The following is a 115,343-nucleotide window of genomic DNA, read 5'->3' on the forward strand; positions in this document are numbered from 1 at the left end:
AATTCATGTGAGTCCTCCTTGGTTATAATTAGGGGTCAAGCCGTCGACGCCTTGACACCCCGAATCATACCAAGGGGACTTTTCTATTTCAATAGGGTTCCACTAACCAAACAGGAATGCTCCCGATGGATCAGTTCACCGCGGGCCCATGGGAATGCGTCCGCCTGGAACGTCGATTAACGTTGCCCTTCCACTTACTTACTTACTTACTTACAGCGTACCTTGCTTCAACTTTGCATGCCATTCCATCAATTCATTCATAGACTCTTCCTTAACCGCGCCTTCTTCCTTCGCAACTTCAGCAAGCGCCGCAAAGTTTGTCAAGCTATGATACGAAAGATTCGCCTCCGCAAACTTCTCGTCGGCTTTCTGCAATTCATATGTAAAGATCGAGACGATTCCGCATACTTCCACGTCCTCTGCGATCAACGCATTCGCTGCATTCAGACTGCTTCCGCCTGTCGAAATTAAATCTTCAATAATAACCGCCTTCGCATTTGGCTCGATTTTACCCTCGATTTGACGGCTCTTACCATGTGCTTTAGCAGTAGATCGGATATAGACCATCGGTAACTTTAGAATATCCGCAACCCATGCTGCGTGCGGGATACCCGCTGTTGCTGTTCCAGCAATTACTGTAGTTTCAGGATAATGAACACGGATCAATGCCGCAAGTCCTTCTGCAATTTCTTTACGCCCTACCGGATCTGCCATAGTTAAGCGATTATCACAGTAGATAGGTGACTCGATTCCTGAAGCCCATATGAACGGCTCTTCTGGATTGATTGCTACTGCTCCTACATTTAATAGGATGTGCGCAACTTCTTTTTCTCTCGTCATGATGTAATTCCCTCCCACAATGTCTTTACAAGTTGATATGCTTCAAGCGGATCATCAGCGCCTGTAATCGCACGGCCTACTACGATATGTGTAGAGCCTTCCTGCTTTGCTTTCCCCGGAGTTGCCACTCGCTTCTGATCGTGGACATCACCTTGAGCCAAGCGAATACCAGGTGTTACTTTGAAGAAATCCTTACCGCACACTTCTTCAATGATTTTAGCTTCTTGTACGGAACACACCACGCCATCCAACTGTGCAGATGAAGCCAATTTTGCGTAATGCTCCACTGATTCACGAAGCGGTACACTAATAAGTTGTTCTTCTTTCACTTGACGGTCATCCGTTGATGTCAGTTGAGTCACTGCGATTAATGCAGGGCGCTTAACGCCTACAGCAGTACCAGCCTCTAGTCCTTCAAGTGCTGCTTCCAGCATCGTCTTGCCGCCCGCCGCATGAACGTTGACCATATCCACTTCAAGTGAAGCCAATACTTTCATTGCTGATTTAACCGTGTTCGGAATATCATGCAATTTCAAGTCTAAGAAGATCGAATAACCTTCTTCCTTCAATCGTGCGATCATAGCGGGGCCTTCTTTATAGTACAATTCCATTCCTACTTTGACATTGACCGAGTGATCGAATGCTTTCAGGAAATCGAATGTCTTTTCAGCTGAATCAAAATCTAATGCGATAATTGGAGAGCGGTTCATACGCGATGACTCCTTCCAACCAATTCTGAAATATGGTCAATTCCTAGTTCATCCAATTTTGCAGGTAACTGCTCGATTATGGTTGGACAAATAAATGGATCAACGAAGTTTGCTGTGCCTACAGCTACTGCACTTGCACCGGCAGACAAAAAGTCCACGACATCTTGTACACACGTAACGCCACCCATTCCAATGATCGGAATATTAACAACTTGGCTTACTTCATAGACCATGCGAATTGCCACTGGTTTAATAGCAGGACCAGATAAGCCACCTGTTTTATTCGCTATGACCGGCTTACCAGTCTTTTCATCCAGACGCATGCCGACCAATGTATTAATCATCGTAATGCCATCTGCTCCACCTGCTTCTACCGCCACTGCCATCGCTTTAATATCCGTGACATTTGGCGACAGCTTTACATAAACAGGTACAGAGGAAACCGCTTTGACAGCTGCTGTCAGTTCTTTTGCTATTTCAGGATCTGTGCCAAACAGGATCCCTCCACATTTAACATTCGGACAAGAAATATTTAATTCGAGTGCATGAACGTTTGGTGCATTTGAAATCTGTTTCGCCACTTCTACGTAATCAGCAGTTTCAGATCCTGCGACGTTCGCAATGATAGGAACATCGAATTTCTCTAACCATGGTAATTCATTACGCAACACGCCTTGCAACCCAGGATTTTGAAGACCAATAGCATTCAACATGCCCGAAGATGTTTCAGCCACACGTGGTGTTGGGTTACCGTAACGCATTTCTTCCGTAGTCGCTTTAATCATGATGGCTCCAAGCTTTGACAAATCGTACAGATTACCGTACTCCTTACCAAAACCGAAACAGCCGGATGCAGGCATAATTGGATTTTTCAATTCAAGTCCTGGCAACGTCATCGCTAATCTATTCATATCTGCACCACCCCTGCTGGAAATACTGGCCCATCCGAACATACTTTAACATATGGCTGATCTGTTGCATTTTCATTCGTATGACAGACACAAGCGAAACAAGCCCCAATTCCGCAACCCATACGTTGTTCAAATGATAAGAATCCTTTTTTATGCTCATACGCTTTTTGTACAGCATCAAGCATTGGCATAGGTCCACAACTATAAAATGTTTCAAAGTCATCAGATATCTCACTCATGACGTTCGTAACAAATCCTTGTGTACCGTTACTGCCATCCACTGTTGCGATATATGTTTCACCTAAAGCCGCAAATTCTTCTTCATAGAAAACGACTTGATCCGATTCGAAACCAAGAATGTGAATACAGTTCACTCCGTTTGCAGTTAGCTGTTTTGACAACTCATAAAGTGGAGGCACACCGATTCCGCCACCAATCAATACGGCTGTTTGACCAGCCGCAGTTTCTTCAACAGGAAAACCATTTCCTAGGGGTCCTAGTACATTCACTATATCTCCCTTACGCTTTTCAGACAAAAGCGAAGTGCCTCGTCCTTCTGCGCGATAGATAATAGTCATTTCATTTTTCTCAGGATTAATTTCAGCTATTGAAATCGGTCGTCGCAATAACGGCTCAAATGAATCCGACACTCGTATGTGGACAAATTGGCCCGGAGAAGTAATTTCTCCGACCAACTTACCTGTTAATTTCATTTCAAAAATATTTTTCGCGATTTCCTGTTGCGATCCGACGGTCATCAAATCTTGGATGATCATTGAATCACCTGTGGCTTTGGCATTGAATCCGTCTGGAACGTCATGGACTCGATGACAGATAGCATAGCTGCAGCTGTATCAATTGAAGTTAAGCAAGGAACACCATTTTCTACTGTTTCGCGGCGAATTCTAAAGCCATCACGTGCCGGTTGTTTCCCTTTAGTCAATGTGTTGATGACCAATTGCGCTTGACCTTTTTGGATAACATCGATCAACGTCGGACCTTCTGTGCCAATTTTACCTACTGTTTTCACTTCGATATTTTCTGCTTCAAGTACTTTAGCCGTACCTTCTGTTGCCACAATACGATATCCCGTTTCAATGAAACGTTTTGCAATATCAACAATTTCTTCTTTATCTTTATCGGAAACTGTCATTAGCACGGTACCGTATTCTTTTACTTCCATTCCAGCCGCTACTAAGCCTTTGTACAAAGCTTTTTCCAATGTTACATCTTTACCCATTACTTCACCTGTTGATTTCATTTCAGGCCCAAGTGTAATGTCTACACGACGAAGCTTTGCGAAAGAAAAGACTGGTACTTTGACATAGACGCCTGCTGGTGCTTGTGCAAGTCCGTCGGTATAACCTTGTTCCAAAATAGATTTACCCAAGATCGCTTGAGTTGCGACATTTGCCATTGGGATATTCGTAATTTTACTCAAGAATGGTACTGTACGGCTTGAACGTGGGTTCACTTCGATTACGTAAACTTGTCCTTCCGAAATAACGAACTGGATATTCATTAACCCGCGAATTTTGAGCCCAAGTGCCAAACGTTTCGTATAATCAGCAATCGTTTCGATCATGGATTGCGACAAGTTTTGTGGAGGAAAAACTGCAATTGAGTCACCCGAGTGAACGCCTGCACGCTCGATATGTTCCATGATGCCAGGAATTAACACGGTTTCTCCGTCACAAATTGCATCGACTTCGATTTCCGTTCCTGTTAGGTACCGGTCGATCAATACTGGATGTTCAGGGCTAGCTTTTACCGCGTTCTCCATGTATTGAAGTAATTCCTCTTCATAGTAGACGATTTCCATTGCACGGCCACCTAATACATACGATGGACGGACTAGAACTGGATAACCAATTTCTGTTGCGATAACGACTGCTTCTGGAACTGATAAAGCCGTCTTTCCAAGTGGCTGTGGTACACCAATTTCATGCAAAGCACTCTCAAATTTATCACGATTTTCCGCACGGTCTATATCTTCAAGTGATGTACCTAAAATTTTCACGCCGCGCGCTTCCAATTCATCCGCTAAGTTAATCGCTGTTTGACCACCGAACTGTACAATGACACCTTCAGGTTGCTCAAGATCTACGATATGCATGACGTCTTCAATCGTTAACGGTTCGAAGTACAACTTATCAGAGATTGAGAAGTCGGTCGAAACTGTTTCAGGATTATTATTGACGATGATTGCTTCATAACCTGACTGTTGTATAGCCCATACGCAATGTACGGTCGCATAATCAAACTCTACACCTTGCCCAATACGTATTGGGCCTGAACCTAATACGATTACGCTCTTCTTATCCGTTCTTACTGATTCATTTTCGTCTTCATACGTACCGTAGAAGTACGGTGTATCCGACTCATATTCTCCAGCGCATGTATCCACTTTCTTATAGACAGGAACTAAACCTTGAGCTTGTCTCCAGTCATATACTTCACGCTCTGTTGTTTTCCATAACTTCGCAATCGTCATGTCAGGGAATCCAAGACGCTTTGCTTTATAACCAATTTCCTTATCATACGGATTATCTTTCAATATCTCTTCATACCGAACGATGTTTTCGAATTTACGTAAGAAGAATAAATCGATTGCGCTCCACTCGTGTATAGTTTCGATTGTTACACCCCGACGTAATGCTTCTCCGATGAAGAATAGACGCTCATCGCCAGCTTTGCGAATCCGTTGTTCGATCCATTCATCGGACATTTCATTGCCACCTGGAAGTGATAAATCGAATTGACCTGTTTCCAAAGAACGAACAGCTTTCATGATGGACTCTTCAAAAGTACGGCCCATCGCCATTACTTCACCTGTCGCTTTCATCTGCGTACCCAAGTTCCGTTTCGCCGATTCGAATTTATCGAATGGCCAACGCGGGATTTTCGTTACTACATAGTCTAATGTAGGCTCAAAGCAAGCATACGTATTACCTGTTACCGGATTCATCATTTCATCCAGCGTTAAACCGACAGCAATTTTCGCAGCAAGCTTCGCGATTGGATAACCTGTCGCTTTGGAAGCTAATGCAGATGAACGACTCACACGCGGGTTCACTTCAATAATGTAATAATCAAAGCTATCCGGATCGAGTGCTAGCTGTACGTTACAGCCACCTTCGATTTTCAACTCGCGAATGATGTTCAATGAAACGTTACGAAGCATCTGGTTTTCACGGTCAGTCAATGTCTGACATGGCGCCGTTACGATAGAATCTCCTGTATGGATACCCACAGCGTCGACGTTCTCCATGTTACATACGACAATTGCATTATCTGCGGAGTCACGCATTACTTCATATTCAATTTCTTTGAAGCCTGCGATGGATTTCTCTAGAAGACACTGTGTAACTGGGCTATATTTCAAACCGCTCGCTACGATTTCTTCTAAATCTTCATCATTGTGACAAATTCCGCCACCCGTTCCACCAAGCGTAAACGCCGGACGGACGATCACTGGATAACCAATTTCATTAACAAATGCATAGGCTTCATCAATGTTATGGATGATTTCACTGTCTGGAACAGGTTCACCCATTTCATTCATTAATGTACGGAACAAATCGCGGTCTTCCGCTTTATGGATCGCATCGAGTTTTGTACCTAAAATCTCAATTCCTAGTTCATCTAGAATTCCTGATTCGTGCAATTCAATGGCCATGTTTAAACCAGTTTGACCGCCTAGAGTCGCTAGTAGTGCATCTGGGCGTTCTTTACGAATAATGCGGCTAACGAATTCAAGTGTGATAGGCTCGATATACACTTTATCCGCCATTTCAGTATCCGTCATAATAGTTGCTGGGTTTGAGTTGATCAGAATGACTCGGTACCCTTCTTCTTTAAGAGATAAACAGGCTTGTGTACCTGCATAGTCAAATTCTGCTGCTTGTCCAATTACAATTGGACCTGAACCGATCACGAGGATGGATTTTATGTCAGTACGTTTAGGCATTAGTATTCTCCTTTCGGTTGCTTGTAGTCATTAGTTGAATGAAACGCTCAAATATATAGTTAGAATCTTGTGGTCCTGGTGATGCTTCCGGGTGAAACTGTACAGCGAATGCTTCCAGCTTTTCACTTCGAAGCCCTTCGATACAATTGTCATTCAACGCTCTATGTGTCACTTCAAGACCTGTTCCTGCTAAAGAATCTTCAAGCACTTCATACCCATGACTTTGCGCTGTTAGATCGGTACGATTCGTATTCAAGTCTTTTACTGGATAGTTACCGCCAATATGGCTGTTCTTCATTTTCGCTGTTTTAGCACCGCATGCGAGGGCAAATAATTGATGGCCCAGTCCGATACCGAAGATAGGTTTCTTGCCAAGTAATTCCTTGATTGTTTCGACTGCACCTTCTACGTCCTCAGGATTTCCTGGTCCATTTGATAATAAAATACCGTCTGGGAACAACGCTGAAATTTCTTTTGCTGATGTATCGTGAGGTACGACTATAACATCGCAGTCCTTCTTATTTAATTCACGCAAAATGCCATGTTTAATACCATAGTCGATGACGACGACACGCTTGCCTAAGCCTGGGCTTGGATATGGACGCTTAGTAGATACTTTGGCTACTAAATCTGTCGGCAATTCATATTGTTGTAGTTCTGCAACAGTTGCATCGGTATCGATCTCTTCTCCAGCAGCGGTTAATTTACCTCGTAACGAACCTTTGTCACGTAACAGGCGTGTTAGTTTACGCGTATCAATCTCTTGGATGCCTGGGATCCCTTTTAAGATAAGCAAGTCTCCTAGTGACATGCCGCTACGGAAATTTGAAGGCTCTTCTGTCAACTCTCTGACGACTAAACCGTTGATTGCTAAGTCGATGGATTCATAATCGTCTCGGTTAATACCATAGTTACCGATTAGCGGATAGGTCATCACAACAATTTGTCCACAACCTGAAGGATTTGAAATCGTCTCCTGATATCCTGTCATGCCTGTTGCAAACACAGCTTCTCCTATTGAAGCATTTTCTGCTCCAAATGCTTTTCCTTCAAAAATGGAACCGTCTTCCAATACTAAGTATCTTTTTGTCATCATTGACCATCCTTCCATACGATGTTCCCACCGAAAATTGTCATTACAGGCCATCCAGCGCATTCCACTCCGTCAAATGGTGTGTTCTTACCTTTTGAAACAAATGTCGTACGGTCGATTTTTTGTTGCTTTTCCAGATCAAGTAATACTAGATCTGCTTCAGCACCTACTTCAAGCTTACCGTACGGCAAGTTGAACACTTCTGCAGGCTTCACTGTCATCCAGTCAAGAAGTTGTTTGAGTGTCCAGTATCCTGGCTTGACGAAATTTGTATAGAGTAAAGGAAATGCTGTTTCAAATCCTGTGATGCCAAACGGTGCTTTTGCAAAACCTACTGCTTTTTCATCTGCTGTATGCGGTGCGTGGTCAGTTGCGATACAATCTAATGTGCCATCCATCAAACCTTCACGTAATGCATCGCGGTCTTCGATGGCACGTAGCGGAGGATTCATTTTCCAGTCCGCATCATCTCCAGGCACATCATCTTCTGTCAACAACAAGTGGTGAGGGCTGACTTCCCCTGTTACATGAATACCTGCTCTTTTTGCGTCTCGGATTACGCGAACCGATTCTTTTGTGCTGACATGACATACGTGATAATGTGCGCCCGCCGCTTCCGCAAGTAAAATATCGCGTGCAATATGTACGGATTCTGCGATGGAAGGAATTCCTGGTAAGCCCAGTTCTTTATTACGTTTTCCTTCGTGCATTGCGCCCCCATAGATTAATGTATTGTCTTCGCAGTGCGCGACAATAGCCATGTCGATCTTCGCTGCATCTTGCATCGCTTCGTACATCATACCTGCTTCTTGTACACCTACACCGTCGTCCGTGAAAGCGAATGCGCCATGTTCTTTTAATTCAGAAAGATTAGTGCGTTCTTTTCCCGCTTCTCTGATTGTAATCGATGCATAAGGAAGCACACGAATTTTAGCATTATCTTTAATTAATGTATTGACCTTTTCAAGGTTTTCTTTTGTGTCGGGTACTGGACGCGTATTTGGCATTGGACAAATTGTCGTATATCCACCTTTAGCTGCCGAATGTGTACCTGTTTCAATCGTTTCTTTATGTTCCCCGCCTGGCTCGCGTAAATGTACGTGTACATCGATGAAACCCGGTGATACGAGTAACCCTTTTCCTTCGATTACTTCATATCCGTCTGTTGCTAGTTGATTACCTATTTCCGCAATCTTTCCATCTGCAATTTTAATATCTGTTTCGACGATCTTGCCTTCTTCGTTTACCATTTGCACTTGTTGAATTAACGTGTTCATATTACTTCCGCCCCTTCAATATAAGTTCTAGAACAGCTGCCCGAATGTAGACGCCGTTTTCTACCTGTTTAAAAATTCGTGATTGCGGACTTTCTATTAAACTATCCGCTATTTCTACATCACGATTTACTGGAGCTGGATGCATGATAATTGCACCTTTTTTCATTCTAGCTGCCCGTTCTATAGTTAGACCGTATTGCTCGTGATAAGCAGCTTTCGTATATGCCATCTCTGTATTGTGACGTTCGTGTTGTACTCGTAGGAGCATAACAACATCACTCGTTTCAATTACTTCGTCCCAATCGTAGACACTGTCGAATTCCCCCGCCCATTCTGGTGGGCAAAGGAACGTGACCTCAGCTCCTAACTTCCGCAAAGCTTCTGCATTTGAGCGAGCTACACGACTGTGGGCGATATCTCCCGCAATCAATACTTTCAGTCCTTCAAAATGACCGAATTCCTCTTGTATTGTGAAGATATCGAGCAGGGATTGTGTCGGGTGTTGACCTGATCCATCGCCTGCATTAATGATTGCAACATTCGTTCGTTTAATTAGTTCTTCATAGAAACCATCTGCTGGATGACGAATGACTAAGGCATCCAAACCTATTGCTTCCAACGTCCTAATCGTATCATACAAAGATTCACCTTTTAAGGTACTTGAGAAACTCGTCTCAAAGGGGATGATTTGCGCGCCTACTTTACGTTCTGCCATTTCAAAACTTGTTTTCGTTCTGGTACTCGGTTCAAAAAACAAGTTGCAGACGGTGTATGTTCCAGGCAATTCCCTGAAGCCTAGCCGCTTAAAAATCGCTGCTCGATCGAGTATGAGCATGATTTCTTCCACTGTCAGGTCTTTCATTGAAACTAAATGTTCCATCAGATGTTCCTCCTTCACGAAATGCAAGTACTTCATGCACGAACTGCTTTTTGTTTTTATTCTTCCTCATCCATCAAGGTATCATCTGTTTTACCTGGCAATACTAGGTTCAACAGAACTCCGACAATTGCAGCCAGTGCCATACCACCGATTTGGAATGTTTCGCTTATGTTAATAGTCGCCCCACCGATTCCTATGACGAGAATGATGGATGCAATGACAAGATTCCGCTGATTATCAAAGTCGATCTTGTGGTCGATGAGCATCCGCATTCCTGATGAAGCGATGATACCAAACAACAGAATGGATATCCCGCCGAGTACTGCTGTAGGAATCGTGGCAATCAACGCCATAATTTTACCTATAAAGGAGAAGAGTATCGCAAATACTGCAGCCCCCATGATCACATAAACACTGTAGACCCGCGTGATAGCAAGTACACCGATATTTTCACCATATGTAGTTTTGGGTGGTCCTCCGACTAGACCACTCATAAGTGTCCCCAGTCCATCACCAAGCAATGATCTGTGTAATCCAGGACTTTCAATATAATTTCGGTTTACTACTTTTCCTAGAACAAGCTGGTGCCCAATATGCTCAGAGATTGTGACAATCGCGATTGGAACCATAATGATCAGCAATGTCGGTGTTACGACAAACTCATAATCAACACCCGGAATCAGCATCTCCGGTACCGCAAACCACTTGGCTTCTACCACTTTGCTAAAATCTAGAATACCGATGAAAGCGGAGTAGATATATCCAACTACTATACCTATGAGAACTGGCATCAAGCTGATAATTCCTTTAAAGAACATCAAGCAGAATACTGCCGAAGCCAGTGTTACTAAAGCCGCAGAAAAGTGTAAGCCACTGTATACATCCGCTCCGTTAACATTAATCGTGCTCGCCATATTAATAGCTGTCGGTGCAATGGCCAATCCGATGACCATAATGACAGGTCCCACTACGATAGGTGGTAATAACTTCATAATCCAGTTGTAGCCAGTTTTATAAATCAGTAACGATATAATCGCATAGACCAATGCCACGAACATACTACCGATCATTGCACTGCCGATTCCGCCAGATTGTGTCGCCATCTGAATCGGTACAATAAAAGCGAATGAAGAGCCTAGATAGGCTGGTACTTGAAACTTTGTCACGATAATAAATACGATCGTTGCGATTCCACTCGTTAATAGAGCGATGGCAGGGCTTAAACCTACTAGTTGTGGTACTAAAATTGTAGCCCCAAACATGGCGAACATATGCTGTAAACTTAGTGCCAGCCAGCGAATAGGTTGCGGTTTTTCATGTACATCCAATACTTTTACACTCATCTATCATTTCCCCCAGCCGCTTATAATGTTCGTGTGTGAATGGTAACTCCATCCGTCCCATCTTTTTCAATCACACTCACTACTACTCGTTCTTCATTTGAAGTCGGGATATTCTTTCCGACAAAATCCGGACGTATCGGTAATTCGCGATGACCTCGGTCTACTAATACAGCTAGCTGTATGGAAGAAGGTCTTCCTAAGTCCATGATGGCATCTAATGCAGCCCGAACCGTCCTACCTGTATAGAGAACATCATCTACAAGGATGACTTTTTGATTCGCTACATCATGTTCAATATCTACCTGTTGTACAAATGCTTCTCCTTGCTGATTCTTTAATTGAAGATCATCCCGGTACAATGTGATGTCCAGTTCACCTGTTTTAATAGGTTTACCTTCAATCAGTTCAATTTTATCTGCTAGGCGATTCGCTAGTATCGCACCTCTTGTCTTGATGCCAACTAATATACAGTGATCAATGCCTCGGTTCTTTTCAATAATTTCATGGGCAATGCGTGTGACCGCCCGTGCGATAGCTTGTTCATCTAGTATTTCTGCTTTTTCCGTCATATCATTAGATCCCCTTTCCTTTTACCTTTTTTTATAAAAAAAGCCCTCCAGTCAGAGTAGACTGGAGGGCGGACGTGCAGAAAAAAGCATACATCGATACTTACCGCAGTAAGCTATCATGTAATTCCGTGCAACCTTCCCAGCCTCACAGGACTGACGTTAAAGGTATCGCTATTCAATTGCTTAATAGAGTATACAACTCGTAATAAGCGTTTGTCAACGCTTATTACAAACGTAATTCATCGAGTAATTGTTTGTAATTTTCAGGTAACGGCGCAGTAAACTCCATATATTCACCTGTTGTCGGATGATCAAAACCAACAGTACCCGCATGTAGTACTTGACCGCCAAAATCAATTGTTTTTCTCTGACCGTATTTCGGGTCTCCTACAAGGGGATAACCAATATATTTCATATGCACACGGATCTGGTGAGTTCTTCCTGTTTCCAGGCGGCATTCAACCAATGTATATGCGCCAAAACGTTCAAGAACCTTAAAGTGTGTAACTGCATTTTTCCCCTCATCCACAACCGCCATTCGTTGACGATCACGTTTGTCACGCCCGATTGGTGCATCTATTGTACCGTTATCATGCGGAATATGTCCGTGAACTAAAGCAGTATATACACGATTAACTGATTTAGCAACGAGCTGATTAACTAATGAAACGTGCGCTTTATCATTTTTGGCTACCATCAATAACCCCGAAGTATCTTTATCAATACGATGCACAATACCAGGACGCAAGACACCATTAATACCTGACAAATCTGTTACTTGGTGCATCAATCCGTTCACTAAAGTTCCACTCACATGACCTGCTGATGGGTGAACAACCATTCCGACCGGTTTGTTGACAACCAATACGTCTTGATCTTCATAAACGATTTCAAGATGTAAATTTTCAGCTTCTACATCATACTCTTCCACTTCTGGTAGCTCGACAATGACTTGATCGTCTGTTTTCACTTTATAGTTCGGTTTAACTGAACTGTCATTTACCTTAATATGTTCATCTTTTACCCATTGCTGGATTTGCGTACGTGACCAGTCCGGTTGTAAAGTAGCCAATGCTTTGTCTATTCGATTACCTGTAAGTTCTTCTGTTATTTCATATTTAAATCTTCCCATTACGACACCTTTTTCTTTTTCTTTTTTTCATCAAGCACTACGTGTAACAAAATAAGTATGACAGCAATTGTCAGCGCGGCATCTGCCACATTAAATATCGGAAAATCATAATTTATAACAGGAATCAAGACGCTAATGAAATCTACTACTTCTCCTCTTACCAGCCGATCGATAAAGTTCCCTATCGCACCGCCTAGCAATAACATTAGACTCACACCTAGTAGTCGATCCTTTTCACCTTCTGTATGGAAGAAATAAATTATAGCTGCTACAACTACAATGGTCACAATAAAAAATAGCCACATCTTCCCTTCAAGCATTCCCCATGCAGCACCACGATTACGGTGAGATAGCAATGAGATATAAGGATCCAGAACAGAGATATGTTCACCTAACTCCATATTTTTTACGACTAGCCATTTCGTCAACTGATCCAAGCCAACGATCAGTGCAGCGATTGCATAATAAACGATCACTTCATTACCCTCCGTCCAGCTAATTTCTTCTTTAGTTTACCACAAAAACTCGTCTTCCATTACGTTTGTTAGTCCCGCTATGTAAAAAAAGCCATCATCATCCACGAATGAATGATGATGGCTGTAACATCAAAATTGCTTACGCATAGTTTTCTTTCACAACAGTCGCGCATCGTGTACATAGTGTCGAATGTTCTGCATCTTCTCCAACTGTTTCAGAGATTGTCCAGCATCGTTCACATTTTTCACCTTCAGCAGGTTCTACCAAGACCGTTGCATTTTCTAGTTTCAATGCATTCGGCAACTCTGCATCTGTACTCTCTTCAAAGTCCGAGACGATGAAGAATTGTGCGAAATCAATATCCTCTGCTTGCAAAATACCACGTTGAGCTTCAGGCAATACAACAGTAACTTTTGCCTCCAAAGATTTCCCGATTACTTTCGCGTTTCGTGCTTCTTCAAGAGCTTTCAAGACATCATCACGAATATCCATCAAGTTATCGAAGCGCTCACGAAGCTTGTCCGCTACTTCGCCTTTATGTTCAGCTTCAGGCATATCCGTCAATTGGACACTATCTTCTTTAACGTACTGAATATATTTCCACATTTCGTCTGCTGTGTGTGGCAAGATTGGCGTGATGAGCTTGACTAGTGTAATCAAGGTATCATGCATCACCGACTGCATTGCACGACGATCTGGTTGATTCTCAGCTTCGATATAGACTACATCTTTCGCAATATCCAGGTAAAGCGAGCTCAATACACCTGTACAGAAATTATTGATTGCGTGGTAGACAGTAGGGAACGCATACTGCTCGTAAGCTGTAAGCACTTCCTCAGTCAAATCTTGCAACTTCACATAGACGTACTGATCAACTGCACGCATATCATCAAATGCTACACGATCTGTAGCTGGATTAAAGTCGGCTACGTTACCGTGCAAGAAACGAATTGTATTACGGATCTTACGGTAGACTTCTGAAACTTGCTTAAAGTTCGAATCAGACACACGAACATCAGCTGTATAATCTACAGATGATACCCATAGACGCACGATGTCTGCGCCAAGTTGATTGATGACTTTTGAAGGGACGATTACATTCCCTAGAGATTTACTCATCTTACGGCCATTTTTGTCCAATGTGAAACCATGGCTCAAGATGCCCTTGTACGGTGCAATACCATTGATCGCTACGCTAGTCGTCAATGACGAGTTAAACCAACCGCGATATTGATCGGAACCTTCAAGATATAAATCTGCCGGATAACGAAGGTTATCACGTTCATCAAGTACACCTTGATGTGTTGTTCCAGAGTCGAACCAGACATCCATAATGTCCGTTTCTTTCGTGAACTCGCCATTTGGACTTCCTTCGTGCGTGTAGCCTTCAGGTAATAGTTCTTTTGCAGAACGTTCGAACCAAACATTTGATCCATGCTCACGGAATAAATCTGCTACATGACTGACCGTTTCATCTGTCAGAATTACTTCGCCATTTTCCGCATAGAATACCGGGATTGGAACACCCCATACACGCTGACGAGAAATACACCAGTCGCCACGGTCACGGACCATATTGAATAAACGCGTTTCACCCCAAGAAGGTGTGAATGTAGTAGTACGAATTGCTTCGAGTAAATCACTTCTAAACGATTCAATAGAAGCGAACCATTGTGCAGTCGCACGGTAGATGACCGGCTTCTTTGTACGCCAATCATGCGGATACGAGTGAGTGAAGAATGACAACTTTTGAAGCGCTCCGACTTCTTCCAGTTTTTCAGTCACTGCTTTATTCGCATCTTCATAGAACATACCTTCGAAGAACGGTGCTTCTTCCGTCATGACACCGCGGTCATCAATTGGAGATAATGCATCGATTCCGTATTGCTTACTCACGTAGAAGTCATCTTCACCGTGACCTGGTGCTGTGTGAACACAGCCTGTACCAGCATCTGCAGTAACATGCTCACCTAGCATAACTAATGAATCACGATCATAGAATGGATGTCTCGCAACGATGCGATCAAGCTCTACACCTTGAATTTCCTTTTCGATTGAGTACTCTTCCCATTCCAGTTCTTTCGCCAAATACTCCACTAAGTCTTTTGCTACTACAAATTTCTCATTTTGTACTTTTACTACTGCATACGTAAATTTAGGATGAACAGAAATTCCTAAGTTTGCAGGAATTGTCCAAGGCGTTGTTGTCCAGATCAGGAACTTCACATCATGATCCAGTACACCTTTTCCGTCTTGGATTGGGAAGCTTACATAAATAGATGCAGACTTTTTATCCTGATATTCGATTTCTGCTTCTGCCAACGCTGTCTCACTTGAAGGTGACCAATAAACAGGCTTTAATCCTTTATAGATATATCCTTTTTTAGCCATTTCACCAAATACTTGAATTTGACGAGATTCAAATTCAGGCTTCAACGTGATATATGGATTGTCCCAATCTCCGCGAACACCTAAACGTTTAAATTGCGTACGTTGATTGTCGATTTGTTGAAGTGCATACTCTTCACACATTTTACGGAATTCAGCCGTGCTCATTTTCTTGCGATCGACTTTTTTATTTACAAGTGCTTGCTCAATCGGCAAACCATGTGTATCCCACCCCGGTACATACGGAGCACGGAAGCCAGACATTGATTTATAACGAATGATAAAATCTTTTAATACTTTGTTAAGTGCGTGACCCATGTGTAAGTCACCGTTCGCATAGGGAGGTCCATCATGCAATATGAAGGACGGACGATCTGCAGTACGTTCCTGCACTTGCTGATAGATATTCTTTTCATTCCACTCTTCCTGCATTTTCGGCTCATTATTTGGCAGGTTGCCACGCATAGGGAAATCAGTTTTTGGCATAAGCAATGTATCTTTATATTCCATTATAATTCCTCCTTAAAATATGGGTGATTCATTTTTTCTGTAGAAATGAAATCAACTAGTTCCAGGCACTCTTACGCTTGAGAAATCAGAAAAACCCCATCCCAAAAAGGGACGAGGTTCATTCTCGCGGTACCACCCTACTTGCAATTGCATAAAGCAATTGCCGCTTAGACACTAATAACGGCAGTGTGATACCGAGAACCAAGATTTACATAAAGGTTCTAGCTCAGGAGTGATTTTCCTTTTTGATGTACCACCGGGCTTACACCGCCCCCGGCTCGCTATGGGCAATATCAGAAAGTACTCTTTCCGTCAACGCTTCTTCGTTTTGATTTACTTTTCATTATAAAAATGTGTTCGGAAGTTGTCAAGCTTCTTCCTTCTTCTTAACTAGTTCTTCGTCTAGACTGTCTACATTCGGAATATCTAACTCTTGCTCAGCTACACTTTCTACGCTGGATGTATCCAACTCATACTTCAATAGGTCGTCCCAATCTTCTGTATTGATCATATCAAGTTGTGCTTCTACCATCATCTTGAAACGGCTTTTGAATACTTTTGACTGTTTCTTCAACACTTCCACTTCAAGAGCAATCTTTCTTGCCTGCGCGAGTGCGTCATTCACAAGACGGTCTGCATTCTTTTCTGCTTCGGAAATGATTAACTTTGATTCTTGAATAGCATTTTTACGAACGTCTTCTGCAGCTTCTTGTGCAATTAGAATCGATTTTTGCATCGTTTCTTCTATTAAATTAAAGTGAGTAATCTTTACTTCATTATCAGAAACCGTTTTTTCAAGATCTTCATTTTTCTTTAGTACATTTTCATAGTCTTTCATCAGTTGTTCTAGAAAACCATTCACTTCATCTTCATCATAGCCACGAAATTTCGTATTAAACGTTTTGTTATGTATATCCGTAGGGGTTAAAGCCATAATACGCTTTCTCCTTTCAGTATGCTTACATAGTTCACAGTGTGATTGTGTTTACTACTTGATTAAACACTACTTTTCTTAATTTATCAAGGATTCAATTCAGACTAGCGCACCGATCATCACCCGAATTTTATCTTTCTTTGTACGGCCTTCGATACTCATGATTCTAAAGCGGCCATATCCTCTGATGGATAGAACATCATATTCTTCTACTTCAAATGCTTGTTGATCAATCATAGCCCAGTTCACTTTTACTTTCTCCGCCTTAATAAGTGACGAAGCTTTAGCTCTTGAACTGTTTGTTAATGCCGCTACAACTACATCCAAACGCAATGAACTGACAATATGAAGCTCTTCCGTCCACTCTTCTTTTACATTGATGAAGTCTTCTGTGATCAGAACTGGCTCTACCGAAACTTTCACTTTGCCGACTTGGGTGAAATGGACATGGATGTATTCAGACACTTCCTGAGCAACCGCAAATTGTACTGCTTCTTCGGTTAGTTGAATATCACCAAACCGCGAACGCTCAATTCCAACAGACAGTAAAGATCCAAGTAGTTGGGAATGCTTCATTGTGACGAATTTCTGCGGATAGTTCACCTTATATATACTGATTTGAAAATCCTCTTTGGTCGGAGTGTAATAATCAGGGTAGATTAACACACGCTGGCGTTCCGCATCGTGAAAACCACCTTCAGCCGTCAACGTAAGATCTGAATTCCTCACAATTGATTCTGTTATGAAGCGCTGACGTGGATCCATAAACTCAGTTAGCTTAGGTGCGTACGTATCTTCTACTTCTTTAACCCAACTATTTACTTTTTCAATAAACGGTTGTTCTTCTTTACGAAAATGTTGAAATATCGAATCCATTCTATTTCTTCTCCTTATATAAAAAAATCCCCACCTTGTGAGGATTTCCAATTTCAGTTAAGGTTATACTTAATTTACTAATGCTTGGAAGATCATTAAATAAATCTGACCAATCCCTCGGCTAATTAATTGTAATGATAGTAATGCAACAATCGGTGAAAAATCAATCATACCAAATGGCGGTATGAACTTACGGAAAAAACCTAAATAAGGTTCTGCTACTTTTGCTATAAGCTGCCCAAATTTGGTTTCTCTAGTAGAAGGAACCCATGACATTAAAATATAAATGACCAACAGGATAGAATATAATTGTAGGGCTCCAGAGATCAATAAATAAGAATTATTTAATAATGCGATCATAATAACATGTACACCTCATTCAAATTGTTCGACTTTCATTGGTTGAAAGTTCTAAGTTGCGTAGCCTATCGTTCTTGTTGTTCTGATAGAAATTCCGTAATTTTACCGGCTACTTCTACGTTGTCGGGTGCACATAAAAATATATCTGCGCCAATTCGTTGAATGTCGCCACCAAGGGCATAAACTGTACCACTCAGGAAATCAATAATACGAAATCCTTGATCCCGTTCTATCTGCTGTAAGTTCACTACGACAGAACGGCGGTTTTTTAGATGTTCTGCAATATCCTCTACTTCTGCATATGAACGCGGCTCGAGTAGAATGACTTTTGATGATTTTTGAAGACTTTGTAGACTAATCACTGGCGCTTGTGTAGACGATGGTGGTTGCTGAGATGCTTGAGGACGACTATTGACAGCTCGTTTCTTACCACCTAACTTCTTCATCTCTTTGCGAGCCATTGCTTGTTCACCTTTTGTTGGTTTATTTTGAGCTTTCGGTTGTTGAACTAAGTCTTCTTCCTGTACCCAAAACATTTTTTCCAGTCGTTTTTTGAGGCTCATTCAGTTTCCCCGCTTTCTGACCCGGCCAATGCAGTGCCGATACGTATATGCGTTGCACCTTCTTCTATCGCGATTATAAAGTCATTAGACATTCCCATGGACAGTTTGGTACACGGTGCATAAGACAATTCTTTAGCTGCGATTCTGTCTCGTAGTTCACGTAAAGAACGGAATGTGTTGCGAACTACAGATTCATCATCAGTATTTTGCGCCATTGTCATGAGTCCAATTACATGAATATTTTCGTAAGTTGCCAATTGTTCAAAGAACATATCTACTTCATCCGGAGTGATCCCGGATTTAGATTCTTCGCCTGATACATTGACTTGTACAAAACAATCTAGCGGCTTACTTGCCCGCTTATTCACTTCTTTCGCAAGACTTAACCGGTCCAAAGAATGAAGGCAGTCAATCGTATTGACTAATTCTTTAACTTTGCGCGTCTGTAAGTTCCCGATGAAGTGCCAATTTACCCGATGTTCAATCGCTTCTTGTTTTTCGAGCAATCCTTCGAGACGATTTTCTCCTAAGTCCGTAATCCCAATGTCTAGTAGGGATTGCGCTCTAGCGGAAGATACTTGCTTCGTGACAGCTATTAGCGTGATGTCATTCGAGCTGCGATTTGACGTTTCACATGCTTCGTTTATTTGTTTTTGTATAGTTGCTAGTCGTTGTTCTACTTGTTCCATATTATCACTACTTTTCATCATCTTTATTTCATTGTATCAATTAGGGCATTATATATCAACGATAAGTCATTAGTTGAGACGTTTATTCTCAATCAAGATAATATCTTTTCCAATCGTCATGACGTCTTTGTAATTGATTTTTTGAACACCCTTTGACTTGCTGTCTGAGAAAAAGGAGCGTTCAAGTTCGCCTATATGAAGTTGCGCAATCTGACCCTTTTCGATGTCAATTGTGGCATCTTGAACAAAACCAAGGAAAGAACCTTTTTTCAGTTCAATGACTTCTTTTTTCTGCAAGCTGGAAAAACGCATAGTTTCCCCTCCTTCTTTCATACTATGCATAGTGAGTTTTAATGAGAACGTAGGAAAACTGACTTCAAAGTGAAATATTGCGCTGGTCCTCTGGAAGTCGCCACCTCTTACACTTACATCGTTACGTTAGACCGTAATTAGTTCCGGACTTCATTTTAAATAGTGAAGCTTTTTAACATTCTATGTATAAGTTCATGTACGGTATAGAGCAAAAGCTTAATGAGCGGTTATGAAGGCTGTTTGATCACTTATTGGCTATTTAGAGCGTTCACCGACTAAGTATGATCGATTATGGTGATTAATGAGCACTTATACATTTATTATGATCACTTAGGCGAATTAATGAGCGCTTGACGTGATAGTTATAGGGTGTAGGATACTATCATGCCGCCAACGATCACACACGTTAATCATTGTTATAGGCGCACACTCGCTTCGCTAACAAAACAAAAAACCGCCCTTCACAAGTAATAATGTGAAGGACAGTCTTATATACATCAGTTGAAATCTATTACTTCTTCTGCTCAATCCCAAGCCGAATCTGTTCCATCGCATGCTTCTCAATTCTCGAGATTTGCGCTTGTGAGATCCCGAGCTCCTTGGCGATTTCGGTTTGCGTCTGACCGAGGTAAAATCGTTTGGAGACGATTAGCTGTTGACGTTCGTCCAGCTCGCCCATCTTATCTTTAATGGACACATAGTTCATCCAGCGGTCTTCAGATACTCTCTGATCATGTAACTGGTCCATCATATAAATCGGATCGCCGCCATCGCTATTCATTGGCTCGTGCAACGACATAGGGTCTTGTATGGCATCTAAGGCAAAGAGTATATCTTCTTCCGGTATACCTGTAATCTTCTCGAGATCTGAAATTCTTGGTTCGTGTTGATGTTCGTTGACATATTGTTCTTTTGCCCTGATGGCTTTATACGCGATATCACGTAATGATCTGGATACACGAACAGCATGGTGATCACGAAGATGTCGCTTGATTTCTCCAATGATCATCGGCACAGCGTAGGTGGAAAACCGGACATTATGTTTTAAATCGAAATTGTCTATGGCTTTCAACAACCCAATACAACCAACCTGGAATAAATCATCAGCCTGCTCTCCACGATAGTTAAAGCGCTGAACAAGGCTAAGTACGAGACGCAAATTCGCAAATACCAATTCATCTCTGGCAAATTCGTCACCGCTTTGCAAACGGATGAATGTCTCTTTCATCACATCTGCAGTTAATAAAGGCAGCTCGGACGTATTGATCCCACAAATCTCTACTCTTGTACGTACCATTGGCTCTTCCTCCGCATTCTATAGGTGAGTGTACAGAGTAGTGTGTCCTCAACTCTTTAGAATATGCGAATTCACGAATCGCCAATTTCTGCCGATAAGTCCAGTTATGAAATGGGCTGATTTAGTCGATCTCGTAGCTCAGAAATTATTTTCTTCTCCAGTCTAGATATATAAGATTGCGATATACCAAGAAGATCCGCCACTTCTTTTTGCGTCATTTCATTCGTTCCCATTAATCCGAATCGCTGTTCCATAATATAACGTTCTCTTTCATCTAAAATGGAAATGGCATCAATCATATATTGACGCTCCAGCTTTTTCTCTACGTCGTCTGTAATGATATCTTCATCTGTACCTAAGATATCTGATAGAAGCAACTCATTTCCATCCGCATCTGAATTCAACGGCTCATCAAATGAAATTTCTGAACGAATTCGATTTGTTTTACGCAAATGCATTAAAATTTCATTTTCAATACAACGGGAAGCGTATGTCGCGAGCTTAATGTTTTTATCCGCTTTAAAAGTTTCGATTGCTTTGATTAGTCCAATCGTTCCTATACTAATAAGATCTTCAATGTTCGTGTTCGTATTATCGAAGCGTCTTGCGATATAGACAACGAGACGTAAATTCTTTTCGATCAATGTGTCACGTGCAGCTGGGTCACCCTTCATTAATGCTGCAATCATTTTTGCTTCCTGCTCTTTATCGAGAGGCTTAGGAAGGGATTCATGTCCACCAATATAAAATATGCCGCCTTTTCGTCTAAAGAATCCCGCAATATAAGAAACCCATTTTTTTACTTCATTCAACATATAGCCGTTCTCCCTTCATCTTTTAGTACATCCATCGCACTCATTTGTAAAATAGCTGCCGCACCTTGAGGGTATTGACGCTGCTCTTTCGTCAAGACGATATATCCTACAGGCAATAACTCTCCTTCGAGCAACCAGCTATCGTACTTGATTCCGACAGCCCACGAAGCTCCTTGAACAGTCTGTAAACGTATTAACCGAAGACTTCTTTGATAAGTGGCAGGGAAACTGGCCAAGTCTGGAGATTTTTCAGGATTCCAGGATTCTAGTGCTGAAGCGAAGTCGTCTGGCAACTGTTCTTTAACTGCCTGATAGCCAATAAAATGTACAGGGTCTCCTGATAATGGTTCTACGCAATGATTACCCGTATCGATGAATACCTTAAGCGGAATTGATTCACCCCATAATTTCAATTCTGAATCGAGCGTGAAGCTCATTAACTTATTCATCATGCGTGTATCAATCCATTTATGCTTCACGATGTATAACGAAAGATAGGTTAGACCAATCGCCACGAATAAAAAGCTCTGATTTACGCTGATACTCATCTGTGCGTAGATCAAGGTCAACATTCCTCCTGCAAAAAAAGCCGCGATCAGTACTGCGAGGATCGAACTTTTCCAACTACCAAACGTTTGTCCAAATGCAATATACGTCATTCCTAAGAAAGTGAAGATCATCGCTGGCACAGAATACGGGAACAACGTAATAAAGAAGGCTCCGAGAAATGCTGCGCTCCATAACCTCCTCCTGCTCGTTTGATGATTTCCAACTTTATTAGTGAATGATAGGATGGCGTAGTTAAAGAGCATATTGATCCCTATCATCAGTTCTCCATACATATGCCGGCCTCCTTACAAACAGATTATCATGGCTTTAATGAAAAACCTGTCGGGCTTTGGATGGTTTACGATAAAATCTTCGACATATTTTTAAGCACCTAGCGTAATCACTCTTAAACAAACATAAAAAAGCTTCCCGCATGAGAAGTTCATCTCCTGCGGGAAGCTTGTTCTATTTATTATTTACGACGCGTACGATTACGTAAGAACGTTGGGATATCCAGTTGTTCTTCGTGCTGATGCTGATTAACCTGTGGCTGTCTCGGCTCAGATTGTTGCTCGTAACGTGGTTGCTCTTCATATCTGCTTTGTGTTGGCGGTTGCTGTTGTACAGGTCGTTGTGGGCGAATGCCACCCGTTACACCAGCACCTCTTTGTCTTGAAGGAGCTAATTGTTCTTCGTTAAATCCTGTCGCGATAACTGTTACGATGATTTCATCTTTCAAGTCGTCATTGATAACAGAACCGAAGATCATATTGACGTTTTCGTCTGATGCAGTAGCAACAATATCTGCTGCTTCCTGGACTTCAAACAAACTCAAGTTCGAGCCGCCTGTAATATTCATTAAGACACCTTTTGCTCCATCGATGGATGTTTCAAGCAACGGACTAGAAATAGCCTTTTTCGCTGCTTCCGCTGCACGATTTTCACCAGTAGACATACCGATACCCATCAATGCAGAACCTTTGTTGTACATGATTGTTTTCACGTCAGCAAAGTCGAGGTTGATCAATCCAGGTACTGCGATCAAATCAGAGATACCTTGTACACCTTGACGCAATACATTGTCAGCTTCTCTGAACGCTTCAAGCATTGGAGTGTTTTTATCTACAATCTCAAGCAATTTGTCGTTTGGAATAACAATTAGCGTATCGATTGCTTCTTTCATGCTTGCGATACCACCAGCTGCTGAAGTAGATCTCTTTCTTCCTTCGAATGTGAACGGACGTGTAACCACACCTACAGTCAATGCGCCAATATCTTTAGCGATTTGAGCAATAACTGGTGCTGCACCCGTACCCGTTCCGCCTCCCATACCAGCTGTAACGAAGACCATATCAGCGCCACGTAGAGCTTCTTCAATCTGCTCTTTACTTTCTTCAGCTGCTTTTTTTCCTACTTCAGGGTTAGCACCTGCGCCTAGTCCTCTAGTAAGCTTCTCACCGATTTGTAGTTTAATTTCAGCCGATGATAATTGCAATGCTTGAGCATCCGTGTTTACCGCGATAAACTCTACGCCCTGCACTCCATGTTCAATCATACGGTTGACCGCATTGTTTCCGCCGCCGCCTACTCCAATAACTTTAATTACCGCTAATGCATCTATGTTCGTCTCAAATTCAAGCATTGATTTTCCTCCTCTAAATTATCTGCAATTTCCCACCTAACACAATGTTTACTCAAAGAAATTGTCGAATACTTTTTTAGCGCGTTTCATGAATCCTTGACTTTTTTCCTTCTTCGGTTTGACTGGCCTAGCTAAAGGTTCCGCAACTTCATAAATGGAGTCTGATGATTGAGGTGAACCAACTGGCTCTTCTTCATAACCAAAGAACACATCTTCCATATACGCATAGCGAATCAAGCCAACCGCAGTAGAATACATCGGCTCACGGACACCAATATATTCTGGTGTGTATAATCTAGCTCTTGTTTTAAAGACATCACGAGCCAACTGCAATATTCCGTCCAGCTTAGCTGTACCGCCTGTGATCACGATCCCGCCAGGCAAGTCACGGATACCTGTTGCATACAAATCTTCGAGAATCAATTCAAACAATTCTTCAAGACGTGAACCGATCACATCAGAGATATAACGCTGACTGTATTGATCTTTTGCATCTGAACCTACTACTGGTACTTCAAATAATTCTTCATCCGAAGCGTCATCATAATAAGCGTGTCCATACTGATGCTTAATCATTCTAGCTTGTTCTGTAGGTGTTTTTAAGACGATTGATAAGTCTTTTGTAATATGATCTCCGCCAACTGGTAATACAGACGTACTGATCAAACGATTTTCAGCGAATACCGAAACCGTAGTTGACCCTCCGCCAATATCGATAAAGGCACTTCCATGATACATTTCATCTTCAGATAATGCGAATGTACCTGCCGCCAATGGTTGCAAATAAATTTCACGAATTTGTAAACCGGCTTTTTCTACACAGCGTAAAATGTTATGTAGTTGAGTTTTGGACGTCGTAATTAACGTTGCGTCCATTTCCAATCTTACTCCCATCATACCACGGGGATCTGTGATTTCATCATAATCATCGACAATAAATTGCTTTGGCACTAAATTGACGAATTCTCTTTCAGGTGGAACATTCATTACTTGTGATGATTTCATAACTCTTTCTAGATCATCATCTGTAATTTCACGATTTTCAGAGTTCACTGCCACAACGCCTTTGACGTTTTGGAACTGGACACCATTTGCAGGTATGCCAAGAACTACTTCCTCAATTTTTAAGCCTGTCATTCTTTCAGCCTGTTCAATCGCTTTACGGATTGACTGGACAGTGGCATCAATATCAATAATTGTTCCTTTGCGAATTCCAGCAGATTGTACATTTCCTACACCGATTACATGCAGGGCATTTTGATCCATCTCCCCAATTAAAACTTTAATTGTGGATGATCCTATATCAAGTGATACGTAATGATTTGATTTACTCAATTATTGACACCTCCTTAATGTAACTAGTAACTTCCATTCTATTGTATTATGACTGCTTTGTCTAAATATTTTCAACACCCTCTTCTAAAAACATTTAATATTACACATTTGTGTCGGGATTTTTGTTTCTACCCGTCCATTTCGCAAGCAGAATTCTTCTGATGACCGCGATATTCTGGAATAATCGTACGCCAAATGCGAAAACTGCTGCCAAGTATAAATCTACACCTAAGTGTACACCAATAAAAGCAAGTGCTGCTGCTAATAGTATGTTGAAGAAAAATCCGCTGACGAATATTCGGTCGTCATACACTTGCTGAAGATAGGCTCTGATTCCACCAAATAGTGTATCAAATGCAGCGAGAATCGCAATAGTTAAATAATTATTATATACTTGCGGGATCTGTATATCCGAGAGCAAACCTAGAGAAACGCCAAGGAGGAGCCCAAGTAAGGGTAGCCACATATTGTCATCACTCCTTTGTTTGTTCTTTTAAAAATCGATTTTCAAAACCGCCCGTCCAGCCTTGTAACGTAATGCGGTCCGTTGGTTCACTAATTGTCAAAATTAAGTCGTCCAAATAAAACTCATCTTGTATGGTAGTGGTCAGTAATTGATTGTACAATTTTTCACTTGCTTCCTTCGTAGGTGAGACGACTTTAATATCGAACGGTGGTGTAGAAACCACTTCTCCACTGACTGTCAGATTACCATTGATTTCCCGGATCCAACTCAAAGTAGTAAAGCGCTTGCCATCAATCTCCAATTCATTACCTTGTTGTTGATTCACCACATTAATAAACCAAGCCAGCAGTTCAGATGATACTGGCTCTATTTCATAACCGAACGCAATACTTTCTGGGGATGGCGCAACCTCTATTACAAATCCTGGACCAGTGGTCGGCATGAATCCCGCTTGTTTATACAATTTATCCAACGTGTCTTGCAATACACTTGCTGCATTGGCTTCAGGTGAAGCATTATAAGCTGCAAGCGTCTGATCAATTCCCCTGATCTCTTCCAAGAGTTCAGAGTGAATTTTCTTTTCACTTGATAATTCTTTACGAATCGCCCATAAATCCCGTGTGTCCCGTGGAGATGTAGTATTCATTGAATTATATTGTAAAGCCAATACAAATCCCACTATACCGAGAATCAACGTGAACTTCCAGTGTGTTTTTTGCTTCACTCTACCCCCCCACAATCCATCATACTTCGTCACGAATCGCAGGCAGTTGAACTTCCTTCATTTCTTCTAGTGTGACGACGATATTATCTCGCAACAAGCCATCTATGACACTACCCTTTAAATGTAGCGCAGGAGACAGCACTTTCGGATCCCCTACTGCTTCTATAATAAAAGGTGCTGGAAACGTTCTACCATCAACCATAATAACAGGGCCTGTACATTTTATGTACGAATTCGAATTAATCCGTTGCCCGTTGATCGTCATTCCTTGCGCACCTGCGATTTTCAATTCATTGATTACACGTAAAACGTGACTTTCATGGACGATATAATCATTCGGGTTTTGTACTGATGGATCATAATCCGCATCTTCGAGTGTCACTTTGACCCCCGCACCTTTTGACGGAATATCTCCAAGCAATAATCGTAAATCTCGTGCTTTTTCTACAAGAACCGCATGATTCTTTTCTTTATCGGAGAAGTCTTGTTCATACGAATGCACTTGCTGTTGTTTCTCGAGTAACTCATTTGTCAATTCCTTGTTTCTTTCTTGCTGATCGATTAAATCCGCGCGATACTGTTCCTCTTGCTGAAATAAATTGGTTTGCTCTGAATCCAACACTTGTTGTTTACTGCCAATAGTTCGATAGGAAAATGCAAGCATGAAGCCCAATACTAGAAATACGATGGAAAACACTAGTTGCTTGCCGCGCTTCTCTCTAGTTTTCTTCAGTTTCTTGCTCACTCTTTTCCTCCTTATTAATTTCTACTTCGACCGGTTTGCCTTTTGTTCCGTTTGACCCTTCAGCAGGCTGTGGAAGCTCCACATCTATCGGTACTGGTTCTTTGTAGAAATCTGTATATGTTTTAAAGTACACACCAATTTCGATGTCTAGCACGCCTTTTTCTTCTTTAGGCAATTGAGCAATGATATCTGGATAGTACGACATTTTATCAGCAAAACCTAAAATGACTGCATGTACTTCATATCCATCACTCATAAATACGTCAATTTTATCCTCTTCTTGATAACGAAGCTCTGAGAGGAGTTCAAAAACTGTACTATCCATCTCTTGAAGTTGATCGATCATTCGTTCCGTCACTTCAGGATCGGTAAAACCAGTTAGGATGGGTGCATGTGAAAGGATATCAGGATCAGTCGTTTCTAAGCGATCACCATTTTCCAACAATAGATCATATTGTGTTTGATTCTCTATATAAGCGACCGGTTCCCATTCTGTAACGTGAATGGAAACGTCATTGTAAAAATCTCGTTTCACTTCGGCATCTTTCACACCAGGAATCCCCTTGATATTTTTTTCAATATCTTTAGCACGGAATCCCCACAGTGATTGTCCCTTATACAATCCACTCTGATCTTTATACTCCTCACTTTCGTGTAAAACAGTCTCATTAATAGATATTTTCGAAACATCACTTAATGAAGATTGAAAATACAACAAGGCAAGAAGAACAAGGACGAATATCACGACGAGCAGAAGAAAGCTGATGTTGGCCTTTCTTCTGCGTTTTTTACGCATGGATGGAATCCGATCTTCAATATCTATTACTTTTTCCACATCCTGTTCTCCCTTCATCCTGCCCTTTTATTCGCAGAGTAGTGTAGAATCGTTCCAACAGCAAGCCACGTGGTCAACAGTGAGGACCCTCCGTAACTAATGAAAGGCAACGTCACTCCTGTCACAGGAAGCAAACCTGAGACGACTCCCATATTTAAAAACGTTTGGAAAGTAATCATGGACACCATACCGGTAACAATTAAAAACGAATTCCAGTTGTTCAGTCGAATCGCTATGCCAAATGCAGAAGCGAATAACAAGATAAACAGCAACACGATAGATGCCGCTCCGATAAAGCCGATTTCTTCTGCGATGATAGAAAAGATAAAATCATTTTGAGGTTCAGGCAAGTACAAAAACTTTTGACGACTATTCCCGAAGCCATGACCAAATAATCCACCAGGCGCAATTGCAAATAACGATTGAATACTTTGAAACCCTGTACCGAGAGGATCATTCCACGGATCAATGTAGGACTTAATTCGATCCAAACGATACGGCGCAGCTAGAATGAGTGCGATAAAAGCACCGAGTCCTGAGACGAAAAGAAAGATAAAGAATGACAATGGATAGCCCGCTAAGAAAAGAATGACAAAAGCAGATACTATCATGATGACGGCAGAGCCAAGGTCAGGTTGCAACATGATCAAAGTTGCCGGTAATAATATCCAAGCGAAATGCTGCCATTGCCAAGACTTGTCTTTATGTTTCTTCATACCGCTTGCTAATTTTCCAAGCAAAGCTACCTTTACGAATTCCGCTGGTTGCAAACTGATTGGACCAAACGCGATCCAGCTTTGAGATCCGTTTCGCACCGCTCCAATACCTGGGATTAATACCGCTACCAACATGAGGATCGAAGCAATATAACAATAGGTCCAAAATTTAGGATGTGATGTTAACGGACTTTTGACCAGCACATACGCAACAGCCAAAGAAATAATCATATAGATGCCTTGCTTGACGATAAATGGAGAAGAATCTTGATAATGCACTTCTCCCCAATAAGATCCTGCCGATTGCACAAAAACTAATCCAATCAGCGACAATAGTAAGGCGGTTGTCAAAAAGATTATTCGGTAGGTTCTCTCCAGCGTTCGCATCCTTCCTCAAATTAATCAGTCAGTTCTTCATTTTACTCTCCAACTATTACAAAGAATTTACAACTTCATTACTGCATCAATAAATTCGTCGCCCCGAATTTCAAAACTTTTGTATTGATCCCAACTCGCACAGCTCGGTGATAATAAAATTACATCATCTTCACAGCTACACGCATACGCCTTCTGCACAGCTTCCTGCATAGTAGATGCCTGGGCTGTCTCTGTCACACCACAGGATATTGCAAACTCTGCAAAACGCTCTGCTGTCTCCCCTATCGTCACGACAGCACGGACATTTTTCATATAAGGTCGTAATTCTTCAAACGAATGGCCTCTGTCTAGTCCGCCTGCAATCAAGACGATTGGCATCTTAAATGAGGAAAGTGCACTTTTCGTCGCCAATGTATTAGTCGCTTTTGAGTCATTGTATATTGTACGGCTCTTCGCTTCACGGACAAATTGCATGCGATGGCGAACACCAGTGAAAGAACTCAAAACATTTTCTATCGCTGTTTTTTCACATCCCGACAATATGGCCGCTGCTGTTGCGGATAAGATATTCTCTAAATTGTGACGGCCCGGTAATTTAATTTGTTTAATTTCTATGAAAGGTTCACCTAGCCAATAAATCCATTCTTCATCTGCTGAAATACCTTCTCTAGTTTTTCCAAGTACTGAGAAAGGAACTTTTTGAGATTCGAATGATTCTATTGCTTCTTTAATGAATTTTTGATCTGCATTAAAAATCAAGTATTCCTCCGAAGTTTGATTGCGAGCCACTTGCAACTTCGCATCCAAGTATTCTTGCATCGATCCATGATAGTCCAAATGCGCTTCATATAGATTCGTAAAAATCGCAATGCGCGGAGTAAAGCTTTTTGTTCCTGCTAATTGGAATGAAGAGGCTTCAAGTACAATCACTTCATTCGCATTCGCTTTTTCTGCGACTGTGCAAGATACAGTGCCAATATTGCCGGCTATCAACGGTTTTTTCTTTGCAATATTGAGCATGTGATAAAGCAATGTAGTCGTTGTCGTCTTACCGTTTGAACCCGTAATGGCAATAATCGGTGCTTCACTGAGAATACCTGTCAGTTCCACTTCGGTCCAAATTGGGATTTTTCGTTCCACAGCACTAGCTATCAATGAATTACTATAAGGGATCCCCGGATTTTTCACGATGAAGTCAAAATGTCGTTCTAGTAAATCACTTGGATGCCCCCCACCAATGACTTCTATTCCTTGAGTTTGAAGTTCAATTGCCTCTTCATTGCCTTCTAACGGCTTAGAGTCATTGACTACCACTTCCGCACCTAGTCGATGAAGCAAACCTGCTGCTGCTACTCCACTCTTCGCTAGGCCGACTACAAGTACTTTTTTTCCTATGAATTGTTCTGTATTCTTCATCTACATGACCTCCAAGAAGACCGGTACGAGGGCAGCTAGCAATGCCACACCCCAGAACACAATCACTACTTTCCATTCAGACCAGCCTGATAATTCAAAGTGATGATGAATGGGACTCATTTTAAAGACACGTTTTCCAGTCATTTTAAAACTGATGACTTGAATGATGACAGAAAGCGTCTCAACCACAAATACAATTCCGATGATCAACAACAGTAATTCCTGTTTGATCAATACTGAAATCATAGCGAGTGCCCCGCCTAATGCCAATGAACCTGTGTCGCCCATAAATACTTTCGCTGGTTTAATGTTGAATAATAAAAATCCAAGCATCGCGCCCGCTACTACGAATGCGAATAATGCGATATCGTTTTGCTCATACGCTAACGCGAATACTCCGAATGCAGAAAATGCGATAGTCGATGTACCGCCAACGAGGCCATCCAACCCATCCGTTAAGTTGACTGCGTTTGAAAAACCTACAAGCCAAAAGACCAAAAACGCCACATAAAACACACCTAGTTCTATTCCAAATTCCGTAAAAGGAATCATTACCGTAGTTTCGAATGGTCCGAGTTTCAGTAAGAAAAAGGCAATGATCGCAATGATGATCTGTCCGATTAATTTCTGAAGTGATGTCAATCCTAAGTTGCGCTTCGCCACGATAATAATAAAGTCATCTAGGAAGCCGATGATTCCGAAACCGACCAGCACGATCAATAACACAATCGTATGAGTAGTTAATGTGTCGTTTATGTAAGATAAAGTGAGTGTTGAAATTAATATGGAAAGAAGGAAAATGAGCCCGCCCATCGTGGGAGTGCCTGCTTTCTTCAAATGCGCTTGCGGACCCTCTTCCCGTATGCTTTGACCAAATTTCAACCTTCTAAGTAATGGGATGATGATCACCCCGATAATCGCTGATACGAAAAATGAAACAGCGATTATCGTTACTGTAGTGCCGAGTGTCATGTTAAGTTCTCCTTCTACTATCAATTGCGTGGCAATGAAGTACTGCTTATTCTGTGTACAAATGAATTGTGTCCTCTACGGTCATCAAAGTATTGGGAGCGGGTAACTGTCGAATCACTTTTTTACCTTTTCCATGCCACTTCACTTTGAACGTGTAATTTTGAGACAGCAATTCTTTTTCATTCATTCCAAGTAAATCGGGTGAACGGAATGTTATCGCGTCTCCCCATCGGTATTCTTTTTCCAACTGTTCTTTTCTTCTTTCAATGTTAGCAATCGGCGCAATTTCTTCAATAATCCGTCCAACAATCGGTGCAGCGATGACGCCTCCGAATTGAATGGAGTTCTTTGGACTATCGATAGCAAGGTACACGAGTAGTTCGGGATCATCTGCAGGCGCGAAACCAATGAAGGAGACGATATAATCACCATCTTTGTAGCGACCATTCTCTACTTTCTGTGCTGTCCCTGTTTTACCACCAATTCGTAGTCCGTCTGCAAAAGCATTACGACCTGATCCATTTGCCACAACTGATTCAAGCGCGTATCGCACTTTAGCTGATGTTTCTTCGCTGATTACTTGTCTTTTCAATTCAGGTTCAAATTCTTTTATCGTCTTACCTTCAGAGTCCTTTATTGATTTTACAATATAGGGTTTATAGAGTTTACCGCCATTAATCGCTGCGGCAACTGCTTGCACTTGTTGGATTGGGGTGACAGAGATTCCTTGCCCAAACGAAGTGGTTGCCTGTTCAACCGGTCCAAATGCTTCCTTGGAAAACAAAATACCTTTCGATTCTCCAGCAATGCCTGATTCTGTTGAGCTTCCGAAGCCGAATTCACGAATATAGCGATCTAATCTTTCACTACCAAGTCGCTGACCCATCGTAATGAATCCAGGGTTACATGAATTTTCTACAACTTCCAAAAATGTTTGATCTTTATGACCTTCTCGTTTCCAGCACCGTAATCTGGCGTTTGCAACGACTTTGTAACCAGGGTCATAAAAACTTTCATTCTCCAAATCGATGACGTCTTCTTCCAAACTTGCTGCCAATGTAAGAATTTTGAATGTGGAACCTGGCTCATATGTCATCCATACAGGCAAATTCCGGTTATAGATAGTGGAATCCGCTGATTGGTATTCACGTGGATCAAATCCAGGTACGGATGCTAGCGATAATAATTCTCCTGTTTTTGGATTCATTATAATTGCAAGTGCCTGTGTTGCATCATATTTCTCCATTGCTTGGATCAGTTCACGTTCTACAATTTGGTGCATTTTCAGATCGATAGTCAGTTCCAAGGTCGAGCCGTCTTTTCCGTGTTCGAAACTATCCTCTACATGGGGTAATGCAATTCCTTTAGCATCAGTGAACAGTCGCACTTTATCCCCTGTTCCATTCAGAATCTCATCATACGCATACTCAATACCTGCCAAACCATCACCGTCATAGCCGGTAAAACCAATCAAACGTGCCAATAAATCATCGTATGGATAATGACGGACGAAATCTACACCTACATACAAGCCGGCTACTTGCAGTTTAGTAATTTCATCCCCCTGCTCCTTCGTGATGTTTTTTCCTTCCGGAGCTAATTTCACCATATATGTTTTTTTCTTAAGCTTTTCTTCCAACTTTTCTGGTGGCATTTTAAGGATTTTGGCAATTGCAGGTATGTCGTTGGAAATGTCAGGATTTTGAGCTGGCATAAAATACAGTGTAGGCGCTAGTTTATTACCAACGATCAACTTACCACTTCGGTCTGTAATATTTCCACGCATAGCGCCAAAAGGTATTTCAATATCCCAATTTTCTTCTGCTTTTTCTTTTAGCCATTCATGCTTGATGATTTGGACGTGGAATAGTTTTCCTATAACGAGTAATAAACAGATAAGAAAGCATAAGAAGGCTGCACGTAAACGTTTTTTGGACTGCATATCAATAAATGAACGCAATGACTCACTACCTTTTTTTCTATTAAGGTATGCTGTGAAATCGTGCGCTATACATTAGCCGCCCATGATTTGCTCCTCTTCGTTCTCTTCTTTATCTTCATTACTTTTCTTTTTATTATACTGCTGCTCGGGCGTCCGAAGTTCAACGACAACTGGGTCATTCTTGTTTACTGACGTTCCTTCGGTTACGCTTTGTCCAACAACATAGCCTTCACCGTTGATTCGAATATCTAATTTTGAAAGGTTTGTAAATGAAAGTACCATCTTTTTAGACCAACCTGACATGTCTGGGAATGTCGTATCGCCTTTTGTTTCCAAGAAAACCATCGAGTCCTCCGGTAATTTAGTATCAGCTTTTGGTATTTGTTTAGTAACTTTGCCACCTTCCCCGATTAATACGGTTTGGAAGCCATCCTCGACTGCCAAAGAAGCTGCCGTTTCTGCATCTTCCCCTTCATAATCCCCAACTTTTTTCACGGGAATCACTTGTTCATCATCAGGAGCTATGTTCAAATATTTCAAGCTGTTTTCCATAATCGGATTAAAGACTTTCGATACTGGGTCAGACCCTAGTTCTCCTGCTTTTAGTTCAGGTTGCTGAACAGTTACATAAACTAGGAGCTGTGGGTCATCAATCGGCGCCATTCCAAGGAACGAGTATAAGTAGTTCCCGGAGCCAGACATATACCCTTTTCCTTCTGTTTTAGGAAGTTCGGCTGTACCGGTTTTACCGCCTACTGCGTAATTTTCCAGATGATACTTTTGTGCAGTACCATTTTCTGAAGTCACTGTTGTCGCAAGTATTTCACGCACTTCTTTAGCCGTCGCCGCGGAGATTGGTGTGCCATTTTCTTCAGGTTCATGGTTCTCCAACACTTCGTTCGTATTCGGATCAATGATTTGGTCGATTACATATGGTTTCATCATCACACCGTTATTCGCGATAGCAGAAGCGGCTTGGATCATCTGTAGTGGTGTAACTGTAGAACCTTGTCCATAGGAAGTAGTCAATCGTTCAGCCGGATAATTATCTAGCACAACACCTGGCGCTTCATTTGGCAAATCGATTCCAGTTTGTTTACCAAAACCAAATTTATGAACGTATTCAATGAATTTCTGATCGCCTATTCTTTCTAGTAAGTATGCCATTCCCACGTTAGAGGAACGTTGCAATCCTTCCATGAAAGTAATCGTGCCCCAACCATCCACTTTCACATCTCTAATCACTCGGTCGTAGATTCGATACGATCCAGATTTGAAATATTCATCCGGCTCCCATTTATCTTCTTCCACCGCCGCAGCCAGTGTGAACATTTTCATTGGTGAACCTGGTTCAATCGTCTGTTCGACTGCATCATTCAACCAGTTTTCTGTCAAACCTTCTCGCGTCATTGGGTTAAACGTCGGCCGTTGACTCATTGCCAGGATTTCCCCCGTTTTAGGATTAGACACAAGAACTAACATTTTCTTCGGAGAATATTCTTCTTCAACTTGATCCATCGCTTCTTCTACGAAGTTACTAATTGTCTTATCTAATGTAAGTTTAATCGTTTGACCATCTTGAGGTTCTTCAATTTGTTTGCTTGCGGTGGGCAATAAATACCCCCAACCATCTGATTGATAATTCACTTTTCCATCGACACCTGTTAGTTGCTTGTTATACGTTTTTTCAAGTCCCATTTTCCCTTTGGTAACGGTTGAATTGTTTTCCAATTCTTCTTTCTGGGCAAAGCCCACTAAGTAAGAAGCAAATCGACCGTTAGGATAGAATCGTTTTTTACCTTCTACAAACAAAATACCCGATATTTTTTCCCTATCGAGTTCTTCCTTCATTTTCATCATCGTTTCGCGGTTCAGATCTTTGCCTGCGCGACCAAACTCAATTTGCCATGCGCCTTCTCTAGCATTTTTCATTTTATCGTAAATTTCACGTTCTTTTAGCGGCAAATACTTCGCTAAAACTTTCGCCGTTTCTTTATAATCGACTACGTGATATTTCTTTTTGCTGTTTTTACTTGCAGCTTCGTTCACTACAGCCACCACATGGTAGCTTAATGTATCCGATGCTATCGGCACATCATTTCGATCTACAATTGCCCCGCGACTTGCTTGTAAAACTGCATTTCTTTCATATTGGTTAGAAGCGATCTTCGCTAATTCTTTACCATCTACTTGGCCCGTCATCTGAATAAAAAGAATTCTGCCGAATAATATGAAAAAGAGCCCTCCGAATACTACAAACATTAGAAAGGCTCCCCATTGAAAGCGAAACTTCTTCATCGTCCAGGTACGACCTTTACGTTACCTTCGTTAAGGTTCAAACCATTCTCTTGTGCTTTTTTCCAAATACGTTCGTAAGTGGATTTGTCACTCACTTGAATGGACAATTCATTATTCTGTTTTGCAGTATTTTCAATTTCAGTATTCATCAACTGCACTTCTTTATTTACAGCGTTTATATCAGAATGTGTCTGTAAGAGCATAGATGAAGATCCGATTGTAAATGCTGCAAATAAAGTGAACAATATCTTTTCGCCCTTAGAAAAACGTTTTTTTACACGGCGCACAACCTGTGGCTGGTTTTGGTCTGTATGTTGTTCGATCTCCGGTGTCTGTGACGTATTTAAGTTCCGTTGTTCTAGTCCCATGGCTCGATTCCCCTTTTCTATTTTCTCTCTATAATTCGTAACTTCGCTGATCTGGCACGTTTATTATGTTCTATTTCTTCATCTGTAGGGATGATCGGCTTTCGTGTAATAAGACGAAAATCCGGATCCATGCCCTCAGGTATAATAGGTAAGTTTGGCGGCAATTCCGGCATAGAAGAAGCTTCCTTGAAAATAGTTTTACATAAGCGGTCTTCAAGTGAATGGAACGTAATGACGCTAATCCGACCATTTTCACGTAATAATGTGAGCGCATCAGTTAAAGATTGTTCAGCTGCTCCCAACTCATCATTGACCGCAATTCGGATCGCTTGGAAAACACGTTTAGCAGGGTGGCCTCCAGTTCTTCTGGCTGCTGCTGGAATACCTGTTTTAATAAGCTCAGCTAGTTCTCCCGTTGTACGTATAGGCGCATTAGCGCGTGCTTCTTCAATTTTACGAACGATTTGCTTTGAGAACTTCTCTTCACCGTAGCGGAAGAATATTCTGACCAAATCTGAATACGACCATTCATTGACTACTTCATAAGCTGTCAATGGCGCAGATGTATCCATACGCATGTCCAACGGTGCATCATGATGGTAACTGAAGCCTCGCTCAGGTGTATCCAATTGCGGAGAAGAAACTCCAAGGTCATATAAAATTCCATCTACATGAGAAATCCCCAATTTTGCTAATTCATTTTTCAAGTCTTTAAAGTTGGCATGTACGAAGTGTACTTGTGCTGTAAAGTTCGCTAGTTTTTTTTGCGCTGCTTCAATTGCTGTCATATCTTGGTCGAAGCAGATTAGTTGTCCTTCAGATGAAAGTAGTTTGACAATTTCTTCACTGTGACCTGCACCACCAAGTGTGCAATCCACGTAAATGCCATTTTCTTTTACATTCAAGCCTACGACGGCTTCATGCAGTAATACTGTTGTGTGGTTAAACATGGTTATTCCGCCTGCTTTCAAAATTCAAAATCAATAAGGTTTTCTGCAATGTCATTGAATGATTCCTCTGACTCCTCGTAATACGCTTCCCATAGTTCTGCAGACCAGATTTCAATCCGGCTGGATACACCGATAATCATACAGTCCTTTTCAATCTTTGCGAATTCTAGTAAGTTTGCAGGTATATTGACTCTCCCCTGCTTATCCAAACTTGCTTCGCATGCTCCTGAGAAGAAAAAACGAGTAAATGCACGAGCATCTCTTTTTGTAACCGGCAACGCTTTCAATTTTTCTTCAAGCTTTTGCCATTCATCCAGTGGATATCCAAACAAGCAATTATCCAGTCCACGGGTTAAAATAAAGCCTTCTGCTAATAGCTCCCGAAATTTAGAAGGAACGATCAGTCGACCTTTCATATCGATTGAATGCTGATACTCACCCATGAACATATAATTCACCCCACTGTATGAAATAATGTACCACATCCCCCCACTTTCCTCCACCCACTATGCCATTTTTCTTCGCATATTTTTTAAAATGTGTCAATAGTACTTCTTTCTGATTTACTTTCTCCCCCGTATCCCGAAAAAACCACTTTTTTCGCAATTTTCTCTAGTTATCATCTATCAACATTTTCCAGAAACGATCGGAGAGTCAACTAGTGAGTACGAAAGGCTAGAAGCTCCAGTTAGTGATGATTTAAGTCTGCAGGGAAAGCGAGGGTGGGCGACAGATCACTTATTGAAGTTAGTATGGGATATAGCGTTTTATTTAAACTTATTTACGTTTGTTTTTAGATCCAGTTCATCCACAAAAAGACATCAACCTTTACTTCGCTTTGTAACACGAAGTGCAACGAAAGAGATTCAACTCTCAGAAAATCTGTTTTCCGCAAGTCCATGGAAATGCATCTCCTCTGAAATGACAATCCCCCCACAAAAAATAATCTGCAAACGAATCTTTTACACACAAACAAAACCCGCCATTCATAGAACGAATGACGGGTTTAAGTGGTTTCTTATAAATAGACTAGCTGATGCGATCCATTAAACGTATAAGGTTGTTTTAGTAACTCGTCAATCAACCCTTCACCGAACTGGTTCATATAAAAGTATGGCGAGTAGAGACGCTCTTGCAGGGAACCTTCTGGAAATAGCTGTTCTGAAATCACATGAAAACGCTCGTATTGCACGTGATGCTTAAGCAAAATCGACTGCTCTTTTTTCTTCAGTAAATAATCGAACTGACTATTATGGAATTGTAAGTTTTTACTAAGTAATTGTATGAGTCCTGGATCTGTTGCTTCTAGGCGGGACTGCAACTGTTCATATTGCGTTTGTAATTGACTCTTCGTTTCTGTCAACAAACGATCGAATTGTTCATCTCGTTGTTGCTCTAGCCATTTCCTTAGAAGTTCCGGTAGTTCATGATTCATTACTTGGGTTATTGTAATATCTGTAAGCTTTAATGCTTCCTGGACTTGTCTGTTGACCAAAGTAATGGATAGCCTTGGTACAATTACGGGCATATTAATTCCCATGATTTGAAATGCTTCTTTCAATAAAGACCAATAGGCAATTTCACCAGGTCCACCGACAAATGCTAAAACAGGGAACACGAGATCTTGCATAATAGGTCTTGTAGCTACGTTGTTACTTAGCAACCAAGGCTCGTTTTTTGCAATATAATGCATTTCTTGTTCTGTAAAGGTTACTCCTGCTTGCTCATTGACAAATTTGCCATCTTTTCTTCGGAGTAGTACCCTGCCTGTGTCATGAACATAAAACAGATTGGCGTCTTGCTCTTCCGATTCAATTGGTTTTGCATAGCCGTAAGCGTGAAGCTGTTGTTCTGTATAGTAAATGCTTTTCGCCATGGCTTCTGAGTTTTCAATCATCTGTGAGAAGTAAGGCGATTCCAATTGACGCAATGGTTTATAGGCTGCGTCCATAAATAATAATCCATGCTCAGTAAATAGTTCATTCATCAGCGCAGTGAAAAAACTCGTGAAATTCTGTTGTTGTTCTACGGTTTGAAGGACATCATGCAACAACTTTTGCGTATAAGATGTCTCTCCATAACTTTTAAAAATCTTCTTAATGTACGCGGTCATTTCCTTTTGATCATAATACGTGTCTGAAGCCATCGTTTTTAAAATGGTAGGTTGTTTAAACTGCCGTTTGATCGCTTTTCCTGCCTTTGCAGTATATGTATGATTGATTTCATTGATATCATGATCTTCCCCAGCAATCCAAAAAACTGGGACTACAGGTTTCCTGAGTAATTCTCGTTGTTTTTGTGCCAATAAAATCACGGATATAGCTTTGTGAACAGAATATAAAGGCCCTGTTAAAACCCCCGCTTGCTGTCCGCCAATCACTACCAACGCATCTTTAGACAGCTCTTGTATATACTGAGCAGCCAAGTCTGATATTCCAAATGGCAACATATAACTTTCTACCGCAGCAGCTAGCTGCTCTCTTTGAAAAGAACGTCGCTGTAATTCTTCTGCTCTTTCTTCATACCCTACAGTTGTCATTTCATATTCAAAAAATCTATGGAAAAATTGTGGATCGTGACGATACGCTTCCATCAATTTATTCTTTTTTGGCAACTCCATTGTGTCCAAGTCCATCTCACAAACTCCTTTATGTACATACTACCGCAAGTATATCATCTCCTCCGAATAGGTTGAATAGATACGCTTATGAGTACTCATCAGTTCACGTAGCGGATGATTTGTACCGTAATTCCAACAATGAACAGTAAAAAGTAAGCTACTGTTAATAGTAGAAAATACGCTCGCCATGTTCCACGTAACACCCAAGATGTACGAAATTCTTTTTCCCTAGATCGTTCTATAACTGCAAATCCGATAGCAATCAAACACAATACTCCGATTAACAAGATAGGAAGCCAAACATCCCAAATCGCACGAATCAAAATTAAAACGGTAAGAACCATAAACGGCGTAGTCCAGTCTACCGCCCATCCGATTCTCTTTTTCTTAGGTAATCCTATTTTTTTTGCAACAATAATTAATACAACTAAAATAATAAAAGGGAACAATAATAACGCTCCGAGTATATTCGTCAACATCCTCCACATTCACTCCTGTTTATTCCAAGCAGTGCAGTCTCAAGAATTTGCAAAAACGGCGCACTGCCACCTTTTTGATTAATTTCTTTCAACACTGCTGTTAAAATAGTTTCAATTTCCATATTCCGTCCTTTTATTCTATCTACCAGCATAGAAGACTGATTATCCGCTGTTTTACGGCATACTTCTTCTATATCTTTATAGCTCAATAGATCGCTATACTCTTCAAAGTTGTTGAGCAATTCCTCACACAACTGGCGGAATAACAAATGGAAGTAAGGATTGTCTAATAATTGTCCATTCCTGATTTCCAACAATGCCGTCAGTGGGTTGATCGCACAATTAATTAGTACTTTACGAAATAATAACTGTTTTGCATTTTGTTGCCTAGTAATAGGAAAGTTCTGTGGGTCAATTTCTTGCATCCATTGTATAGTTGGGGCAATTTTGTCATTTTCTACAATGTTAATAGGTCCAATACCGTTATGTGAAACTGTCCGATCATCTATTCTTGCCGCACCATGCTCGACTGTCGCGAACGACACATGCCCAAGGGAATACTGCTCAATCAGCGACAAATGTCCAATTCCATTTTGAATGAACAATAAATTTGGTTGTATAGGTAGAGCGCTAATTTCGGAGAGTACAATAGGCAATGCATCATACTTCACAGCAATAATCCACAACGCATCTGTTGGCAATTCTTCAATATGTATGGTTGACTCTACTTCATATGTAAACTTTTCTGGCTCTCTCACCAGACCACTACGTAACTGCTTTGCTTGTTCCTCTCGTCTTACCCAAAAGGTGACATTTGCTTGGTGTTGAGCTAAATAAGAACCGATTAATAATCCAATAGATCCCGCTCCTACCACTACAAATCGCATAGTTTTCCTCCTTAAAAAAGAGACCCAGTGAAGGCGTCTCTGTTGGTACGTTTTATTATACAGGATAGACAGGATGTTTTCTCGAAGAATTCGTAATTTGTTTCGTTTCATAATATCTAAATCTCTCAGTGAGCACGGACCGTAAATTATGAGGCGCAACCACTTCATCAATAATCAGTTCTGAGGCCATTTTATAGACATCGATTTCTTTTTTATATTCTTGTTGCTTTTCTTTAATAAATGCCATTCGCTCTTTCGGATCTGCAATGGCTTCAATTTTATTCGAGTATACCGCATTGACAGCTGCTTCAGGACCCATGACAGCGATTTGCGCAGTCGGCAACGCGATACAGACATCTGGCTCGAATGCAGGACCTGCCATTGCGTACAAGCCCGCTCCGTACGCTTTACGTACAACGACTGAAATCTTCGGTACGGTAGCGGAGCTCATTGCCATAATCAACTTCGCACCATGTCGGATAATTCCTTGTCTTTCCACTTTCGTCCCAATCATGAACCCCGGCACATCTGCAAGGAACAATAATGGAATGGAGAAAGCATCACATAATGTAATAAACTTCGTTACCTTATCCGCTGAGTCCACAAACAGCACGCCCCCCTTAACTTTGGGCTGATTCGCAATGATCCCTACAGGACGTCCGTCAATACGCGCAAGAGTCGTTATGACTTCCGGTGCAAATAACTTTTTGATTTCGAATAGGCTATTGTCATCCACTAATTGATCGATCGCCTCATGCATATCGAATGGAGCATTTTGGTTTTCAGGAATGATTTCTTCCAATGAACGCCCTTTCTTCACCTCACGAGATTCTGCAAATTTCGCAGGCGCTTCAAAATTCTCAGGGAAGTAGGAGAGATATTTACGAACTTCTACAATCGCACGCTCCTCAGAATCTACTAGCACGTCACCACAGCCACTTACTGTACAATGCATGCGTGCCCCACCCATTTCTTCCAGCGTCACTTTCTCACCTATGACTTTTTCAGCCATCCGTGGCGAACCTAAATACATCGAGGCGTTGCCTTCCACCATGATGACAATATCACAGAAGGCCGGAATATAGGCACCGCCTGCTGCAGAGGGCCCAAATAGAAGACAAATTTGTGGGATGACACCCGATAAACGCACTTGATTATGGAATATGCGGCCAGCTCCACGACGATTCGGGAACATGTCTAGCTGATCTGTAATACGTGCACCTGCAGAATCCACTAGATAAAGTAATGGCACACGAAGCTTTCCAGCCGTTTCTTGGATACGGATAATCTTTTCTACTGTTCTCGCACCCCAAGAGCCCGCTTTAACTGTAGAGTCGTTAGCCATGACACACACTGTTTGACCATCGATTTTCCCCGTAGCTGTAACCACTCCATCTGCCGGTAAATCTTTGGCTTCACAGTTCGCAAACTTACCATCCTCCGCATATTTACCTTCATCAAATAAAAGCCGTAACCGTTCTCTGACGAATAACTTGCCTTGTTGTTCTAATTTTTCATGATATTTTTCTGCACCACCCGCCATAACGTGAGCAGTGAGTTCTTGGAGTTTTTCATTATACGCAGTCTTTGTTGATTCGTTTGTCAAGGAACTTCCCACCTTTCGTTACGATTGAATGGTAACTAACACTTCATCTTCATCTACAAAATCGCCTTCTGTGCCGTGGATCTTACTCACTGTTCCATCCACTTCAGCTTCTAGTGGAATTTCCATCTTCATGGATTCTAAAATGACGACAACTTGTCCCTTCGTCACTGTATCTCCTTCCTTCACTTCAATCTGAAAGATCGTCCCTGCCATAGTTGCTTTTACTTCTCGCATACAATCACTCCTTATATTCTAAGTGCTGACACTTGCTGAAAATACTATCTTTACTAGATAGTGTATCTTATTCATGAAACCGTTTACAAGTAAATTTTAAACAGTCCCGACAGTGTATGCCTGTCGGGACTGGAAGTTTACTTACTTTTCGTTAAAAATCTTTGAACCGCTTCGTGATGCGCGTCACTTTCCCAAAGAACGGAACAGACACGCGCTTCTTCTTGCATAGCGTGCTCCAGCCCGTTTGCTTTCCATTTCCTAGTCGCGATGGATTTATACGCACGGTGTACATTTCTATGTACTTTTAGCTGAGGAGCGAGAAATTGATCTAGCGCTGCTTGTGTATCCCCTTCATACACTTCAGTTGCCCAGCCAAGCTCTAGTAATTGTTCAGGTGAATGAATGCTCGCTCTACTTGTAAACTGCAGTAAACGGTCATGTGGGCCGTTTTTCTCGAATAATAGTGTGGCTCCTCCCCAACCAGCCGTAATTGCTAGCGTACCTTGAATGAATCCAGCTCTTGCATGTGATGCAACCAAACGATAATCACAAGCAGTTGCCAGTTCACAACCGCCACCAACCGCTGCACCATTTACTAGCGCAATTGTCGGCATCGGTAATGTCGCGATTCGATATAAAATACTAGCCCCCCTGCTCAGCATCGGAAATGCATCCTCCGCGGTCTGAAAGCCGTGAAAATCACTAAGATCACCGCCTGAACAAAATGCCAAGTCACCTTCTCCTGTAAGGACAGCGAAAGAAACTTCAGGATCATCCTCGATTTTATCTAGAAAGGATTCAAGCCCTTCCATGACATCATAATTTACCGCGTTTCGCATTGCAGGACGATTAATTGTAAAATAAGCTATTGATTGATCAATGTTTATAGAATAAGACAAAAAAATTCCCCCTTTTTCATTTAGCATATCATTTTTGTACAAAACAAAAAAGACTACCTTGAGCCATGGTCTCAAGGTAGTCTTACATTCGTTGTGTAGAATCTAAATTATTCGCCTACAACGTCTTTTCCTTTGTAGTGTCCGCATGATTTGCAAACGTGGTGTGCCAATTTCATTTCGCCACAGTTGTTACAAGTAGTCATACCTGGCGCTTCGATTTTGAAATGAGTTCGACGCATATTTTTCTTCGTTTTAGAAGTTCTTCTCTTTGGTACTGCCATTGGTGGGCACCTCCTTATAAGGGTTTACTCTTTATCGGTTTCAAAAAAATTAGCCAATCCCGCTAAGCGAGGATCCACTTTTTCTCCTGCTTCTTGTCGTTGCGCTTCCAATTCTTCATCGGTTGTATAGGACCAACCTTTGCCTTCCACCTGCTGCATCTCATCTGCATTTTCACAGAATACTTGCATCGGGATTTCAAGCAAAATCAGTTCTTCCAATACAGGAGTAAAATCAATTATTTCCCCATCAACCGGATGAATTTCATCATCCGTCTGAAGTGTCCCCTCGTCCCAGCTGAATTGCTCAACCGTTTCAATGGAGAATGGATAATCGACGTCTTCCCACGTACGTGCACAAGGCAAAGTCATTGAACCTTCTAACTTAAGCCGGCATGTTAACTTTTTCTCACCAATTGTACATGTTCCACTTACTCGAACAGGCTGAATTGCCCTAATTTCTTCATTCCGATTTTTCACAGAATCCAAATTCACTGCTTCGTCAAACAGTAGCGGGCCTTGCCTATGTTTCCGTAATTGATGAATGGACCATTTCATGTCTATCACCTCAAGACAACAATGTTGATTATAGTATTTTAAATATGGGATGTCAAGATATTTTCTTGTCACCTTAATAAGTTTAACGGTATAATTCATTATACGCAAGTACAGAGGAGGATTTCATTGATTGCTACTGGTATTGTCGTCGAATATAATCCTTTCCATAACGGCCATTTGTTCCATCTCAATGAAGCAAAAAGGCTCACGGGCGCAGATGTCATCATCGCGGTGATGAGTGGGCATTTTCTTCAGCGTGGTGAACCAGCGATTGTCGATAAATGGACACGAACGCGCATGGCCCTCGCGAGTGGTGCAGACCTCGTCATCGAGTTACCTTATGCTTTTTCCACAGCCCATGCACCTCAATTTGCGAAAGGGGCCATACAAATCCTGGATGCCCTTCAATGCAAGTATATTTGCTTTGGCAGTGAAGAAGGTCACATCTCGCCATTTATGAATAGTTTGGACACAATGAATACACATAATGAACTTTATGAAAAAACAATAAAGAGTTCCATGCAAGAAGGTATCAGTTATCCGAACGCAATGCGAATTGCTTATGAAGAAATTTCACGCACTACGGATGAACCACTCGCTGATTTATCCGAACCGAATAACATCCTAGGTTTTCATTATATGAAAGCCATAAGAGAAATTCAGTCGAACATGATGGCTGTTACTCTCGAGCGAAAAGGCACACATTTTCATGATGAAGCGTTACCTGAAGATTCTATTGCCAGCGCAACAGGAATACGCAAAGAATTGTTTGCGACCGATGTCGAGCACGTGCAATTTTTTATGCCTTCATCTTCCTATAAACTACTTCATCAACAGCCTCATCAAAGCTGGGATCATCTCTACCCATTTCTTCGGTTCGTGATTCTTCGTGAAGGGCCTGAACAGTTAGCATCCATTGCAGATATCACGGAAGGTATTGAGTTTTCTTTATGGCGCGCTGCAAAAGAACACACCACATTCCAAGAGTTCATGCAAGCCGTCAAATCCAAACGCTACACATGGACACGAATACAACGAATGCTAGTACATGTTTTGACTGGTTATCGAAAATCGACCCGCGCACAAATCACCAGTCCATCTTATTTACGGCTACTAGGTATGTCTGAAAACGGAAGAAGTTATTTACGCACAGTGAAAAAAGAATTGACTTTGCCACTTGTAAGCCGCGCAGGTTCTCACAAGGACCCATCACTACTGATGGATATTAAGAGTACAGACATTTATATGTGTGGTATTCAAAGAGAACCAGGTCTCGATTTTAAAACACCGCCCATTTTGCTGTGATAACTTACTTTTCATTTAACTTTTCCAAGTAACTTAATGCATCATCAATCGTTTTCACTGGTACCACTTTCATTTTTGTACCAATTTTATCCGCAGTTGCTTTCGCTTCATCATAATTTGAGAGAAGCTGCGGATTCTTCTTTTTCACTTCTTCTGGTAATTCATCGTCCGGTGCGAAAAATATTTCGATATCTTGACGATCAGCTGCCATGACTTTAAAATCTATTCCACCAATCCGTCCCACTGAACCATCTTCGAGCATCTCGCCAGTTCCTGCGATATTATATCCCTTTGTTAAATCGACATCCACCAAGCGGTTCATTAATTCCAATGTGAACATCAAGCCTGCTGAAGGTCCACCGATTTCTTCTGTACGGATATCTACTTTTGGTTCTGTTTCCAATCTGACTTGCTCTTCGAACTCTATCCCAAGGCCTACTCGACCATCCGTCTCAGGAAGTTCTTTTAATTCTACTGGGACATCCACTTTCTGTTGTCCCCGCTCTACTTGCAGACGAACTTTCTGACCTTCAGACATACCACTGATTTCTTGCATAAATGCTTCTGTTGAAGCGAGCTGTAGTTGATCAATCGATTGAATGACATCCCCCACTTCAAGCTTTCCTGCTGACGCTCCTGCCGGTAATACTCCCGCCACAAAGACACCCGTAAATTTTCTGTCGATGGGCAATCCTGCCTTATCAAACGCTACCGAAATGGCATGTGTTTTAGAATCCGTCATTAATTTTTTCTGACGCACTCCATACTCTTCATCACTTTCGCCATGCTTTCTCACTTGAGTAGCCGGCAATAATTTCATTTTATTTGAAAACTTTGACCAAGCATACGTTACAGGTGTTGCCTTGCCAATTGCAATAGTCATCAAACTAAATGTTCCCACGTCATCCGTATCTCCGCCAACTACTTCTACGAGTGGTGCCAAATCATAGGCTCCGCCTGGTCGAGAAATATACATATCTAACGGATAAAGTGCTAAAACAGCTACCACCACGAGGATTAACGCCACTATCCCCCATTTACGCATTTTCATAAATGCTCACCTCCATTAATAGCCTGTACGAATACTACATATATATTACGGTAGATTTTAATGTATTTCAAAAATTAGGAAGGAGTGCGACAGATGCCTATTAATTTACAAACCTGCCGTATCGAACTATGAGTAACGTACTTTTCATCTGGGCGCTGATCTTTTTATTTATTTTGCAACCCGATGTCGCACATGAAGGAGCCGTAACAGGCGCCCAATTATTCACTCATGCGCTACTTCCCTATTTGCTACCCTATATTATTTTAACGCAATGGTTATTAAAAATGCCTAGCAAACGCGTCAGCAGTCAATGGAGTCGTTACATAAAAGCTTATGTGCTTGGTTCGTTTGGCGGCTTTCCGGTAGGCGCCGTGACGGTTAGTGAAATGAAGAAAAATGGAGAAATAACAGCAGCCGAAAGTAGTTTGCTTGTCGCTTCCTGCCATGCACCAGGACCCATGTTCATTATTGGCTTTGTTGGTAACGAATTATTCGGCAGCACAACAAGCGGCTGGAAGTTGTTGATCGCCATTCATCTAGCTAATATCATATTTTTCATATTGGCTATGTCCATTGTGGGAAGCCGGTATCAGCAGACAATTGTACCCGTAATCCCTCAACAGCCACACAAAACTTCTCCTTTGCTACGTTCTATTAAAGATAGCTCATCCGTCATATTGTTAGTGGCCACGACGGTCATTTTCTTCTCTTCACTCGGAAATGTGCTTTCGCATTCTATATCTTCTGTATTCACTGTCGATATGGGAGTGACAAAAACGTTATTGCTCGCTGTGTTCGAGATGACTTCTGGCGTCCAGTCTGCTACCGAGCATTTTGCCGGAGAAGCAATTTATCCGATGCTCATCGCGGCTATTCTTTCGATTAACGGTATGAGCATCCATATGCAGGTCATGACGATCGCCAAGAGTGCTGGCATACGAATACTACCTTATGTGGTTGCAAGGGTCTGGAACACGTTGCTCGTGCCTGTATTGTTCATTTGGATCTATTGAAGTAGTGGAAATGCGATTAAAGGAAGTAGCTGGCAGCGGATTTAGGACGTGGATTTGTGCTTCGTAGGGGACGCTTTCTTAGAGGGTTCGAGGTGAGCCAACCAGTCGCTAGTGCAGAGATGTACTCCTTACGCTTCGCTTTTACTCGCAATGTAAGTAGAAGATACTTTTTGTTGCGCATTGAAGTAAAAGTTGTATTCGTTATTGAACTTCTGAACTTGAACTTAAATATGTCAAGACACCACAACAATTCACACTCAAACTCTAGTGAGCGATCTAAGTACTTACACTCAATAAGTAGTATGGAAGCGGAAGTTGGCGGCGACTCCTGGGAAATTAGAGTAATCTTGAGACCCCGCAGGGACTGTAGCGAACGAGGAGGCTCAAGATTGCTCCCCCGGAAAGCGTCCGCCAGCTGGAGCTTCCATCCCTTCGTACTCACTATTAACTCACACTTAGAAAATTATTCGTTGCTACACTTAATTCCATGTAAAAAAGGATGCCCGTAAAGGACATCCTTCTATCATTTTTTATATACATATCTTTACTTTTCAAACTTCCCCTTCAATGCTACATTGACATGTGGCGGTACAAGCGTGGATACATCTCCGCCGTAGCGTGCCACTTCTTTGACAATACTTGAGCTGAGGAAAGAATACTGACTCTTTGTCATCACGAAGAACGTTTCAATACTTTCATCCAGTACCCGGTTCATCGACGTGATTTGCATTTCATACTCAAAATCTGAAATTGCACGTAAGCCACGAACGATAACAGATGCGTTAATTTCTTGTGCGTAATCTATCAACAGTCCTGAAGATGTATCGATCTTGACATTGTCATACTTCGATGTAGCTTCATGAATAAGCGCAATGCGCTCCTCCACTGTAAATAATGGTTTTTTAGAAGAGTTATTCATTACAGCAACATGCACTTCCTGGAATGTTTTTGCTGCTCGTTCTATGATATCTAAATGTCCATTCGTCACCGGATCGAAACTCCCTGGTACGATTGCAATTTGCGTCATGCTGTTAGCCTCTTTTCTTGTAAATCGTAATAGCCGTACTTCCATAAACGGCAGAACTGATTTGACTATATGTATCGTACTGTTCGGGCAAGTCTATGTGCTTATCATGTTCACAAATGATGGTCGCATCTTCTGCCAATAATCCTTGTGCTATTACGTCTTTAATTACATCATAGTATTCGACCGTTGCATAGGGGGGATCTACAAATAGCAGATCAATAGAGATTTCTTTCTGCTTAAGAATTGCAGCAGCCTGTCGAGCATCTTTTTTTTCAATCCCCAGACATTCTTCCATTCGGCACTTTTCTGCATTTGCTTTAATAATAGCGCACGCTTTAGGGTTCTTTTCAAATACAATTGCCTGTTCCATTCCTCTTGATAACGCCTCAATCGCAATGGAGCCACTGCCGCCAAATAACTCGACAGCAGTACCTCCATCGAAATAAGGGCCGATTTTGTTGAAAACAGACTCTTTTACTTTGTCTGATGTCGGTCGTGTAGACGTGCCTGGCAAGGATTTCAATGACGTACCTTTTCTCGAACCGGAAATGACTCTCACTCTTCTTCCATCTCCTTTATCAACTTTTCAATTTGTTCGATAGAAATGGTTTCTTCCGACTTATCAATTAACACTAAAAAGATTCGTCGCAACCAATTTTCATCAAAGTATAACTTTTTATTGATGGACGTATAGGGCTTTTCCGTATAATCATACTTGCGATTATTCATAATGTAGAAAGGTTGTACTTTAGAAAAACGATACGTGCGATTTGGACTGTCGATATAAATCGACTGCTCGTTTGAACGTATCGAATAGCCCATCTTCGACAATAACTCTTCTGCAGGATAAAAACTTTTACCGTCCTGTACGATGACTTTCACTTCTGGAACTTTTTCTCCGTCAAGCAATACACTGCGTGGATCAAGTAATAGGAATGGGTAGTTATACCGCTGCTCCTTCATCGTCATTTTAAAATACTGAGTGTCAAACGCTAGTATCGTGGATAACGACTGATCCAAATCCGATGATGTAAGCTTTTTACCTATTTTCTTCTGGACAATTTGACGGAATTGTTGATACTGCTCTGCTGAGATGGATTCTTTCAAACGACTAAACACTGCTTGTTCCGCCTTTGTCCCTACAGGCTCGTCTCCAAGTATAGATGCAATCATGCTGCTCATAGATGGCTCGTCCGCTTGTAAAATAAAACGTGACTGGACACTCATTCTGGCTACTTGTTTAATTACTTGCGACATATTGTTCGTTTTCTCCACAATAAAGCGCTCGGCATACAGCGGCTGATTATCTGAAGCTAACACTACACTTACATGACTTCCACCGATGGATTCCAGCATTTTCACTAGTCGTTCATTATACTTTTTGTCGATACCTTCACCGAAAATTGCCAGCTTGTTTGAAGAATAGGCAAGCGGGACATCTTGTGGTTGCCAATACAGCTCATTTACAAATCCAACACCACGGTATAAACGATAGGTAATCCGCTCTTTATTTGCTATTCCTACACGTTCCAACCCTGTCACCCACATGCCACCAATACCTTGCTCATCAGTCACGTGAAGAACTGTAGTTAATGGTTTTGCATTCTGAAGAAACACAAATGGCTTCTTAAATAGTTTACGCCCGGTAAGGGGTGTTTTTTTCGGCAATTTATAAGCAATGGATTGTTGATCACGTTCACCTACTTCAAACGCCACACTAGAATCATTCAGTCGAGCACATGAAGAGGAACCCTCTGTTTCGCATCCGCGCTCTACGCTTCCTTTCGGCCAGATAATCTCGTGTCTACCTTCTGATAAGTTATAAAAGTGGTGACGAATGTACAATCCATCCGCCCGGTTAATGACTTCGATTTCCTGACGATACGTACCTGAATTCGCGCCTTCCCCATTTGCATTGACCGATTGGCTGTAATGCAAATAAACGAGTCCGCCGTTTACTGCCGCCAAAAGAAACAGTATCCTAATAATAACTTTCAACGTACAACACCTCATCACATGGTATGATGGACACGAACCATTACTAATCGCCTGAAAGGAAGCGCTTGATTATGATCCAACAACGTTTTATCGAACTAGGGGAAGGCTATAGTGACATCTACGAATTACTCGAAATAATGTCTACAAACTCCCACCGAATTCATAAGTCCTATGTTTTTTCATCCAAACACAATTCTAATGAACAATTGTCATTAGCTGTTTCTCTTACTCCTGCAACTGATAATAATCACTTCATGCCAATCTATATTTGCAGAGAAGGAATTCGGTATTCTGCAGAGAAACCATCGAAACGTTATGACTTGTTTGTTGAGCATGCAGAGTCATTGAATAAAAAGCCCGTCAGAGTGGAAATAAAACATTCCTCCGAATTCGCTGAGAACGAGCTGTTTTACCAATACATTACTGGTATCTTACGTTTAAATCACTTGTTGCCGCCGCTTAATTAATAGGCGGCAGCAAGTTACAAGCCTGTTTTATAATCATATTCTTTTGCTTTATCTGGCTTTGCATTTTCATATATTGTGCTGACAAAGGGACGCTGTGAGGGCAATACTTTCCGTACAGCCGACAAACGCTCCAACTTAGAGATGGTCGTTTCCACGTCTTCCATATCACAGTAAAGCACAACGTATTTCATTCGTTTTGAAATATAATGAACGTGCCCAAATTTGCGCAATGATTTTGCTTGTTTTAAATGATGGAGATAGACAATTATTCCTTGTCGATCAATCATGATTCTCCCCCTCTTTCTTACTCCATACAATACCATAGGTGAGAAAAGCCCTGCAACCTTGCATATGAAATGTTTACGTGGACATATGTGATATCAGGCCGATCCTCAATCTTTGTTTGCACACCTTCTCTGGAATAGGTTACACTTAATAAGACATTTATCTGAATCCACTCGATCTTTTCTTTTACAAGATGACTGGATACAAGTATTTTCTGTTCAGTTGAAGTATAAACATCGGCTAAACAAAAAAGTGAGAATTTACTATAAGATTGAGGAGGTTTTAAATTGGGAAGGAAAACAAACGTTGCATTAACTGTGGGGGCTGCCAGTGTAGCTGCTTGGGCGGCTTCAAAAGTGATAGCAAAACAAGAACCCCGCGCTGAAAAGATAGCGCTAAGTTTTTCAGAAGTAGCTATTTTAACTAACGCGCAACTGTGCCTTGATGCAGAAGTTGACCCACTTACCGCTTATACCAGAATAGCTGATTTAGGTGTTCACGGATTCGCGGTCGATGTACAACTTACGAAAGATGAAGAAATTCTTTTAGTGCCTAACCAAGAACTTTTACTTTCCAATGAAATCGCCGACTATACAGTAGATGAACTCCTTACCGAATATAATAATGCTAAAGAATTTGATACTTTGCATGGAGATCTATCTGTTGTGTCTTTACGTGAACTGTTGGAAAAGTTTCCTCAACTATTACTCATCGTTTCTATGAGTGATTGCCCTACAACGTATGAAGGAAGTTTAATTCCTTCCAAACTATGGCGATTACTAAAAGAAATGGATGCTACTGAACGTGTGGTAGTGACTAGCCTATTCGATGAACAAATTGATCGGTTTAATCTATATGCGCAAAATTCGGTTGCTTTAGGTGCCGGTAGTGAAGAAATTAAAAAAGCATACGTCGCTTACACGAGCAAATTCGGTCACCTGTACCGGCCGAACGCAGATCTATTCTGCCTACCCGAAAAACTCGGTGTATTCCCACTGGCTTCAGAAGGATTTGTTCGCTTTTTGCAAGATCTCAATATCAAGGTATTTTATGAGTTGAATGAGACAGATGAACTTCCGAAACTAGCCAAACTGGATGTTGACGGTTTTATAACAAGTCACCCAAAACACTTATTGACGTTCTTCAATGAAAATTAGAGAAACAAAGTGACTAGATGACTCGTCGTTAGCGCATGAGGCAAACTTCTATCCGAAACGTCGATTCATTTTTCCTTCTTCTTTCTCTACTATCATTTTAAAAGAGTAACCCCCTGCAGATTTTTCTGCAGGGGGTTACTCATTCTTATGAAATGATTTATGCTGAACATGAACAGCTGCCGCCTGATCCACAACCGCCTCCACAAGAACTGTTAGAGAAAGTCCCGTCGCCAGCTGGTACTTTCACAGCTTCAGAAACGGATTGACCAATTAGGATACCTATTTCATCCAACAAATCCTGTACGTCATTTTCAGCCAGGCGTAACGCAGCCACTTCATCTTGTAAATCTAGTTCACGCTTTTGAAGACGAATTTCCTTCATAATTACTTTATAATCTGGATGATAGCGCCCAAAGCGCTGCACGTCCTCATATTGTTCTTTCATTTTAGTGAAATCAATGATCTTTTTTCGCAGATCAGCGTTTGAATATACACGGTCATGTGCGTCTTGATAGGTTTTCACCACTTCAGAACACAGCAGCATCTCGGAAAGTTCTTCCGCCATATCGATGACTCGCATCCACTCATCTGTCATCATTACCAATTGCCGCACCTCCTATCACACCTATCATAACAAAAAACGGCTTCCTCGACTATTCATTAAGATTTTTAGTTTTTGGTATTTCTATAACTAAATGATTTCTTCACTTCTTCCATATCACAAAAGTGCATCGTCTGATTCTCTATTTGTTGTATTTGTTCATGTCCTTTTCCTGCAATGAGCACAATCTCGCCTGGCTGCGCTTGTGTAATGGCGTAACGAATTGCCTGGTGACGATTGACGAAGATTTCGACAGGTGTTGCAAATCCCACCATGCCTGCCAAAATGTCCACAATAATTTGGGATGGCTCTTCTGTTCTCGGGTTATCTGATGTTAATATCACATGTGAACTGTAATGAGCAGCTACTGCACCCATTTGCGGACGCTTCTCACGGTCTCTTTCCCCTCCACATCCAAATACAGTAGTCAACCGTTTGGAGGACTCAGACAAAGCTTCCAACACCGCTTGCAAAGCATCCGGTGTGTGTGCATAGTCTACATACACTTCAACTCCCGCCTCTTCATATTTCTCCAAACGTCCAATCGGTAGTCGCAACGCATGCAAGTGAGGTTTTATCACGCCTAATGAATAGCCAAGCGCCGTAAGAGCCGCTATAGCTGCTCTTGCATTCATTTCGTTATGATGACCTAGATTTGGGAGAAGTACCTTTTGTTGTAGCTTGCCATTAATATGTCGTCTGCTGAAATAAATAGGTGTTTCAGATAGTTCCTCCCCTATAGCGTGAATTGTCTCGTCATCTTCATTCATCACAAGCTGATCAGCCAATGAAATTAGTAGTTTTTTTGCATCGATATACGGCTGTCTACCTCCATGTTCTGCGTAGTGATCCATTCCAATATTTAAAAAAACACCTACAGTTAACGGACAGTGTGCTAAACGATTAGTCGATAACCCAATTGAAGACGCTTCGAGAACAACATGGGTCACCTGTTGATTAATACATCTGCGTAAAATAGGATGAAATTGTTCAGCCGGAATCGTCGTCATGGAGTTTTGAATCGACTCTGCCAGCTTGCCATCAATATAAAGACCTGTCGTTCCAATAACGGCTGTTTTATGCCCCATTTCTTTTAATAATTGGCCGATAAAGTGACTAACTGTTGTTTTACCGTTTGTTCCCGTAACGCCAATAATAAATAATTCTTCGGCAGGATTATCTGAAAACTTCGCGCTTCCATATGAAATAAATAGCGAACTATCGGGTATGAGAACTACCGTAATTTCTGACGGTATACGTGTTAGATCTAGGTTATCTCGATCAATTACCAAAGTTTTTGCTCCATTTACTATCGCTTCTTCAATAAATGCCATTCCATCTGCCATAACACCTTTCTTTGCCACAAATACATAATCTTTCTTGACCCTCTTTGAAGATTCCGTGATTCCATCGACTGTCCGCCGAATTGAGCCCTGTAAAATAGTGCATGGCCAATCCTTAAGTAATTCAGATAAAAGCAAGGTCTCTCGCCCCTTCCCGAACATTTTATTCGTCAGAGAATATAATGAAACGAAGCATAAAGTATTCTATGAAAGGCGAAAGAAGAATGTCACGAAGAAAGTTGGGATCCTATGATTATCCAGAAGTTCGGCGGAATTGCCATGCAGAATCAACAACAACGAGCAAAGTGTATCCAGCATATTCGACAAGCATTGTCGAAACACCGTGCCGTCATCGTTGTAGTCTCTGCAATGGGAAGAGGAGGCGACGCCTATTCCACAGACGATTTGCTAACCCTTACGGACTCCTTCTCGAAATCCGGCGAAGCCAGAGATTTGGCCGCTGCATGCGGTGAATTAATCGCTGCAGCCGTATTATCTGCAGAATTATCTACGGAAGGTATAGATAACACGATTATCTATGGACAAAATACAGGCATTCGAACATCAGGAGAATTCTGCAATGCAACGATTGATAAAATTAACAGTACACATATCGTCAATACACTTCAAACTCACTCATGTATCATCGTCCCTGGATTTCAAGGGATGAATATAGAAGGGAAATTTATGACGCTCGGTAGAGGTGGCAGTGATTTGACAGCAATTGCATTAGCTTCTGCACTGCAAGCCCGTCATGTAGAGTTTTTTAAAGATGTACCAGGTGTTATGTCAGCAGATCCTCATACAACTTCTAACTATAAACGGTTTGACCAGCTCACATTCGATGAATTCCTTCCATTACTAAAATGTAATCGACCCGTTATTCAGGAAAAAGCAGCAGTTTATGCAAAGCAAAAAGCGATGCCTCTTCATATACGAGGCATCGCATCAAATGAGGAAGGTACATGGATTCTTCCTTAGTCGTCATGTATGGAGTTTTCTAATTCATTCTGCGCTATAAAAGACTGAGTATAGTATTTATTATAAACACCAATGCCGGTATGCGTGAAATTCGGATTCAGTAAGACATCCCGGTGTTTTGGAGAATTTAACCAACCGTGCACCGTCTCAATCGCATCGATATAATTAAACGCTATGTTTTCGCCTGCTTTGCTTGGAGTTAGTCCAACATCTTTTAAACGATCTGCAAACACTTCCACAGGTCCTTCTTCATGAGAACTATATTTACGGAATATCATTTCCTGGCTATGCTTTCTTGAAAGCGTGGCCAGCTTATCGTTATATGATAAAAGAGGCAGTTGATGTTCTTCACGCAATTGATTGGTTAATTCAAACGTCTGTCGCTCCATCGCGCGATCTACTTCTGTCTGAACAGTTGATGATGGTTTTGGTGCTTCCATCATTTCTCCAAGATAGGTCATATCATAAGGCTGATGTTTCACCAAAGTACTTGGACTGATGAACCGTACACCTTCGATCCCACCATCTTCTTGATCAATATATAATTGTACAAATAAATTCTCATATGGTATTAGGATACGGTTTTTAATATCTTCACTATTTAATGAAAATGTATAAATGTTTTCTTTAATCGTTACATCAATTTCTGATTCAATCGGTGTAAAACGATGAATATCCTGTACATTTTGTCCGATTTTAAACGGTGCTACATCTGTTGTACCATCAGCGGTATATATTTGGTTCACTTTCCCATTCAAAACTCCCGCCATAAAACGCGGTTCTTCCGTATATACCCACCATTCGTACTGAAAACTCGATGGTTCAATCCTAGACGGTTTACCAAATTCCTCTTCCAACTTATCGACCTTCTGTCCGACATGTACTGACATGCCTTCCTTTGGTCTCGGCATACCCTCGCCGGCTATCGGTGGACCTTTTTCAGGTACAGCAATCGGTGAGCCGTGTTGTACTGGCGACTCAAGAGGCAGATTTTCACTTATTTTATCAGTCATGAAATAAAAGACTCCCATTACAATCAAAAGCAAAACAAGAATCTTCCATCCTACTCTCCACATGTGATCTCCCTTTCCACTCTTTATATGCTACTTCTATGATAGTATTACGCAACACAAGAAATCATCTTGAAATGAATATTTATTTAAGTTGAACATCTATTCTAAAACAGCAACTTTCTTATATTGTACAGAAGACATACACTATAGTCACCTATATAAGCCAGGAAAGAAAGCGTTGACACAATGTTGTCATTGCAACTAAAATCGATTTGTTTTATGATATAATAGTATACGTATTCGTCAGGACGAACATAGAGGGGGATATACAGATGTATGTTGAAAATATTGGTCTTAAAGGCCTTGTAGCAGATTTACGAGTAATGGAAGAAATCATGAATAAAAATAATCTTGAAATTGACGGACAATGGGATTATGAGCGTGTAACTTTCGACAAGAAGTATATTGTTAAAGAAGGTACATACTACTTGCGCGTTTTCGGTGAACTCGTAGAAGGCGACATCGATGGTAGAAAAGCTACAGTTCGTCTAAAGCAACCAGTTCTAGGAAAGCACTACTACCCACACGGTGTGGAGTATGGCGAAGAAGAAGACTTCCCTGCTAGCTTAGTTAAGGACTGCGAACTAACATTAAAGAAAGTATATGACGAGTTAAAGCAATATAGTTTGTAATGATACGAAAAAGCCGGAGAGCTAAATGTTCTTCGGCTTTTCTACTATTACTCCACTAATTTGGTTATAATAAAAACAGTATCTACGTGGAGGACGATCACTTTTGAAATTGCTTACAAAACGAAATATCATGATTGCATTCAGTATCATCGTACTATTGGTCATTATATTCTATATTTTACCCGTTTCCATTCCCATTATTTTGGCTTTGCTAACGGCCCTTTTTTTAGACCCACTTGTTAAATGGGTAGAAGTACGGTTTAAATGGAAGCGTAAAGTTTCTGTCATTGTGAATTTTATTGTATTTGTTGGAATCAGTGTACTTTTCCTTTTCTATACAGTCACCACACTCATCGGTAAAATAGTTCATTTTACAAAAGAAATACCGAACTACTTAAACTCCCTCTCAAGTGTATGGATTAACACACAAAGTAAACTATTTCAGTACACGGTTGGCATGCCTGAGGATATCTTGGCTATGCTGGAGAACGAATTCAATGAAATTATTGAATCCATTCGAATTTCAATCATTACACTTTTAAGTTACGATCGCATTTTGGCCTTAATATCAGATATTCCCAATTTCCTCGTCAGCTTTATTGTGTTCATGATCGCATTATTTTTGTTCATGTTGGAATTACCAAACCTGAAAAAGACCTTTTATTTTCATTTAACAGAAGCTACGGCAGAGAAAGTACACTATATGATGAACAGATTACGGTTTGTCATATTAGGATTCGTCAAAGCTCAATTGCTTGTTAGTTTAATTATCCTAGTTGTTTCCTTTATCGGTTTACTAATGATTATTCCCAAGTATGCGGTAGTGATGGCTTTGGTCATCTGGATTATAGATATTATTCCGATACTCGGCTCCATTATTATTTTGGCACCTTGGTCGATCTACCAGTATATTTCAGGCGATATCGCAATGGGGACAAAGTTAGCAATATTAGCTGTAATCCTCTTGGTTATTAGAAGAACTATTGAACCGAAAGTAATGGGCTCTCAAATCGGTTTGTCTCCATTACCTACTTTGATTGCGATGTTCATCGGTTTGAAACTGTTCGGCGTCCTCGGTTTCTTCATTGGACCATTGCTCGTCATACTCTTTAATACAGCCAGAGAAGCAGGCATCATTAAACTGAATTTCAAGATTTAATACTAAAAGGGATACCTCTATGTAGGTATCCCTTTTAGTATGTATAGCATATAACGATAAAAAAACAGAAGCCACGCCCCATTGGGAGTAGCTTCTGTTTTACGTGAAATATCATATACCAAGAATTGCTTTAAATACAGAAGTAGTCTCTCCACCTGTGTAGAAGATATACAGCAACAAATACACTGCAACTCCTGTAATGGCCGTGAAGAACCAGATGATACTTGTAACAGGACCGATTTTACGATGGCGTGAAAGGTTGTTCTTCAAGCCTGCGTTGATCGTAATAACTCCGAATACGGCCCCTGTCGTTGCTAATATGATGTGGAATATTAAAAACACTGTGTAATAAATTTTCAACTCATCAGGTCCACCAAAAGCAGTATTGCCTATAAATACCGTTCTAGAGATATAAATAATAAAGAACAGAACTGCAGACACAGCGGCTGCGATCATCGTTTTTTGATGCGCTTCTATCTTTCTTTGTCGTATCAAATTCCAACCAACCGCAACTAAAATCGCAGATAAGATGATGAAAAATGTGCTGATGGTCGGTAATAGTGGTAGTCCCATCCTACACTAACTCCTTTTCACTCAATCAGCCATGCATCGTCAAGTTCTGGCGTTTGAGTAAATCTTGTCTAGTAATTTCTTCCGCATTATCTCTTTCATACTGTGACCAGCTTAAGAAAATGCGACCGATAACAACTACATAAACGAGTTCCTGGATGACTTTCATCAGGATACCGCCTAATTGCTGATCGTACAGCGTAGGCATATTTGTGAACAGCTCAGGTCCCGAGATGCCAAGGCCTGATAGTCCAGCTAGAGTTCCACTTGGCACACATAATGCCATCGCTTGTAGCCACGCTTCACCACTGCTGTATGTTTCGTAAACGGGTACGTCGACAAAGATGATTAAAGAACAGGCAGGTGTTATGAGCAAAGCGCTCAATATTACATAACCGATTTTTTTCAAACCGTGTAATTGTGGCTGTCCTTTTACCGTATTGACTACTGGCCACCAGAGACAAATAGCAGAGAAGAAAAGTGTTATGGTGAAAATAGTGTGCAATGGCAAACTTAACTTCACTTGGTCCAGTATGAGTGGATAGTGATACATAGAGAACATAAATGTAAATACTAACAAACTAATGAGCGGTTTAGTCAATAGCATGAATACTTTTCTGAAAATCGTGAAGGATAGAAGCTTTTCCCATACCCAGTTCGGTATACCGATAATGAAGAACGGTGCTACGATTAAAAGCAATATAGCCATTTGAGCCATATGGACGGAAAATAAAATATGACCAATTAAATCCATCGGAGAACCTTTGACAATATAGAGCAACACCATGGAAGATAAAAAGTAAACAGCTTGGTGTTTCTTCAACGGCTGTGACCCTTCGAAACGATCACGCCATTTAACTGTTATGAGATAATATAAAACGATTCCAAGTGCTATGGCTATTAAGAAATAAGGACTCCACAAAGCTCTAAAACCAAAAATACTTAACGGCAAAACAATCACTCTCCTTTTATAATCAATTCGCTGAATCTATTCTGTGTGTAGTGCAGAGATATTCGCAATGCACTCACGATCACAGCACAAAGTTAACGAAAGTCTTTCCTATGCCTATTATACGAGCATACATCGCATAACTCAATGTACGAACTTTGACAATTTCATCTAAAAGTGAATAGAAAAAGAGCTTATGGAAGAATCCATAAGCTCTTTTTGTTGCTTACCACCAAACGATTGTTACAAATGTAAGTGGGATTAAAAATCCTAACATTGCACCTGTAAACATAAACATTTGTGGAATGCCATGTCCTTTTTCATTCATATGCATGAAGTAGTAAAGTTGAAGACCAACTTGTACAGCTGCAAAGAGGAATAATGTTGGAATGATAAAGAATTTTGAGAAACCAGCAACGTCATTTAGATGAGCAAACACCATAGAAAATGATACAAGTGTTAAGAAAATCATCAGAGCAAACATCGCAACTTGGCTGCGCATTGCTTCTTTTGCACGACGTTGAGACAGTGACTGTTCAGCAGGAGATCTTTTAATCATTTGAACTTCTGACATCAACCGACCACTCCCATCAAGTAGACTACAGTAAAGATGAATACCCAGACTACGTCAATGAAGTGCCAGTAAAGTGAAAATGTATAATACTTAGTAGCGTTATACAAGTTCAATCCACGCTTTGAGTTACGGAAGATCAACAATGTGATCCATACTAAACCAACCGCAACGTGGAATCCGTGTGTTCCTACTAGTGTATAGAACGCGGAACTGAACGCACTATTACTGAATGTAAATCCTTCTTGAACGTAATGAGAAAACTCATACACTTCTAACATCAAGAATCCAAGTCCTAATAATGCTGTTAGACCTAACCATAACTGCATTTTTTTGAAGTTGAAACTCTTCAAATGATACATTGCGTACACACTTGTTAGTGAAGATGTTAAAAGAAGCATTGTCATAACAAATACCAATGGTAATGTATATAATTCTTGCGTTGTGAAACCAAAGCCACTTGGACCTTTGTTTTTCAAAGCCATATATGTTGCGAACAACGTAGCGAAGAGAATAGTCTCTCCGCCAAGGAATAGCCAGAAACCAACGAATTTATTCTTTGCTTCCATAGTAGCTCTCTCAGGATGAGCAGGCCACGTTTCAGGGGTGAATTTTGTATTCAAATCCATTAGTTACGCCCCCTTTTAATATTTTCTTGATCCTGCAAGATTTGCTCTTTCGTTACATAATAACCAAGATCATCTTTCAATGACCGAACTGCCATTGCAACGAATGTGAAAGCAAGACCAAAGATCAATACTCCTAATCCCCATGAAGTTTCTTGGTGGAACATTGCACCGAATCCAGCAATGAATAATCCAAGAGTCATCAACATTGGGATGATTGAACCGTGCGGCATATGAATGTCCGTAATAGGTTCAGCTGGTGTAATCATTTCCTTACTACCTTCCATCTTCTCAATCCATAGAGTGTCTAAACCACGAACTAATGGAGTTGCTGGGAAGTTATAGAAAGGTGGTGGAGATGGAATCGCCCACTCAAGTGTACGCCCGTCGCCCCAAGGGTCATTTCCAACGCGCTCATTTTTAATAGTTGTCATAATGATGTTGATCACCATTACTGTAAAACCAATTGCCATTAATAGAGCACCGATTGTACTCACTAAGTTCGCAATGTTCCAACCTTGTCCATCCATAAATGTCCAAACACGACGTGGCATTCCCCAGAAACCTAACCAGTGTTGAATTAGGAATGTCATGTGGAAACCGACAAAGAAGAATACGAAAGTAATTTTACCTAATAACTCATTCAACATAGTACCGAACATTTTTGGCCACCAGTAGTGGAGACCTGCAAAAATAGCTAGTACTACCCCACCTACAATTACGTAGTGGAAGTGAGCTACGATGAAATATGAATCGTGTAGCTGATAATCAAGTGGTGCTGCCCCTTGCATTACGCCTGTTACTCCACCCATTACGAATGAAGGAATAAAACCTAAAGCATAAAGCATTGGAGTCGTAACTTTAATACTACCGCCCCAAATTGTAAGCAACCAGTTAAAGATTTTAACACCTGTAGGTACAGCAATCGCCATAGTAGCTACCGCAAATATTGCGTTCGCTGTCGGTCCAAGACCAACTGTAAACATATGGTGAGCCCATACCATAAATCCTAAGAAACCGATTAACACTGTTGCGAATACCATCGCAGTGTAACCGAAAAGACGTTTCCGAGCAAATACAGAGAATACTTCAGAGAAAATACCGAATGCAGGTAAGATCAAGATATATACTTCAGGGTGTCCGAAGATCCAGAAAATATGCTCCCAGATAATCGTGTTTCCGCCCATCGTATGATCAAAGAAGTTACCACTAAACATACGGTCAAACGTTAGGAAAAACAATCCAATAGTCAACGGAGGGAATGCGAACAATATCATCGCAGACGCTACAAACGTAGTCCATGTAAACAAAGGCATACGCATATACGTCATCCCTGGAGCACGCATGTTAATGATAGTTACTAGGAAGTTAATCCCCGCCATTAACGTACCGCCACCCGCGATTTGTAAACCAATTGCATAGAAATCAACACCGTGTCCTGGCGAGTGAAGTGATAACGATGCATAAGATGTCCATCCAGCATCTGGAACTTCACCGAACAACCAAGAGATGTTAAGGAATAAACCACCAAATGCGAACATCCAAAAACCTAATGAGTTGATGAATGGGAACGCTACGTCACGTGCTCCGATTTGAAGCGGCATGATCGCGTTCATAAAACCAAAGAGAATCGGCATTGCTGCCAAGAAAATCATGGTCGTTCCGTGCATTGTAATTAAGTCATTGAAAAGCCCTGCGCTTACGAGATCGTTGTTTGGTGTCATCAACTGAAGACGAATGATCATCGCTTCAATACCACCTAGAACGAAGAAGAATAATCCCCCGAGGAGATACAGAATTCCGATCTTCTTATGGTCGACTGTTGTCAGCCAATCCCATAGCGTTGCGCCAAAGCCACTTTTTTGAGCAACTGAACTCACTGTGTTACCTCCTATTCAATTTCCGTTTGAAAATTATTTTGCAACTTTTAATCCCATTAAGTATTCAGCTAATGCATCTAAGTCTTCATCAGAAATTTGATCTTTACTGAATGAAGGCATCGTATTGCCAGGTTTATGTTTCTGTGTATCACGAATCCAGTCTTTCAAGTTCTCTTCATCGTGTTCGAGGAAACCTGCTACACGATTACGATCACCGAATGAAGCCAAGTTTGGTCCTTGTGCACCAGACTCACCTACACCTGAAACAGCGTGACAACCGATACAGCTTTGAGAGAAGACTTCTTCGCCGTCAGCATTTGCAACAACAGGTTCTTCTGCTGTTTCTTGCATAGCTGCAACCCAGCTGTCAAATTGATCTCTCGGTAATGTTTTTACTTTAAAGTCCATCAACGCGTGAGAAGGTCCACATAGCTCAGCACATTTTCCGTAGAAAACGCCGTCTTTCAAGCCTTCAGATTCTTTCTCAAATGATAGATAGAATTTATTCACGTTCTCAACGTTCGTATCTAGCTTACCGCCAACTGACGGAATCCAGAATGAGTGCTTTACGTCCGCTGCGATCAAGTTGAAATAAACTTTTTCATCAGTAGGTACTACTAGTTCCTGAGCAGTAACAATACCTAGATCAGGATACTCGAACTCCCACCAATACAACTTCGCGGTAACGTCTACTACTAAGTTCTCTGCGTTACCATCTTCATCAACTGCTTCCATTGCTTTCACATCACCTAATTTATACGTGTAGTGAACAGTAGGAATAGCTAGAATTAAAAGTAATACTATTGGAATGAATGTCCAAAGCAGCTCAAGTGTGTGACTTCCTTCCACTTGCTCTGGTATGTGATCTTCACCCAACTTCGAACGTCTGAAGCGGAATAATGCAACAGTGTAAATAATTACTACAACAATGATAACCAGTAACATAATTCCTGATGCTAATAGCAACAACTTGAACTGGTCATTAGCGACTTGTCCAGCTGGTTGGAAGGTTGAAATTTCTTCATTACCACAACCTGCCATGAACAGTGCGAAAACCGCTAGTAAAGAAAAGAGACGCCACTTTTTGAGTCCTTTAATCATCGCTAACTAATACCTCTCTTTCTAAAAAAATGTTTTTCTACTATGGAGGACTGAGTGCCCCTCTTTATGATGAATTCCTGTTTTAAAGAAAGAATTCCGATACGTTAGATGAATATAGAGAAAATAATCATGGATACAAACAAGATTGTCATATAATTTAAAGAATATACAAACATTCCGGTTGCCCACTTTAAATCTTCTTTGGCTTTAAATCCTTTGATAGCTAGATAAAGCCACCCAACATTCAACAGTGTTGCAAATGCTATAAATCCGGTACCGAGCTGTGGTAACAAAAAAGGCAGTGGAAATAGTAGCAATACCCACATAAGCATGGACTTTTTCGTCCGTTCAAATCCTTTTACTACTGGTAACATCGGAATGTTAGCCGCCCGATACTCTTCTGTTCTACGCATAGCCAACGCATAGAAGTGCGGTGGCTGCCATATGAACATAATTAAAAACAATGCCCATGCTCCCATTGGCAGTGTAGGATCAACAGCTGCCCATCCGATTAGGGGTGGAATTGCTCCTGAAAGACTTCCTACTACAGTATTGCTTACATGCTTACGTTTAGACCACATGGAATACAAAACAACATAAGCGAATACACCCAAGATACCAAGCCATCCTGCCATAGCTGATGCAGAGAATAACAATACTTCTCCGGCCACTAGGAATGTAACGGCTAATGTCATCACAGCGGGAGCTTTAAATCTACCTGTTACTGTCGGTCTCGACTTAGTTCTCGACATGACGGGATCAATATCGCGATCAATCAAGTTATTCATTGCGCCCGAAGATGCGATGATTAATCCAGTACCTAGAATCGCAAATACCAGTAGATCGAAGTTATGGAGAAAACTTTTACCAGTGAATTGAAATGCCAAAAAAAGACCGGTGAACGTAGTGATCAAATTTGAGTTAACAATTCCTATTTTGATCAGCGCCAAAAAGTCTTTCCACAAGGTAATTGTCTCTACTTTTGGATCTGCAACTGTCGAAAGCGTTCGACCGTTTGACATAATAACCCTCCTTTCAAAGTTTTCAGCGAAGACCCTATCACCTACTATATCTAAAATCGTCTCACATTTCCAGACCATTTCTCAATTTATAGCGGTTTGTGCAACCTTTGTGTCTTTATCCTTCACCTTCTATATAGTAATGCATTTCTGACTGTCATTTGTGAAGTTAAAGAGACTATTTTATGAACAATTTGTGAAAAGCCTTATACATCAGTGGTTTATTACCTTCATGCATTGTGTTTCCTTCGATTTTTCGTTATCATAAAGCTTGCAATGGATGCTTCAATTCCACAGAAAACCTTGAGATTCAACTTTACATCTCAATATAATTATTTCTGGAGTTCAGGCAAATTTTTACGTAAATCGACCTTTTAATGGTCAATTCAATAGAAGAAGGTGTTTCGTACTTGCGATACAGCAGATTTTTAAAATGGTTTGGGGTAGCTTCTACAATCGGAATGCTCGCGATCTTACTGGGTGGTGCGCTAGTTACCAAAACCGATAGCGGTATGGGGTGTGGAAGACATTGGCCAGGATGTAATGGACAACTGATTCCAGACGTCATTACAGCAGAAGTATTAATCGAGTTCTCACATCGTTTAGTTACCGGTTCAGTAGGTATTTTCATCGTCATACTAGCTGTATGGTCATGGAAAGCACTTGGTCATGTACGTGAAACGAAATTTTTAGCTTTTATGGCGGTATTTTTCTTGATTCTACAGGCTTTGATTGGAGCAGCGCAAGTATTATGGGGACAAGGTGATTTCATTCTAGCCTTGCACTTTGGGATTTCACTCATATCCTTTGCGTCAGTCTTCTTACTAACTTTATTAGTGTTTGAAGTAGACCAGAAGTTTGACGCAGATAAAATACGCATAGGTAAATCATTACGTTTCCACACTATCGGCGTAACTATTTATTCATACTTTGTTATTTACACTGGTGCTCTTGTTCGTCATACTAGCTCTGGCCTTGTCTGTTCAGACTGGCCTTTGTGCCGCAATAACGAATTCAGTTTACCGAATAATATGTATGAGTGGATACAGATGGGTCACCGTTTAGCTGCAGCATTGATTGTCGTATGGATTGGGTTCATCGCAATTAAAGCTATTAAACATTATAGTGATCAACGTGTTATTTACTGGGGTTGGATTACAGCGTTCGGATTAGTACTTGCACAAGCAACAACAGGGATGATTGTCGTACTGACTAAATTAAATCTCTATTTTGCATTGTTACATTCATTGTTTATCACTTTATTATTTGGTTTATTAACATATCTCGTTCTTCTTGTCTCTCGCAGCCAGAAGAAGTAATACAAGAGCGCGTAGCGGCTTTTTCAAGGCTGTTACGCGCTTTTTGTATACAGATGTAGAAAAACAGCTATCACTGTCTGAACGACATGTGATAGCTGTTTTTTAATGTTCTAATTCAATTAACAAGTCTCCTGATGAGATAGAATCCCCTGGGCCTGCATATATTGCCTTCACAACTCCTGCAAAAGGAGCTTGAATCGTAGTTTCCATTTTCATAGCCTCTGTAATCAACAAGTGTTCACCGCGTTTCACTTTAGCGCCAATTGAGACTGCTACTTGTAGAACAGTTCCTGGCATAGTAGCCGCAATATGCGTCTCATTTGAAGGATCGGCTTTTTGCTTAGTATCGTCTTTTGTTTCCACTTGGAAATCTTGGATGATGATCTCACGTGATTGTCCGTTTAACTCGAAATACAACGTGCGTGTTCCGTCGGGATTGGGTTCACCGATCGACACCAATTTGACGATAAGTGTTTTACCAAACTCAATCTCAATCTCAATTTCTTCACCTAAGCGTAAGCCATACAAGAATTCTGGTGTATTAATGACAGAAACATCATCAAACTGTTTTCTCGTTTCAATATATTCTTCGAAGACTTTCGGATACAGAACGTAAGCGAGCGCATCATGCATAGTAGCAGGCTTCTCCATTTTTTCCGTCAGCTTCTTCAGTACATCCTGGAAGTTAACTGGCGCCAATAACTCACCCGGGCGTACTGTAATCGCTTTGCGACCTTTTAATATTACTTCCTGTAGCTCTTTCGGGAAACCGCCATATGGCTGACCGATTGAACCTTCGAAAAACTCTATAACAGATTCTGGGAAATCGATAGTTTGTCCTTTTTCAATAACCGTATGCTCGTCCAATTCATTTTGTACCATGAACAACGCCATATCCCCCACTACTTTCGAAGACGGTGTCACTTTGACAATATCTCCAAAGAGGAAGTTCACGCGGGAGTACATTTTCTTTACCTCTTCCCAACGCTCTCCAAGCCCAACAGCCTTAGACTGCTGTTGCAAATTCGAATATTGGCCACCCGGCATCTCATGTACATAAATTTCTGAATGAGGACTGTTCATACCACTTTCAAACGGCTTGTAATATTTCCGCACATCTTCCCAGTAATGCGAAAGTTTTTCTAATGATTCTGTATTTGCACGTACATGACGTTCATTGTTTTGCATCGCATAAGCAAGTGAATTGGCAGATGGCTGTGATGTCATACCCGCCATGGAACCAATTGCTGTATCGACAATGTCCACTCCAGCTTCAATCGCTTTGGCGTACATATAAATACCATTACCGCTCGTATCGTGCGTATGCAAATGAATTGGCAGACTTGTTGACGCTTTCAATTCTGATACTAACCGATAAGCAGCTTCAGGCTTAAGCAATCCTGCCATATCTTTAATCGCCAATATGTGAGCACCGACCGATTCAAGTTCTTTGGCCATCTCTTTGTAGTAGTTGACTGTATATTTTGCACGATTGTCATCCAGAATGTCTCCAGTGTAACAGATCGTCGCTTCTGCAATCTTTCCAGTTGAACGCGTTTCATCAATTGCAACTTCCATACCTTTGATCCAATTCAAGCTGTCGAAAATACGGAATACATCTATACCTGACGCAGCTGATTCTTTTATAAACTCACGGATGACGTTATCAGGGTAGTTTGTATAGCCAACTGCATTCGCTCCTCTGAAGAGCATCTGGAACAACACATTAGGTACTTGCTTGCGTAATTTCTCGAGTCGATCCCATGGGCTTTCTTTCAAGAACCGGTACGCTACATCGAATGTCGCGCCTCCCCACATCTCGAATGAGAAGAGATCAGGTAATAGATGCGCACTTTCAGTTGCAATCTGCGTTAACTCTTTCGTTCTCATGCGTGTAGCCAGTAAAGACTGATGCGCATCACGGAAAGTAGTGTCTGTCAGCAATACATCGTCTTGCTTTAAAACCCACTCGACTAACGCATCTGCACCTTGCTCATCCAAAATCTGCTTTGTCCCTTTTTGGATTGGCGCGTTATAATCGATTTTCGGAATGCGTACCGGATGCAGAACAGGACGTGTCGGGTCATCAATACCAGGGAATCCATTAATGGTAACGTTTCCAAGATACGATAAAGCTTTCGTTCCTCTATCTTGTTTCTTGGCAAACGCGAATAACTCTGGAGTTTTATCAATAAAGCTCGTGTTGTAATTGCCAGATAAAAAATTTTCATGGCATACGACATTTTCAAGGAAAGGTATATTCGTTTTAATTCCACGGATTCTGAATTCCTTCAAATTTCTGTGCATTTTGCTTGCAGCATCCCCAAAGGTCGGGCCCCAAGTCGAAACTTTCACTAGTAATGAATCATAGTAAGGACTAATAACGGACCCTTGATATGCATTGCCTGTATCCAAGCGAACCCCAAACCCACCACTCGAACGATAGACCATTACTTTTCCTGTATCTGGCATAAAATCATTCAACGGATCTTCTGTTGTCACACGTGATTGAATAGCGTAACCAAATAATGGGATATCTTGTTGTTCTGGTATATTCACCTTGTCAGAATGAAGTTCTTCTCCTGCTGCGATGAGTACTTGTGATTGTACAATATCAATTCCTGTAATCATTTCAGTGATTGTGTGTTCCACTTGAATACGTGGATTGACTTCGATGAAATAGAAGGAATCGTCAGCTACTAAAAACTCTACTGTTCCCGCATTGATATAGGATACATTTTTTGATAGTTTAACAGCCGCATTACAAATCTCATGGCGTAGTTCTTCTGTCAAAGAAATGGAAGGTGCAATCTCTACTACCTTTTGATGGCGACGCTGAATAGAACAATCACGTTCGTACAAATGGACTATCTCTCCATATGTATCACCAAGTATTTGTACTTCTATGTGTTTTGGATTGGTAATGTATTTTTCGACATAAACTTCATCAGAGCCAAATGCAGATTTCGCTTCGGATTTCGCCCGGTTATAAGCCTCTTGCACTTCTTCCGGTGATTCGACGATTCGCATACCACGTCCTCCGCCACCTAACGAAGCTTTAATAATGATCGGATAGCTATGCTGTTCACCAAATGCGGCAACCTCTTCTACAGAAGTAACAGGTCCATCACTACCTGGTATTACGGGGATGTCAGCTAATATTGCTTGTTCTCTAGCCTTTACCTTATCGCCGAACATTTCTAAATGGCTTGATGTCGGTCCAATAAAGATAATCCCCTCTTCTTCCAGACGTGCTGCGAACTGAGAATTCTCTGCTAAAAATCCGTAACCTGGATGAATTGCATCGACATTCGCTTTTTTCGCGATGTCGATAATCCCTTCGATATCCAAGTATGCATCGATAGGCTTCTTACCTTCACCCACAATAAACGACTGATCGGATTTGTAGCGATGTAGTGAGGCACGATCTTCAGCTGAATATATACCAACTGTCGCGATACCTAATTCTGTGCACGCTCGAAAAACACGAATTGCAATTTCGCCGCGGTTTGCGACTAGTACTTTCTTAATCTCTCTTCTCTCCACCAACAAATCAATCCCCTCTACTCTGTTCTCTCATACTTCACAAACATCGAAACGTTCATCAATATACCAAGCGCAATCGACAAGAACACAACAGAAGTACCGCCATAACTGATAAACGGCAATGTAACTCCTGTTAACGGAATCAAACCTGTCAATCCACCTAAGTTTACCAGTGTTTGAATAGCTATCAAGCTACCTACACCAGCTGCGAGCATTCTTGCATGTGCATCTTTTGTACGCAAAGCAACAGTAAACGCTCTCATCACGATGAAAAAGAGACCTCCAAGAACAAGCGTCGTTCCGAGTAATCCAGTTTCTTCAGAGATTACTGCCATGATAACATCTGTATGTGGCTCAGGTAAATAGCCAAGTTTCTGAATACTGTTTCCTAAGCCCACACCTTTGAGCCCTCCAGCACCGATAGCAATGTATCCGTTGACGATTTGCAGACCTGAACCTTGTATGTATTCAAAGGGATCAGTAAAGGCTAGAAAGCGACCCATACGCGATACAGTCATGACCGTATCCCACTTAATCCAGAGTACAATCCCGATCAATACGCCAAGCAAAGCAAAGAAACGACTGATGATCAGATAATTCTTCACTTTCATTCCGCTGGCCATGATTACCGATATAGCAACAAGGAATAAAATCATAGTTGCTCCAAAGTCCGGTTCCAACAGAACTAATAAAAGAGAGGCTGTTAAAACGGAAAATGTTGGGAAGATAGTGGTTTTTATTTCATCCAATGTCCCTGCATAATATTTATTGGCAAAAACACCTGAAAAATATACGATAAAAGCAATTTTCGCTACTTCAGTTGGTTGTAAATTCCCTATTCCAAATGGTAATGAAAGCCAGCTTTTCGCTCCTACAGCATCACCAAATCCGATGAACTTTACAAGGACCAATAAAGTAAACATGACGATTAACGTGCCAGACAAGAACTTTTTATTTCTATAATGTCTATAAGGAATAATGGACACCAACAGAAACGCCGGGATCGCAATGGCTAGGTTTGTTACTTGTTTCTTAAAGAAATGGGAAGGTTCAAAGTTATAAATATTCACGGCCCATACCATGCTTGCACTGTAAATCATAATTAACCCAAATAAACAGAGCAGTAAATACACAATAAATAAAGGATAGTCAAAATTGCGTAAAATTCGATTCATATAAGTCTTCATTTTCATAGTACCTCTTCGTCCTAAATAAAAAACTCAAACTGTTGGAGTAGTTTGAGTCTTCCATTTATTTTTTTGTATACAGTTCGTGTAAAACATTTAACTCTTTTTCCAAAACAGAGATTATTTCACGGCCTTTGTCATGTTCAACTAGACCTAGCTTAACAGCAAAATCAATCTCACGGGATAATCCGTACATTTGCGTATCAAGCACTTCCTCATATAGTGGACATTGCGGCATCGTTAAATTATCCATTTGAACTTTAATCAGCTTTGCAATTTTCTCTGCATCGATTTGCAGTTGTTTCATGGCCTGTTCTTTGTACGTATCTTGAACTTCTATATCCATGGAGACGCCCCCATTATTCATTATTCCCGCAAGTTGTTAATGTCTAAATTGTATCTTTTGCTCTTACAAAATGCAAGTGTTACCCAATGAAAAAAATGAACTAAAATGAAATCCTTTTCACTTCTTCTATGAAAAGGTATACTTAAACTAGTGACTATGGATTGAGGAGGATATATTTTGGAACTTATTATACCGATTACCGGGAATGTGAAACATGTAATTACTTTAGATCCTACTGTTTGGATATTTGATGATCGCCGTATCGACCTAGATGAATTTTTCTCGGAGGATTTTGTCGAAAAAGATGAAATGGAAGAGTATAAAGAAAGAATGGGTAAACACTGGTCCAGAGAAATTATGGAAGGTGCAACTTATCCACCCACTTTAAAAAGCGAAAAAAGATATGAAAAAGATAAAATGTTGTCAAGCAGCTTCGGTATTGTATTGAAACCATTTATACACAATGCGGTTCCATCAGCAAACGCAACAACTTTTACACTCATTACAAATGATGAAAAATACACATATCCACTGGAGGAAGCAGCCAACATTATTTTCAAATTCAGCCATAACGGTAAGCCTCTTCGAGAAGACGGTCCCGTACATGTACTGTTTAAAGATGGTTCGAATCAAGATTCACCGATTCGTTATGTTCAGGCTATCCAAGTGGATTGAAGGAGAAATTCCAATGCGCGTTAAATGTGTCATATGTGACCAAAACGATCAATTAGAGGACGACAATCCACTTGCCAAAAAATTACGAAACCGACCCATTCATACGTATATGTGTCCCACTTGTCGGGAGCGGATCGGCAGCTTGACAGAGAAACGAATTGCAACTGGTAATTTTGTTTTCTACCGCAGCTCCGATCCTACCGAAAAAGATTTTTAATGAATAAAAAGACTCCGTTACTGAGTAACGGAGTCTTTTTTATGTTCATTCATTCGTCGAACACGATAGATAATGAGAATGGCAGCAGCCACAAACAGTCCTTCTACGATTGGAAGGAAGAAAGCTAAGAATGTTAGTATTATACAGCCAATAAATAAGAACGTATAAATGATAACATTTCGACCAAAACTGATCTTCCTCGCAAATCCGAGCTTATACACAATAGCAGACATGATGAAAACGAGCGCAAACAGAATATAGCCGGCTGTCGTGAAATTTGGCGCGTACTCATAAATTATACGTGCGGTTCCCGACAACCGATTGTAGACCATTTCTGAATCTTCAACTCTCATTCCATACATTCCCTTCTACCTTTATTATTCGCCAAGTTTCTTCTTTTTATTTACACGTTCACGTTCACTCTTATCTAGAACCTTTTTACGTATACGAATAGATTCTGGTGTAACTTCACAGTACTCGTCATCACCAATGTATTGCAATGCTTCTTCAAGCGACATAATACGTGGCTTTTTCGTTGTAACAGTTTGGTCTTTAGAAGCTGAACGAACGTTAGTAGCGTGCTTGATTTTCGTCAAGTTAATCGTCAAGTCGCTATCACGGTTACTTTCCCCTACTACCTGACCAGCATAAATTTCTACACCTGACTCTACAAACATAGTTCCACGATCTTCTAGCTGCATAACACCATAACCAGTTACTGTACCGTTCTCCATAGACACAAGTACTCCGTGACGTCTGCCACCGATTTTACCTGTAGTGACTGGCTTATAGCTGTCGAATGTATGGTTTAAGATACCGTATCCACGAGTTAAAGTAAGGAAGTCTGTTGTATAACCGATCAATCCACGTGCAGGTACCAAGAAGATCAAGCGTACTTGGCCGTTACCGTTATTAATCATGTCCAACATTTCGCCTTTACGTTCACCGATAGATTCGATAATTGAACCAGTATGTTCTTCTGGCACGTCAATTTGAACGCGTTCGAATGGCTCGCTACGCTTACCATCGATTTCGCGGATGATTACTTGTGGCTTGGATACTTGAAGTTCGAAACCTTCACGACGCATATTCTCGATAAGAATAGACAAGTGAAGCTCTCCCCGTCCAGATACAATCCATTCGTCTGGAGAATCTGTTTGGTCTACACGCAATGAAACGTCTGTCTCAAGCTGTTGGTCTAAACGCTCTTGAATCTTTCGTGAAGTAACCCATTTCCCTTCGCGACCAGCGAATGGACTGTTATTTACTAAGAAACGCATTTGTAGCGTTGGCTCATCGATATGAAGTGCTGGAAGTGCTTCTTGATGATCAGTTGGACAAACTGTCTCGCCAACATCAATGTCTCCCATTCCTGAAACCGCTACGAGGTCACCCGCGTACGCTTCTTCAACTTCGACTCTCTTCAAGCCTAAGAAACCGTATAGTTTTGTTACGCGTAAAGTCTTTACAGAGCCGTCACGCTTAAGAACTGCGACTTGTTCTCCAACTTTCATTGTTCCACGGAAAATACGTCCGATTCCGATACGACCAACGTAATCATTATAATCAAGTAGTGATACTTGGAACTGAAGTGGCTCGTCACGGTTGTCAATTGGTGATGGAATGTTTTCAAGAATTGATTCATAAAGAACACGTAATGTGTCTTCTTGTGTTTCAGGATCAGGAGATAGACTTGCTGTACCATTGAATCCTGAAGCAAAAACAACTGGGAATTCCAATTGCTCGTCGTTTGCATCAAGCTCGATGAACAATTCAAGTACTTCGTCTACTACTTCTTCTGGTCTTGCGAAATCACGGTCAATTTTATTTACTACAACAATTGGCTTCAAGTTTGTTTCCAAAGCCTTTTTCAATACGAATCGAGTTTGTGGCATACACCCTTCGAATGCGTCAACAACTAAAATTACGCCGTCAACCATACGCAAGATTCTTTCCACTTCGCCACCAAAGTCAGCGTGTCCTGGTGTATCCAAGATGTTGATTTTTGTGTCATTATATTCAATAGCTGTGTTTTTAGCTAGAATCGTAATTCCTCGTTCACGCTCTAGTTCGTTTGAGTCCATTGCGCGGTCATCTACGTGCTCATTCGACCGGAAAATACCGGATTGTTTAAGTAATTGGTCGACCAATGTCGTTTTACCATGGTCTACGTGGGCAATAATTGCAATATTTCTAAGATCAGTACGTTCGTTTGTCATTTTTTCACTCCGTTTATCTTTATTTCAGATGTTCAACTGTGTTATTATAGCACAAGATAGTCCAATTAAATAATATTTTAATTTATATGGAGGGATTTTTTTGAAAGACATTAAGTGGATTTTCGTAATTTATTCACTCGGCGCCGTACTTTCCATGTCCGCTATTGGCATCGGAGTAGGTATGCGCAGCATATTAGTTGTCGTTCTCGCGATAATCGCTCTAGTATTAATAATGGGTAATGGATTCAAAACAAAAGCACGTATGCGTAGAGAAGGCACGCTATAAATAGCTCAAAGGGACTGTACATTAAACCATTTTGGTTTAACAAACAGCCCCTTTTTTTATTTTAGTCGGATATATTTTGATAAAATTTCCTCATGCAGCCCTGGACGTGTGACAATAAATGTGTCAGATCCAAGTAGATGTGGTCTCACACCTTCTAAATTCGTTGCTATAGCTCCAACTTCTTGCGCAATGACAATTCCCCCAGCTATATCCCAAGGTGCCAGTCGCATAGAAATATACGCGTCAATTCTTCCAGACGATACATAGGCTAGCTCAATTGCTGCTGAACCATAAGATCGTGTTCCACGGCAACGTGTGACGAGTTCAATAATTTTTTCGTTTTCCACTCGATGATTTGGCGCAACCCAGCTAGCATTAATGCCGATGATCGCTTCTTCAAGTGGTGTGACCTCCAGCTGCGGCAGACGCTCATCGTTGAAATAAGCACCTTCACCTTTCGCTGCATGGTATAACTCATCTCGCATTACATCATATATGTAGCCCAGCATCCCCACGCCGTCTACATAAATCCCCAATGAAATCGCAAAGTTTCTTCTCTGATGGATAAAATTCATTGTTCCATCAATTGGATCTAGGAACCAAATTACTCCGTCAAGCGAAGAAATCTTATCTCCAAATCCCTCTTCTGAAACCATCTTATGCTCTGGAAAGTCTTGTCTTACCCGTTCAACAAAAAAGCTTTCAACTTCTCTATCGATATTGGTAACTAAATCATTAGCATCTGCCTTTGAATCGATGTCAATTGTACTAAAAAAAGACACTCGTATTTTGTGGCCAGCCTCTTTGATTAACGATTTCGCATATCGATCTATCGCATTAAGATTCATTCTGCCACCTCTTCCCATTCCGACTATCGCTAGTATAACACAGGGACAACGGAACAAAAGAGATAACAGGTATAGGATATTAAGTAAAAAGACACCCCGTCACATTTCCTTCAATTTCTGAAGTAAATGGGGATGTCTTTAACTAAGACGTACTTACATCGAGAAAACATTAAGTGTCTCCAATTCATTGTGAATTTCTGTCAATCGTAGTTTGCTTTTATCAACTTGAACTGTGTCTTGGTCTTGCAGTGCGTCGTATAGAGTAGCTAATTCATAATCCAATTCCAATTGTAAAGTTCTCACATATTCTCTCTCAACATCTTCTTTTCGGATAAAATGAACGACCTGTTTCATAAGTAGCACCCCTTTTAGTTAATATTTGACTCTAACCGTCTTAATAGTAAGATATGCAAAAATTCCGACTTTTAGTGGTTAGAAGCCTTGTTATTTTAAATTATTCCCCGTTTACTGATAAGATAAACGTAGTCACTACAAACTGGAGGAGATTTTCTTGATTCAGTCTTATTGGTCATCAAATGATTTTAATGTTTTTACCGTTGATGGCTTGGATCATCGCATGAAAGCTTTGCAGGAAAAGATACAACCGAAGTTCATAGAATTAGGAAATCATTTTGCACACCGCCTTTCCGCACACGGTACGGGTGAGTTTTTTCCACATGTCGCAAAACACGCAAGACGAACTGTAAATCCGCCACGAGATAGCTGGGTGGCATTCGCTCCTGCTAAGCGAGGTTATAAAGCGTTACCTCACTTTCAGATTGGCTTATGGGGCACTCATTTATTCATCGTACTGGCAATTATTTATGAAAATCCCGATAAAAAAGGGATCGCTGAACGTTTAGAAAAAGAAATGGAAGTTATGACTTCGTTACCAAAAGATTTTGTTGTTTCCGGGGATCACATGAAGCCTGAAGCCGAGCGCATTAGTGAAGTAGGGACAGAAGGACTCGAAAAGTTGCTGGATCGTCTGCAAACTGTGAAAAAAGCAGAGTTTTTAGTTGGTCGTCATCTTTCAAAAGATGAAGCATCTAAAATGAGCGAAAAGCAATTTTATGAGTACGCAGAAGATACGTTCACGAAGTTATTGCCTGTTTATGATGTAGTTATTCATTCTTTTGAGTGAAATAAAAATTGTCAATTTGCATATACTTGTTCTCTCCGAATACTCTCATTCTCGATCAATTAATTTAGCATTCAGAAGAAATTAGTGTATTTACATGTAAAATCATAATAAAAGACACCTTTTTGAGATAGGTGTCTTTTTCTTTGTTTATTTTTTCACCTTTAGCAATTCGCCAGGTTTGCTTTCTTTTGCCGCTTTCACTACACGAAACGCCACATAGTCACTGCTTTCCTCGAATTCCTTGCATAGCGTTTTTTCTTCAGCCATGGATGGTACTACACTTTTGAAAGCTCGATAGTATCTCATGAATTCGTCTCGTTCAATATTCGATTCATAGGCTTGCTCTACTTTTGTGAAAAAGTCGATCACCTTCACGATTTCTTCTGTTGACCAATCCGCACGTAGCGGATATTGATAACCTACCATCTACTTCTCTCCTTATCTGACACTCCATTTTTCTCGTATAGTACTTGCTTCATTTTTCATTCGTTCAAACAATTCGGCGACGCTTGGGACATCTTCAATCATACCCGCTACTTGACCGCCCCAACCAAAGCCTTGGTCTTGTATACCATCATGGATGAACTTACGATTTGCATCTCCACTAATAAATGTTTTCAGCCCTTCGTAACCAGCATCTTCCGCTTCCAACTTCAAAATTTTCTCAGTCCAGTCATTCGATAAAGCACGTGCGGGTGCACCGATTGTTCGTTTGATAATCGTTGTATCTTGTTCACTGCTCGCCAAAAGGGTTGCAAGATAAGCAGGTGATGCATCGACACATTCTTTTGTCGCTATGAAACGAGTACCCATTTCGATTCCTTCTGCTCCGAGTGCTTGGGCTGCCATCCAGCCCCGTCCATCACCAATACCACCCGATCCAATGACCGGTATACTGACGGAATCTACAATTCTTGGAATTAAAACCATCGTGCCAATATCATCACGACCTAAATGTCCTCCACCTTCTTGTCCAACTGCTATGACAGCATCCGCACCAATCTCTTCAGCTTTTTGCGCTTGTCTTCTTGCAGCCACCAATACCATCTTTTTCACATCAGTGCCTGTTAACATATCAAAAAGCGGCGCAGGATTTCCCCCGGTAACCGATATAATATCGATTTTCTCTTCCAATGCCGCTTCCACCATTGCTTCATACGTTCTACCATGATTACCAATCGCAAAATTTACACTGAAAGGTTTATCAGTCTTTTGGCGAACTTTGCGGATTTCTTCTTTTAATGCTTCTGGTGAAGGTAGACTCATTGCAGTGATTTGACCGAGTCCCCCTGCTTCCGAAACAGCAGCGGCGAGGTCTGAATAAGCTAGATACGCAAGCCCACCTTGCACAATCGGATATTCAATTCCAAAAATTTCCGTCACTCTAGTTTTCCACATGAAAATCCCCCCATTTTTAACAAATGTGAAAAAGCCCATGAGAAAAACACTCCCATGGGCTGTTCAATTCTAGCTGTTTTATTTCGTCATCATGTGAATTGGCTTACCAAGAGCAACTTCTGCCGCTTCCATAGAAATCTCGCCTAGTGTAGGGTGAGCATGGATTGTCATAGATATATCTTCAAGAGTCATACCTGCTTCAATCGCTAGTCCAAGTTCTGCAATCATGTCAGAAGCATTTTCCCCAACAATTTGAGCTCCTAATAATAAACCATCTTCTTTGCGACCAACAAGCTTCACGAAACCTTCTGTAGCATCCAATGAAAGAGCACGGCCATTTGCTGCAAACGGGAATTTACCGCTTACTACGTCATACCCTTCATCTTTTGCTTGTTTTTCGTTTAAGCCTACAGTTGCAAGTTCCGGATCTGTGAAGCATACAGCAGGAATAGCCATATAATCTACTTCAGATTTTTCTCCAGAAATAGCTTCTGCTGCAATTTTCGCCTCATAAGAAGCTTTGTGCGCAAGCTGAGGACCCGCTACGATATCACCGATTGCATATACATTCGGGACATTCGTACGGCACTGCTTGTCCACTTCGATTAAACCACGGTCAGTCATGTTCAAGCCTAGACCTTCCAAACCGATTTCATCCGTATTTGGACGACGGCCCACTGTTACTAGAACGTAGTCCGCTTCGATTTTCACTTCTTCACCTTTAGCTTCGTATGTGACTACGACGCCGTCTTTTGTTTCTTCAACGCCTTTAGCAGATGCTTTGACAACTACTTCAACGCCTTTTTTCTTTAGGCCTTTTTTAACGATTTGTGTCATTTGTTTTTCGAAACCAGCAAGGATATCATCCGCACCTTCAAGAATGGTTACTTCAGATCCTAGGTTAGCATAAGCTGAACCGAGCTCTGTACCGATATAGCCACCGCCAACAACGACAAGCTTTTTCGGTAATTCTTTCAAATTTAAAGCGCCGGTAGAATTGATGACGCGATCAGTAAATTTGAATGAAGGGATTTCAACTGGGCGTGAACCCGTAGCGATAATAACGTTGTTGAATTTATACGTTTGAGCAGAATTATCTGTCATCACGCGTACAGTGTTCGCGTCCACGAAATATGCTTCACCTGCAACTGTTTCTACTTTATTTCCTTTAAGTAAACCCGATACGCCGCCAGTTAACTTGGAAACAACGCTTTCTTTAAACTTCATAGCTTTAGAAAAGTCTAGTTCGACAGATTTCGCAGTGATTCCCATAGCATCAGCATTCTGAGCTTCTACAAAACGATGTCCAACAGAAATCATCGCTTTAGAAGGAATACAGCCAACGTTTAAACAAACACCGCCGATTGTATCTTTTTCAACGATTGTAACTTTTTGACCAAGTTGAGCTGCGCGTATTGCTGCTACATATCCTCCTGGGCCTGAACCTACTACCAGTGTGTCAACTTCGATTGGAAAATCTCCTACTACCATGTGATTTACGCCTCCATTAATAAAAGTGATGGATTACTTATTAATTCCTTAAGATAGTTTAACGCTAATTGTCCCGTTACGCCATCAATCACTCTGTGATCAAATACTAAAGACAATGCTAACATAGGTGCTGCTACAATTTCACCATTTTTCACGACAGGTTTTTCAGAAATTCTTCCGATACCTAAAATAGCTACTTCAGGGTGGTTAATAATCGGTGTAAACCATTGTCCACCTGCAGAACCAATATTCGTAATCGTACAAGATGCACCCTTCATTTCTGCTGCTTGAAGTTTCCCGTCGCGCGCTTTTCCAGCGAGCTCATTCACTTCATTTGAAATAGCAAACATGGACTTACGATCAGCATTTTTAACGACCGGTACCATTAGACCGCGATCTGTATCTGCTGCAATTCCAATATTATAATAATGTTTTTGAATTAATTCTTCTGTCGCATCGTCCAAGGATGTATTCAGTTGAGGGAACTCACGCAATGTTGCTACGAGCGCCTTTACTACATACGGAAGATACGTTAACTTAACATCTTTCTCTGCTGCAATTGCTTTGAATTCTTTGCGATGCGCAACTAGTGCAGTCACATCCACTTCATCTAGCAACGTAACATGTGCAGCGGTGTGTTTAGAATTCGACATCGCTTTAGAGATTGCTTTTCGCATAGGTGACAATTTCTCACGAGTCTCTGGGAATTCACCTTCAAAGATAGGAGCTTGTTTCTCTGAATTTGAAGATGTTTCCGTCGTTTGCTGTGATTCAGTCGTTTCTTCAACAGGTTGTTGTTGATCTCCCGCTTTAAATGAATCTATGTCTTCTTTTAATACACGGCCATTTTTCCCGCTACCCGCAACTTGTGCTATCGTTACATCTTGTTCACGTGCATATTTACGAACAGACGGCATCGCGATGACTCGGCGATTTTCATCAACCTTACCATGAGACGGCTTGATAGTTTGTTCTTTTTGCAATTCTGCCGCTGGTTGTACTTCAGATGCCTCTTCAGGTTTCTTGGAATCTACGCTTCCAAGCGCTTCCCCTACTTGTTCATGAGATTTTTCTGCACTCACTTCTTCGTTAGAAGAGTCCGCGCTTTCTTCATCATCTTCATGATCTGGAATACCATGATCCGGTGCGTCAAAACGCACTAATTTATCTCCAACAACCGCTACAGTACCTTCAGTAACATAAATCTCTTCTACAGTACCTGATACAGGTGACGGAATTTCTACTACGGATTTATCGTTTTGCACTTCTAGTAATGTATCATCTTCCTGGATTTCATCGCCTGGTTTTACGAACCACTTGACGATTTCCCCTTCGTGTATACCTTCACCTATATCTGGTAATCGAAATTCATAAGTCACGTAATTCACCCTTCCTGGTTTGTCCAATAAGTATTTAGAATGTTAGTACTTCTTTCGCTTTCGCTGCAATGTCTTTCGCATTAGGCAACCAAGTATTTTCGCCTGCTGCAAATGGATATACCGTATCAGGTGCTGTCACACGTAGTACGGGAGCTTCAAGGCTCAAAATAGCTCGTTCAGTAATTTCAGCTACTACGTTAGCAGCAATTCCTGCTTGTCGCTGTGCTTCTTGTACTACGATTGCACGGTTTGTTTTTTCGACTGATTGAATAATCGTTTCTATATCAAGAGGCTGAATCGTACGTAAATCGATTACTTCTACTGAGTAATTTTCTTTTTCAAGTGCTTCAGCAGCTTTTAGGCTTTCCTGCACCATTGCACCGTATGTGACAATCGTCAAATCTTTACCTTCACGCTTCACATCAGCTTTTCCTAAAGGGATAGAATATTCTTCCTCAGGAACTTCTTGTCTAAATGAACGATATAGTTTCATATGCTCCAAGAAAATCACGGGATCATCGCTCTTGATTGCAGAGATAAGTAATCCTTTTGCATCGTACGGAGTCGACGGAATAACTACTGTTAAACCAGGTTGTGATGCTACAAGACCTTCCAAGCTGTCCGCGTGCATTTCAGGAGTTGCTACTCCTCCACCAAATGGTGCACGGATTGTGATCGGTGCATTGAAATGTCCACCTGTTCTAAAGTTCATTCTTGCAATTTGTCCACTCACGGAATCCATTACTTCAAACAGAAAACCAAAGAATTGAATTTCCATAATAGGACGGAAACCAGTAAGTGCTAATCCGATTGCTAATCCACCAATACCAGATTCAGCTAGCGGCGTATCAAAAACACGCTCTTCGCCGAATTCTTTATGGAGGCCTTCCGTTGCACGGAAGACACCTCCGTTCGCGCCTACGTCTTCACCGAACAGCAATACGTTTTCATCTGATTTCAGCTCCGTACGAAGCGCATCTGTAATCGCTTGAATCATTGTTAATTCTGCCATGGGTTATTTCGACTCCTTTCCAGCATACGCATCCAATTGTTCTTGTAAGTTAAACGGCACATCGCCTTTATACATAATCTTCATGAAGTCTGTTGCTTTTTGTTTAGGCTGTCCATCTGCTTTTTTGATTGCTTCTTTAATTTCTTCTTTCGCACGTTCAATTACTTTTTCTTCTTGCTCTTTAGACCAAATACCTTTCGCTTCCAAATAGGTTCTGAAACGAACGATTGGGTCGCGTTTTTCCCATTCATCGTCAATATCGGATGTACGGTAGCGTGTTGGATCATCACCAGCCATCGTATGAGGCCCATAACGGTAACACATTGTTTCAATGAGTGTTGGTCCATCTCCATTAACTGCACGTTCTCTTGCATCACGTGTTGCAACATATACTGCTAAAGGATCCATTCCATCTACTAGTACACTTGGAACGCCTGCAGCAACACCTTTTTGAGCCAGTGTTTTCGCCGCGGTCTGTACATCACGATGTGTGGAGATTGCATATTGGTTATTCTGAATGACGAAGATTGCTGGTACTTTAAAAGCTCCCGCAAAGTTCAATCCTTCGTAGAAATCCCCTTGAGATGTTCCGCCATCGCCTGTGTACGTAATGACAACTGATTTTTGTCCTTTTTTCTTAAAGCCTAAACCTACACCAGCTGCTTGGACATACTGTGCACCAATAATGATTTGTGGCGGGAAAATATTGAGTCCATCAGGAATAACACTGCCTGCATAATGCCCTCTCGACCATAGAAATGCCATGTGCAACGGCCAACCATGGAATAATAACTGAGGAACGTCACGGTATCCTGGGAGAATGAAATCCTCTTTTTCTAACACATATTGAGAAGCTAACTGGGAAGCTTCTTGTCCTGCCGTCGGAGCATAAAACCCAAGTCGTCCTTGTCTATTTAAAGAAATGGATCGTTGGTCAAGAATACGTGTGTAAACCATGCGGTTCATCAATTCCACTAATTCTTCGTCCGGAAGCTTCGGGTCCAAGTCCTTATCTACGATTTTTCCTTCTTCATTCAATATTTGCACCATATCAAATTGGCTTTCAATCAGTTGAAGCGCTTTCACTGGATCATACTGATTACCTTTTTTAGCTACCATATCTTGATCTCTCCTTCATATCTGTATTATATCGTTTTCAAATAAAGTTGATACAACTTCTTATAATTACTAGTATACGCAAAACTGAGCGCTTGGTCAATCATTGTAATTAAACACTTTCGATTGTTTTTCACATTTTTCTAAAAATATACTGTACTAACACAATATCACTTCTGTGTTGGTACAGAGGTGTTTTTTATTGACAAATACCAGGTAATCTATATTCGTCAAAGTGACCAATGAGGATTCACATAGCCATTTCAAATTACAGGTCATACTCTCTATTTTACATTTCCTTTTTATTGCTTTTCTAAACTTTTCACAGCGCGAGTTGCTAATCTGTTTACTTCTCTAGTCGCTTCATTGAATTCTGTAAGTAACTGTTGACTAGAAGAGATTAAATCATTTACTTCACTGACGTGATTTTGCAGTTCATGTTCACGGATGGACTGATCTTCAATCTGTGTATACAATTGTGTCTGACTGTCTATAAGCTTCTTATACTGCAATATGAAGTTTTCATGTACTTCAGACCGTTCATAAAGCGCTTCAACCACTTCACCTACATGATCAGTTAAATCCACCTGCTCCATCCATTCAGACATCCGATCTATCGCTTTCTTCGATTCGCGTAAAGCACTTTCCTCTTTTTCTATCAAAAGAGCCCGTTCACGCGCTGACTTTTTCATCGCAACCACTCGCTGTTTCACTTCCTGGTATTGCTGTTGAGTCAATTCAATCGTCTCAATGAACAATATTTGTTCTTTCTGCTCTTTCTCAAATAACTTCCTCCCAAAGTTGTTCCCTTGTTTTTCTTTTTCATTCATAGCAACAAGGAAATCTGTAAGTTGTTGAGTTACTTCAGACTCTTTGGAACAACCAATCAGTAGAAGGAGTACGAACAATAAACAAATTACTTTCTTCATTAATAACCCTCCAGACGCTTTATATACTTTTTTCTTTCACCATTTTTCTCATTCGTTTATACTGTATAAGAGGAAAATGGTTTTTACGATTATATACCCATTAAGCGCATTTGTTATCCGCTTATCGTAGATTATACTAAACCTAATATATCCGAGAGGAAGAGTAGAAATGATTTTAATGAAAGATATTATCCGAGAAGGCCACCCGACGTTGCGTTTAAAAGCCAAAGAGGTGCGCTTTCCTTTAAGTAATGAAGACCGTCAATTATGCGATGAGCTGTTGGAATATGTAGTCAATAGCCAAAATGACGAGCTAGGTGAAAAATACGGCTTACGTTCTGGTATCGGTTTAGCCGCACCACAAGTGAATGTATCCAAAAGAATTTTCGCTCTGCATATTCCCGACGGCGAGATTCTATTGGAAAACTTTATAGCGATTAATCCTAAGATCATTAGCCATTCCGTTGAAAAGACCTATATAGAGACTGGCGAAGGCTGTTTATCAGTAGATCGCGAAGTTCCTGGGTACGTTCCTCGGTATGCAAGAATTACAGTGAAAGCTTTTGATAAGGAAGGTAACGTAATCAAGAAACGCTTGAAAGGATTGCCCGCAATTGCTTTCCAACATGAATTGGATCATCTGAACGGTATTATGTTCTATGACCATATCGACAACAACGCTCCGTTCAAGGACATCCCCGACGCCATAGCATTTGACAGAGAGTAAAGCTCTTAAACTTGACAGGTCAAAGTTTTTCTGTTACAGTCTTGTCAAGGAGTGATGATGCCATGTATAAACGTCTAAAACGCAAACTGCTAAGACGACTTAATGGCCTGCTCGGTAAAAAGACAATTGCTTAGACTTTTACGCCCGCCAACTAAATTGGTGGGCTTTTCTTTATTTTAGGGAAATTGCATGCTATTATTGATGATATGTATTATTAGGAACGTAAAAAGGAGAGTTAAACATGATTTTCAAAGTATATTACCATTTAAACGTACATGAAGTTCCAGTCCGCGAGAACACACTCAGCTTGTATGTAGAAGCTGAAACAGAAAAAGAAGTCCGTGATCAATTAAAAGGTCGCGATCTGATGATTGAATACGTACAAAAGCTGGAAGGCGAGCACTTAACATATGAACAAGCCTCCCCAGACTTTCACGTTGAGCAGGTCTAATCAATGAAATCTATTAAAAACAATGAAACAGCCGTTTTCGCCCTAGGCGGACTAGGTGAAATCGGTAAAAATACGTATTGTGTACAATTCCAAGATGAAATCATCATTATTGATGCCGGAATCAAATTTCCAGAAGATGAATTGCTAGGCATTGACTATGTAATTCCAGATTACACATACCTTGAACGTAATATCGATAAGATTAAAGGTCTTTTCATCACACACGGTCACGAAGACCATATCGGCGGAATTCCTTATCTATTACGCAAAGTAAATGTTCCTGTCTATGGCGGTAAACTAGCAATTGGATTACTTCGCAATAAGTTGGAAGAACACGGATTGTTACGCACTACGGAAATTCATGAAATTGAAGAAGATGATTTTATTAAATTCCGTAAAACTGCAGTATCATTCTTCAGAACTACGCACAGTATTCCTGACGCATTCGGCGTAGTAGTTAAAACTCCATCCGGTAATATTGTTCATACTGGAGACTTTAAGTTCGACTTTACGCCTGTCGGTGAACCTGCTAACTTGCATAAGATGGCTAAAATCGGCAGTGAGGGTGTACTTTGTTTGTTATCAGACAGTACCAATGCAGAAGTACCTAACTTCACAATGTCTGAACGTAAAGTGGGAGAAAGCCTGAATGATATTTTCCGTACAGTAGATGGTCGGATTATTTTTGCTACATTCGCTTCAAATATCCATAGATTGCAACAGGTGATTGAATCAGCACAGATTTTCGGTCGCAAAATAGCCGTCTTCGGTCGTAGTATGGATAATGCGATTACCATCGGCCGCGAACTCGGTTACATTGATGCTCCGAAAGATTTATTCGTGGATGCTCAATCACTCAACCGGCTTCCTGCTAATAAAGTGATGATTTTGTGTACGGGTAGCCAAGGTGAACCGATGGCTGCATTATCACGTATCGCAAACGGTACACATAGACAAGTTCAAATCCAACCTGGAGATACTGTTATCTTCTCATCATCACCCATTCCAGGTAATACACTTAGCGTCAACAAAGCGATTAACTCCTTGTTCCGTGCAGGTGCGGAAGTTATTCACGGCCCATTAAACAACATCCACACATCCGGTCACGGGTCACAAGAAGAGCAAAAGCTTATGTTACGTTTAATCAAACCTAAATACTTCATGCCAATCCACGGTGAATACCGTATGATGAATATGCACTCTCAACTTGCAATAGACTGCGATGTCGAGCCTGACAATATTTTCATCATGGGTAACGGTGACGTACTCGCACTTACTGACTCGACAGCTAGACTTGCTGGACGTGTACCTTCGGGCGATGTTTACATCGACGGAAGCGGCATCGGTGATATTGGCAACGTCGTACTACGCGACAGACGAATTCTTTCAGAAGATGGTCTGGTCATCGTTGTCGCAACAATCGACACGAAAAAGAACCGCTTAGTATCCGGTCCTGATCTTATCTCACGAGGATTTGTCTATATGCGTGAATCAGGTGCCATGATCAACGAAGCACAATATATGCTTTCCAAAACATTACAGCGCAAACTAGCTGCCAAACCTGATTCCATCAACAACTTGAAGGGCGACATCATCGATACACTCGTTCCATATTTATATGAGAAAACGAAGCGTAAACCGATGATCCTTCCCGTCATCATGGAACTCTAAAAAACGCATAAAAAAAAGCAAGTGCAGTTTAGCACTTGCTCCAGACTGAAGGCAACTCCTATAAACTAGGAGCACGCCTTCAGTTTTTTGTTTTTTATGATCCAACATAATTTAAGTGGTCTATATCGATACTACAGCTCTCTCCCACTCCGCACGTTTAATGCAATGCCTTCCGTTCAAATCGATGAATATCCAAATCTGAACCAATTACAATCAACACGTCATTAACCTCTATCTGTTCAATCGCCTGTGGAGAGACTAGTATATGCGTTCCACGCTTGATCGCTACAATATTCACACCGTACTTGGCACGAATGTCCAAATCGATCAGCGAAGAGCCTGCGATGTGATTATTCGCTTGAATCTCCACGATGGAGTATTCATCGGATAATTCTAGATAATCCAGAATATTATTCGAAACCAAATTATTTGCAATTCGCTTCCCCATATCCCGCTCAGGGTGAACGACTTGATCCGCTCCGATCTTTCGCAACACTTTTTCATGATAGTCATTTTGCGCTTTCACTGTAATACGCTGCACACCAATTTCCTTCAATATCAACGTAGTCAAGATACTCGCTTGAATGTTTTCTCCGATTGCGATAACCACATGTTCGAAATTCCGTATACCTAGTGAACGTAATGCTGCTTCATCGGTCGTATCGACAGCTACAGCCTGTGTAGCAATATTCGCAAATTCCTCCACGCGTTCTTGCGACTTATCAATCGCCATAACGTCTGCTTCCAGTTCAATCAGTTCCTTAACGATACTACCGCCAAAACGACCTAAGCCAATTACTACAAATTCCTTTTTCATCTCATTACTCCTCGCTATTGCGAATAGTTACATGTCTTATCGCAATCCCATTTTAAATTTCAGGAATAACTCATTATACACTCCAAGTGTTTCTAATCCTAAATTTTCATACACTTCGAAGTTCTCTCTCGCCTTTTCATCAGGATAAAATCGTTCATCCTCTGTAATTTCTTCATCCATAAATGGCAGTGCTGCAGTATTCGGTGTGGAATAACCCACATATTCCGCGTTTTGTGCTGCCACTTTAGGATCCAACATGAAATTAATAAATTTATAGGCTCCTTCGACATTCGTAGATGTTCTTGGGATGACAATATTATCAAACCATAAATTCGAACCTTCTTCCGGCACAATATAATTGATATCGTCGTTCTCAGATATCATATCCGCTGCTTGGCCAGACCATGTGAGCGCTACGGACGCTTCATTATTAATCATTAGTTGCGTGACTTCATCACCTATAACTGCTTTAACGTTCGGACCCATCGTTTCTAGCTTGTCTGTCGCCTCTTTTAGTTCCTGCAAACTAGTAGAATTCAATGAGTAACCTAGTGAATTCAATGATACTCCGATTACTTCACGCGCACTATCTACTAAAATAAGCTTCTGCCGCAATGAAGCATCCCATAAACTTTCCCAGCTCTCAAACGTCTGACCTTCTAATAAGGATGCATTATATGCAATCCCAACAGTTCCCCAGAAGTAAGGAATCGAATATTTATTGTCTGGATCAAACGGCAAATTCATGAAGTATGGGTCGATATGTGTAACGTTCGGAATTTTTGAGAAATCTAGTGGCAGTAAGAGATCCTTCTCTTCCATCATCTGTACCGCATATTCAGACGGGACTGTCACATCGTAAGCAGTTCCCCCTTGTTCGATTTTCCCCATCATGCCTTCATTCGAATCAAATGTTTCATAAATCACTTTGATGCCTTCTTCTTCTTCAAATTGTTTTAGAAGATCCGGGTCTATATATTCGCCCCAGTTATATACCGTAATCGTATCTTTTCCTACGCGCCCCGTCTTATGCTCGAGCTGATAATTAGTGAACAACAGGAGACCCGAAACGAGTATAATTACAAACGCACTGCTAATTAACGCTCTCATTTCTTCACCCCCTGAGGTGATTTTGCTTTATTTCCGATTATATAATAACCAAGCACTAGGACCATTGTAATTAAGAATATCAATCCTGATAATGCATTGATTGTCAAAGTGATTCCTGTGCGGGCCATAGAGTAAATTTCTACGGATAATGTAGAGAACCCATTTCCTGTCACGAAAAAAGTCACGGCAAAGTCATCCAATGAATAGGTCAATGCAAGAAAGAAACCTGCGAAAATACCCGGTTTAATATAAGGTAAAATGACACGCGTCAGGACATCTTTACGTGAAGCACCCAAGTCCAGTGCGGCATCTATTAATGTAGTACTCATTTCTAACAACTTCGGCAGCACCATGATGACGACGATCGGTATACTAAAAGCGATATGAGAAATGAGTACCGAAGCAAAGCCCAACTTCACACCGATCAGTGTGAACAAGATTAAGAATGATGCACCGATAATGACATCCGGACTAACAATCAATATATTATTCAGTGACAATACCGTCTGGCGTGCAGATTTGTTTTTCATAAAATAAATGGCAAGCGCACCAATTACGCCAATTGTAGTAGATAGTAGTGCGGATAATAATGCAATAATCACCGTATTCAAGACAATAATTAACAGTCGGGTATCTTGAAATACCGCTTGATAATGTTCCAATGTGAAGGATTCAAAATGCGACATCCCGCCTCCTGAATTGAAGGAGTAATATATGAGATAAAAAATAGGAGCATATAAAATCACAAAGACTGCTGCCAAATAAGTTCTCGGCAAGATCCCCAGTTTCTTCATTTAATGATGCCCCCTTTTTTACCAGATGTCAGTATCATAATTAAGAACATGAAGATAATTAGAAACACAGCTATCGTAGAACCCATTCCCCAGTTTTGTGTAACGAGGAATTGTTGCTCGATCGCGGTACCCAGTGTCATTACTTTATTACCTGCAATTAAACGGGTAACCATAAATAAGGATAGTGCCGGAATAAACACGACTTGTATACCTGATTTCACACCATCAGTAGTCATCGGCCAAATCACTCGTTTAAATGTCACCCATGCATTCGCTCCTAAATCTTTCGAGGCATCGAGTAAAGTAGGATTGATTTTATCCAAGGAGTTAAAGATCGGCAAGATCATAAATGGAATAAATATATACACAGAGACAAACACGAAACTAAAATCGGTAAATAGTATTTGCTGGTTGCCTATACCAACAGCTTCTAAAAAGCCATTTATCGGGCCATAAATACCCATCAATCCAATAAATGCATACGTCTTTAACAATAGATTAATCCACGATGGTATGATAATGAGTAACAACCATAACTGCTTATGCTTCGTTTTTGTTAAGAAGTAGGCTGTTGGATATGATATTAATAAAGCAAAAAAGGTTATGAGAAAAGCATACCAAAATGAGCTCAGTGTTAATTTGAAATAAATCGACGTAAAGAAATTGCGGTAGTTAGCCAGCGTTAAATGGCCCGATAAATCGAAGAACGAATAATACACGATGACAGCAATCGGTGCCAGCACAAATAATAATAACCAGGCTGCATACGGTGTGGCATATATAAAACGTAACGGGTTTTTACTCCTCATCTTCCGCCACTCCAAACGATTCCAGACGTGCATCAAAGTCGGCTTCCGATTCATTTAGACGCATTACATGAATGTCTGCCGGTTCAAAATCCAAACCGATTAATGTCCCTACGTCTGCTGGTTTTGTTGAATGAACTAGCCACTCATTACCATCAGAGTCATACGTGGAAAGTTCATAATGCACTCCCCGGAATAATTGCGTATCTACAGTGACGCTTAACCTTCCTTTTTCAACAGTTGTCATTTCCAAATCTTCAGGACGAATGACGATATCCACTTTTTCATTAGGATAGAATCCGCCATCTACACATGGAAATTGTTTGCCTGTGAATTCCACTAAATAATCTTCAATAATTCTTCCTGAAACTATATTGGACTCTCCAATAAAGTCTGCCACGAAACGGTTAATCGGCTCATCGTAAATATCAATCGGCGTCCCCGACTGTTGAATCTCTCCATTATTCATGACGAAAATTTCATCTGACATCGCAAGTGCTTCTTCTTGATCATGTGTAACAAAAACAAATGTTTTACCAAGACGCTGCTGGAGCTCCCTCAGTTCATATTGCATTTCAGAACGCAGTTTTAAATCAAGTGCGGACAATGGTTCGTCTAGTAAAATCACTTCTGGATCATTAATAATCGCCCTGGCAATCGCAACGCGCTGACGCTGTCCACCCGACATTTCAGTAATTTCACGGGATTCGTACCCTTCCAGATTGACGAACTTCAACGCTTCTTTTACTCGGCGGTCCACTTCATTCTTTTTCACTTTTCTTATGCGTAAACCGAATGCAACATTTTCATACACATTTAAATGAGGAAATAATGCATAGTCTTGAAATACCGTGTTCACTTGACGTTCATTTGCGGGTACCGAATTGATCTTCTTTCCATTAAAGAAGATCGATCCATCTGTCGCCTCCGTAAAACCAGCGATCAAACGTAAAATAGTCGTTTTCCCACATCCTGAAGGTCCAAGTAATGTATAAAACTTACCGCGTTCCATTTCAAATGAAACACGATCAAGGACAGTTGTAGATTCATTGTAGCGTTTTGTAACATTCTCAAAACGAATAATCGGTTCAGTAGTCAATAGGTTTCCTCCTTGCATAACGTATTATTTCTTGTGCTATATCAATAGTTGTAAACTTACTTATTATACACAAATTGATAGTGAAATCAACCATATATTAAATGTCGAATACGAAAACAGCCTACAGGAAAATAGTCATGAAAATTGTTTTTTCGCAGATGACATAGTAGAATGAAACCATATATTGAGGAGGGATTCAGTTGGAAGACCATTTATTTTTTTATCTGGACTCTGATGCCAAGCGGAATCGAAAAGTCGAGCCCGCAACAAAAGAAAATCATCTAGAAGGAATTTTTCTAGTAAACAATAAGAAAATCCGAACATGGAAAGAGATGGCTTCTCATTGCGTAGATTGCATGGAACCATTACATTATAGCGATGAATTTGACGCGCGTTACTGTAAAGATTGCGATGAATGGCGAGAAATGATTTGCGATCCGAATTGTAAAACATGCCAAACACGCCCAGTAAAACCTTCTGACTGTAAACAAGACTTTGAGTAATCAGATACTCAGATCCTAAATATATATATTAGGTTAAGTGTTCTTTATAATAACTATTATTACCTTCGAGTCATTCTAATTGAATTCAACTCGGAACTTTGTTATTCTAGGTAAGAATTGTGCAACACAGTCATGTCGTTGTACAAAAGACTAATTGGAGGTTTTATATAATGGCCGAACGTATGGTAGGTAAACAAGCTCCAGATTTTACAATGGAGGCAGTACTAGCTGACAAATCTTTTGGTAAAGTTAGTTTACAAGAAAACATGAAAAACGACAAATGGACAGTTCTTTTCTTCTATCCAATGGACTTCACTTTTGTATGTCCAACAGAAATCACTGCAATGTCGGATCGTTACGATGAGTTCGAAGACTTGGATGCAGAAGTAATCGGTGTTTCTACTGATACTATCCACACTCACCTTGCTTGGATTAACACTGATCGTAAAGACAATGGTCTTGAACAACTAAAATACCCACTAGCAGCAGACACTAACCATTCCGTTTCACGCGAATACGGTGTATTGATCGAAGAAGAAGGAATTGCATTGCGCGGCCTTTACATCATCAATCCTGAAGGCGAACTTCAGTACCAGACAGTATTCCATAACAATATCGGTCGTGACGTGGACGAAACTCTTCGTGTACTACAAGCACTACAAACTGGCGGTCTTTGCCCAGCGAACTGGCGTCCAGGTCAAGAAACTCTTTAATTTTTGGACAACCATCCCCACGCGTTACACTAATCGTGGGGATTTTTTTATCACATAATATATATACCCACTTAGCTAGGAGGAATTCTTGATGAAATTACGTGAACAAATGCCTGAATTTCAAGGTGCTACTACTTGGTTGAATGGTGAAACTTCTAAATCGGAACTCGTTGGAGAAAAACCGACACTTATACACTTTTGGTCCGTAAGTTGTCATATGTGCAAAGAAGCGATGCCGGATGTAAACAACTTCAGGGATAAGTACAAAGATGAACTGAATGTTGTGGCTGTACACATGCCTCGTTCAGAAGATGATGTCGATCTTGAACAAATCAAGAACGTAGCAGCTGAGCATGATATTACACAACCGATCTTCGTTGATAGCGAATTGAAGTTAAATGATGCATTTGAAAACCAATATGTCCCTGCGTACTATGTCTTTGATAAAGATGGTCAGTTACGCCACTTCCAAGCGGGCGGCAGCGGTATGAAAATGCTTGAAAAACGAGTGAATCGTGTACTAGATGAAATGAAAAAAGAAGATTAATTTTATCAACGACTCCTACTAAAAGGGGTCGTTTTTTCACATCTATTTTCCTCATAAGACGCTATAGCAACCCTCATACAAACATTGCAGATTTATTTGTGATAAGATTAGTAAAAAGTTTTGGAAAGCGAGCTACCGAATGAACAAAACACCTATAAATATCGCAATGTATATTCTCATGTTCAATATGTTCATCGCCATGGCTGGTGTAGGCTTGATCATCCCTATTATGCCTGAATTCTTAGGTACTTTTGGAGTTGCAGGACGTGCACTCGGACTATTGATCGCCATGTTTTCTTTTGCACAATTTATTTTCTCTCCTATTTCAGGAAATCTTTCCGATAAATACGGCAGAAAAAGCATTATTATTTTCGGACTGGTTGTTTACGGACTTTCTCAATTAGCTTTCAGTTTATCAACTGAACTATGGATGCTCTATCTCTCACGATTCTTTTCCGGTTTCGGTGCCGCCTTTATTGTTCCACCTACCATGGCATTTGTGGCAGATATAACATCTCCTAAAAATCGTGGTCGCGGTATGGGATTACTTGGCGCTTCGATGTCGTTAGGCTTTATGATAGGTCCTGGCATCGGTGGTTTTTTATCAAAAATCAGCTTATACTTCCCTTTCTACTTTGCCGCATCGGCATCCATTGTAGCAGCGGTTGTGTCCTTATTGCTTCTTCCTAATCCTAAGCCCGTCTTGCAAGGAGCCACAACGAATGAAAATATCTTCCAGCAAATGCGTAGATCTACACAAACATCCTATTTTATTATGCTAGTTGTCATGTTTGTATTTTCATTTGGATTAGCTAATTTCCAATCAACGATCTCGTTATATGTAGATCAAAAATACAATTACTCACCTTCTCAAATCGCAATCATCATTACGGTTGGCGGATTTGTCGGCGTCATCATCCAGACGTTTGTTATCGATCGTTTGTTTAAACGTTTCGGTGAAATGCGTGTCATTCTCATTAATTTAGTGCTAGCGGCTTTCGCGATGTTAGGTATTTTATTCGTCAATACATTCTTCACTATTCTTTTGGTGGCAACAATCTTCTCAACCGCCACTTCGTTATTGCGACCAGCAGTCAACACGTTAGTCTCTAAACTTGCCGGGAAAGAACAGGGCTACGCAGCCGGCATGATGAATGCCTATATGAGTCTAGGAAACATGATTGGTCCTGCCACAGCCGGATATATATTCGATATGAATAGGGAATCACCCTATATAGTTGGCACGATCATTCTGCTACTTTGCTTTATTCTTGCTTTCTACTGGGCAAGGAACAACAAATCACTTATAGAGTCTGCGAGAACACCATAAATAGTAGTGGCACAGCAGTCATTGGTAGACATTCACTAATTATAAATCTTTAATAAGAGTAAATTAATAAAGACAAACTCTATTACTACTAGAGTTTGTCTTTATTTGAAGAACTTCCACGATGAATGGAAGCTTTTTTTATTGATCTTTTCTTAATAACTCCGCATACTCCTGTACGATCTCTACAAATGCCTTCACTTGCTTCAATTCGAATGTCGAACCATATCCGATCAACCAGGTATCACGTGTCAACTCAAACTCTTCTTCGCTATTGAGTAGCGGAATCAGATTGACTTTCTCGTCACCTGACAATGTGATGGAAGGCAGTATGGCATAACCGATACCTTTTAACGCGAGTTGCTTACACATTTCAATCTGATCCACTACAATCTGCCGGCTTGGATTTTGATTGAAGTGCTTATTCCACCAGCGCTGAATTTCCATGTAATAGTTTGAATCACTTTTATACTGAATAAAGTGACGGTTCGTATCTTTTAATTCATCAATTGTTGAGATTTCGGAATCTACTAGATACAGCTGATCACGGAATAAATAGACTCGATTACTTTTCCAATCTGTTTGCCCTCTAACTATACCAATATGTGCTTCCCCTTCGTACAAAGCTTTGGAGATTTCCGAGCTCCATCCCGTCATTAAGGAAATCTTGGCATCAGGATATAGTGCTACATAGTCTTTCAATACTTGTGGCAACCAAGTCTGACCAATAATAGAGGCACAAGCAATCTTCAGTGTTCCGTGTACTTTATCTTCAAGTGAGGCGATCAATTCCATCGTCTCGTCTTTCTTAGCCAAAGATTCTTTCGCATAGCTGATCACGTGTTCACCTGCAGGCGTTGGTTCAAGACCTTTTTGTGAACGGATGAACAACTGCATGCCCCATTCTTTTTCAATCGTCTGAAGGCGTTGTGACAAAGCAGGTTGCGACAAATGAAGGCGCTCTGATGCTTTACGCATATTCCCCTCTTCAGCCAACGCTTTAATTATATCCAGTTCAATTGTTGACATGGTCCTGCACCTTCCCTCGTGGAATTCGTAATATTAATAATAAACTGATGACTGCAAATACGACAATCGCTATGTACACCCAGTGTAAGGAACTGTCTAAACCATTTTGTAAACTGACTAGCTCTTGCGGGTTTAGCATCGAACGACCGTCTTTGGTTAACAATGTATTCACGTCATCAATCGTGTAGGGCAATTTTTCTTTCGCAAAATAGGTAATGAGTGTACCGTTCAATATGGCACCAAACACTGAAGCACCAATCGTATTGCCAAAATTCTTCATAAACATATTCGCTGCAGTAGCTGAGCCTCTTTGTACGCGCGGCACAGCTCCTTGAATCGTAACAATGAAGGATGTATTGGTTAACCCCATTCCTACACCGATGAAGAAGCTTGAACAACCTGCCCATACGGGTCCTAGAGTTGCGTTCATAAAGACAAACATCGTCGTGCCAATCACTAGGGACACACCACCGGCAAACGATACGAGAAATGGGCCGAAGCGTATGAGTAAATGCCCTGCCATGGAGGATGCTAAAGGCCAGCCAATGGACATAGCAGTTAAAGTGAAACCTGCGATGATTGCTGGTTGCTCCATAACTCCGGATACATAAGTAGGTAAATAAGAAGAAACCCCTATTAAAATAACACCAGTAGTCAACGAAACAAGATTCGCATATAAGATAACGGGATTTTTCCAAATGCTAAAAGAGATTAGTGGATCTTTTGCCAGCTTTTCTTGTCTGAAAAATAACCAAAATGAAATGCCTGAAAGAATGATCAATGCTATTCCGATAGCAGAAAGTCGACCGAATCCTCGGCCTCCTTCTACTAGCCAGATTAAAATGGTTGCCAATGCAGATGTCAGGAAAAAAGCACCTTTGTAATCGACAGAAGCTTTCTGCGTTTCTTTTGGTTCATGTAAAAAGAAGTAAATAACAGCCATTGAAAGGAGTCCAAGTGGCACGTTCACCCAAAATATGTATTGCCAGCTAACGTACTGTACAATCAATCCACCAATTACAGGACCTGAAACTGCAGAAATGCCCCAGACACTCGATAAATAGCCCTGTATTTTCGCACGTTCTTCCGTGGAATAAATATCCCCAATGATCGTAGTCGCAATTGGCATGACAGCTCCCGCCCCTAAACCTTGTATGAGACGATAGAATATTAATTGCTCCATAGAGACAGCAAACCCACAAAGTACGGAACCGATTAAAAAAATCGTCAAGCCCATAAAAAAAATCGGCTTTCGACCAAATAAATCTGCTAATTTTCCGTAAATTAAAACCGTCACGGTGCTCATTAATAAATAAGACGAGAATATCCAACTATATCGTGAAAATCCACCTAATTCAGAAGCTATTGTCGGCATTGCAGTGGTGACAATTGTCGCTTCCACTGCCCCTACAAACATAGCGAGCATAACAGCAGCAAGCACAAAGGGCCGATTTGTTTCTTTACGCACAGCTATTTCAACTCCTTCTATTAGAAAAAGACTCCTTTATCGGAGCCCTTTAACATATTACTATGATCACTATTTCAGTGCTTTATTTACCCCACTTCAGTATACGTTATACGTTGTAAATATATTTTTTAAATTCTTTCATAATTACACGTCTTGTAATTATGCCCGCAAATGTTCCATCTTCTTCAGTGACACATAAAAACGGATGATTAATCAATAGATCTACTGCGCGTTGAAAACGGTCATTTACACGGATCGTTGGCAGATTTGTATCCATAATTTCATCTACTTTGATATCTTCTAATCTCTCATATTCAATACGCTCCATACCTAATATAGAATCCGTAATCATCCCAATTCCAAGAAGGCCTTTTAAATGATACTGATTATCCAGTACAGGGATTGCAGAATAGCCAGTCTTGGTCAAAACAAGTAGTGCATGCTCTGCGTTATTTCCTATTTGCACGTGGGCAACTTTTTCCGAAGAAATAATTCGATCTATGATAGGCGCAGTAAGAAAATCTTTATTGTTTATGGAAACCATAGGTGATCGCTCCTTCTGTTCTTCATCTAAATACATTTACCTAAAAGTCCGTTCACTGCTTCTTTTCCATCATACCACAAAAAGCCATTTCTCACCTTAAAAGAAAGCGGATTCACAAAACAAAAAACCTCTTTCTTTATAAGAAAGAGGCCCAATAATAAAAGATGATGATAAAGATAAAAACTGATGCGACCACGATAATCCATAGTAATGGGTTCATAGCATATGGATGCTCCGCTGCAACATCCGGGATACGATTTTTTTCATTTAACTGAAATGAACGACTCGTTTTCCGTACTCCAGCTAACCCGATCCCCAACATAACGGCTGATACAAACACCATAGGCCATAACCAAATATCCCACATCATAACTCCCTCCTTTTCGTACATACTATAGTAAAGAGCATGTGCAATAAGTGAGAAAGTATGTGTATTTAACACTCAACAGATCATTAGCGATAAATTATTATTTATTGTATAACGGGTTTATTATTATGGTTTCTTTACACGACATACATAAAGAGTCTTTAGGATTTACGTAGTTTTTACTTTATATATTTTTTAATCAGGACTTGTGTTCCTTTGTCTCCATAGCCCTTAGCTAGTAAGTCAGCATACATATCACGAGCAAGTTGTAATCCTGGCAATTGTAGATTCAGTCTTTCTGTTTCTTGTAAGGCTATATTTAGATCCTTCACAAAATGTTTTACATAAAAACCTGGTTCATAATTTTGGTTAATAATTCGGGGCCCGAGATCAGATAAACTAAAGGAATTTGCTGCACCCGAAGTGACGGATTGTAACATAGTATCCGGATCAAGTCCCGACTCCATAGCATAAGCAATCGCTTCACATGCCCCAATCATATTTCCAGCGACAGTAATTTGGTTGCACATTTTAGCGTGTTGTCCAGCTCCCGCTTGTCCTTGATAGACAATTTGTTTACCGAAAACAGATAAAATCGGTAATAACTTTTCAAATAATTCTTTTTGACCACCACACATGATAGAGAGTGTTCCATTCTTAGCCCCAATATCCCCACCAGATACAGGTGCATCTAGTGCCTCCATATGTAAAGAAGCAGCCTTTCCTGCAATAGCAATAGCCAGCTCAGGGCTTGAAGTGGTCATATCCACTACGACCTGAGAAGGACGGCTATTTGCAAATATACCTTGATCGGATAAATACACCTCCTCCACATCGGATGGCATGCCAATCATGGTGAAAATAATGTCAGCTTGTTCAATAGCTTCCGCAACGTTATCCGCCCATTTCGCTCCTAATGCTACTAGCGGTTCAGCCTTTGTTTTCGTTCTAGTGAAAACCGTAACCTCATAAGATGCGTTAAGTAAATGCTTTATAATACTCGAACCCATAACACCTGTTCCAATAAATGAAATTTTTTCTTTTTGCATATTATCACTCCTCATTATGTATGATTATTCCTATCGTACAGAAGTTCAAATATTTTTACAATTGGGCAAACAAAAAAAGAGGACCAATACAAGATTGGTCCACAAAAGGGGGAAATGAGAATGTTGCTGTGTTCTTTTATATTATCCCCACTTTTATTATGAGTTAAACATTGAATTCAGGAATAATTTCAGGGTAGTTTTATTTCATTTTTCTCATTGAATTCATTAATTAATACATCTAATTTACGACTAAGTTCAATGGTGCCTTCGGCGTTCATACCGTATTCTTCTGCAACTTGGATTAATTGTTCTCTCACACGTTCTATTTCTAATTTACAATTATGCACTACTTGCACACCTTCCATCTGTAATTACCCTATCCTTTAATATACCAACAACTCACTATTGTTAAACCGCAATATTCTCGACATTTAGCGACAATATGTTTATGTAATGTTCTTTCATTTCTATAAAATAAGTCTTTACGTTTCATAGATAATAGGGCAAACTAGAAAGGAATTCCCATTTTTACATCTTTATCATTTCGTATGACCTAATTGATGATTGAAGAAAGGATGACTAGAATGACGATCGCAGAAATTGGTGATATCATTGAATTCAAAGAAGGCTTACAAGGAATTGTTGAAAAGGTGAACGAAAACTCTGTAATTGTAAACTTAGCGTATATGGAGAGTTTTGATGCATTGGTAATGCAGGAAAAAACAGTAATCAATCATAAACGTTATACCATCTTGAATAATAGTTTACAAGAATGAAACCTTCCTCGCTGTAGTCCGTCTAATAGAATAGAATAGAATAGTATATGAAGGAGTGGTTACATATGAACAACAAATGGCGTATTATTTTCACTTCACTGACAGCCTCTATTATGCTGGCTGCGTGCGGAACTTCTGATGTAGACCCTGAAAAAGAAACAACAGGTAATGCTATAGAAGAACCTGCTGCTCCCGAAACAGATGCAGGAGAAGACACTTCTACCGAAAATGAAGCTGAAATTGAAACAGACAGCGACGAAAAAACAAGCGTGGATGCTATGAAAGACGCTGTGGAAACAGCAAGCGATGAACAGGATTACTCCATGATGGTGTTCCCTGGATATAAACTTACAAGTGAAGAACCAGGCAGAGACAGTCTGATTCTAGAAGAAGATAGCGAAATGTTCATGCGTATCGAAACTATGCCTAAAGATGAAGAGTCTTATACGTTTGATGAACTCTATGAAAATACTCTAGAATTATTGAAAGCATCCAGTGACGGTGAAACTCCGGTTGAGCTCACAGATGAAGCAGATCTTCCACAAGCTGACGATATCAAATCGGTTAAAGGTGCAGAAGTAGATTCTCCCGAAGGTCATTTTACAGGCTATGTCATCGAACGTGAAGACAAATTAATTCGTGTAACCATTTATGCTAAAGAAGATAATGAACATCTAAAAGACTTCAAAGATATGGCAGCAACAATCAAGTAATATTGCATATTGAAAAAGGCCGATCCTCTGGATTTGGCCTTTTTCAATATGGTCTTATAATTATTTTTATAATGATACCGAAACTCTAGGAAACGATAAATGGAAAACTGTACCTTCGCCAATCTCACTAGTAACTGAAATAGAGCCACCATGCTCTTGAACAGTTTTTTTAACAAACGGAAGTCCTAAACCTGTTCCTCCTGGTTTATCCGTAATAAATGGTAAGAAAATAGTTTCCAGCATTTCTTCTTTCATTCCAACCCCTGTATCAGATATAAAGATATCTACGCTTTCCTGATCAGTCTCGCTTATCAAAATAGACAATGTACCTTTTGCACTCATTGCTTCCATTGCATTTTTCAAAAGATTAATAAACACTTGTTTAATACGATTGGGGTTTGCTTGAATAAGCACCGGCTCTTTAGCACTGATTTCATTTACTATATTAATTTGATCCAATAATGCTTTAGGACGAAGCAATAGTAGCACATCCTCTACTAAAACAGATAAAGAGAATATCGTGATTTCATCAACAGCCGGTTTTGACATGGCTAACATCTCATTTAATATATCATTCATACGCTTGACCTCATCTTGAATGACTGAAACATACATTTTGGCATTACCCGTTACTTCATGTTCCAGTAGTTGGAGAAACCCTTGTAATGTCGTCATCGGATTGCGTACTTCATGCGCAATACTTGCAGCAATTTCGCCAGTCGTGGATAATTGGTCGGAGTGAGCCAGTTGATCAAACAAGCGTTCACGCTCGGTAATATCTTCAATTCGTAAAATGAACATTTGTGTTTTACAATCTAATTTTAAGCTAACATCTTGGTAACTTTGCATTCCCTTAGATGTGTATGACATTTTCACTGTCGAGGTTTCTTGTGTTAGTGCTTTTAAAATATATTCTTCAAAAGCAAATGCGGAAGTTGGAACCATCAAATTAAAAAGATCTTGTAAATGTAATAGTTCTTTAGAAATTTGGTCTGGGAATATTTCCGAAAATAAATCATTCGTCGAAATAATATAACCGGATTCATTCACAAGCGCCATTGGCATAGTCGCTGTGACATAGGCGCTTTCATATAGTTGATGTAATTTATGATTTTGTTCGCCAATTTTTATTGTTAAAATCGCCCTACCCCTATATTGCTGGTATATAATATAACAAGGTTCTGGATTTTTATTCGGCACGTCTAGGAAACCAGTCAATACATTTTGATCCGCTATCGTTTCTGTTTTAGAAAGAAGTAAGCGTTTCTCTATTTGTTGCAATAAACTAAGATCAAATATTTCAGATATATGATGTGGTATAAAGTCTTTAGGCATTAGTAATTTAACAGCTTCTGTCATATCAAGTATATCGCCGTCTTCGTCTAAGACGATTTTAAAAAGTGAACTTTCTAGATAACGATTGATATCTAGTGTGTTTAACACTATAGCAGTACCCCCTCAACTTAATTGCAACTTTTTATCATGAATCTGTAACGTATTTTCAAATTTGGAAATAAATCCTGATTGATTCTTATTATGCCATATTGACGTACTCGTTCACATAGGCCTATAGTCTTTTTTATGTTTTTTATATCCTCACATTATTTTAAGATTAGGAGTTTTATCATGAACATCGTTCTATCTACATTAAATGCTAAATATATACACACGAATATTGCTATTCGCTATCTAAAGGCTTATGCAGCACCAGAATTCCATTGCGAACTAGCTGAATTCACTATTCATGATCCTACACTATCCATCGTCTCAGAGCTATATCAACATTCGCCAGACGTCGTTGGTTTTAGCGTATATATTTGGAATATAGAAGAAACAATAAAAGTAATTCGTCTGCTGAAACTGACAAGTCCTAAAACCATTATAGTCTGTGGTGGACCTGAAGTGACGTATGACTATGATCAGTGGTTAAAAAGAGTACCCGAAATCGATATTATTGCGATAGGCGAAGGCGAAAAGACATTTAAAGATATACTTCAAGCAGTAGATGGACAAACTGTACTCTCTTCTGTACAAGGCATTGCATATCGCGAAGAAGGAAAATTAAAGATTACTGCTCCAGGTCCTAAATTGGATCTTCGTGAACTCCCCTCTCCTTTTCGTTTTCCAGAGGATGTTCCGCATCTTTCAAATCGTGTAATGTATATCGAAACAAGCCGCGGCTGCCCTTTTTCTTGCCAATTCTGCCTTTCCTCAATTGAAGTGGGTGTCAGATACTTCAATCGAGAAGCCATAAAAGAAGACATCCGCTATTTAATGCAGCATGGCGCTAAAACGATTAAATTTGTCGATCGTACATTCAATATTAGTAGAAGTTATGCAATGGAAATGTTCCAATTTCTAATAGATGAACATCTTCCTGGAACCGTATTTCAATTTGAAATTACAGGCGATATCATGCGACCAGAAGTGATTCAGTTTTTAAACGACACCGCGCCTAAAGGCCTGTTCCGATTTGAAATCGGGGTTCAATCTACTAATGACCTAACAAATGAACTAGTTAAGAGAAGACAAAACTTCACTAAATTATCTCGTACGGTAACGATGGTTAAAGAAGGTGGAAAAATTGATCAGCATCTTGACTTAATTGCCGGACTACCCGAAGAAGATTACGCATCTTTCCGCGACACATTTAATGAAGTGTTTGCTTTACGACCTGAAGAATTACAGTTAGGATTTTTGAAACTTCTGCGCGGAACTGGTTTACGGATCCAAGCAGAACAATATGGTTATCGTTACATCGACACCGCTCCTTATGAAATTGTATCAAATAATGTCCTGTCCTTTGATGATATGCTAAAAATCAAACAAACAGAAGACATTCTCGAGAAATATTGGAATTCGGGTCGATTCATACACTCTATGGAGTATATTGTCACGGAATTGGTAGATACACCATTCGACTTTTTCCAATTATTCGGCGCATTTTGGGAGAAGCAAGGCTGGTCACGAATCGGTCATCAGTTCGAAGACTTATTCACTCGTCTAGAACGCTTTCTGATTGAAATAATGAAAGTGGATACTTCTATAGTAGTCAGTCTACTAAAAATGGATTATTTACTTCATCAAAAGTTCTTACCAAGGAAGATATGGTGGAATACTACTCTACCCGAAGATGAGTTAAAGACTATCTATCAAATTCTTGTACGTTCTCCTCATTTGCTTGGTAAATCATTTGAGTCAACCGGTTATACTGAGCGAACAATTCGCAAGCAGGTCTTCGTCACAAGGACCGTTGCCAAATTGAAAGAGGATCTATCTGTCATAAAGGATCTTGGTTATCTAATTATCCAATACACACCAGGTGAAGAGGCACAGCATTACCATCTATCTGAACAAGTACTAGAAACAGTGTATTAATAAAAAAGAGCTGTCCAAAAGGTCATAATTGATATGACCTCTTGTGATAGCTCTTTTGCTTTGTGAGGTATAGCAGTGAATGGTCTGGTTAGCAGGATGTTGGGGTTGGGATTTTGGTGGTTGATACTTTTTGTTGTGCATTAAAGTACGTGTTGTAATCGATTTTAAACTTCAGTACTTGAACTTAAATACGTTAAAACACAATAACACTTCACACACCATAGGCAATGAGTGATCTAAATACTCGCACTAGCAAAGTAGGATGGAAGCGTCCGCCTACTGGAGCTTCCATCCCACGCACTCACAAATTCACTTACATTTCCCCAGCTCTTGCTCTTGCTCTTGCTCTTGCTCTTGCTCTTGCTCTTGAAATTTTCACCCAAACGTTAATCTAAACAAAAAGAGATACCTCGTTATGATTTCCGAGACATCTCTTTTCCAATTCATTTTAGCCGATAATGACACGCTCTTTTGGATAATGATAAGGTGTTTTATTCGACTTGCCACCTATCGTATAGATGAAAGATATTAATCCTACTCGACCGATGAACATGAGTACCATAATGATTAGCTTCCCAAACACTGATAATTCACTTGTAATGCCGAGTGACATACCACATGTTCCGAAGGCTGAAGTAATTTCAAATAATAATGGAATAACAGGTATCCCAGGCTCCGTAACTAACAACAACAATAATGCAGCCAACACCATAAAACACGCTACGAGAATGACTGCATACGATCGAAATACGTCAATCAGCTTAATCTGGCGTTTGAAAATGTGTATAACATCATTTCCTCTTGCAAAGTTTATGAGAAATAATAGTGCAATAGCAAACGTCGTCGTGCGAATTCCGCCACCAACTGAACTGGGTGAAGCACCAATGAACATGAGCGCACTGACAAAAATATCTGTCGCTTCACTAAATTGCGTCACGTCATACGTCACAAGACCTGCAGATCGTGCTGAAACTGAATGGAATAACGCCGTGAAAAATTGCTGATGCCAGCTCATTCCTTTAAATGAATTAAATGATTCTAGCAACCAAATAGTTAATGTACCTACGAGCAATAGAACTCCGAATGTTGCCGTCGTAATCTTGGTAAAAAGCGAAAAACGAAAATGCGGTACTTTTTTCGAAAAGAAACTTTTCACTTCAATCAGAACTGGGAACCCAATAGCACCTAAAATAATTAATATCATAAGTAGTAGCTGCACGATGTAATCATCATGATAAGGCATCATCGATGAACCGGTAATGTCAAAACCTGCGTTGGTAGTGGCAGAAACTGCCATGAACATTCCATTCAACAACGCTTCACTAAATGAATTATAAAAACGATAAATATATAAGGTTAAAATACCGCCACCAATAATCTCTATGGCTACGATCAGTTGGATGATTTGACGAATTAATTGAACGACACCTTGTAATGTATACTGATTCGTGTCTATCATAATCAGTTGTCGCTCTCTCATGCCGATTTTCTTCTTTACAAGTAGCCAGAAAAATGTTCCTAATGACATGATGCCGATACCACCGAGTTGAAGTACGAGCATGATCATGCATAGGCCGAATACAGAGTATGTCTCTCCTATACTAATAGGTGACAACCCCGTTACACTCACAGCGCTCACAGCGGTAAACAAACTATCTATAAAGGCCACTTTCACTCCCGGTTTATATACACCCGGCAAATTTAACAAGAGAAAAGAGGATGCAATTGCCAAAAAGTAGTAGAAGGCGATAATCTGTGCTGGAGTAAACTTATGAAAAACTTCCCTGGAAAGCCTCATCTTTTCAAATTCCTTTCATAACGGAAACTTCATTTTCCTACTTTATCAAATCCCATGATGAAAAGATAGCTATATACAGAACTTTACACTCTTCTACACTACAGAAGAAAAAAGCAGTCCCTCCAATTGACTTGGAAGAGACTGTTTTCGTATTATCTGTTAGCTTTCACTTTAGACTTTGCAACGGCCAGTAGATATCCGCCGATTGCTAGGATTAATAACACAACCCAGAATGTCGTTTTCCACAATGTAGAGTGCGGGAATGATTCTGGAATGATTAGGAGTGCAGGATGTGCCAGAGTTAACACAACTAGCTTTACACCTACCCATCCTACAATTAAGAATGCTGCTGTTTCCAATGTTGGGTATTTTTCAAGCATAACCACGAATTGTTTCGCTGCAAAACGGATCATAATTAAACCAATCATACCACCTAGCAACATTACAATGAACTGTCCGCCGTTGATGCCACCGACGTGGAAGTTACCTAATTCCGGCAACGTTACCGCAAGTGCAACAGCGGCAAGCATGGAGTCCAATGCGAACGCGATATCGGCAAGTTCCACTTTCAACACGGTCATCCAGAAACCTGATTGTTTTTTCGGCTTCTTTTTCGGATGCCCTTCCGGCTTATGAGTAACTTTATCGTATATACTTTTACCGGATATAAACAGTAAATAAATGGCACCGATCGCTTGTATCTCCCAGAACTTCACTAAAAACGTAATCATAAATAGTGCAGTGAATCTGAAGACGAATGCCCCTAGTAAACCATAAAATAATGCTTTCTTTTGTTGAAGTTTCGGTAAGTGTTTTACCATTACTGCCATTACGACTGCGTTGTCTGTTGCTAATAGGCCCTCGAGTACGATTAGTACTAAGAGTACCCATGCATATTCTAATAAAATCGGATCCAACATAATTCCTCCTTGTTTTCTACAAAATAAAAAGACCCTCACCTAATAAATAGGCAAAGGTCTCGCTAAGTCGGAATTTCACGTTCAAAATCCAGCTATCATAACCGATGACCGTTGTGGCAGTCACGTATTGACGATTATGAAATAGGTTTCCCTATAGCTACTCCCCTTTGACATTGCGTCAAAAGTTATTAAGATATCGGATACTTTTAAAGTATTATAACATGATAACTTTGATTTGCAAATGATTTGGGATGCCTATCTTGCTATTAAATTAAGAGTATAGATGTTATGAAATTAACAGTTACATCGTTAAGGGACTCCCTACTGTACTGTTTACTAGTACTACTATACTTTTCTTTAGCACCATTTATTCAACACATAAAAAAATACCGGCAAATGGAAAGTTCCATCTGCCAGCAGTATGATTTACTTAGATTCTCTTACAGTTACAGTTTCCGTTACTGTCTCGGTCACGGTTACTGTTTCAGTTACCGTGACGGGTTGATCTCCCGTTATCGGTTGTGCTTTTTGTGGCTTATTCATACCTCTACGTGTCTCCCGATCCAACAAACTGTAAATGATCGGTACGATATACAACGTCAGGAATGTCGAACTGATCAATCCACCAATTACTGCAATCCCCATCGGCTGATTCAACTCAGAACCTTCACCAAGGCCTAGTGCTAGCGGTAGTAAGCCCAGAATAGTTGTGAGAGCTGTCATTAGGATTGGACGGACACGGTCGCGTACAGACGACAGGATCGCATCGTACGAACTGAGTCCTGCTTCTTTACGTTGATTAATATAGTCAACCAACACAATTCCGTTATTGACGACAATTCCCACCAATATGAGAAGTCCTATGACTGCCGTTACACTGACTGGTGTATTCGTAAAGAATAACGCAAGTGAAACACCAATTAGCATGAGTGGTACAGAAAACATGATAACAAATGGATATTTGAACGATTCGAACTGTGCAGCCATTACGATATAGACTAATACAACTGCCAGTACTATTGCCAACAGCATATCGTTAATTGCACTTTCAAATAGTTCGCGATCTCCACCATATGATAGTTCCACTTCACTTGGTAAATCCAGATCATCTATAATATTATTTACCTTTTTCGTCATATCTCCCAATGATTCACTGGATAGATATTTCACAGTAAATGCGATCGAATGTGCTTGATCTACACGTACAATCGCTGCAGGACCTTCCGCGATTTCCACATCTGCTATATCCTTCAACTTAACAAACGTATCCAGTGGTGTTTTTAATTCCAATTCTTTTAATTTATCTATACTATTGCGGAAACGCTCATCATACCCAACGTTTACTCCGACTACTTCGCCTGTTTTCTCAAAGACGATTTGTGAAGCAAAGACACCACGCGTAACGTCACTAACCGTTTGCGCTATTTGATAGGGGGCCAATCCTACATCTGAAGCCTTTTCACGATCCACTTCAATTTTTATTTCTTCCACTGTATCTACTAAATCATTTTCAACGTCCGTCACGGTATCCATCTCGCGTAACTTCTTATCTAGCTTTGATACTGCTTTTCCTAAACGTTCTTCATTAGTATCATTTAGGGAGAATGTTAATGTATTCGGACTCGAACCGGCAGCGGTCTGCAAGTTGAAACTGACTTCTGCGTCATCCCCAACTTCATCCTCAACGATCGGCTGTACTTTATCTACAAATTCAAAGACAGAGCGATCGCGTTCGTCAAGTGGTATAAGTTTCACATACACTTCTGCCATATTACTCTCTGATCCGCCTTGCGCCATACTTTGCTGGGTTCCCCCAACTAAACTGACGTACACTTCTACATCTTCTTGCTTTTTCATTTCTTCTTCAATTCGTTCAACTACGTCATCTGTCGCATCAAGTGAAGCACCATTTGGTAACTTAACAGTAATACTGAAAGCTCCTTCATCCGTAGCGGGTAGGAATTCGGTTCCTACTTTTATAATCCCGAATACGCTTCCTGCAAGTAAAGCAGTTGTTATCAGTAACACGATCAAACGATGGCTCAATGCCCATTTGACAGTCTTTTCGAATCTCTGATTTTTCTTCACACGATTCTTTTTCTCAAGTGTTTCTTCAGTAGGCGTCTTCAATAAACGACTCGCAAGCATTGGCACGACAGTCAATGCTACGACTAACGATGCAAATAAACTGAACGAAATGGTTAACGCGAACTCTGTGAAGATTTGACCAATGATCCCCGTAATGAAGATTACCGGTACAAATACTGCTAGAGTGGTTAACGTAGACGCGGTTATAGCTCCGCCCACTTCCTTTGAACCATCTTTTGCAGCTTCTGTTGGTGTTTTTCCCATAGCTAAATGTCGCTCAATATTCTCTATTACGACGATAGCATTATCGACTAACATCCCTATACCAAGTGCAAGTGCACCGAGTGTCATAATATTCAATGAGAAGTCTGCAAAATACATGAGAACGAACGTCACAATAACTGAATACGGAATAGCTACTCCAATAATGATTGGACTCTTAATTCCACGTAAGAAGACAAATAATACGAGCATGGCGAACAACCCACCGAGAATTAGTGACTGACCGATATTGCCTATTGCCAGCTGTACATAGTCCCCTTGGTCAAAAATAACATCGGATTCAATATCTTTGTATGCATCTTTCTCCAATAACTTATCTAATGACTTTTTAAATTCTTTAGAGACAGTTGCAGTATTTGCTCCTGATTCTTGAAGTACAGACAATAGTACGGCCTGCTCATCATTGGCTCGTGTTTCGGTTTGTACTTTCGGCTCCAATAATGCTACATCCGCCACGTCAGAGACTTTAATTTTGTCACCCGTCTGAAGATTGGCACCTATTTGAATCCCTCGTACATCCGAGATATTTTGAACTGTACTTAAAATTCTTGTAGTTAGCTTTCTTCCATCACTCGTGTCAATCGGATCACCTGGCATGGATACATTACTAGCCTGTATCGCCTGCACGACATCTGATTGCGCTAAACCGAATTCTTTTAATTTATCAGGATCTAAAATAACTTGGACGTCTTCAATGATTTTACCAGACACGTTCACACTGGCTACACCGTCAATACGGCGTAATTCTTTCTCCAGCTCTTCTGCAATCTTCCGTATATTCGTATCTTTATCGACGGAGCGTAAAGATAGTTGGATGACTGGGAATTGAGATGGATCAAACTTCATGAAACGCGGTTTGTTCGCCCCATCAGGCACTTCTACTTGATCTATCCGTTGGAGGATATCCATTTGGACGTCATCAATCGAGGAATCCCAATCAAATTGTAAGAATACTAAGTTTGCTCCTTCTTGAGAAGAAGACTGCATCGACTTTAAGCCAGGGGCTGTCGATAAACTTTCTTCCAATGGCTTGGTGATTTTCTCGCTCACTTCTGTTGGGGAAGCGCCCGCATAATTCGTGACAACTACCGCTACAGGCGGATTTAGGTCAGGAATCAATGTAACGGGAATTTTAAAGAAGGATACCGCACCTAAAATAATGACAAGAAACATAGTGACTAACGTAAAAACGGGCCGTTTGACCGAAAAACTACTAATCTTCATTTATCTATTCCTCTCTCTTCTCAGCACTCCAGTTGGGGAAAGCCTTTTCATCTTTCCACCATACCACCTGAACAGAGTACTTTCACCATGATTTGCTCGAATAATAGCGAATATGCACAAAACTTATTCACAATTTTAACAAATAACCCGGTCGGATTATCATTAATCCGACCGGGTATGTTTGTTATATAAATTATAATTGGTTATACAGCTTAATGTCCGGGAATTTATCCTGGAACCAACGCATAGCAAAATTGTTTTCAAACAAGAATACTTTTTGATCATGTCGATCTTTTACGAGTAACGCGCGTTGTCCTGCCATGGACTCTTTCACATCTTCTTCGTTTTCAATCCAGCGTGCTACTTTGGATCCCATCGTTTCCATTTGCACTTCTACATGGTATTCCGCTCTCATGCGGTGTTCAAATACCTCGAATTGAAGCTGACCTACTGCACCCAGAATGACTTCTTCAGTATGCAAGGTTTTATAATATTGAATAGCACCTTCTTGCACGAGCTGTAGGATTCCTTTGTGGAACTGTTTTGATTTCATTACGTTTTTGGCATTTACTCTAACAAATAGCTCAGGAGTAAATTGCGGAAGGGCTTCAAACTGGAAGTTCGCTTTACCGCTGATGACCGTGTCACCGATTTGATAGTTACCCGTGTCATATAACCCAATGATATCGCCTGCTACTGCCTGATTGACAGTTTCACGATCATCTGCAAGGAATTGAGTCGTTTGAGTTAACTTAAAGTTTTTCGATAGACGTGGAACGGTTACAGTCATGCCGCGCTCGAACTCACCTGATACAATTCGGACGAATGCAATACGATCCCGATGTGCAGGATTCATATTAGCCTGAATTTTGAAGATGAAACCTGAAAAAACATCAGATTCAGGATCTACGTATTCAGCATCTTTCGTCAACCGAGGTTGTGGCTCAGGTGCGAACTGTAAAAACGTTTCTAGGAATGTTTGAACACCGAAGTTAGTCAATGCACTACCGAAGAATACAGGTGTTAAATCACCTTTCGCGATACGTTCTTCATCAAAGTCATTTCCTGCTTCATTTAATAGCATGACATCTTCTAGTGCTTGCTTATAATAAGACGTCTCTTTCATAGAATGCTCTACTGCAAGCTCGCCTTCATCGTCGATTGGGAGGAAACGTTCCTCATCTGCATTCGGGCGCGCCAACTCTATACGTTCATTGAATCGATCGTAAATGCCTAGAAACTCTTTCCCCATACCAATCGGCCAATTCATAGCGTATGATTGGATTTCTAACACTTCTTCCAATTCTTCCATTAGTTCCAATGGTTCTTTACCTTGTCGGTCCATTTTATTGATGAATGTGAAGATTGGAATTCCGCGCATTTTACATACTTTGAACAATTTAATCGTCTGTGGCTCAATTCCTTTAGCTGAATCAACCATCATGACGGCGGCATCTACTGCCATTAATGTTCTATACGTATCTTCACTGAAGTCTTCGTGTCCGGGTGTATCCAAAATATTGACACGTTTGCCCGCATAATCAAATTGTAAAACCGAAGAAGTTACCGATATCCCCCGTTGTTTTTCAATTTCCATCCAGTCAGACGTAGCAAATTTTCCTGATTTCTTTCCTTTAACTGTTCCTGCATCGCGAATCGCTCCGCCAAAATATAGTAGCTTTTCAGTAATTGTCGTTTTACCGGCATCTGGGTGAGAAATAATCGCAAACGTTCGTCGCGATGTAATTTCATCATGTTTATTCTTTTGCATCAATCGTACTCTCCTTTTGCTTACGTTTTCTATCATAGAGAGAATAGGGATGCATTTCAATGATTTTCATTGAATTGACTAAAAAACTATAGACTCTCAAATTCAAACTGTCCTTCATTTATTAATGGTTGTATCGCCAAACTTTTTAGCTGCTTCCAGAAGGGCAATTTTTGCATCTGAATGTGGATATTTCGTATTGCCGATAATCTGAAAATCTTCATGACCTTTTCCGGCAAATATGATGATATCTCCTGCATTCGCTTGCTCTATAGTATGACGGACTGCTTCTTCTCTATCACCTATACATGCATACTGATTATGCGGCATTGTGGCACTAAGTTCCGATATAATGGACTCATACGGCTCATCTCGTGGATCATCTGTCGTAAAGACTACATAATCTGCTGCAGCTGCTTTTTCTCCCATAATCGGGCGCTTCAGTCGATCACGATTGCCTCCCGTTCCAATTAGGAATAATAGACGGTTGCCTTCTTTTTTTAAAGGTTGTACGGTCGCAATCGCTTTTTCAATCGCATCCGGTGAATGTGCATAATCAATGAAAATCGTCAGCGGTAGAGAGGTCTCCACTTTTTCCAGGCGGCCTTTCACTGTCGATACATTCGCAATCAGCGGTAAAATATCTTCTGTCGCCATTCCTTTAGCATATAACGCTGCAATTGCAGCCAAGGCATTATAGACATTGAACTCTCCAATTAACGGCATCTTGACGGAGAACGTTCCGTCCGGTGCTTGCAATTGAAATTTCGTATAGTTCGAATGCATGTCAATCGCTGTTGCTTGGAATGAAGACTTCACATGAATACCGTATGTAAAAATGGGGAAAGAAGTCATTTCGATCATTTTACTACTCCATGGATCATCTGCATTAATGATCGCAAACTTTTGCTGATCAAGTTGCTGACCTAGTTGTGCAAACAGTAAACCTTTCGCTGCACTGTAATTCTCCATCGTTTTATGATAGTCCAAATGGTCATGCGTTAAGTTAGTGAAAATCGCGATATCAAATTCAGTTCCCGCCAGTCGGCCTTCAACTAAGCCGTGTGAAGAAACTTCCATGATCATCGATTCACAGCCTTCATTTGCTGCTTGTGCAATCATTTGCTGCGTTGTCAAAACATCGGTCGTAGTATTTTCCGTTTCATAAAGGATATCATTTAATTTAAAACCAATCGTACCTGAAACGGCTGTTTTTTCTTCCGTCTGTCGCAGCATATCATGAATGATGTTGCCAACACTTGTTTTTCCATTGGTTCCCGTCACACCAATCATCTTCATGCGCTTTGAAGGATACTGATAGTACTTAGACGCCAGTAACTCTATTGCTTTTGATGTGTTTTCTACATAGACAACTGCTGTACGATCTTCATCTATCATAATCGGCTCTGATGCGATAATGACGCGTGCCCCACTCATCAATGCACTCTTAACGAATTGATGACCGTTCACTGTATAACCTTTCAGACAAACAAATACCCCTCCATCTTGAACAGCTCTTGAATCCACTGCCACGTCTGTCACATTTTCTGGCAATGTTCCTTTGATGGTTTTTACAGGTAGCACTGATAGTAATTCTTTCGTGTTCATATGGTTTCCTCCAATAGGTTGGTGCATAACTCTTATAATTATAGCAAATAAACAAAAAGTAATTCATAAACGCCTTTTTATTCTGTTTAATGAAGTAGCATCTACTTAATCAATTACCTATATCATACGCGTCTTTTCTTATTGCATCCACCCTGTACTCTAGGTGGATAGGTGTATCTTGAGACAGAATATACAACAGAAAATGGCGCAGGACTTAGTATCTTCATTTCAAAAAATATGGTTGACCAGAAAGGCACTTTGCTAGTCGAAAACCAGCAAAGCGCGTGTACAAAAGTTTGGATTTCCTTACCGTTAGCGCAAGAAACGCTTCACTAATGGCAATTTTCCTTTGTATGGAGGAAATGCGAGCGGCACCGATACTGCTGTGCTCTTTTTCATCATCGATTTCGAATGGGAGAATGTTTCAAAACTTGCTTTTCCATGGTATTGATTCATTCCAGATGGCCCTACTCCACCAAATGGTAAATGAATGTTTGCGACATGAGAAACGGTGTCATTGATACATCCGCCACCAAATGGCAATACTTCAATGAAATGATTAGCGGCCTCATCGTTCTCAGTGAAAAAGTATGCAGCTAGCGGCTTAGGCAACATACTAATTTGCTGAAGTGCTACCCCTAAATTATCATAAGGCAGGACAGGCAAGATCGGACCAAATAACTCATCTTGCATACTTGCGCTATTCCAGTCTGATAGCGCTAAAATCGTCGGCTCAATGTATTTATCCGCAGCATCTGTTTTGCCACCTTCTACGATATATGCTTGATCTTCATCTAATATTTTCGCTAATCGATCGAAATGACGATCTGCTATGATGCGACCGTAATCAGCACTTTTCTGTGCGTCACCCCCGTAAAAACGCTGGATCGCACTCTTCATTTCATGGATTAATTCATCATGAATCGAAGCGTCAGCCATTACATAGTCTGGTGCTACACATGTTTGACCTGCATTCATGAACTTACCCCAAACGATTTTCTCC

The 115,343-nt window shown here is 40.6% G+C and carries 113 protein-coding genes and 1 other annotated feature (1 of these 114 running past the window's edge); of the genes, 22 read left to right on the plus strand and 91 right to left on the minus strand.

Going from position 1 to position 115,343, the window contains the following annotated elements; genetic code table 11:
- Positions 1–210 precede the first annotated feature (210 nt).
- The 44 genes from pyrE to CSV72_RS07990 all read right to left on the minus strand — a co-directional run bounded on the left by pyrE (position 211) and on the right by CSV72_RS07990 (position 44,843).
- A complete protein-coding gene (gene pyrE, locus CSV72_RS07775) occupies positions 211–840 on the minus strand; it encodes an orotate phosphoribosyltransferase (protein ID WP_099633124.1) in 630 nt (209 codons plus the stop codon).
- Positions 837–1,550, minus strand: coding sequence for an orotidine-5'-phosphate decarboxylase (pyrF, locus tag CSV72_RS07780; protein WP_099677886.1), 714 nt, complete (start codon positions 1,548–1,550; stop codon positions 837–839). The genes pyrE and pyrF overlap by 4 nt, the downstream gene beginning before the upstream one ends.
- The gene (locus CSV72_RS07785) at positions 1,547–2,461 is read right to left on the minus strand and encodes a dihydroorotate dehydrogenase (RefSeq protein ID WP_099677887.1); all 915 of its coding nucleotides are present in this window, start codon (positions 2,459–2,461) and stop codon (positions 1,547–1,549) included. Before CSV72_RS07785 ends, pyrF begins: the two co-directional genes overlap by 4 nt.
- Positions 2,458–3,237: a dihydroorotate dehydrogenase electron transfer subunit gene (locus CSV72_RS07790; RefSeq protein WP_099677888.1), complete on the minus strand. Its 780-nt coding sequence runs from the start codon at positions 3,235–3,237 to the stop codon at positions 2,458–2,460. Before CSV72_RS07790 ends, CSV72_RS07785 begins: the two co-directional genes overlap by 4 nt.
- Positions 3,234–6,431 carry a carbamoyl-phosphate synthase large subunit gene (gene carB / locus CSV72_RS07795; RefSeq protein WP_099677889.1) on the minus strand — a complete coding sequence of 1,066 codons (3,198 nt, stop codon included), beginning with the start codon at positions 6,429–6,431 and terminating at the stop codon, positions 3,234–3,236. Before carB ends, CSV72_RS07790 begins: the two co-directional genes overlap by 4 nt.
- A complete protein-coding gene (locus tag CSV72_RS07800; protein ID WP_099677890.1) occupies positions 6,424–7,524 on the minus strand; it encodes a carbamoyl phosphate synthase small subunit in 1,101 nt (366 codons plus the stop codon). Before CSV72_RS07800 ends, carB begins: the two co-directional genes overlap by 8 nt.
- On the minus strand, positions 7,524–8,801 hold the full coding sequence (locus CSV72_RS07805) for a dihydroorotase (RefSeq protein ID WP_099677891.1): 1,278 nt from the start codon (positions 8,799–8,801) through the stop codon (positions 7,524–7,526). Before CSV72_RS07805 ends, CSV72_RS07800 begins: the two co-directional genes overlap by 1 nt.
- Before the next feature lies 1 nt (position 8,802).
- Positions 8,803–9,681 carry an aspartate carbamoyltransferase catalytic subunit gene (locus CSV72_RS07810; protein ID WP_099677892.1) on the minus strand — a complete coding sequence of 293 codons (879 nt, stop codon included), beginning with the start codon at positions 9,679–9,681 and terminating at the stop codon, positions 8,803–8,805.
- 56 nt (positions 9,682–9,737) lie between these two features.
- Positions 9,738–11,024: a uracil-xanthine permease family protein gene (locus CSV72_RS07815; protein WP_099677893.1), complete on the minus strand. Its 1,287-nt coding sequence runs from the start codon at positions 11,022–11,024 to the stop codon at positions 9,738–9,740.
- A 20-nt stretch (positions 11,025–11,044) separates the two neighbouring features.
- A complete protein-coding gene (gene pyrR, locus CSV72_RS07820; protein WP_099677894.1) occupies positions 11,045–11,593 on the minus strand; it encodes a bifunctional pyr operon transcriptional regulator/uracil phosphoribosyltransferase PyrR in 549 nt (182 codons plus the stop codon).
- Between the two features lie 226 nt (positions 11,594–11,819).
- Positions 11,820–12,725, minus strand: coding sequence for an RluA family pseudouridine synthase (locus tag CSV72_RS07825; RefSeq protein ID WP_099677895.1), 906 nt, complete (start codon positions 12,723–12,725; stop codon positions 11,820–11,822).
- Positions 12,725–13,201, minus strand: coding sequence for a signal peptidase II (lspA, locus tag CSV72_RS07830; RefSeq protein WP_099677896.1), 477 nt, complete (start codon positions 13,199–13,201; stop codon positions 12,725–12,727). Before lspA ends, CSV72_RS07825 begins: the two co-directional genes overlap by 1 nt.
- Before the next feature lie 139 nt (positions 13,202–13,340).
- On the minus strand, positions 13,341–16,100 hold the full coding sequence (gene ileS / locus CSV72_RS07835) for an isoleucine--tRNA ligase (RefSeq protein ID WP_099677897.1): 2,760 nt from the start codon (positions 16,098–16,100) through the stop codon (positions 13,341–13,343).
- A gap of 104 nt (positions 16,101–16,204) precedes the next feature.
- Positions 16,205–16,425, minus strand: a binding site (T-box leader).
- A gap of 42 nt (positions 16,426–16,467) precedes the next feature.
- The gene (locus tag CSV72_RS07840) at positions 16,468–17,034 is read right to left on the minus strand and encodes a DivIVA domain-containing protein (RefSeq protein WP_099633112.1); all 567 of its coding nucleotides are present in this window, start codon (positions 17,032–17,034) and stop codon (positions 16,468–16,470) included.
- 99 nt (positions 17,035–17,133) lie between these two features.
- Positions 17,134–17,910 (minus strand): YlmH family RNA-binding protein, encoded by a 777-nt coding sequence (locus CSV72_RS07845; protein ID WP_099677898.1) that lies wholly within the window; start codon positions 17,908–17,910, stop codon positions 17,134–17,136.
- Between the two features lie 69 nt (positions 17,911–17,979).
- Entirely contained in the window at positions 17,980–18,270 is a 291-nt protein-coding gene (locus CSV72_RS07850) for a YggT family protein (protein WP_099633110.1), read from the minus strand.
- A gap of 65 nt (positions 18,271–18,335) precedes the next feature.
- Positions 18,336–18,833, minus strand: a complete 498-nt coding sequence (locus tag CSV72_RS07855; protein WP_099633109.1) for a cell division protein SepF — start codon at positions 18,831–18,833, stop codon at positions 18,336–18,338.
- A complete protein-coding gene (locus CSV72_RS07860) occupies positions 18,830–19,540 on the minus strand; it encodes a YggS family pyridoxal phosphate-dependent enzyme (protein ID WP_099677899.1) in 711 nt (236 codons plus the stop codon). Before CSV72_RS07860 ends, CSV72_RS07855 begins: the two co-directional genes overlap by 4 nt.
- 51 nt (positions 19,541–19,591) lie before the next feature.
- A complete protein-coding gene (locus CSV72_RS07865; RefSeq protein ID WP_158232175.1) occupies positions 19,592–19,834 on the minus strand; it encodes a PRC-barrel domain-containing protein in 243 nt (80 codons plus the stop codon).
- Positions 19,835–20,345: 511 nt separating this feature from the next.
- A complete protein-coding gene (gene sigG, locus CSV72_RS07870) occupies positions 20,346–21,131 on the minus strand; it encodes an RNA polymerase sporulation sigma factor SigG (protein ID WP_099633106.1) in 786 nt (261 codons plus the stop codon).
- 104 nt (positions 21,132–21,235) lie between these two features.
- Positions 21,236–21,946 carry an RNA polymerase sporulation sigma factor SigE gene (gene sigE, locus CSV72_RS07875; protein ID WP_099677901.1) on the minus strand — a complete coding sequence of 237 codons (711 nt, stop codon included), beginning with the start codon at positions 21,944–21,946 and terminating at the stop codon, positions 21,236–21,238.
- Complete coding sequence (locus tag CSV72_RS07880) at positions 21,940–22,788, minus strand: sigma-E processing peptidase SpoIIGA (RefSeq protein WP_099677902.1); 849 nt, start codon at positions 22,786–22,788, stop codon at positions 21,940–21,942. Before CSV72_RS07880 ends, sigE begins: the two co-directional genes overlap by 7 nt.
- Before the next feature lie 179 nt (positions 22,789–22,967).
- Positions 22,968–24,137, minus strand: a complete 1,170-nt coding sequence (gene ftsZ / locus CSV72_RS07885) for a cell division protein FtsZ (RefSeq protein WP_099633103.1) — start codon at positions 24,135–24,137, stop codon at positions 22,968–22,970.
- 48 nt (positions 24,138–24,185) lie between these two features.
- Positions 24,186–25,472, minus strand: a complete 1,287-nt coding sequence (gene ftsA / locus CSV72_RS07890; protein WP_099633102.1) for a cell division protein FtsA — start codon at positions 25,470–25,472, stop codon at positions 24,186–24,188.
- A gap of 100 nt (positions 25,473–25,572) precedes the next feature.
- On the minus strand, positions 25,573–25,938 hold the full coding sequence (locus CSV72_RS07895; RefSeq protein WP_099633101.1) for a small basic family protein: 366 nt from the start codon (positions 25,936–25,938) through the stop codon (positions 25,573–25,575).
- Positions 25,939–25,945: 7 nt separating this feature from the next.
- Complete coding sequence (locus CSV72_RS07900) at positions 25,946–26,695, minus strand: DUF881 domain-containing protein (protein WP_233191176.1); 750 nt, start codon at positions 26,693–26,695, stop codon at positions 25,946–25,948.
- Positions 26,682–27,407, minus strand: coding sequence for a DUF881 domain-containing protein (locus CSV72_RS07905; protein WP_233190376.1), 726 nt, complete (start codon positions 27,405–27,407; stop codon positions 26,682–26,684). Before CSV72_RS07905 ends, CSV72_RS07900 begins: the two co-directional genes overlap by 14 nt.
- A complete protein-coding gene (locus CSV72_RS07910; RefSeq protein ID WP_099677904.1) occupies positions 27,382–28,260 on the minus strand; it encodes a cell division protein FtsQ/DivIB in 879 nt (292 codons plus the stop codon). The genes CSV72_RS07905 and CSV72_RS07910 overlap by 26 nt, the downstream gene beginning before the upstream one ends.
- Complete coding sequence (gene ftsW, locus CSV72_RS07915) at positions 28,257–29,309, minus strand: putative lipid II flippase FtsW (RefSeq protein WP_369802892.1); 1,053 nt, start codon at positions 29,307–29,309, stop codon at positions 28,257–28,259. The genes CSV72_RS07910 and ftsW overlap by 4 nt, the downstream gene beginning before the upstream one ends.
- Before the next feature lie 93 nt (positions 29,310–29,402).
- On the minus strand, positions 29,403–30,752 hold the full coding sequence (murD, locus tag CSV72_RS07920) for a UDP-N-acetylmuramoyl-L-alanine--D-glutamate ligase (RefSeq protein ID WP_099677905.1): 1,350 nt from the start codon (positions 30,750–30,752) through the stop codon (positions 29,403–29,405).
- The gene (mraY, locus tag CSV72_RS07925; protein ID WP_099677906.1) at positions 30,753–31,724 is read right to left on the minus strand and encodes a phospho-N-acetylmuramoyl-pentapeptide-transferase; all 972 of its coding nucleotides are present in this window, start codon (positions 31,722–31,724) and stop codon (positions 30,753–30,755) included. It abuts the gene before it with no gap.
- A gap of 46 nt (positions 31,725–31,770) precedes the next feature.
- The gene (locus tag CSV72_RS07930; protein WP_099677960.1) at positions 31,771–33,666 is read right to left on the minus strand and encodes a penicillin-binding transpeptidase domain-containing protein; all 1,896 of its coding nucleotides are present in this window, start codon (positions 33,664–33,666) and stop codon (positions 31,771–31,773) included.
- Positions 33,667–33,738: 72 nt separating this feature from the next.
- A complete protein-coding gene (locus CSV72_RS07935) occupies positions 33,739–35,928 on the minus strand; it encodes a penicillin-binding protein (protein ID WP_233191178.1) in 2,190 nt (729 codons plus the stop codon).
- A 32-nt stretch (positions 35,929–35,960) separates the two neighbouring features.
- Positions 35,961–36,332: a cell division protein FtsL gene (ftsL, locus tag CSV72_RS07940; protein ID WP_099633094.1), complete on the minus strand. Its 372-nt coding sequence runs from the start codon at positions 36,330–36,332 to the stop codon at positions 35,961–35,963.
- 17 nt (positions 36,333–36,349) lie between these two features.
- A complete protein-coding gene (rsmH, locus tag CSV72_RS07945) occupies positions 36,350–37,282 on the minus strand; it encodes a 16S rRNA (cytosine(1402)-N(4))-methyltransferase RsmH (protein WP_099677908.1) in 933 nt (310 codons plus the stop codon).
- Positions 37,283–37,299: 17 nt separating this feature from the next.
- Positions 37,300–37,731, minus strand: coding sequence for a division/cell wall cluster transcriptional repressor MraZ (mraZ, locus tag CSV72_RS07950; protein WP_099633092.1), 432 nt, complete (start codon positions 37,729–37,731; stop codon positions 37,300–37,302).
- A 569-nt stretch (positions 37,732–38,300) separates the two neighbouring features.
- Entirely contained in the window at positions 38,301–39,917 is a 1,617-nt protein-coding gene (bshC, locus tag CSV72_RS07955; RefSeq protein ID WP_099677909.1) for a bacillithiol biosynthesis cysteine-adding enzyme BshC, read from the minus strand.
- A gap of 83 nt (positions 39,918–40,000) precedes the next feature.
- A complete protein-coding gene (locus CSV72_RS07960) occupies positions 40,001–40,381 on the minus strand; it encodes a DUF3397 domain-containing protein (RefSeq protein ID WP_158232176.1) in 381 nt (126 codons plus the stop codon).
- Positions 40,375–41,268 carry a 2-dehydropantoate 2-reductase gene (locus tag CSV72_RS07965; protein ID WP_158232177.1) on the minus strand — a complete coding sequence of 298 codons (894 nt, stop codon included), beginning with the start codon at positions 41,266–41,268 and terminating at the stop codon, positions 40,375–40,377. The genes CSV72_RS07960 and CSV72_RS07965 overlap by 7 nt, the downstream gene beginning before the upstream one ends.
- A gap of 55 nt (positions 41,269–41,323) precedes the next feature.
- Positions 41,324–42,811, minus strand: coding sequence for an acyl-CoA carboxylase subunit beta (locus CSV72_RS07970; protein ID WP_099677961.1), 1,488 nt, complete (start codon positions 42,809–42,811; stop codon positions 41,324–41,326).
- Positions 42,812–42,892: 81 nt separating this feature from the next.
- On the minus strand, positions 42,893–43,108 hold the full coding sequence (locus tag CSV72_RS07975; protein ID WP_099677912.1) for an acetyl-CoA carboxylase biotin carboxyl carrier protein subunit: 216 nt from the start codon (positions 43,106–43,108) through the stop codon (positions 42,893–42,895).
- Positions 43,109–43,245: 137 nt separating this feature from the next.
- Positions 43,246–44,007, minus strand: coding sequence for an enoyl-CoA hydratase/isomerase family protein (locus tag CSV72_RS07980; protein ID WP_233191179.1), 762 nt, complete (start codon positions 44,005–44,007; stop codon positions 43,246–43,248).
- Between the two features lie 107 nt (positions 44,008–44,114).
- A complete protein-coding gene (rpmF, locus tag CSV72_RS07985; RefSeq protein WP_085133152.1) occupies positions 44,115–44,288 on the minus strand; it encodes a 50S ribosomal protein L32 in 174 nt (57 codons plus the stop codon).
- Between the two features lie 24 nt (positions 44,289–44,312).
- Entirely contained in the window at positions 44,313–44,843 is a 531-nt protein-coding gene (locus tag CSV72_RS07990) for a YceD family protein (protein ID WP_099633087.1), read from the minus strand.
- 126 nt (positions 44,844–44,969) lie between these two features.
- On the opposite strand from CSV72_RS07990, the gene CSV72_RS07995 reads away from it, so the two are divergent.
- Positions 44,970–46,148 (plus strand): nucleotidyltransferase, encoded by a 1,179-nt coding sequence (locus CSV72_RS07995; protein WP_099677913.1) that lies wholly within the window; start codon positions 44,970–44,972, stop codon positions 46,146–46,148.
- 4 nt (positions 46,149–46,152) lie between these two features.
- Here CSV72_RS07995 and CSV72_RS08000 read toward each other — a convergent pair whose 3' ends face one another.
- The gene (locus tag CSV72_RS08000; protein ID WP_099677914.1) at positions 46,153–47,199 is read right to left on the minus strand and encodes a SepM family pheromone-processing serine protease; all 1,047 of its coding nucleotides are present in this window, start codon (positions 47,197–47,199) and stop codon (positions 46,153–46,155) included.
- Between the two features lie 128 nt (positions 47,200–47,327).
- Here CSV72_RS08000 and CSV72_RS08005 point away from each other — a divergent pair, with 128 nt between their 5' ends.
- Positions 47,328–48,212 carry a hypothetical protein gene (locus CSV72_RS08005; protein ID WP_099677915.1) on the plus strand — a complete coding sequence of 295 codons (885 nt, stop codon included), beginning with the start codon at positions 47,328–47,330 and terminating at the stop codon, positions 48,210–48,212.
- A gap of 544 nt (positions 48,213–48,756) precedes the next feature.
- Here CSV72_RS08005 and coaD read toward each other — a convergent pair.
- The 3 genes from coaD to CSV72_RS08020 are packed head-to-tail and all read right to left on the minus strand — an operon-like array spanning position 48,757 to position 51,237.
- Complete coding sequence (gene coaD / locus CSV72_RS08010) at positions 48,757–49,239, minus strand: pantetheine-phosphate adenylyltransferase (protein WP_099677916.1); 483 nt, start codon at positions 49,237–49,239, stop codon at positions 48,757–48,759.
- A gap of 4 nt (positions 49,240–49,243) precedes the next feature.
- A complete protein-coding gene (gene rsmD / locus CSV72_RS08015) occupies positions 49,244–49,798 on the minus strand; it encodes a 16S rRNA (guanine(966)-N(2))-methyltransferase RsmD (RefSeq protein WP_099677917.1) in 555 nt (184 codons plus the stop codon).
- A complete protein-coding gene (locus CSV72_RS08020) occupies positions 49,795–51,237 on the minus strand; it encodes a hypothetical protein (protein WP_143561160.1) in 1,443 nt (480 codons plus the stop codon). The genes rsmD and CSV72_RS08020 overlap by 4 nt, the downstream gene beginning before the upstream one ends.
- Positions 51,238–51,308: 71 nt before the next feature.
- Between CSV72_RS08020 and CSV72_RS08025 the strand changes: the two genes are divergently transcribed.
- A complete protein-coding gene (locus CSV72_RS08025) occupies positions 51,309–51,704 on the plus strand; it encodes a DUF7147 family protein (protein WP_369802893.1) in 396 nt (131 codons plus the stop codon).
- Positions 51,705–51,718: 14 nt separating this feature from the next.
- Here the strand turns inward: CSV72_RS08025 and CSV72_RS08030 are convergent, their stop codons facing one another.
- A complete protein-coding gene (locus CSV72_RS08030; RefSeq protein WP_099677919.1) occupies positions 51,719–51,991 on the minus strand; it encodes a YlbG family protein in 273 nt (90 codons plus the stop codon).
- Positions 51,992–52,276: 285 nt separating this feature from the next.
- On the opposite strand from CSV72_RS08030, the gene CSV72_RS08035 reads away from it, so the two are divergent.
- On the plus strand, positions 52,277–53,146 hold the full coding sequence (locus tag CSV72_RS08035) for a glycerophosphodiester phosphodiesterase (protein WP_099677920.1): 870 nt from the start codon (positions 52,277–52,279) through the stop codon (positions 53,144–53,146).
- Between the two features lie 157 nt (positions 53,147–53,303).
- On the opposite strand, the gene CSV72_RS08040 is transcribed toward CSV72_RS08035, so the two are convergent.
- Positions 53,304–53,744: a YlbF/YmcA family competence regulator gene (locus CSV72_RS08040; protein ID WP_099633307.1), complete on the minus strand. Its 441-nt coding sequence runs from the start codon at positions 53,742–53,744 to the stop codon at positions 53,304–53,306.
- A 71-nt stretch (positions 53,745–53,815) separates the two neighbouring features.
- Positions 53,816–55,252 (minus strand): UDP-N-acetylmuramoyl-L-alanyl-D-glutamate--2,6-diaminopimelate ligase, encoded by a 1,437-nt coding sequence (locus tag CSV72_RS08045; RefSeq protein ID WP_099677921.1) that lies wholly within the window; start codon positions 55,250–55,252, stop codon positions 53,816–53,818.
- Between the two features lie 87 nt (positions 55,253–55,339).
- Here CSV72_RS08045 and CSV72_RS08050 point away from each other — a divergent pair, with 87 nt between their 5' ends.
- The gene (locus CSV72_RS08050; RefSeq protein ID WP_099677922.1) at positions 55,340–56,071 is read left to right on the plus strand and encodes an amino acid kinase family protein; all 732 of its coding nucleotides are present in this window, start codon (positions 55,340–55,342) and stop codon (positions 56,069–56,071) included.
- Here the strand turns inward: CSV72_RS08050 and CSV72_RS08055 are convergent.
- Positions 56,068–57,084, minus strand: a complete 1,017-nt coding sequence (locus CSV72_RS08055) for a CAP domain-containing protein (RefSeq protein WP_158232179.1) — start codon at positions 57,082–57,084, stop codon at positions 56,068–56,070. The genes CSV72_RS08050 and CSV72_RS08055 overlap by 4 nt on opposite strands.
- Before the next feature lie 332 nt (positions 57,085–57,416).
- On the opposite strand from CSV72_RS08055, the gene CSV72_RS08060 reads away from it, so the two are divergent.
- Positions 57,417–57,776 (plus strand): YugN family protein, encoded by a 360-nt coding sequence (locus CSV72_RS08060; protein ID WP_099633075.1) that lies wholly within the window; start codon positions 57,417–57,419, stop codon positions 57,774–57,776.
- Between the two features lie 103 nt (positions 57,777–57,879).
- Positions 57,880–58,935: a sporulation integral membrane protein YtvI gene (gene ytvI / locus CSV72_RS08065; RefSeq protein ID WP_099677924.1), complete on the plus strand. Its 1,056-nt coding sequence runs from the start codon at positions 57,880–57,882 to the stop codon at positions 58,933–58,935.
- A 111-nt stretch (positions 58,936–59,046) separates the two neighbouring features.
- Here the strand turns inward: ytvI and CSV72_RS08070 are convergent, their stop codons facing one another.
- The 7 genes from CSV72_RS08070 to cyoE all read right to left on the minus strand — a co-directional run bounded on the left by CSV72_RS08070 (position 59,047) and on the right by cyoE (position 65,654).
- Complete coding sequence (locus tag CSV72_RS08070) at positions 59,047–59,508, minus strand: DUF420 domain-containing protein (protein WP_099677925.1); 462 nt, start codon at positions 59,506–59,508, stop codon at positions 59,047–59,049.
- A gap of 25 nt (positions 59,509–59,533) precedes the next feature.
- Complete coding sequence (gene ctaG, locus CSV72_RS08075; RefSeq protein ID WP_099677926.1) at positions 59,534–60,457, minus strand: cytochrome c oxidase assembly factor CtaG; 924 nt, start codon at positions 60,455–60,457, stop codon at positions 59,534–59,536.
- Positions 60,458–60,680: 223 nt separating this feature from the next.
- On the minus strand, positions 60,681–61,028 hold the full coding sequence (locus tag CSV72_RS08080) for a cytochrome C oxidase subunit IV family protein (RefSeq protein WP_099633071.1): 348 nt from the start codon (positions 61,026–61,028) through the stop codon (positions 60,681–60,683).
- Complete coding sequence (locus CSV72_RS08085; protein WP_099633070.1) at positions 61,028–61,654, minus strand: cytochrome c oxidase subunit 3; 627 nt, start codon at positions 61,652–61,654, stop codon at positions 61,028–61,030. The genes CSV72_RS08080 and CSV72_RS08085 overlap by 1 nt, the downstream gene beginning before the upstream one ends.
- A complete protein-coding gene (locus tag CSV72_RS08090) occupies positions 61,654–63,531 on the minus strand; it encodes a cytochrome c oxidase subunit I (RefSeq protein WP_099677927.1) in 1,878 nt (625 codons plus the stop codon). Before CSV72_RS08090 ends, CSV72_RS08085 begins: the two co-directional genes overlap by 1 nt.
- A 33-nt stretch (positions 63,532–63,564) precedes the next feature.
- Positions 63,565–64,632 carry a cytochrome c oxidase subunit II gene (gene coxB, locus CSV72_RS08095; RefSeq protein ID WP_099677928.1) on the minus strand — a complete coding sequence of 356 codons (1,068 nt, stop codon included), beginning with the start codon at positions 64,630–64,632 and terminating at the stop codon, positions 63,565–63,567.
- A 104-nt stretch (positions 64,633–64,736) separates the two neighbouring features.
- A complete protein-coding gene (cyoE, locus tag CSV72_RS08100; RefSeq protein WP_099677929.1) occupies positions 64,737–65,654 on the minus strand; it encodes a heme o synthase in 918 nt (305 codons plus the stop codon).
- Positions 65,655–66,028: 374 nt separating this feature from the next.
- Between cyoE and CSV72_RS08105 the strand changes: the two genes are divergently transcribed.
- On the plus strand, positions 66,029–66,970 hold the full coding sequence (locus CSV72_RS08105) for a COX15/CtaA family protein (protein WP_099677930.1): 942 nt from the start codon (positions 66,029–66,031) through the stop codon (positions 66,968–66,970).
- A gap of 102 nt (positions 66,971–67,072) precedes the next feature.
- Here the strand turns inward: CSV72_RS08105 and CSV72_RS08110 are convergent, their stop codons facing one another.
- From CSV72_RS08110 to CSV72_RS08120, 3 genes are all read right to left on the minus strand, one after another.
- Positions 67,073–70,519 carry a pyruvate carboxylase gene (locus CSV72_RS08110; protein WP_099677931.1) on the minus strand — a complete coding sequence of 1,149 codons (3,447 nt, stop codon included), beginning with the start codon at positions 70,517–70,519 and terminating at the stop codon, positions 67,073–67,075.
- Positions 70,520–70,533: 14 nt separating this feature from the next.
- Positions 70,534–71,703 carry an FtsW/RodA/SpoVE family cell cycle protein gene (locus CSV72_RS08115; RefSeq protein WP_099677932.1) on the minus strand — a complete coding sequence of 390 codons (1,170 nt, stop codon included), beginning with the start codon at positions 71,701–71,703 and terminating at the stop codon, positions 70,534–70,536.
- 64 nt (positions 71,704–71,767) lie between these two features.
- Positions 71,768–72,049 carry an Fpa/YlaN family protein gene (locus tag CSV72_RS08120; RefSeq protein ID WP_099661504.1) on the minus strand — a complete coding sequence of 94 codons (282 nt, stop codon included), beginning with the start codon at positions 72,047–72,049 and terminating at the stop codon, positions 71,768–71,770.
- Between the two features lie 177 nt (positions 72,050–72,226).
- On the opposite strand from CSV72_RS08120, the gene CSV72_RS08125 reads away from it, so the two are divergent.
- Complete coding sequence (locus tag CSV72_RS08125) at positions 72,227–72,724, plus strand: hypothetical protein (protein ID WP_099661503.1); 498 nt, start codon at positions 72,227–72,229, stop codon at positions 72,722–72,724.
- A gap of 13 nt (positions 72,725–72,737) precedes the next feature.
- Entirely contained in the window at positions 72,738–72,941 is a 204-nt protein-coding gene (locus CSV72_RS08130; RefSeq protein ID WP_099661502.1) for a YlaI family protein, read from the plus strand.
- Between the two features lie 17 nt (positions 72,942–72,958).
- Here the strand turns inward: CSV72_RS08130 and CSV72_RS08135 are convergent, their stop codons facing one another.
- A complete protein-coding gene (locus CSV72_RS08135; protein WP_099626318.1) occupies positions 72,959–73,303 on the minus strand; it encodes a YlaH-like family protein in 345 nt (114 codons plus the stop codon).
- A 15-nt stretch (positions 73,304–73,318) separates the two neighbouring features.
- Complete coding sequence (typA, locus tag CSV72_RS08140) at positions 73,319–75,160, minus strand: translational GTPase TypA (protein WP_099677933.1); 1,842 nt, start codon at positions 75,158–75,160, stop codon at positions 73,319–73,321.
- Positions 75,161–75,260: 100 nt separating this feature from the next.
- Between typA and CSV72_RS08145 the strand changes: the two genes are divergently transcribed.
- Positions 75,261–75,446, plus strand: coding sequence for a YlaF family protein (locus CSV72_RS08145; protein WP_099633060.1), 186 nt, complete (start codon positions 75,261–75,263; stop codon positions 75,444–75,446).
- Positions 75,447–75,502: 56 nt separating this feature from the next.
- Here CSV72_RS08145 and CSV72_RS08150 read toward each other — a convergent pair whose 3' ends face one another.
- Both CSV72_RS08150 and CSV72_RS08155 read right to left on the minus strand, forming a co-directional pair.
- Positions 75,503–76,294 carry an inositol monophosphatase family protein gene (locus CSV72_RS08150; protein WP_099633059.1) on the minus strand — a complete coding sequence of 264 codons (792 nt, stop codon included), beginning with the start codon at positions 76,292–76,294 and terminating at the stop codon, positions 75,503–75,505.
- A gap of 153 nt (positions 76,295–76,447) precedes the next feature.
- Positions 76,448–76,648 (minus strand): hypothetical protein, encoded by a 201-nt coding sequence (locus CSV72_RS08155; protein WP_085133121.1) that lies wholly within the window; start codon positions 76,646–76,648, stop codon positions 76,448–76,450.
- 160 nt (positions 76,649–76,808) lie between these two features.
- On the opposite strand from CSV72_RS08155, the gene CSV72_RS08160 reads away from it, so the two are divergent.
- Positions 76,809–77,438: a YktB family protein gene (locus tag CSV72_RS08160; RefSeq protein ID WP_099677964.1), complete on the plus strand. Its 630-nt coding sequence runs from the start codon at positions 76,809–76,811 to the stop codon at positions 77,436–77,438.
- Positions 77,439–77,585: 147 nt separating this feature from the next.
- On the opposite strand, the gene CSV72_RS08165 is transcribed toward CSV72_RS08160, so the two are convergent.
- The 7 genes from CSV72_RS08165 to CSV72_RS08195 all read right to left on the minus strand — a co-directional run bounded on the left by CSV72_RS08165 (position 77,586) and on the right by CSV72_RS08195 (position 84,763).
- Complete coding sequence (locus CSV72_RS08165) at positions 77,586–77,864, minus strand: UPF0223 family protein (RefSeq protein WP_099677934.1); 279 nt, start codon at positions 77,862–77,864, stop codon at positions 77,586–77,588.
- Between the two features lie 12 nt (positions 77,865–77,876).
- On the minus strand, positions 77,877–78,836 hold the full coding sequence (locus tag CSV72_RS08170) for an NAD(P)H-dependent flavin oxidoreductase (RefSeq protein ID WP_099677965.1): 960 nt from the start codon (positions 78,834–78,836) through the stop codon (positions 77,877–77,879).
- A 78-nt stretch (positions 78,837–78,914) separates the two neighbouring features.
- Positions 78,915–80,327, minus strand: a complete 1,413-nt coding sequence (lpdA, locus tag CSV72_RS08175) for a dihydrolipoyl dehydrogenase (protein WP_099677935.1) — start codon at positions 80,325–80,327, stop codon at positions 78,915–78,917.
- Between the two features lie 5 nt (positions 80,328–80,332).
- Positions 80,333–81,706 carry a dihydrolipoamide acetyltransferase family protein gene (locus CSV72_RS08180; protein ID WP_099677936.1) on the minus strand — a complete coding sequence of 458 codons (1,374 nt, stop codon included), beginning with the start codon at positions 81,704–81,706 and terminating at the stop codon, positions 80,333–80,335.
- 34 nt (positions 81,707–81,740) lie between these two features.
- Positions 81,741–82,718, minus strand: a complete 978-nt coding sequence (locus CSV72_RS08185; protein ID WP_099633056.1) for an alpha-ketoacid dehydrogenase subunit beta — start codon at positions 82,716–82,718, stop codon at positions 81,741–81,743.
- A 3-nt stretch (positions 82,719–82,721) separates the two neighbouring features.
- The gene (pdhA, locus tag CSV72_RS08190; protein ID WP_099633055.1) at positions 82,722–83,837 is read right to left on the minus strand and encodes a pyruvate dehydrogenase (acetyl-transferring) E1 component subunit alpha; all 1,116 of its coding nucleotides are present in this window, start codon (positions 83,835–83,837) and stop codon (positions 82,722–82,724) included.
- Between the two features lie 299 nt (positions 83,838–84,136).
- On the minus strand, positions 84,137–84,763 hold the full coding sequence (locus CSV72_RS08195; protein WP_099677937.1) for a YkyA family protein: 627 nt from the start codon (positions 84,761–84,763) through the stop codon (positions 84,137–84,139).
- Between the two features lie 169 nt (positions 84,764–84,932).
- Here CSV72_RS08195 and def point away from each other — a divergent pair, with 169 nt between their 5' ends.
- The 3 genes from def to rnjA all read left to right on the plus strand — a co-directional run bounded on the left by def (position 84,933) and on the right by rnjA (position 87,612).
- Positions 84,933–85,490: a peptide deformylase gene (def, locus tag CSV72_RS08200; protein ID WP_099677938.1), complete on the plus strand. Its 558-nt coding sequence runs from the start codon at positions 84,933–84,935 to the stop codon at positions 85,488–85,490.
- Between the two features lie 241 nt (positions 85,491–85,731).
- Positions 85,732–85,941 carry a DNA-dependent RNA polymerase subunit epsilon gene (locus tag CSV72_RS08205; RefSeq protein WP_099633052.1) on the plus strand — a complete coding sequence of 70 codons (210 nt, stop codon included), beginning with the start codon at positions 85,732–85,734 and terminating at the stop codon, positions 85,939–85,941.
- Positions 85,942–85,944: 3 nt separating this feature from the next.
- The gene (rnjA, locus tag CSV72_RS08210; protein WP_029052430.1) at positions 85,945–87,612 is read left to right on the plus strand and encodes a ribonuclease J1; all 1,668 of its coding nucleotides are present in this window, start codon (positions 85,945–85,947) and stop codon (positions 87,610–87,612) included.
- A 157-nt stretch (positions 87,613–87,769) separates the two neighbouring features.
- Here rnjA and CSV72_RS08215 read toward each other — a convergent pair whose 3' ends face one another.
- From CSV72_RS08215 to CSV72_RS08235, 5 genes are read right to left on the minus strand one after another with little or no spacing between them, the layout of a single operon-like run.
- Positions 87,770–88,429, minus strand: coding sequence for a potassium channel family protein (locus tag CSV72_RS08215; protein ID WP_085428510.1), 660 nt, complete (start codon positions 88,427–88,429; stop codon positions 87,770–87,772).
- 36 nt (positions 88,430–88,465) lie between these two features.
- Positions 88,466–89,539 (minus strand): ABC transporter substrate-binding protein, encoded by a 1,074-nt coding sequence (locus tag CSV72_RS08220; RefSeq protein WP_099677939.1) that lies wholly within the window; start codon positions 89,537–89,539, stop codon positions 88,466–88,468.
- The gene (locus CSV72_RS08225; RefSeq protein WP_099677940.1) at positions 89,536–90,333 is read right to left on the minus strand and encodes an ABC transporter permease; all 798 of its coding nucleotides are present in this window, start codon (positions 90,331–90,333) and stop codon (positions 89,536–89,538) included. The genes CSV72_RS08220 and CSV72_RS08225 overlap by 4 nt, the downstream gene beginning before the upstream one ends.
- Complete coding sequence (locus CSV72_RS08230) at positions 90,330–91,142, minus strand: ABC transporter permease (RefSeq protein ID WP_099633049.1); 813 nt, start codon at positions 91,140–91,142, stop codon at positions 90,330–90,332. Before CSV72_RS08230 ends, CSV72_RS08225 begins: the two co-directional genes overlap by 4 nt.
- Complete coding sequence (locus CSV72_RS08235) at positions 91,132–92,238, minus strand: ABC transporter ATP-binding protein (protein ID WP_099633048.1); 1,107 nt, start codon at positions 92,236–92,238, stop codon at positions 91,132–91,134. The genes CSV72_RS08230 and CSV72_RS08235 overlap by 11 nt, the downstream gene beginning before the upstream one ends.
- Positions 92,239–92,438: 200 nt before the next feature.
- On the opposite strand from CSV72_RS08235, the gene CSV72_RS08240 reads away from it, so the two are divergent.
- The 4 genes from CSV72_RS08240 (at position 92,439) to CSV72_RS08255 (ending at position 95,331) form a co-directional block, all read left to right on the plus strand.
- On the plus strand, positions 92,439–92,741 hold the full coding sequence (locus CSV72_RS08240; RefSeq protein ID WP_099633047.1) for a hypothetical protein: 303 nt from the start codon (positions 92,439–92,441) through the stop codon (positions 92,739–92,741).
- 170 nt (positions 92,742–92,911) lie between these two features.
- The gene (locus CSV72_RS08245) at positions 92,912–93,454 is read left to right on the plus strand and encodes a peroxiredoxin (protein ID WP_099677941.1); all 543 of its coding nucleotides are present in this window, start codon (positions 92,912–92,914) and stop codon (positions 93,452–93,454) included.
- Positions 93,455–93,545: 91 nt separating this feature from the next.
- On the plus strand, positions 93,546–94,001 hold the full coding sequence (locus CSV72_RS08250; protein ID WP_099677942.1) for a TlpA family protein disulfide reductase: 456 nt from the start codon (positions 93,546–93,548) through the stop codon (positions 93,999–94,001).
- A gap of 139 nt (positions 94,002–94,140) precedes the next feature.
- On the plus strand, positions 94,141–95,331 hold the full coding sequence (locus tag CSV72_RS08255; protein WP_099677943.1) for an MFS transporter: 1,191 nt from the start codon (positions 94,141–94,143) through the stop codon (positions 95,329–95,331).
- Positions 95,332–95,469: 138 nt separating this feature from the next.
- On the opposite strand, the gene CSV72_RS08260 is transcribed toward CSV72_RS08255, so the two are convergent.
- From CSV72_RS08260 to CSV72_RS08285, 6 genes are all read right to left on the minus strand, one after another.
- A complete protein-coding gene (locus tag CSV72_RS08260; RefSeq protein WP_099633043.1) occupies positions 95,470–96,357 on the minus strand; it encodes a transcriptional regulator CcpC in 888 nt (295 codons plus the stop codon).
- Positions 96,344–97,783 carry an MDR family MFS transporter gene (locus CSV72_RS08265; RefSeq protein WP_199170075.1) on the minus strand — a complete coding sequence of 480 codons (1,440 nt, stop codon included), beginning with the start codon at positions 97,781–97,783 and terminating at the stop codon, positions 96,344–96,346. Before CSV72_RS08265 ends, CSV72_RS08260 begins: the two co-directional genes overlap by 14 nt.
- Positions 97,784–97,931: 148 nt before the next feature.
- Positions 97,932–98,369: a cyclic-di-AMP-binding protein CbpB gene (cbpB, locus tag CSV72_RS08270; protein WP_099633041.1), complete on the minus strand. Its 438-nt coding sequence runs from the start codon at positions 98,367–98,369 to the stop codon at positions 97,932–97,934.
- Between the two features lie 136 nt (positions 98,370–98,505).
- On the minus strand, positions 98,506–98,736 hold the full coding sequence (locus tag CSV72_RS08275) for a hypothetical protein (protein WP_099677945.1): 231 nt from the start codon (positions 98,734–98,736) through the stop codon (positions 98,506–98,508).
- 179 nt (positions 98,737–98,915) lie between these two features.
- On the minus strand, positions 98,916–99,785 hold the full coding sequence (locus CSV72_RS08280) for an NAD(P)-dependent oxidoreductase (RefSeq protein ID WP_099677946.1): 870 nt from the start codon (positions 99,783–99,785) through the stop codon (positions 98,916–98,918).
- Between the two features lie 188 nt (positions 99,786–99,973).
- Positions 99,974–100,132, minus strand: a complete 159-nt coding sequence (locus tag CSV72_RS08285) for an aspartyl-phosphate phosphatase Spo0E family protein (RefSeq protein WP_233191181.1) — start codon at positions 100,130–100,132, stop codon at positions 99,974–99,976.
- A gap of 237 nt (positions 100,133–100,369) precedes the next feature.
- Here CSV72_RS08285 and CSV72_RS08290 point away from each other — a divergent pair, with 237 nt between their 5' ends.
- Together CSV72_RS08290 and CSV72_RS08295 are read left to right on the plus strand one after the other, a co-directional pair.
- Positions 100,370–100,561, plus strand: a complete 192-nt coding sequence (locus CSV72_RS08290; RefSeq protein WP_099677947.1) for a YkvS family protein — start codon at positions 100,370–100,372, stop codon at positions 100,559–100,561.
- Between the two features lie 65 nt (positions 100,562–100,626).
- A complete protein-coding gene (locus tag CSV72_RS08295) occupies positions 100,627–101,274 on the plus strand; it encodes a hypothetical protein (RefSeq protein WP_099677948.1) in 648 nt (215 codons plus the stop codon).
- Between the two features lie 66 nt (positions 101,275–101,340).
- Here the strand turns inward: CSV72_RS08295 and CSV72_RS08300 are convergent, their stop codons facing one another.
- Positions 101,341–102,717, minus strand: coding sequence for an ATP-binding protein (locus tag CSV72_RS08300; RefSeq protein WP_099677949.1), 1,377 nt, complete (start codon positions 102,715–102,717; stop codon positions 101,341–101,343).
- Between the two features lie 183 nt (positions 102,718–102,900).
- On the opposite strand from CSV72_RS08300, the gene CSV72_RS08305 reads away from it, so the two are divergent.
- A complete protein-coding gene (locus tag CSV72_RS08305) occupies positions 102,901–104,652 on the plus strand; it encodes a B12-binding domain-containing radical SAM protein (protein ID WP_099677950.1) in 1,752 nt (583 codons plus the stop codon).
- A gap of 448 nt (positions 104,653–105,100) precedes the next feature.
- Here CSV72_RS08305 and CSV72_RS08310 read toward each other — a convergent pair whose 3' ends face one another.
- The 6 genes from CSV72_RS08310 to CSV72_RS08335 form a co-directional block, all read right to left on the minus strand.
- Positions 105,101–106,450 (minus strand): TrkH family potassium uptake protein, encoded by a 1,350-nt coding sequence (locus CSV72_RS08310; protein WP_099677951.1) that lies wholly within the window; start codon positions 106,448–106,450, stop codon positions 105,101–105,103.
- Positions 106,451–106,602: 152 nt separating this feature from the next.
- Complete coding sequence (locus CSV72_RS08315) at positions 106,603–107,367, minus strand: TerC family protein (RefSeq protein WP_099677952.1); 765 nt, start codon at positions 107,365–107,367, stop codon at positions 106,603–106,605.
- A gap of 429 nt (positions 107,368–107,796) precedes the next feature.
- Positions 107,797–110,964, minus strand: coding sequence for an efflux RND transporter permease subunit (locus tag CSV72_RS08320; protein WP_099677953.1), 3,168 nt, complete (start codon positions 110,962–110,964; stop codon positions 107,797–107,799).
- 193 nt (positions 110,965–111,157) lie between these two features.
- Positions 111,158–112,735 (minus strand): peptide chain release factor 3, encoded by a 1,578-nt coding sequence (locus tag CSV72_RS08325; protein ID WP_099633031.1) that lies wholly within the window; start codon positions 112,733–112,735, stop codon positions 111,158–111,160.
- Positions 112,736–112,849: 114 nt separating this feature from the next.
- Positions 112,850–114,340 (minus strand): UDP-N-acetylmuramoyl-L-alanyl-D-glutamate--2,6-diaminopimelate ligase, encoded by a 1,491-nt coding sequence (locus CSV72_RS08330; protein ID WP_099677954.1) that lies wholly within the window; start codon positions 114,338–114,340, stop codon positions 112,850–112,852.
- 312 nt (positions 114,341–114,652) lie between these two features.
- Positions 114,653–115,343, minus strand: partial view of an aldehyde dehydrogenase gene (locus tag CSV72_RS08335; protein WP_099677955.1) — the 3' end only. 698 nt of this gene lie beyond the right edge of the window; 691 of the gene's 1,389 nt are visible here — the last part of the coding sequence; the start codon falls outside the window, past its right edge — the gene reads right to left on this strand; it ends in the stop codon at positions 114,653–114,655.

The organism is Sporosarcina sp. P20a, assembly GCF_002743175.1.
Classification (GTDB): domain Bacteria; phylum Bacillota; class Bacilli; order Bacillales_A; family Planococcaceae; genus Sporosarcina.

Coding starts and splice junctions, on each gene's coding strand:
- pyrE (WP_099633124.1), bottom strand. CDS start 840: ATGACGAGAGAAAAAGAAGTTGCGCACATCCTATTAAATGTAGGAGCA.
- pyrF (WP_099677886.1), bottom strand. CDS start 1,550: ATGAACCGCTCTCCAATTATCGCATTAGATTTTGATTCAGCTGAAAAG.
- CSV72_RS07785 (WP_099677887.1), bottom strand. CDS start 2,461: ATGAATAGATTAGCGATGACGTTGCCAGGACTTGAATTGAAAAATCCA.
- CSV72_RS07790 (WP_099677888.1), bottom strand. CDS start 3,237: ATGATCATCCAAGATTTGATGACCGTCGGATCGCAACAGGAAATCGCG.
- carB (WP_099677889.1), bottom strand. CDS start 6,431: ATGCCTAAACGTACTGACATAAAATCCATCCTCGTGATCGGTTCAGGT.
- CSV72_RS07800 (WP_099677890.1), bottom strand. CDS start 7,524: ATGACAAAAAGATACTTAGTATTGGAAGACGGTTCCATTTTTGAAGGA.
- CSV72_RS07805 (WP_099677891.1), bottom strand. CDS start 8,801: ATGAACACGTTAATTCAACAAGTGCAAATGGTAAACGAAGAAGGCAAG.
- CSV72_RS07810 (WP_099677892.1), bottom strand. CDS start 9,681: ATGGAACATTTAGTTTCAATGAAAGACCTGACAGTGGAAGAAATCATG.
- CSV72_RS07815 (WP_099677893.1), bottom strand. CDS start 11,024: ATGAGTGTAAAAGTATTGGATGTACATGAAAAACCGCAACCTATTCGC.
- pyrR (WP_099677894.1), bottom strand. CDS start 11,593: ATGACGGAAAAAGCAGAAATACTAGATGAACAAGCTATCGCACGGGCG.
- CSV72_RS07825 (WP_099677895.1), bottom strand. CDS start 12,725: ATGGGAAGATTTAAATATGAAATAACAGAAGAACTTACAGGTAATCGA.
- ileS (WP_099677897.1), bottom strand. CDS start 16,100: ATGGAATATAAAGATACATTGCTTATGCCAAAAACTGATTTCCCTATG.
- CSV72_RS07840 (WP_099633112.1), bottom strand. CDS start 17,034: ATGGCTTTAACCCCTACGGATATACATAACAAAACGTTTAATACGAAA.
- CSV72_RS07845 (WP_099677898.1), bottom strand. CDS start 17,910: ATGGATTCGATATTTCAACATTTTCGTAAAGAAGAACAACCGTTTATT.
- CSV72_RS07850 (WP_099633110.1), bottom strand. CDS start 18,270: ATGATCGCATTATTAAATAATTCTTATTTATTGATCTCTGGAGCCCTA.
- CSV72_RS07855 (WP_099633109.1), bottom strand. CDS start 18,833: ATGAGCCTCAAAAAACGACTGGAAAAAATGTTTTGGGTACAGGAAGAA.
- CSV72_RS07860 (WP_099677899.1), bottom strand. CDS start 19,540: ATGAAAAGTAGTGATAATATGGAACAAGTAGAACAACGACTAGCAACT.
- CSV72_RS07865 (WP_158232175.1), bottom strand. CDS start 19,834: ATGCGTTTTTCCAGCTTGCAGAAAAAAGAAGTCATTGAACTGAAAAAA.
- sigG (WP_099633106.1), bottom strand. CDS start 21,131: ATGGTACGTACAAGAGTAGAGATTTGTGGGATCAATACGTCCGAGCTG.
- sigE (WP_099677901.1), bottom strand. CDS start 21,946: ATGTTGAATGAAGTAAAAAAATGGGTTTCTTATATTGCGGGATTCTTT.
- CSV72_RS07880 (WP_099677902.1), bottom strand. CDS start 22,788: ATGTATGGAGAACTGATGATAGGGATCAATATGCTCTTTAACTACGCC.
- ftsZ (WP_099633103.1), bottom strand. CDS start 24,137: ATGCTTGAATTTGAGACGAACATAGATGCATTAGCGGTAATTAAAGTT.
- CSV72_RS07895 (WP_099633101.1), bottom strand. CDS start 25,938: ATGTGGCTACCCTTACTTGGGCTCCTCCTTGGCGTTTCTCTAGGTTTG.
- CSV72_RS07910 (WP_099677904.1), bottom strand. CDS start 28,260: ATGAAGGGAGAACAGGATGTGGAAAAAGTAATAGATATTGAAGATCGG.
- murD (WP_099677905.1), bottom strand. CDS start 30,752: ATGAAGAATACAGAACAATTCATAGGAAAAAAAGTACTTGTAGTCGGC.
- mraY (WP_099677906.1), bottom strand. CDS start 31,724: ATGACACTCGGCACTACAGTAACGATAATCGCTGTTTCATTTTTCGTA.
- CSV72_RS07930 (WP_099677960.1), bottom strand. CDS start 33,666: ATGCAGTCCAAAAAACGTTTACGTGCAGCCTTCTTATGCTTTCTTATC.
- CSV72_RS07935 (WP_233191178.1), bottom strand. CDS start 35,928: ATGTTTGTAGTATTCGGAGGGCTCTTTTTCATATTATTCGGCAGAATT.
- ftsL (WP_099633094.1), bottom strand. CDS start 36,332: ATGGGACTAGAACAACGGAACTTAAATACGTCACAGACACCGGAGATC.
- rsmH (WP_099677908.1), bottom strand. CDS start 37,282: ATGTTTAACCACACAACAGTATTACTGCATGAAGCCGTCGTAGGCTTG.
- mraZ (WP_099633092.1), bottom strand. CDS start 37,731: ATGTTCATGGGTGAGTATCAGCATTCAATCGATATGAAAGGTCGACTG.
- bshC (WP_099677909.1), bottom strand. CDS start 39,917: ATGGACTTGGACACAATGGAGTTGCCAAAAAAGAATAAATTGATGGAA.
- CSV72_RS07960 (WP_158232176.1), bottom strand. CDS start 40,381: ATGTTGACGAATATACTCGGAGCGTTATTATTGTTCCCTTTTATTATT.
- CSV72_RS07965 (WP_158232177.1), bottom strand. CDS start 41,268: ATGCGATTTGTAGTGGTAGGAGCGGGATCTATTGGATTATTAATCGGT.
- CSV72_RS07970 (WP_099677961.1), bottom strand. CDS start 42,811: ATGGCGGGTGGTGCAGAAAAATATCATGAAAAATTAGAACAACAAGGC.
- CSV72_RS07975 (WP_099677912.1), bottom strand. CDS start 43,108: ATGCGAGAAGTAAAAGCAACTATGGCAGGGACGATCTTTCAGATTGAA.
- rpmF (WP_085133152.1), bottom strand. CDS start 44,288: ATGGCAGTACCAAAGAGAAGAACTTCTAAAACGAAGAAAAATATGCGT.
- CSV72_RS07990 (WP_099633087.1), bottom strand. CDS start 44,843: ATGAAATGGTCCATTCATCAATTACGGAAACATAGGCAAGGCCCGCTA.
- CSV72_RS08000 (WP_099677914.1), bottom strand. CDS start 47,199: ATGAAAATGCGTAAATGGGGGATAGTGGCGTTAATCCTCGTGGTGGTA.
- CSV72_RS08005 (WP_099677915.1), top strand. CDS start 47,328: ATGAGTAACGTACTTTTCATCTGGGCGCTGATCTTTTTATTTATTTTG.
- coaD (WP_099677916.1), bottom strand. CDS start 49,239: ATGACGCAAATTGCAATCGTACCAGGGAGTTTCGATCCGGTGACGAAT.
- CSV72_RS08025 (WP_369802893.1), top strand. CDS start 51,309: ATGATCCAACAACGTTTTATCGAACTAGGGGAAGGCTATAGTGACATC.
- CSV72_RS08030 (WP_099677919.1), bottom strand. CDS start 51,991: ATGATTGATCGACAAGGAATAATTGTCTATCTCCATCATTTAAAACAA.
- CSV72_RS08040 (WP_099633307.1), bottom strand. CDS start 53,744: ATGATGACAGATGAGTGGATGCGAGTCATCGATATGGCGGAAGAACTT.
- CSV72_RS08045 (WP_099677921.1), bottom strand. CDS start 55,252: ATGTTCGGGAAGGGGCGAGAGACCTTGCTTTTATCTGAATTACTTAAG.
- CSV72_RS08050 (WP_099677922.1), top strand. CDS start 55,340: ATGATTATCCAGAAGTTCGGCGGAATTGCCATGCAGAATCAACAACAA.
- CSV72_RS08055 (WP_158232179.1), bottom strand. CDS start 57,084: ATGACTGATAAAATAAGTGAAAATCTGCCTCTTGAGTCGCCAGTACAA.
- CSV72_RS08060 (WP_099633075.1), top strand. CDS start 57,417: ATGTATGTTGAAAATATTGGTCTTAAAGGCCTTGTAGCAGATTTACGA.
- CSV72_RS08070 (WP_099677925.1), bottom strand. CDS start 59,508: ATGGGACTACCACTATTACCGACCATCAGCACATTTTTCATCATCTTA.
- CSV72_RS08080 (WP_099633071.1), bottom strand. CDS start 61,028: ATGTCAGAAGTTCAAATGATTAAAAGATCTCCTGCTGAACAGTCACTG.
- CSV72_RS08085 (WP_099633070.1), bottom strand. CDS start 61,654: ATGGATTTGAATACAAAATTCACCCCTGAAACGTGGCCTGCTCATCCT.
- coxB (WP_099677928.1), bottom strand. CDS start 64,632: ATGATTAAAGGACTCAAAAAGTGGCGTCTCTTTTCTTTACTAGCGGTT.
- cyoE (WP_099677929.1), bottom strand. CDS start 65,654: ATGTCAAACGGTCGAACGCTTTCGACAGTTGCAGATCCAAAAGTAGAG.
- CSV72_RS08105 (WP_099677930.1), top strand. CDS start 66,029: ATGGTCAATTCAATAGAAGAAGGTGTTTCGTACTTGCGATACAGCAGA.
- CSV72_RS08115 (WP_099677932.1), bottom strand. CDS start 71,703: ATGAAGACTTATATGAATCGAATTTTACGCAATTTTGACTATCCTTTA.
- CSV72_RS08120 (WP_099661504.1), bottom strand. CDS start 72,049: ATGGATATAGAAGTTCAAGATACGTACAAAGAACAGGCCATGAAACAA.
- CSV72_RS08130 (WP_099661502.1), top strand. CDS start 72,738: ATGCGCGTTAAATGTGTCATATGTGACCAAAACGATCAATTAGAGGAC.
- CSV72_RS08135 (WP_099626318.1), bottom strand. CDS start 73,303: ATGTATGGAATGAGAGTTGAAGATTCAGAAATGGTCTACAATCGGTTG.
- typA (WP_099677933.1), bottom strand. CDS start 75,160: ATGACAAACGAACGTACTGATCTTAGAAATATTGCAATTATTGCCCAC.
- CSV72_RS08150 (WP_099633059.1), bottom strand. CDS start 76,294: ATGAATCTTAATGCGATAGATCGATATGCGAAATCGTTAATCAAAGAG.
- CSV72_RS08155 (WP_085133121.1), bottom strand. CDS start 76,648: ATGAAACAGGTCGTTCATTTTATCCGAAAAGAAGATGTTGAGAGAGAA.
- CSV72_RS08165 (WP_099677934.1), bottom strand. CDS start 77,864: ATGGTAGGTTATCAATATCCGCTACGTGCGGATTGGTCAACAGAAGAA.
- CSV72_RS08170 (WP_099677965.1), bottom strand. CDS start 78,836: ATGTGGAAAACTAGAGTGACGGAAATTTTTGGAATTGAATATCCGATT.
- lpdA (WP_099677935.1), bottom strand. CDS start 80,327: ATGGTAGTAGGAGATTTTCCAATCGAAGTTGACACACTGGTAGTAGGT.
- CSV72_RS08185 (WP_099633056.1), bottom strand. CDS start 82,718: ATGGCAGAATTAACAATGATTCAAGCGATTACAGATGCGCTTCGTACG.
- pdhA (WP_099633055.1), bottom strand. CDS start 83,837: ATGGTAGCTAAAAAAGGTAATCAGTATGATCCAGTGAAAGCGCTTCAA.
- CSV72_RS08195 (WP_099677937.1), bottom strand. CDS start 84,763: ATGAAGAAAGTAATTTGTTTATTGTTCGTACTCCTTCTACTGATTGGT.
- def (WP_099677938.1), top strand. CDS start 84,933: ATGATTTTAATGAAAGATATTATCCGAGAAGGCCACCCGACGTTGCGT.
- CSV72_RS08205 (WP_099633052.1), top strand. CDS start 85,732: ATGATTTTCAAAGTATATTACCATTTAAACGTACATGAAGTTCCAGTC.
- rnjA (WP_029052430.1), top strand. CDS start 85,945: ATGAAATCTATTAAAAACAATGAAACAGCCGTTTTCGCCCTAGGCGGA.
- CSV72_RS08215 (WP_085428510.1), bottom strand. CDS start 88,429: ATGAAAAAGGAATTTGTAGTAATTGGCTTAGGTCGTTTTGGCGGTAGT.
- CSV72_RS08220 (WP_099677939.1), bottom strand. CDS start 89,539: ATGAGAGCGTTAATTAGCAGTGCGTTTGTAATTATACTCGTTTCGGGT.
- CSV72_RS08225 (WP_099677940.1), bottom strand. CDS start 90,333: ATGAAGAAACTGGGGATCTTGCCGAGAACTTATTTGGCAGCAGTCTTT.
- CSV72_RS08230 (WP_099633049.1), bottom strand. CDS start 91,142: ATGAGGAGTAAAAACCCGTTACGTTTTATATATGCCACACCGTATGCA.
- CSV72_RS08245 (WP_099677941.1), top strand. CDS start 92,912: ATGGCCGAACGTATGGTAGGTAAACAAGCTCCAGATTTTACAATGGAG.
- CSV72_RS08250 (WP_099677942.1), top strand. CDS start 93,546: ATGAAATTACGTGAACAAATGCCTGAATTTCAAGGTGCTACTACTTGG.
- CSV72_RS08255 (WP_099677943.1), top strand. CDS start 94,141: ATGAACAAAACACCTATAAATATCGCAATGTATATTCTCATGTTCAAT.
- CSV72_RS08260 (WP_099633043.1), bottom strand. CDS start 96,357: ATGTCAACAATTGAACTGGATATAATTAAAGCGTTGGCTGAAGAGGGG.
- CSV72_RS08265 (WP_199170075.1), bottom strand. CDS start 97,783: ATGCTCGCTATGTTTGTAGGGGCAGTGGAAGCGACAATTGTCACCACT.
- cbpB (WP_099633041.1), bottom strand. CDS start 98,369: ATGGTTTCCATAAACAATAAAGATTTTCTTACTGCGCCTATCATAGAT.
- CSV72_RS08275 (WP_099677945.1), bottom strand. CDS start 98,736: ATGTGGGATATTTGGTTATGGCCTATGGTGTTTGTATCAGCCGTTATG.
- CSV72_RS08280 (WP_099677946.1), bottom strand. CDS start 99,785: ATGCAAAAAGAAAAAATTTCATTTATTGGAACAGGTGTTATGGGTTCG.
- CSV72_RS08290 (WP_099677947.1), top strand. CDS start 100,370: ATGACGATCGCAGAAATTGGTGATATCATTGAATTCAAAGAAGGCTTA.
- CSV72_RS08295 (WP_099677948.1), top strand. CDS start 100,627: ATGAACAACAAATGGCGTATTATTTTCACTTCACTGACAGCCTCTATT.
- CSV72_RS08305 (WP_099677950.1), top strand. CDS start 102,901: ATGAACATCGTTCTATCTACATTAAATGCTAAATATATACACACGAAT.
- CSV72_RS08310 (WP_099677951.1), bottom strand. CDS start 106,450: ATGAGGCTTTCCAGGGAAGTTTTTCATAAGTTTACTCCAGCACAGATT.
- CSV72_RS08320 (WP_099677953.1), bottom strand. CDS start 110,964: ATGAAGATTAGTAGTTTTTCGGTCAAACGGCCCGTTTTTACGTTAGTC.
- CSV72_RS08325 (WP_099633031.1), bottom strand. CDS start 112,735: ATGCAAAAGAATAAACATGATGAAATTACATCGCGACGAACGTTTGCG.
- CSV72_RS08330 (WP_099677954.1), bottom strand. CDS start 114,340: ATGAACACGAAAGAATTACTATCAGTGCTACCTGTAAAAACCATCAAA.